This is a genomic window from Methylobacterium sp. CCH7-A2, from assembly GCF_001557075.1.
GTDB classification, from domain to species: Bacteria; Pseudomonadota; Alphaproteobacteria; order Rhizobiales; family Beijerinckiaceae; genus Allobosea; species Allobosea massiliensis.
This window is the reverse complement of the sequence record NZ_LSKN01000136.1, coordinates 1-109634: the sequence shown is the minus strand read 5'-3', so window position 1 is coordinate 109634 and position 109634 is coordinate 1. Positions and strand designations below refer to the sequence as shown.

The 109634-nt window shown below is 68.6% G+C and carries 112 protein-coding genes and 1 other RNA gene (1 of these 113 running past the window's edge); 55 read left to right on the top strand and 58 right to left on the bottom strand.

Annotated features, from left to right (window positions below):
* Positions 1-1662 carry the 3' portion of an ABC transporter ATP-binding protein gene (locus AX750_RS12010; RefSeq protein ID WP_245282379.1) on the top strand. It extends 126 nt beyond the left edge of the window, so the window shows 1662 of its 1788 coding nt (coding positions 127-1788); the start codon falls outside the window, past its left edge; its stop codon occupies positions 1660-1662.
* A gap of 81 nt (positions 1663-1743) precedes the next feature.
* Positions 1744-2061 (top strand): hypothetical protein, encoded by a 318-nt coding sequence (locus AX750_RS12005; protein WP_066726104.1) that lies wholly within the window; start codon positions 1744-1746, stop codon positions 2059-2061.
* Between the two features lie 110 nt (positions 2062-2171).
* On the opposite strand, the gene iolB is transcribed toward AX750_RS12005, so the two are convergent.
* The 5 genes from iolB to AX750_RS11980 all read right to left on the bottom strand — a co-directional run bounded on the left by iolB (position 2172) and on the right by AX750_RS11980 (position 9168).
* Positions 2172-2969 (bottom strand): 5-deoxy-glucuronate isomerase, encoded by a 798-nt coding sequence (iolB, locus tag AX750_RS12000; protein ID WP_067254285.1) that lies wholly within the window; start codon positions 2967-2969, stop codon positions 2172-2174.
* A gap of 199 nt (positions 2970-3168) precedes the next feature.
* On the bottom strand, positions 3169-4053 hold the full coding sequence (gene iolE / locus AX750_RS11995; RefSeq protein WP_066726110.1) for a myo-inosose-2 dehydratase: 885 nt from the start codon (positions 4051-4053) through the stop codon (positions 3169-3171).
* A gap of 150 nt (positions 4054-4203) precedes the next feature.
* A complete protein-coding gene (gene iolD, locus AX750_RS11990; RefSeq protein ID WP_066726113.1) occupies positions 4204-6051 on the bottom strand; it encodes a 3D-(3,5/4)-trihydroxycyclohexane-1,2-dione acylhydrolase (decyclizing) in 1848 nt (615 codons plus the stop codon).
* Between the two features lie 166 nt (positions 6052-6217).
* Positions 6218-8152: a 5-dehydro-2-deoxygluconokinase gene (gene iolC / locus AX750_RS11985; protein WP_066726116.1), complete on the bottom strand. Its 1935-nt coding sequence runs from the start codon at positions 8150-8152 to the stop codon at positions 6218-6220.
* A gap of 137 nt (positions 8153-8289) precedes the next feature.
* Positions 8290-9168 (bottom strand): MurR/RpiR family transcriptional regulator, encoded by an 879-nt coding sequence (locus AX750_RS11980; RefSeq protein WP_066726119.1) that lies wholly within the window; start codon positions 9166-9168, stop codon positions 8290-8292.
* A 183-nt stretch (positions 9169-9351) separates the two neighbouring features.
* On the opposite strand from AX750_RS11980, the gene AX750_RS11975 reads away from it, so the two are divergent.
* The gene (locus tag AX750_RS11975; protein ID WP_066726122.1) at positions 9352-10098 is read left to right on the top strand and encodes an aspartate/glutamate racemase family protein; all 747 of its coding nucleotides are present in this window, start codon (positions 9352-9354) and stop codon (positions 10096-10098) included.
* A gap of 248 nt (positions 10099-10346) precedes the next feature.
* Positions 10347-11042: a hypothetical protein gene (locus AX750_RS11970; RefSeq protein ID WP_066726125.1), complete on the top strand. Its 696-nt coding sequence runs from the start codon at positions 10347-10349 to the stop codon at positions 11040-11042.
* Positions 11043-11324: 282 nt separating this feature from the next.
* On the opposite strand, the gene AX750_RS11965 is transcribed toward AX750_RS11970, so the two are convergent.
* From AX750_RS11965 to AX750_RS11955, 3 genes are all read right to left on the bottom strand, one after another.
* Complete coding sequence (locus AX750_RS11965) at positions 11325-12128, bottom strand: glucose 1-dehydrogenase (RefSeq protein WP_066726128.1); 804 nt, start codon at positions 12126-12128, stop codon at positions 11325-11327.
* Positions 12129-12260: 132 nt separating this feature from the next.
* Entirely contained in the window at positions 12261-13280 is a 1020-nt protein-coding gene (locus AX750_RS11960; RefSeq protein WP_066726131.1) for a TRAP transporter substrate-binding protein, read from the bottom strand.
* Positions 13281-13324: 44 nt separating this feature from the next.
* On the bottom strand, positions 13325-15193 hold the full coding sequence (locus tag AX750_RS11955; RefSeq protein WP_066726134.1) for a TRAP transporter large permease subunit: 1869 nt from the start codon (positions 15191-15193) through the stop codon (positions 13325-13327).
* A gap of 287 nt (positions 15194-15480) precedes the next feature.
* Here AX750_RS11955 and AX750_RS11950 point away from each other — a divergent pair, with 287 nt between their 5' ends.
* The 3 genes from AX750_RS11950 (at position 15481) to AX750_RS11940 (ending at position 19008) form a co-directional block, all read left to right on the top strand.
* The gene (locus AX750_RS11950; protein ID WP_066726136.1) at positions 15481-16344 is read left to right on the top strand and encodes an IclR family transcriptional regulator; all 864 of its coding nucleotides are present in this window, start codon (positions 15481-15483) and stop codon (positions 16342-16344) included.
* Positions 16345-16522: 178 nt separating this feature from the next.
* On the top strand, positions 16523-18157 hold the full coding sequence (locus AX750_RS11945; RefSeq protein WP_156446690.1) for an acyl-CoA synthetase: 1635 nt from the start codon (positions 16523-16525) through the stop codon (positions 18155-18157).
* Positions 18154-19008, top strand: coding sequence for a DUF296 domain-containing protein (locus AX750_RS11940; protein WP_066726139.1), 855 nt, complete (start codon positions 18154-18156; stop codon positions 19006-19008). Before AX750_RS11945 ends, AX750_RS11940 begins: the two co-directional genes overlap by 4 nt.
* Positions 19009-19124: 116 nt before the next feature.
* Here the strand turns inward: AX750_RS11940 and AX750_RS11935 are convergent, their stop codons facing one another.
* Positions 19125-20768: an acyl-CoA synthetase gene (locus AX750_RS11935; RefSeq protein ID WP_066726148.1), complete on the bottom strand. Its 1644-nt coding sequence runs from the start codon at positions 20766-20768 to the stop codon at positions 19125-19127.
* 146 nt (positions 20769-20914) lie between these two features.
* On the opposite strand from AX750_RS11935, the gene AX750_RS11930 reads away from it, so the two are divergent.
* From AX750_RS11930 to AX750_RS11910, 6 genes are read left to right on the top strand one after another with little or no spacing between them, the layout of a single operon-like run.
* Positions 20915-22144: an MFS transporter gene (locus tag AX750_RS11930; RefSeq protein ID WP_156446686.1), complete on the top strand. Its 1230-nt coding sequence runs from the start codon at positions 20915-20917 to the stop codon at positions 22142-22144.
* 49 nt (positions 22145-22193) lie between these two features.
* Positions 22194-22460: a hypothetical protein gene (locus AX750_RS11925; protein WP_066726150.1), complete on the top strand. Its 267-nt coding sequence runs from the start codon at positions 22194-22196 to the stop codon at positions 22458-22460.
* A complete protein-coding gene (locus AX750_RS11920; protein ID WP_066726152.1) occupies positions 22457-22852 on the top strand; it encodes a type II toxin-antitoxin system death-on-curing family toxin in 396 nt (131 codons plus the stop codon). The genes AX750_RS11925 and AX750_RS11920 overlap by 4 nt, the downstream gene beginning before the upstream one ends.
* Positions 22853-22862: 10 nt before the next feature.
* Entirely contained in the window at positions 22863-23495 is a 633-nt protein-coding gene (locus tag AX750_RS11915; RefSeq protein ID WP_245282378.1) for a 3-keto-5-aminohexanoate cleavage protein, read from the top strand.
* Positions 23453-23743, top strand: a complete 291-nt coding sequence (locus AX750_RS26875) for a 3-keto-5-aminohexanoate cleavage protein (RefSeq protein WP_245282381.1) — start codon at positions 23453-23455, stop codon at positions 23741-23743. The genes AX750_RS11915 and AX750_RS26875 overlap by 43 nt, the downstream gene beginning before the upstream one ends.
* Positions 23744-23750: 7 nt before the next feature.
* Positions 23751-25355: an NAD(P)/FAD-dependent oxidoreductase gene (locus AX750_RS11910; protein WP_066726154.1), complete on the top strand. Its 1605-nt coding sequence runs from the start codon at positions 23751-23753 to the stop codon at positions 25353-25355.
* 154 nt (positions 25356-25509) lie between these two features.
* Here AX750_RS11910 and AX750_RS11905 read toward each other — a convergent pair whose 3' ends face one another.
* Positions 25510-25731 (bottom strand): hypothetical protein, encoded by a 222-nt coding sequence (locus tag AX750_RS11905; protein WP_068308058.1) that lies wholly within the window; start codon positions 25729-25731, stop codon positions 25510-25512.
* 129 nt (positions 25732-25860) lie between these two features.
* On the bottom strand, positions 25861-26595 hold the full coding sequence (locus AX750_RS11900; RefSeq protein WP_066726158.1) for a hypothetical protein: 735 nt from the start codon (positions 26593-26595) through the stop codon (positions 25861-25863).
* A 290-nt stretch (positions 26596-26885) separates the two neighbouring features.
* Between AX750_RS11900 and AX750_RS11895 the strand changes: the two genes are divergently transcribed.
* The 3 genes from AX750_RS11895 (at position 26886) to AX750_RS11885 (ending at position 30113) form a co-directional block, all read left to right on the top strand.
* On the top strand, positions 26886-28253 hold the full coding sequence (locus AX750_RS11895) for an AarF/UbiB family protein (protein WP_066726160.1): 1368 nt from the start codon (positions 26886-26888) through the stop codon (positions 28251-28253).
* Positions 28254-28509: 256 nt separating this feature from the next.
* A complete protein-coding gene (gene purE, locus AX750_RS11890; protein ID WP_066726162.1) occupies positions 28510-29010 on the top strand; it encodes a 5-(carboxyamino)imidazole ribonucleotide mutase in 501 nt (166 codons plus the stop codon).
* Entirely contained in the window at positions 29007-30113 is a 1107-nt protein-coding gene (locus AX750_RS11885) for a 5-(carboxyamino)imidazole ribonucleotide synthase (RefSeq protein ID WP_066726163.1), read from the top strand. Before purE ends, AX750_RS11885 begins: the two co-directional genes overlap by 4 nt.
* 4 nt (positions 30114-30117) lie before the next feature.
* Here AX750_RS11885 and AX750_RS11880 read toward each other — a convergent pair whose 3' ends face one another.
* Entirely contained in the window at positions 30118-30549 is a 432-nt protein-coding gene (locus AX750_RS11880; RefSeq protein WP_066726165.1) for a hypothetical protein, read from the bottom strand.
* 129 nt (positions 30550-30678) lie between these two features.
* Between AX750_RS11880 and rpsU the strand changes: the two genes are divergently transcribed.
* Positions 30679-30912, top strand: a complete 234-nt coding sequence (gene rpsU, locus AX750_RS11875; RefSeq protein ID WP_054140900.1) for a 30S ribosomal protein S21 — start codon at positions 30679-30681, stop codon at positions 30910-30912.
* Between the two features lie 231 nt (positions 30913-31143).
* On the top strand, positions 31144-31992 hold the full coding sequence (locus AX750_RS11870; RefSeq protein WP_245282377.1) for a tetratricopeptide repeat protein: 849 nt from the start codon (positions 31144-31146) through the stop codon (positions 31990-31992).
* Here AX750_RS11870 and AX750_RS11865 read toward each other — a convergent pair whose 3' ends face one another.
* The 7 genes from AX750_RS11865 to AX750_RS11835 form a co-directional block, all read right to left on the bottom strand.
* A complete protein-coding gene (locus tag AX750_RS11865; RefSeq protein WP_066726169.1) occupies positions 31993-32838 on the bottom strand; it encodes an alpha/beta fold hydrolase in 846 nt (281 codons plus the stop codon).
* A 41-nt stretch (positions 32839-32879) separates the two neighbouring features.
* Complete coding sequence (locus AX750_RS11860) at positions 32880-33359, bottom strand: GNAT family N-acetyltransferase (RefSeq protein WP_066726172.1); 480 nt, start codon at positions 33357-33359, stop codon at positions 32880-32882.
* Positions 33360-33431: 72 nt separating this feature from the next.
* Positions 33432-34838, bottom strand: coding sequence for an NAD(P)(+) transhydrogenase (Re/Si-specific) subunit beta (locus AX750_RS11855; protein ID WP_066726174.1), 1407 nt, complete (start codon positions 34836-34838; stop codon positions 33432-33434).
* A gap of 6 nt (positions 34839-34844) precedes the next feature.
* On the bottom strand, positions 34845-35282 hold the full coding sequence (locus AX750_RS11850; protein ID WP_066726176.1) for an NAD(P) transhydrogenase subunit alpha: 438 nt from the start codon (positions 35280-35282) through the stop codon (positions 34845-34847).
* Positions 35275-36471 (bottom strand): Re/Si-specific NAD(P)(+) transhydrogenase subunit alpha, encoded by a 1197-nt coding sequence (locus tag AX750_RS11845; RefSeq protein ID WP_066726178.1) that lies wholly within the window; start codon positions 36469-36471, stop codon positions 35275-35277. Before AX750_RS11845 ends, AX750_RS11850 begins: the two co-directional genes overlap by 8 nt.
* A gap of 37 nt (positions 36472-36508) precedes the next feature.
* Complete coding sequence (locus AX750_RS11840) at positions 36509-36808, bottom strand: aa3-type cytochrome c oxidase subunit IV (RefSeq protein ID WP_066726182.1); 300 nt, start codon at positions 36806-36808, stop codon at positions 36509-36511.
* A 192-nt stretch (positions 36809-37000) separates the two neighbouring features.
* Positions 37001-37219: a DUF465 domain-containing protein gene (locus tag AX750_RS11835; protein WP_066726185.1), complete on the bottom strand. Its 219-nt coding sequence runs from the start codon at positions 37217-37219 to the stop codon at positions 37001-37003.
* 232 nt (positions 37220-37451) lie between these two features.
* Between AX750_RS11835 and AX750_RS11830 the strand changes: the two genes are divergently transcribed.
* Positions 37452-37640 carry a DUF465 domain-containing protein gene (locus AX750_RS11830; protein ID WP_066726194.1) on the top strand — a complete coding sequence of 63 codons (189 nt, stop codon included), beginning with the start codon at positions 37452-37454 and terminating at the stop codon, positions 37638-37640.
* A gap of 193 nt (positions 37641-37833) precedes the next feature.
* Complete coding sequence (locus tag AX750_RS11825; RefSeq protein ID WP_082737562.1) at positions 37834-39453, top strand: glucan biosynthesis protein G; 1620 nt, start codon at positions 37834-37836, stop codon at positions 39451-39453.
* Positions 39454-39459: 6 nt separating this feature from the next.
* Here the strand turns inward: AX750_RS11825 and AX750_RS11820 are convergent, their stop codons facing one another.
* Both AX750_RS11820 and AX750_RS11815 read right to left on the bottom strand, forming a co-directional pair.
* Positions 39460-41088: an acyl-CoA synthetase gene (locus AX750_RS11820; protein WP_066726201.1), complete on the bottom strand. Its 1629-nt coding sequence runs from the start codon at positions 41086-41088 to the stop codon at positions 39460-39462.
* Between the two features lie 95 nt (positions 41089-41183).
* Positions 41184-41945: a sulfite exporter TauE/SafE family protein gene (locus AX750_RS11815; protein WP_066726203.1), complete on the bottom strand. Its 762-nt coding sequence runs from the start codon at positions 41943-41945 to the stop codon at positions 41184-41186.
* A 173-nt stretch (positions 41946-42118) separates the two neighbouring features.
* Here AX750_RS11815 and AX750_RS11810 point away from each other — a divergent pair, with 173 nt between their 5' ends.
* Complete coding sequence (locus AX750_RS11810) at positions 42119-44029, top strand: propionyl-CoA synthetase (protein ID WP_066726206.1); 1911 nt, start codon at positions 42119-42121, stop codon at positions 44027-44029.
* A 25-nt stretch (positions 44030-44054) separates the two neighbouring features.
* On the opposite strand, the gene AX750_RS11805 is transcribed toward AX750_RS11810, so the two are convergent.
* Complete coding sequence (locus AX750_RS11805) at positions 44055-44939, bottom strand: MBL fold metallo-hydrolase (RefSeq protein ID WP_066726208.1); 885 nt, start codon at positions 44937-44939, stop codon at positions 44055-44057.
* Between the two features lie 47 nt (positions 44940-44986).
* Positions 44987-45712 (bottom strand): cell cycle transcriptional regulator TrcR, encoded by a 726-nt coding sequence (locus tag AX750_RS11800; protein ID WP_066726211.1) that lies wholly within the window; start codon positions 45710-45712, stop codon positions 44987-44989.
* A gap of 249 nt (positions 45713-45961) precedes the next feature.
* Between AX750_RS11800 and AX750_RS11795 the strand changes: the two genes are divergently transcribed.
* A complete protein-coding gene (locus AX750_RS11795) occupies positions 45962-46162 on the top strand; it encodes a DUF1192 domain-containing protein (RefSeq protein WP_066726213.1) in 201 nt (66 codons plus the stop codon).
* A gap of 292 nt (positions 46163-46454) precedes the next feature.
* Positions 46455-46982, top strand: coding sequence for a DUF1465 family protein (locus tag AX750_RS11790; protein ID WP_066726215.1), 528 nt, complete (start codon positions 46455-46457; stop codon positions 46980-46982).
* A 116-nt stretch (positions 46983-47098) separates the two neighbouring features.
* Here AX750_RS11790 and rpmE read toward each other — a convergent pair whose 3' ends face one another.
* Positions 47099-47335 carry a 50S ribosomal protein L31 gene (rpmE, locus tag AX750_RS11785; protein ID WP_066726217.1) on the bottom strand — a complete coding sequence of 79 codons (237 nt, stop codon included), beginning with the start codon at positions 47333-47335 and terminating at the stop codon, positions 47099-47101.
* A gap of 199 nt (positions 47336-47534) precedes the next feature.
* On the opposite strand from rpmE, the gene AX750_RS11780 reads away from it, so the two are divergent.
* Positions 47535-49262: an ABC transporter transmembrane domain-containing protein gene (locus AX750_RS11780; protein WP_066726375.1), complete on the top strand. Its 1728-nt coding sequence runs from the start codon at positions 47535-47537 to the stop codon at positions 49260-49262.
* A 26-nt stretch (positions 49263-49288) separates the two neighbouring features.
* On the opposite strand, the gene AX750_RS11775 is transcribed toward AX750_RS11780, so the two are convergent.
* From AX750_RS11775 to AX750_RS11735, 9 genes are all read right to left on the bottom strand, one after another.
* Entirely contained in the window at positions 49289-49705 is a 417-nt protein-coding gene (locus AX750_RS11775; protein ID WP_197426727.1) for a DUF1036 domain-containing protein, read from the bottom strand.
* Between the two features lie 88 nt (positions 49706-49793).
* Positions 49794-50642 carry a DUF1989 domain-containing protein gene (locus AX750_RS11770; RefSeq protein WP_066726222.1) on the bottom strand — a complete coding sequence of 283 codons (849 nt, stop codon included), beginning with the start codon at positions 50640-50642 and terminating at the stop codon, positions 49794-49796.
* 22 nt (positions 50643-50664) lie between these two features.
* The gene (locus AX750_RS11765; protein ID WP_245282376.1) at positions 50665-50982 is read right to left on the bottom strand and encodes a c-type cytochrome; all 318 of its coding nucleotides are present in this window, start codon (positions 50980-50982) and stop codon (positions 50665-50667) included.
* A gap of 5 nt (positions 50983-50987) precedes the next feature.
* Positions 50988-52004 carry a peptidoglycan -binding protein gene (locus tag AX750_RS11760; RefSeq protein WP_066726223.1) on the bottom strand — a complete coding sequence of 339 codons (1017 nt, stop codon included), beginning with the start codon at positions 52002-52004 and terminating at the stop codon, positions 50988-50990.
* A gap of 5 nt (positions 52005-52009) precedes the next feature.
* Complete coding sequence (locus AX750_RS11755; protein ID WP_066726381.1) at positions 52010-52990, bottom strand: flagellar motor protein MotA; 981 nt, start codon at positions 52988-52990, stop codon at positions 52010-52012.
* Between the two features lie 154 nt (positions 52991-53144).
* Entirely contained in the window at positions 53145-53930 is a 786-nt protein-coding gene (locus tag AX750_RS11750; protein WP_066726225.1) for an inositol monophosphatase family protein, read from the bottom strand.
* 142 nt (positions 53931-54072) lie between these two features.
* Complete coding sequence (locus AX750_RS11745; protein ID WP_066726228.1) at positions 54073-54996, bottom strand: tetratricopeptide repeat protein; 924 nt, start codon at positions 54994-54996, stop codon at positions 54073-54075.
* The gene (locus AX750_RS11740; protein WP_082732886.1) at positions 54993-55646 is read right to left on the bottom strand and encodes a thiamine phosphate synthase; all 654 of its coding nucleotides are present in this window, start codon (positions 55644-55646) and stop codon (positions 54993-54995) included. The genes AX750_RS11745 and AX750_RS11740 overlap by 4 nt, the downstream gene beginning before the upstream one ends.
* Complete coding sequence (locus tag AX750_RS11735; RefSeq protein ID WP_066726231.1) at positions 55643-56797, bottom strand: benzoate/H(+) symporter BenE family transporter; 1155 nt, start codon at positions 56795-56797, stop codon at positions 55643-55645. The genes AX750_RS11740 and AX750_RS11735 overlap by 4 nt, the downstream gene beginning before the upstream one ends.
* 166 nt (positions 56798-56963) lie before the next feature.
* Here AX750_RS11735 and AX750_RS11730 point away from each other — a divergent pair, with 166 nt between their 5' ends.
* Positions 56964-58967, top strand: coding sequence for a PhoX family phosphatase (locus AX750_RS11730; RefSeq protein ID WP_066726234.1), 2004 nt, complete (start codon positions 56964-56966; stop codon positions 58965-58967).
* A 201-nt stretch (positions 58968-59168) separates the two neighbouring features.
* Here the strand turns inward: AX750_RS11730 and fba are convergent, their stop codons facing one another.
* From fba to tkt, 5 genes are all read right to left on the bottom strand, one after another.
* Positions 59169-60245 (bottom strand): class II fructose-bisphosphate aldolase, encoded by a 1077-nt coding sequence (gene fba / locus AX750_RS11725; RefSeq protein WP_066726237.1) that lies wholly within the window; start codon positions 60243-60245, stop codon positions 59169-59171.
* 531 nt (positions 60246-60776) lie between these two features.
* The gene (locus AX750_RS11720) at positions 60777-61970 is read right to left on the bottom strand and encodes a phosphoglycerate kinase (RefSeq protein WP_066726240.1); all 1194 of its coding nucleotides are present in this window, start codon (positions 61968-61970) and stop codon (positions 60777-60779) included.
* The gene (locus AX750_RS11715) at positions 61967-62428 is read right to left on the bottom strand and encodes a hypothetical protein (protein ID WP_156446687.1); all 462 of its coding nucleotides are present in this window, start codon (positions 62426-62428) and stop codon (positions 61967-61969) included. Before AX750_RS11715 ends, AX750_RS11720 begins: the two co-directional genes overlap by 4 nt.
* A gap of 71 nt (positions 62429-62499) precedes the next feature.
* On the bottom strand, positions 62500-63510 hold the full coding sequence (gap, locus tag AX750_RS11710; protein WP_066726246.1) for a type I glyceraldehyde-3-phosphate dehydrogenase: 1011 nt from the start codon (positions 63508-63510) through the stop codon (positions 62500-62502).
* A gap of 181 nt (positions 63511-63691) precedes the next feature.
* Positions 63692-65689: a transketolase gene (gene tkt, locus AX750_RS11705; RefSeq protein ID WP_066726251.1), complete on the bottom strand. Its 1998-nt coding sequence runs from the start codon at positions 65687-65689 to the stop codon at positions 63692-63694.
* 334 nt (positions 65690-66023) lie between these two features.
* Between tkt and AX750_RS27150 the strand changes: the two genes are divergently transcribed.
* The 5 genes from AX750_RS27150 to AX750_RS11680 all read left to right on the top strand — a co-directional run bounded on the left by AX750_RS27150 (position 66024) and on the right by AX750_RS11680 (position 68732).
* Positions 66024-66407, top strand: coding sequence for a DUF4164 domain-containing protein (locus AX750_RS27150; protein WP_348626276.1), 384 nt, complete (start codon positions 66024-66026; stop codon positions 66405-66407).
* 12 nt (positions 66408-66419) lie between these two features.
* Positions 66420-66788: a cell division protein ZapA gene (locus AX750_RS11695; protein ID WP_066726253.1), complete on the top strand. Its 369-nt coding sequence runs from the start codon at positions 66420-66422 to the stop codon at positions 66786-66788.
* A gap of 80 nt (positions 66789-66868) precedes the next feature.
* Positions 66869-67026, top strand: a non-coding RNA gene (gene ssrS / locus AX750_RS11690) — 6S RNA.
* Between the two features lie 7 nt (positions 67027-67033).
* Complete coding sequence (locus tag AX750_RS11685) at positions 67034-67618, top strand: 5-formyltetrahydrofolate cyclo-ligase (RefSeq protein WP_066726254.1); 585 nt, start codon at positions 67034-67036, stop codon at positions 67616-67618.
* Positions 67619-67907: 289 nt separating this feature from the next.
* Positions 67908-68732: a TIGR00282 family metallophosphoesterase gene (locus AX750_RS11680; protein ID WP_066726255.1), complete on the top strand. Its 825-nt coding sequence runs from the start codon at positions 67908-67910 to the stop codon at positions 68730-68732.
* 19 nt (positions 68733-68751) lie between these two features.
* Here AX750_RS11680 and AX750_RS11675 read toward each other — a convergent pair whose 3' ends face one another.
* The gene (locus tag AX750_RS11675; RefSeq protein WP_066726256.1) at positions 68752-70113 is read right to left on the bottom strand and encodes a globin-coupled sensor protein; all 1362 of its coding nucleotides are present in this window, start codon (positions 70111-70113) and stop codon (positions 68752-68754) included.
* Positions 70114-70362: 249 nt separating this feature from the next.
* Here AX750_RS11675 and AX750_RS11670 point away from each other — a divergent pair, with 249 nt between their 5' ends.
* On the top strand, positions 70363-71106 hold the full coding sequence (locus tag AX750_RS11670) for a YebC/PmpR family DNA-binding transcriptional regulator (RefSeq protein ID WP_066726257.1): 744 nt from the start codon (positions 70363-70365) through the stop codon (positions 71104-71106).
* A gap of 151 nt (positions 71107-71257) precedes the next feature.
* On the opposite strand, the gene AX750_RS11665 is transcribed toward AX750_RS11670, so the two are convergent.
* Positions 71258-72037, bottom strand: a complete 780-nt coding sequence (locus AX750_RS11665) for a sulfite exporter TauE/SafE family protein (RefSeq protein WP_066726258.1) — start codon at positions 72035-72037, stop codon at positions 71258-71260.
* A 188-nt stretch (positions 72038-72225) separates the two neighbouring features.
* Between AX750_RS11665 and ruvC the strand changes: the two genes are divergently transcribed.
* The 6 genes from ruvC to AX750_RS11635 are packed head-to-tail and all read left to right on the top strand — an operon-like array spanning position 72226 to position 75575.
* Positions 72226-72738: a crossover junction endodeoxyribonuclease RuvC gene (ruvC, locus tag AX750_RS11660; RefSeq protein WP_066726259.1), complete on the top strand. Its 513-nt coding sequence runs from the start codon at positions 72226-72228 to the stop codon at positions 72736-72738.
* Between the two features lie 6 nt (positions 72739-72744).
* Entirely contained in the window at positions 72745-73362 is a 618-nt protein-coding gene (ruvA, locus tag AX750_RS11655; protein WP_066726260.1) for a Holliday junction branch migration protein RuvA, read from the top strand.
* Positions 73359-74405 (top strand): Holliday junction branch migration DNA helicase RuvB, encoded by a 1047-nt coding sequence (gene ruvB / locus AX750_RS11650; protein WP_066726261.1) that lies wholly within the window; start codon positions 73359-73361, stop codon positions 74403-74405. Before ruvA ends, ruvB begins: the two co-directional genes overlap by 4 nt.
* A 51-nt stretch (positions 74406-74456) precedes the next feature.
* Positions 74457-74723, top strand: coding sequence for a hypothetical protein (locus AX750_RS11645; protein WP_066726264.1), 267 nt, complete (start codon positions 74457-74459; stop codon positions 74721-74723).
* Positions 74713-75009: a type II toxin-antitoxin system RelE/ParE family toxin gene (locus AX750_RS11640; RefSeq protein ID WP_066726267.1), complete on the top strand. Its 297-nt coding sequence runs from the start codon at positions 74713-74715 to the stop codon at positions 75007-75009. The genes AX750_RS11645 and AX750_RS11640 overlap by 11 nt, the downstream gene beginning before the upstream one ends.
* A gap of 5 nt (positions 75010-75014) precedes the next feature.
* Positions 75015-75575, top strand: coding sequence for a DUF3828 domain-containing protein (locus AX750_RS11635; RefSeq protein WP_082732888.1), 561 nt, complete (start codon positions 75015-75017; stop codon positions 75573-75575).
* Positions 75576-75610: 35 nt separating this feature from the next.
* Here AX750_RS11635 and AX750_RS11630 read toward each other — a convergent pair whose 3' ends face one another.
* Positions 75611-76117, bottom strand: a complete 507-nt coding sequence (locus AX750_RS11630) for a hypothetical protein (protein WP_066726273.1) — start codon at positions 76115-76117, stop codon at positions 75611-75613.
* 151 nt (positions 76118-76268) lie between these two features.
* Between AX750_RS11630 and ybgC the strand changes: the two genes are divergently transcribed.
* The 4 genes from ybgC (at position 76269) to AX750_RS11610 (ending at position 78190) form a co-directional block, all read left to right on the top strand.
* Positions 76269-76673, top strand: coding sequence for a tol-pal system-associated acyl-CoA thioesterase (gene ybgC / locus AX750_RS11625; protein WP_066726276.1), 405 nt, complete (start codon positions 76269-76271; stop codon positions 76671-76673).
* Positions 76674-76716: 43 nt separating this feature from the next.
* Positions 76717-77373, top strand: a complete 657-nt coding sequence (locus AX750_RS11620) for a TetR/AcrR family transcriptional regulator (RefSeq protein ID WP_066726279.1) — start codon at positions 76717-76719, stop codon at positions 77371-77373.
* Positions 77370-77612 (top strand): hypothetical protein, encoded by a 243-nt coding sequence (locus tag AX750_RS11615; protein ID WP_066726281.1) that lies wholly within the window; start codon positions 77370-77372, stop codon positions 77610-77612. Before AX750_RS11620 ends, AX750_RS11615 begins: the two co-directional genes overlap by 4 nt.
* Positions 77613-77749: 137 nt before the next feature.
* Entirely contained in the window at positions 77750-78190 is a 441-nt protein-coding gene (locus AX750_RS11610; protein WP_066726283.1) for a DUF2852 domain-containing protein, read from the top strand.
* A 99-nt stretch (positions 78191-78289) separates the two neighbouring features.
* Here the strand turns inward: AX750_RS11610 and AX750_RS11605 are convergent, their stop codons facing one another.
* Together AX750_RS11605 and AX750_RS11600 are read right to left on the bottom strand one after the other, a co-directional pair.
* Positions 78290-78997, bottom strand: a complete 708-nt coding sequence (locus tag AX750_RS11605) for a class I SAM-dependent methyltransferase (RefSeq protein WP_066726286.1) — start codon at positions 78995-78997, stop codon at positions 78290-78292.
* Positions 78994-79446 (bottom strand): Rrf2 family transcriptional regulator, encoded by a 453-nt coding sequence (locus AX750_RS11600; RefSeq protein ID WP_066726289.1) that lies wholly within the window; start codon positions 79444-79446, stop codon positions 78994-78996. The genes AX750_RS11605 and AX750_RS11600 overlap by 4 nt, the downstream gene beginning before the upstream one ends.
* 324 nt (positions 79447-79770) lie before the next feature.
* Here AX750_RS11600 and tolQ point away from each other — a divergent pair, with 324 nt between their 5' ends.
* The 4 genes from tolQ to tolB are packed head-to-tail and all read left to right on the top strand — an operon-like array spanning position 79771 to position 83511.
* On the top strand, positions 79771-80481 hold the full coding sequence (gene tolQ / locus AX750_RS11595) for a protein TolQ (protein WP_066726292.1): 711 nt from the start codon (positions 79771-79773) through the stop codon (positions 80479-80481).
* Between the two features lie 12 nt (positions 80482-80493).
* Positions 80494-80943: a biopolymer transporter ExbD gene (locus tag AX750_RS11590; protein WP_066726295.1), complete on the top strand. Its 450-nt coding sequence runs from the start codon at positions 80494-80496 to the stop codon at positions 80941-80943.
* 28 nt (positions 80944-80971) lie between these two features.
* Positions 80972-82168, top strand: coding sequence for a cell envelope integrity protein TolA (gene tolA / locus AX750_RS11585; RefSeq protein WP_066726298.1), 1197 nt, complete (start codon positions 80972-80974; stop codon positions 82166-82168).
* A gap of 56 nt (positions 82169-82224) precedes the next feature.
* The gene (gene tolB / locus AX750_RS11580; protein WP_245282380.1) at positions 82225-83511 is read left to right on the top strand and encodes a Tol-Pal system beta propeller repeat protein TolB; all 1287 of its coding nucleotides are present in this window, start codon (positions 82225-82227) and stop codon (positions 83509-83511) included.
* Positions 83512-83524: 13 nt separating this feature from the next.
* On the opposite strand, the gene AX750_RS11575 is transcribed toward tolB, so the two are convergent.
* Positions 83525-83932, bottom strand: coding sequence for a rhodanese-like domain-containing protein (locus AX750_RS11575; RefSeq protein WP_066726301.1), 408 nt, complete (start codon positions 83930-83932; stop codon positions 83525-83527).
* Between the two features lie 84 nt (positions 83933-84016).
* Here AX750_RS11575 and ftrA point away from each other — a divergent pair, with 84 nt between their 5' ends.
* The 5 genes from ftrA (at position 84017) to ftsH (ending at position 89882) form a co-directional block, all read left to right on the top strand.
* Entirely contained in the window at positions 84017-85072 is a 1056-nt protein-coding gene (gene ftrA / locus AX750_RS11570) for a transcriptional regulator FtrA (protein ID WP_156446688.1), read from the top strand.
* Between the two features lie 147 nt (positions 85073-85219).
* Positions 85220-85729 carry a peptidoglycan-associated lipoprotein Pal gene (gene pal / locus AX750_RS11565; RefSeq protein ID WP_066726304.1) on the top strand — a complete coding sequence of 170 codons (510 nt, stop codon included), beginning with the start codon at positions 85220-85222 and terminating at the stop codon, positions 85727-85729.
* Between the two features lie 131 nt (positions 85730-85860).
* Positions 85861-86793: a tol-pal system protein YbgF gene (gene ybgF / locus AX750_RS11560; RefSeq protein WP_082737614.1), complete on the top strand. Its 933-nt coding sequence runs from the start codon at positions 85861-85863 to the stop codon at positions 86791-86793.
* The gene (gene tilS, locus AX750_RS11555; RefSeq protein WP_066726307.1) at positions 86790-87845 is read left to right on the top strand and encodes a tRNA lysidine(34) synthetase TilS; all 1056 of its coding nucleotides are present in this window, start codon (positions 86790-86792) and stop codon (positions 87843-87845) included. The genes ybgF and tilS overlap by 4 nt, the downstream gene beginning before the upstream one ends.
* Before the next feature lie 111 nt (positions 87846-87956).
* Positions 87957-89882, top strand: coding sequence for an ATP-dependent zinc metalloprotease FtsH (gene ftsH / locus AX750_RS11550; RefSeq protein ID WP_066726390.1), 1926 nt, complete (start codon positions 87957-87959; stop codon positions 89880-89882).
* Between the two features lie 86 nt (positions 89883-89968).
* Here ftsH and AX750_RS11545 read toward each other — a convergent pair whose 3' ends face one another.
* Positions 89969-91642 carry a formate--tetrahydrofolate ligase gene (locus AX750_RS11545; protein ID WP_066726310.1) on the bottom strand — a complete coding sequence of 558 codons (1674 nt, stop codon included), beginning with the start codon at positions 91640-91642 and terminating at the stop codon, positions 89969-89971.
* Positions 91643-91902: 260 nt separating this feature from the next.
* Between AX750_RS11545 and AX750_RS11540 the strand changes: the two genes are divergently transcribed.
* Positions 91903-93414: a PAS domain-containing sensor histidine kinase gene (locus AX750_RS11540; RefSeq protein WP_066726313.1), complete on the top strand. Its 1512-nt coding sequence runs from the start codon at positions 91903-91905 to the stop codon at positions 93412-93414.
* Positions 93415-93435: 21 nt separating this feature from the next.
* On the opposite strand, the gene AX750_RS11535 is transcribed toward AX750_RS11540, so the two are convergent.
* Both AX750_RS11535 and AX750_RS11530 read right to left on the bottom strand, forming a co-directional pair.
* On the bottom strand, positions 93436-94119 hold the full coding sequence (locus AX750_RS11535) for a glutathione S-transferase N-terminal domain-containing protein (protein ID WP_066726316.1): 684 nt from the start codon (positions 94117-94119) through the stop codon (positions 93436-93438).
* Positions 94120-94154: 35 nt separating this feature from the next.
* Entirely contained in the window at positions 94155-94892 is a 738-nt protein-coding gene (locus AX750_RS11530) for a haloacid dehalogenase type II (protein ID WP_066726319.1), read from the bottom strand.
* 103 nt (positions 94893-94995) lie between these two features.
* On the opposite strand from AX750_RS11530, the gene gpmI reads away from it, so the two are divergent.
* Positions 94996-96522, top strand: a complete 1527-nt coding sequence (gene gpmI / locus AX750_RS11525; RefSeq protein WP_066726322.1) for a 2,3-bisphosphoglycerate-independent phosphoglycerate mutase — start codon at positions 94996-94998, stop codon at positions 96520-96522.
* Between the two features lie 77 nt (positions 96523-96599).
* Here gpmI and AX750_RS11520 read toward each other — a convergent pair whose 3' ends face one another.
* The 3 genes from AX750_RS11520 to AX750_RS11510 form a co-directional block, all read right to left on the bottom strand.
* Positions 96600-97499 carry an outer membrane beta-barrel protein gene (locus AX750_RS11520; RefSeq protein WP_066726325.1) on the bottom strand — a complete coding sequence of 300 codons (900 nt, stop codon included), beginning with the start codon at positions 97497-97499 and terminating at the stop codon, positions 96600-96602.
* Between the two features lie 309 nt (positions 97500-97808).
* Positions 97809-99152 carry a phosphoglucosamine mutase gene (gene glmM, locus AX750_RS11515; RefSeq protein ID WP_066726328.1) on the bottom strand — a complete coding sequence of 448 codons (1344 nt, stop codon included), beginning with the start codon at positions 99150-99152 and terminating at the stop codon, positions 97809-97811.
* A 239-nt stretch (positions 99153-99391) separates the two neighbouring features.
* Complete coding sequence (locus AX750_RS11510; protein ID WP_066726331.1) at positions 99392-100429, bottom strand: L-idonate 5-dehydrogenase; 1038 nt, start codon at positions 100427-100429, stop codon at positions 99392-99394.
* 147 nt (positions 100430-100576) lie between these two features.
* Here AX750_RS11510 and AX750_RS11505 point away from each other — a divergent pair, with 147 nt between their 5' ends.
* On the top strand, positions 100577-101344 hold the full coding sequence (locus tag AX750_RS11505; RefSeq protein ID WP_156446689.1) for an SDR family oxidoreductase: 768 nt from the start codon (positions 100577-100579) through the stop codon (positions 101342-101344).
* A gap of 12 nt (positions 101345-101356) precedes the next feature.
* Here AX750_RS11505 and AX750_RS11500 read toward each other — a convergent pair whose 3' ends face one another.
* The 8 genes from AX750_RS11500 to AX750_RS11465 form a co-directional block, all read right to left on the bottom strand.
* Positions 101357-101773 (bottom strand): low affinity iron permease family protein, encoded by a 417-nt coding sequence (locus AX750_RS11500; RefSeq protein WP_066726335.1) that lies wholly within the window; start codon positions 101771-101773, stop codon positions 101357-101359.
* A gap of 35 nt (positions 101774-101808) precedes the next feature.
* Entirely contained in the window at positions 101809-103098 is a 1290-nt protein-coding gene (locus tag AX750_RS11495; protein ID WP_066726338.1) for a DUF6596 domain-containing protein, read from the bottom strand.
* Positions 103098-103466 (bottom strand): YciI family protein, encoded by a 369-nt coding sequence (locus AX750_RS11490; RefSeq protein WP_066726341.1) that lies wholly within the window; start codon positions 103464-103466, stop codon positions 103098-103100. Before AX750_RS11490 ends, AX750_RS11495 begins: the two co-directional genes overlap by 1 nt.
* Before the next feature lie 113 nt (positions 103467-103579).
* The gene (gene fghA, locus AX750_RS11485; protein WP_066726344.1) at positions 103580-104419 is read right to left on the bottom strand and encodes an S-formylglutathione hydrolase; all 840 of its coding nucleotides are present in this window, start codon (positions 104417-104419) and stop codon (positions 103580-103582) included.
* Between the two features lie 197 nt (positions 104420-104616).
* Entirely contained in the window at positions 104617-105729 is a 1113-nt protein-coding gene (locus AX750_RS11480; RefSeq protein ID WP_066726346.1) for an S-(hydroxymethyl)glutathione dehydrogenase/class III alcohol dehydrogenase, read from the bottom strand.
* 28 nt (positions 105730-105757) lie between these two features.
* A complete protein-coding gene (locus tag AX750_RS11475; RefSeq protein WP_066726348.1) occupies positions 105758-106057 on the bottom strand; it encodes a metal-sensing transcriptional repressor in 300 nt (99 codons plus the stop codon).
* Positions 106058-106222: 165 nt separating this feature from the next.
* On the bottom strand, positions 106223-107128 hold the full coding sequence (locus tag AX750_RS11470) for a hypothetical protein (RefSeq protein ID WP_066726350.1): 906 nt from the start codon (positions 107126-107128) through the stop codon (positions 106223-106225).
* Positions 107129-107302: 174 nt separating this feature from the next.
* Positions 107303-107899, bottom strand: coding sequence for an NUDIX domain-containing protein (locus tag AX750_RS11465; RefSeq protein WP_066726352.1), 597 nt, complete (start codon positions 107897-107899; stop codon positions 107303-107305).
* Between the two features lie 113 nt (positions 107900-108012).
* Here AX750_RS11465 and AX750_RS11460 point away from each other — a divergent pair, with 113 nt between their 5' ends.
* Positions 108013-108852 carry a zinc ribbon domain-containing protein gene (locus AX750_RS11460; RefSeq protein WP_066726355.1) on the top strand — a complete coding sequence of 280 codons (840 nt, stop codon included), beginning with the start codon at positions 108013-108015 and terminating at the stop codon, positions 108850-108852.
* A 5-nt stretch (positions 108853-108857) separates the two neighbouring features.
* The gene (locus tag AX750_RS11455; protein ID WP_066726358.1) at positions 108858-109337 is read left to right on the top strand and encodes a hypothetical protein; all 480 of its coding nucleotides are present in this window, start codon (positions 108858-108860) and stop codon (positions 109335-109337) included.
* Positions 109338-109634: the final 297 nt, after the last annotated feature.

Sequence of the window (109634 nt, the reverse complement as noted above, 5' to 3'; positions counted from 1 at the left end):
ACGCTGGGCGTCGTCGGCGAGAGCGGCTCAGGTAAGTCGGTGACGGCCTTTGCGGTGACGCGGCTGCTCGATGCGTCGGGCCGGGTCAGCCAGGGCCGCATCCGCTTCGCCGGCGAGGACATCACCACGGCGTCGTCGAAGCAGCTGCGCCGCCTGCATGGCGCGGCGATCTCGATGATCTTCCAGAATCCGCGCGGCGCGCTGAACCCGATCCGCACGGTCGGCCAGCAGATCGCCGACGCGATCATGGCCCATGAGCCGATCTCGGCGGGCGAGGGCCGGGCGCGGGCGCTCGAGCTGCTCAAGGCGGTGCTGATCCGCGAGCCCGAGAAGCGGCTCGACGCCTATCCGCACGAGCTCTCGGGCGGCATGTGCCAGCGCGTCATGATCGCCATGGCGATCGCCTGCGCACCCAAGCTCCTGATCGCCGACGAGCCGACGACGGGGCTCGACGTCACCACGCAGAAGACGGTGATGGACCTGCTGTCGCAGATCACCGCCGAGCGCGGCATGGCGATGATCCTGATCACGCACGACCTCGGACTGGCCTCGCGCTATTGCCAGCGCGTCTGCGTGATGGAGCAGGGCAAGGTCGTCGAGGAGGCACAGCCGCTGTCCCTGTTCAGCGCGCCGCAGCACCCCTACACCAAGCGCCTGGTCGCAGCCTCCCCGACAGCGACCTCGACGATCGCCGATCTGGCGCCGGAGGCCTTGGCGCCGTCTGCCGTCGCCCACAGCCCTCATCCTGAGGAGGCCGCGCCAGCGGCCATCTCGAAGGATGGTTCAGTGGTCTCGGAGCCTCCTGGAGCATCCTTCGAGACGAAGCCTGCGGCTTCTCCTCAGGATGAGGGCTCAAGAAAGGCCAAGCCCGCGCCGGGCACGCCGCTGCTGCTCGAAGTCCAGAACCTGGTGAAGCGCTATGACCGCGGCGTGGTCGCGGTGAACGACGTCTCCTTCGCGATCCGGGCCGGCGAGAGCCTCGGCCTCGTCGGCGAATCCGGCTCGGGCAAGAGCACGATCTCGCGGCTGGTCTGCCGGCTGATCGACGCCAGCGAGGGCGAGATCCTGTTTGACGGCCAGGCGATCGGCACTCAAGCCGCGCGCGACTTCCACCGCTCGCCGCTGCGCAAGGACATCCAGATCGTTTTCCAGGACCCGACCGACAGCCTCAACCCGCGCTTCAACGCCTTCGACTGCATCGCCCATCCGCTGCGGCGGCTTCTGAACATGAAGGACGGGGCGGCGCTCACTGCCCGCGTCAGCGAATGCGCGGAGCGCGCCGGGCTGCCGAGCAGTCTGCTGGAGCGCTTCCCGCACCAGCTCTCGGGCGGGCAGAAGGCGCGCGTCGGCATCGCGCGCGCCATCGCTTGCCGGCCGCGACTCCTGATCCTCGATGAGCCGACGGCGGCGCTCGACGTCTCGGTTCAGGCGGTGATCCTGCAATTGCTCGACCGGCTGCGGCGCGAGGACGATCTGGCGCTGCTCTTCGTCAGCCACGACCTCAACGTCGTGCGGATGATGTGCGAGCGCACCGTGGTGATGCAGAACGGGCGGATCGTCGAGCAGGGAGAGAGCCTCTCGCTCTTCGCCGCGCCGCAGACGGACTATGCGCGCACGCTGCTCGACGCCGTGCTGCATCTCGGCGGGCCGACTGCTCGTTAGCCAGCCGATCGCGCCTTGAATTTGCGGCAAAGCGGCGGATCATGGCGGACGATGTTTCGCCACCGCCCGAGGACAGCCTTCATGCCCCGTCTCCCGCTGCTGCCGGCCCTCGTGCTGCCCGTCCTGCTCGGCGCCTGCGCGATCCCGACCTCGCGGTCGAACATCGTCGTGCTGACGGACAACAAGGCGGTGGTGGAATCCTGCACCAGCCTCGGTGAGATCGACGGCGCCTCCGAGCTGCATTCCGTCCTGATCCTCGACAAGGCGCGGGACGCTGCGATCTCGCGGCTGAAGATCCGGGCGGCCGATCTCGGCGGCACCCATGTCCTGACCAGCGTCGCCGACATCAAGTGGAAGGGGCCGTCGACGACCGGGACGGTTTATAAGTGCGGGGGGTGAGGGGGGGCGCGTCGTCATGGTCGGGCTTGACCCGACCATCTCCGGCTCGAGCATTCTCGTCCTGAGGTTCTCGGGGCAAGCCCGAGAACGACGCCAGGACATCGGCCGCCTCACAGCTTCGTCAGCCACTCATGCTCGGCGGCGTTGTGGAACTTCCAGGTCCGCTTCGGGCCGGCCATGACATTGAGATAATAGAGATCGTAGCCATGGCAGGTGGCGCAGGGGTGGTAGCCCTTCGGCACCAGCACGACGTCGCCATCCTCGATCGCCATGGCCTCGTCGAGGCTGCGGTCGTCGGTGTAGACACGCTGGAAGCCGAAGCCCTGCGGCGGGTTCAGCCGGTGGTAATAGGTCTCCTCGAGATGGGACTCGCGCGGCAGGTCGTCCTGGTCGTGCTTGTGCGGCGGATAGCTCGAGGTGTTACCGGCCGGCGTGATCACCTCGACGACGAGGAGCGAATCCGCCGGCTCGTTCTCGGGTAGGATGTTGGTGACGTGGCGGGTGTTGCTGCCCTTGCCGCGGATCTCCTGGCCGAGATCGTCGGGCGCGATCACCCGCACCGGCAGGCCGCCCTTCAAGCCGGGCGCGGTGCAGACCGCGAGTTCCAGATCGGTGGTCGCCGTCACCGACCAGTCCGACCCTTGCGGGACATAGAGCGACCAGGGCTTGCCCTCGAAGGGGCTCATGCGCTGGCCGAGGGTGCCGAGAGCCTGTCCGCCGGCCGCGACCTCGCCCTTGCCCGTGACGAAGACGAGGCAGGCCTCGCGATCGCCCGTCGCCGCCGACACGCTCTCGCCGGCCTTGAGCCGGTGCAGCTCGAAGCCGACATAGGTCCAGCCGGCGCTGTCAGGCGTGACGCGGGTCACGAGCCCGTGGCGGCCGGTGGGGCGGATCTTGAGGTGGGACATGGGGTGCGTCCTTGAGGTCTAAGGTACTGGCTGGCGAACCGCGCCGTCATTCCGGGGCTTCGCGTCAGCGAAGAGCCCGGAACCCATAACCGCTGTCGATGCCGGACAGGGTGGCGGCGTTCCGGACTGTTCGTCGACACCTGCGGTTATGGGTTCCGGGCTCGCCCTGCGGGCGCCCCGGAATGACGGGGGAGGTTGATCAGCCCAGCCCCGCTTCCTTGACGAAGCGGCTGAGATTGGCGTGGCCGAGCTTCGCATAGGTTGCGGGCTCTGCCTTCTTCGGGTCCTGCTCGGCCTCGACGACGATCCAGCCGGAATAGCCCTGCAGCTCCTTGAGCACGCGGACATAGTCGATCAGCCCGTCGCCCGGCACGGTGTAGACACCGGCCAGCACCGATTGCAGGAAGGACCAGTCCTCCCTGTTGGACTGCCACATCACGGCCTCGCGGATGTCCTTGCAGTGGACATGGTGGATGCGCGCTTTCCAGTGCCTTGCGATGCGGGCGGGATCGCCGCCGCCCCAGGTGGCGTGGCCGGTGTCGAGCAGGAGCCCGACGGCGTCGCCGGTGACGGCCATGAAGCGGTCGATCTCGGATTCGGTCTGCACCACCGTGCCCAGATGGTGGTGATAGACGAGCTGAAGGCCGTATTCGGCTTTCAGGCCCTGGGCGAAGTTTGTGAAGCGCGCGCCGAATGGCGCCCAGTCGTTCTTCGCCAGCACCGGGCGGGCCGAGAGCGGCCTGGCCATGTCGGAGTGGATGGCGTTCGAGGTCTCGGCCGCGATCAGAACGGTGCAGCCCATGTCGCGCAGCAGGGTGGCGTGAGCCTTCACGGCCTCCATCTCGGCGGCGACGTCGCGGATCAAAAGCTCGGTCGAGTACCAGCCCGAGACGAGTGCGTGGCCATGGGCGTCGAGGATCGGCTTCAGCGCGGCGGCGGTGCGCGGGAACTTGTTGCCGAGCTCCATGCCGGTGAAGCCGGCCGTGCGGGCCTCGCTCAGGCAGGTCTCGAGCGGAATGTCGCCGCCGATCTCCAGCATGTCGTCATTCGACCAGCCGATGGGGTTTGCGCCGATGCGGATCATGTGTGGGGTCTTTCTTCCATTCGCTGATCGTCTTCGCCCGTCATCCTGGGCTTCGCGCAGCGAAGACCGGGATCCATCAGAGGGCGCTGTGGCCTATGATGGATCCCGGTCGACCTGCGGTCGCCCAGGATGACGGCGACGTTGTACCGATTACACACCGATCGTCTGCCGCTTGCGGCGCTCGTCATAGCTCGCCCGTGCGGCGCGGACTTCGGCGCGTTCGCTGACCTCCGGCACCGCGACATCCCACCAGGCGCCGCCCGCGCCGGTCGAGACCAGCGGGTCGGTGTCGATGACGACGACCGTGGTGCGGGTGTTTATCTTCGCCCGGGCCAGAGCAACTTCCAGTTCGGCGATCGAGGCGGCCTTCACGGCGATCGCGCCGAGGCTGGCGGCGTGCTGGACGAAGTCGATCTCGGGCAGGGTCTCGTGGCGGGCGTCCTTCAGCAGGTTGTTGAAGGAGGCGCTGCCGGTCGCGTTCTGGAGGCGGTTGATGCAGCCGAAGCCGCGATTGTCGAGCAGCACGATGGTGAGCCTGAGGCCGAGCATCACCGAGGTCGCGATCTCGGAGTTCATCATCAGATAGGAGCCGTCGCCGACCATGACGACGACCTCCTTGTCGGGCCGCGCCATCTTGGCGCCGAGCCCGCCGGCGATCTCGTAGCCCATGCAGGAGAACCCGTATTCGGCGTGGTAGGAGCCGGGCGAGCCCGCCTGCCAGAGCTTGTGCAATTCGCCGGGCAGGCCGCCGGCCGCATGCAGCAGGATGACCTCCGCGCCGAGGCTGCGCTGGACGGCGCCGATGACCTGAGCGTCCGAGGGCAGCGCGGCGTTGGTCGCGGCGGTGACCGCCGCGGCCTCCTTCCGCCACGCGGCCTTGCCGGCCTTGGCGTCGGCGGTCCAGCTCGCGGGTGCCTGCCAGCCAGCGAGGGCGTCGCGCAGTTCGGCGAGGCCCTCGCGGGCGTCCGCCACCAGCGGCAGGGCGCGGTGCTTGCCGGCGTCGAAGGCCTGAACGTTGAGGCCGATCACGCTCTTGCCGGCGGCGAAGAGCGCCCAGGAGCCGGTGGTGAAATCCTGCAGGCGCGTGCCCACCGCAAGGATCAGATCCGCCTCCGCCGCGAGGCGGTTGGCGGCGCCCGTGCCGGTGACGCCGACGGCGGCCATGTTCAGCGGCGCCTCATCGGGCAGGGCCGACTTGCCCCCTTGCGTCTCGCAGACGGGGATGCCGGTCTGCGTCGCAAAGCGGGCGAGTTCGTCGCTGGCGCCGGAATAGAGCACGCCGCCGCCGGCCACGATCAGCGGCTTCTGCGCGGCCTTCAGCGCGGTGGCCGCCGCCGCGAGTTCGGCCCGGTCGGGCCGCGGGCGGCGCGGCGTCCAGAGGCGCTCCTCGAAGAAGCTCTCGGGATAGTCATAGGCTTCCGCCTGCACGTCCTGGCAGAGCGCGAGCGTGACGGGTCCGCATTCGGCCGGATCGGTCAGCACCTGCATGGCGCGATGGAGCGCCGGGATGATCTGCTCGGGCCGGGTGATGCGGTCGAAATAGCGCGAGACCGGCTTGAAGCAATCATTGGCGGAGACGGTGCCGTCGCTGAAATGCTCGACCTGCTGGAGCACGGGGTCGGGAATGCGGTTGGCGAAAACGTCACCGGGCAGCAGAAGCACCGGCAGGCGGTTGACATGGGCGAGCGCCGCTGCGGTAACGAGATTGGTCGCGCCGGGGCCGATCGAGGTCGTCGCGGCCATGAAGCGGCGGCGCATGTTCGCCTTGGCATAGGCGATGGCCGCATGGGCCATGGCCTGCTCGTTATGGGCGCGGAAGGTCGGCAGGCGCTCGCGCTCCTGCCAGAGCGCCTCGCCGAGGCCCGCGACATTGCCATGGCCGAAGATCGCCCAGACGCCACCGAAGATGGGCAGGCGCTGCCCGTCGATCTCGGTCATCTGGCGGCTCAGATAGCGCGTCAGCGCCTGGGCCATGGTGAGGCGGATGGTGGCGGTCATGTCGGGATTCGACTCTCTGTACGATAACCGGCTGTCATCCCGGGCGAGCGGGGCGAGACCCGGGATCCATTCCGGAGCCTAACCCGCAAAGGCTCCGGAATAGGTCCCGGATCTCCGCTGCGCTCCGTCCGGGATGACCCGCGCGGGTGGAATGTCGGCATGGAGCCTACGCCGCCTTGCGGTCGCGGGTGGCGATCCAGAGCTCGGTCAGCGCGCCGAAGCGGCGGGCCATGTCGGCGATGGCGGTCTCGTCGTCCATGCGGCCGGCGAGCCAGGCTTCGGCTGCGGCCATGAAGATGGTGCGGCCGACGGCGAAGCCCTTGACGATGGGGGTGGCGGCGGTGGCGGCGAAGCCCGCCTCCAGCTCCTCGGCGGGGGCGTCGAGCCCGAGCAGCAGCACGCCGCGGCACCAGGGGTCGTTGCGGGCGATGGTCTGCTCGATCGCGGCCCAGGCGGCGGGCGAGGCCTGCGGCTCGAGCTTCCACCAGTCCGGCTTGATGCCGAGGTCGTAAAGCTCCTGCATAGCGCGGGCGATGGTGTCGGGGCCGAGCGGGCCGTGCTTGCCGGCGATGATCTCGACCAGCAATTCGCGGCCGACCTTGCGCGCCGCATCGAAGAGCGTGCGCAGCTTCTCCTGCTGGGCCTGCTTGAGCGCGGGCTCGTCGTCGGGATGGTAGAAGCAGAGCGCCTTGATGCAGTGATCGACCGGCCATTCCGGCAGAGCCGAGCCGATGTCCTGGCTGCCCTCGAAGCGCAGCGGCCGCGAGCCCGGCAGCTCGACCGGGCGGCCGAGCCAGGAGAAGGGGTGGCGGGCGAATTCGAACATCGCCTCGCGGCCATGCTTCTCGTCGAGCAGCATGCCGTAGCCCGGCCGGCCGGCCGCGACGCGGGCGGCCGCCTTGACGGCGAGCACCTTGAAGTCGCGGATGCGGGCGGGGTCGGCCCCGAGCTTCTGCGCGACCTCCTCGAGCTGGGCACGGTGGTCGCAGGCGAGCGCCATCAGCGAGGGGATGTCGCGGCGGCGCGTGGTCGCCCAGTGGATGTGGTTGATCGCCTCGTCCTTGCGGAGCGCGCGATGCGGGCTGCCGTTCCTGAGGAAATACTGCAGCTCCGCGAAGGTCGGGCTTTCGGGCGAGCAGAGCAGGCGCGAGACGGCGAAGGCACCGCAGGCATTGGCCCAGGTCGCCGCCGTCTGCAGGCTCTCGCCGCCGAGCCAGCCGCGCAGGAAGCCGGACATGAAGGCGTCGCCCGCGCCGAGCACATTGTAGACTTCGATCGGGAAGCCCTTGCCGACGATGCCGTCCTCGAGATCGTCGGAGATCGCGCCCTCATAGACGATGCAGCCCATCGGGCCGCGCTTGAGCACGATGGTGGCGGGGGTGAGCGCGCGGATCGTCTTGAGCGCCGGCAGCAACTCGCTCTCGCCCGAGGCGATCAGCACCTCTTCTTCCGTGCCGACGACGAGGTCGCAGCCGGGCAGGACGCTCTTCATCCGCTCCGAGACGGCGGCCGAGGCGATGTAGCGGTTGTCGCCGGCGGCATGGCCGGCGAGCCCCCAGAGATTGGGGCGGTAGTCGATGTCGAGGACGACCTTGCCGCCCTGCGCCCGCATCAGCCGCATCGCCTTGCGCTGGGCGGCCTCGGTGTTGGGCTTCGCGAAATGGGTGCCGGTGACGACGACGGCGCGGGCCGTGGCGAGGAAGGCCGCGTCGACGTCCGCTTCCTCCAGCGCCATGTCGGCGCAGTTCTCGCGGTAGAACAGCAGCGGGAAGGACTTGTCGCTCTCGACCGAGAGGATGGCGAGCGCGGTCAGCCGCGTCGGGTCGGTCTTCAGCCCGCCGAGATCGACGCCCTCGCGCGCGAGCTGCTCGCGCAGGAAGCGGCCGAACTGCTCGTCGCCGACGCGGGTCAGCAGGGCCGAGCGCAGGCCGAGCCGCGCGGTACCGATGGCGATGTTGGCCGGGCAACCGCCGACCGATTTGGCGAAGCTGCCGACATCCTCGAGCCGCGAGCCGATCTGCTGGCCGTAGAGATCGACCGATGCGCGCCCGATGGTGATGACGTCGAGCGACGGCGCGGGTCCGCCCTGCGATGCCGCCATGTCGTTCTCCCGGCTCTTCCTGCCCCTGGTCCCGGCTGCGCTGCGCGCTCCGGCGATCCGTCGCTTACGAAATAACAGTTCTACTTTCCAGTCAATTCGGAACGGACGTTCCCGATTGGGAGAAGGGGTCGAGGGCGTCAGGAAGAATTGCGCGCGCGGCCGCGCGGCTTGCCGGGCTTGCGGTCCCGGCGGGCGTCGCCGATGCCGACGGCGAGCGCCATCGACAGCGCCATGGTGGCCGAGAGCGTGCGGAAGCCGCCGAAATCAGCCTCCGCCACCTCGAACCAGAGCGTGGCGAACTGGACCAGCGGCGAGAAGGCGCTGTCGGTGATGGCGACGACCGGCACGCCGCGCTCCGAGAGCTGGCGGGCCTCGTTGATCGTCTCGGCCGCATAGGGCGAGAAGCTGACGGCGAGCGCGACGTCGCGCGGCGTCGCGAAGGAGAGAATCTCGGGACTCAGGCCGGCGGCCGATTCGACGAGCTGGTTGCGCACGCCGAGCTTGCCCAGCGCATAGGCCATGTAGCTCGCGACCGGATAGGAGCGCCGCCGCGCTATTATATAGACCGTTTCCGCCCCGGCCAGGGCCGCGATGGCGCGGTCGAGCTGCGCCTCGTCGAGCGAGCGGGCCATCAGGTCGAGCGAGGTACCGGATGCGGTCAGGAAGCCTTCGAGGATGCGGTGATTGGCGCCGTTGCCGCCGACATCGGCGCGCAGCGCGTTGAGCCGCTCCTCATAGCTCGAATTGCGCTCGCGCAGCCGTTCGCGGAAGACGCTCTGCAGGCTGGTGAAGCCATCGAAGCCGAGATGCTGGGCGAAGCGCACCAGCGTCGAGGGCTGGACGCCCGCGGCGTCGGCGATGCTGGCCGCCGTGCCGAAGGCGATCTCGTCGGGGTTGTCGAGCGCATAGGCGGCGACCTGGGCAATGCGCTTGGGCAGCGACTGGCGGCGGGCGAGGATCAGCGATCTCAGGCCGTCGAAATCGCGAGGGGCCGAAAGGGCCGTCTCGTCCGTCATGCCATCTCTCTCCCGGCCGCGCGCGGCTTCGCCACCCCTTACTGGCAGCGCGCGCGGAATGGATCAAGTGTTCCAGCGATGGAACGCGCCGCGCCGTGCTCGCCGTCCCCGCTGGATCGCCGGCCCGCGCCATGGCACGCAGCCTGCAGGCGCCGCGCGCCCACGCCAAGAGAGCGAGACGCAATGAAGATCCTGCTGCTGAACCCCAACACCAGCGAAAGCCTGACGACCCGGCTGCTCGATGCGGCGGTACAGGTCGTCGGGCCGGAGACGCAGATCGTGCCCGCCACGGCCCCGCGCGGCGTTCCTTACATCTCGACGCGGGCGGAGGCGCAGATCGGCGGCGCGATCGCGCTGGAGATGCTGGCGGAGCGGGCGGGCAGCTATGACGCGGCGGTGATCGCGGCCTTCGGCGATCCCGGCCTGTTCGCAGCGCGCGAATTGTTCGAGGTGCCGGTGGTCGGCATGGCGGAGGCGGCGATGCTGACGGCCTGCATGCTCGGCCGACGCTTTGCCATCGTCACCTTCGCGAGCGCGCTTGGGCCCTGGTACCAGGAATGCGTCGAGATGCACGGCATGGCCGATCGCTGCGCCGGGATCCGCATGCTCGACGGCGCCTTCCGGTCGATCTCGGATGTGCAGGAGGAGAAGGAGGAGCTGCTGGTCGCGCTCGCCAATGACGCGGTCGCGAGCACGCAGGCCGATGTGGTGATCCTGGCCGGGGCGCCGCTGGCGGGGCTGGCGGCGAAGGTTCGCGAGCGCATTCCCGTGCCGGTGATCGACCAGGTTCAGGCGGCGGTGCGGCAGGCGCAAACGCTGGCGCTGCTGCGCCCGCTCAAGGCGCGCACGGGCAGCTTCGCGCGCCCTGCGGGCAAGGAGAGCGTCGGGCTGGCGGGACCGCTGGCGGACTGGATCGCAAGGCGGGGGTGAGGACTCTGTTAGCCGTGAACGCGTAAAACGGACGGGAACGCCCAATCATCGGGGCTCGATCCATCATGCGAATGGATTTAGCCCCCAGTTGGAGGTTTCCATCGATGCCGGCACGAATGAAGAAGCCGCACGGTTCGGTGGCGCAATGAAGAGGACGAGGCCGGCTTCGGAAGGAATGGTGTTGGTCGGGATGGCGTTGCCTCGCAGGGGTGTCTCCCCGTCTTCCGGATGCCGGTGAGCGGTTCGCCATGCTGAAGCGCGTCGCCATGATCGTTGCGGCCCCGCTGCTGATCCTGATTGGCCTCAAGGCTTGCTGGTCCATCGCCTTCCCGACAAACAGCTTCCGCTACAAGTTGACGGTTGAGGTCAACACTCCTGATGGCGTGAAGTCCGGCTTCAGCGTGGTCGAGGTGTTCGAGACGAAGCAGCCCCGAGGCTTCTCGGGCGGCATGCGCATCGTCGGCGAGGCCGTGACCGTCGATCTGGGTGCGCGAGGACCGATTTTTGTGCTGTTGAAGAACGGCTCGCGCGAGGAAGGCTTCAACTCCGAACCGGGCTCGATCGTCTACTCGGCCTTTCCGAGGGATAGCCGGCCAGGGCATAGGGGCGGTGAGGCCCTGCCCGAGAACCTGAAACGCTATCGTGACGAGCATCTGGTGGCGCCCCTTCGGCCCGAACAAATGCCGTTGATGGTCCGTTTCCTCGATCCGCGTGATCCAAAGACGGTTTCACGTGTCGATCCAACCAATATCGCAGCGAGCTTCGGCCCCGGTTATGGTTTCAAGAGCGCAACACTGGAGACAACGCGTGATCCTGTGACCGTCGGTGTCCAGAGATATTTGCCGTCATTTGGCCCGGAAACCGGCTTTGGCGAATGGATTAGCAAAATTCCGTCTTGGGATTTTCGATCTATAACGTTGTCCGAATTCAAGAGAGGCGCGTGATCGGCGCGGCTGTGCCGTTGACGGCGCAGGGCGGGCTTTGAGCGGCCGGCGGGCAAGGAGAGCGTCGGTCTGGCGGGGCCGCTGGCGGAGTGGATCGCGCGGCGTGGGTGACCGTCGCAACTTGCAGCCAGAACCACCCCCGTCATCCTGGACAAGCCGCGCTGCGGCGCAGGCCGGGATCCATCATCGGGCTCCGCGGCGCCCGATGATGGATCCCGGTCGGCCTTTGGCCGCCCAGGATGACGGCGCGTTTCAGAGCATGATCGGAATGACGGCAGACCTCTACCCCACCCCGCTCGCGCCGCAGGTCTGGCCGCCGTCGACCGGCAGGCAGACGCCCGTGATGAACTTCGCCTCGTCGGAGGCGAGGAAGACGGCGGCGTTGGCGATGTCCCAGGCGGTGCCCATCTTGCCCATCGGCACGAGCGCGTCGCGGGCGGCGACCATCTCCTCGACGGAGGGGTACTGCGCCGAGATCTGCTTGTAGATCATCGGCGTGTCGATCAGCCCGGGCATGATGCAGTTCGCCCGGATGCCTTGCCTTGCGTATTGCATGGCGAGCGCCACCGTCGCCTGGTTCACGGCGGCCTTGGTCGCGTAATAGGCGAAATAGGGATAGCCGACCCAGCGGATCGCCGCGATCGAGGAGATGTTGACGATCGCGCCGCCGCCGCCTGCCAGCATATGCGGGATCACGGCCTTGGAGCAGCGGTAGACCGGGCCGAGATTGAGGTCGATCGCGGCCTGGAACTGCTCCTCCGACAGTTCGACCGGCCCGCCCATATGGGTGACGCCGACATTGTTGTGGAGGATGTTGATGCGGCCGAAGCGAGTCATCGTCGCCGCCACGGCCGAGTCGATTGAGGCCTGGCGGGTCACGTCGGCGGCGAGCGCGATGGCGACACCGCCCTCGCCATTGATGATCGCCGCGGTCTCCTCGGCCGCCGCCTGGCTGATGTCGATACAGGCGACGCGCGCGCCCTCGCGGGCGAAGGCGACGGCCGCCGCCTTGCCATTGCCCCAGCCCTCGCCGGAGGAGCCGGCGCCGAAGACGACGGCGATCTTGCCCTTAAGGCGGTCGGCCATGGTGGACGCTCTTCGATCGGTTGCAGAAACGGGCCGTCATTGCGAGGAGGCGCAGCCGACGAAGCAATCCAGAGCGGCAGAGCGCTTCAGTCTGGATTGCTTCGCTGCGCTCGCAATGACTGCTGAGCAGCCTCAGCTCAGCGAGCCGCCGACGGCCTTCTCGAGGATGCCCCAGGCCTCGTCGCCGTACTTCTTCTTCCACTCGGCGTAGAAGCCGGCCTTGCGCAGGGCGTCGCGGAAGGCCTCCGCCTTGGTCTCGTTGAAGACCATGCCCTTGGACGTCAGGTCGTCGCGCAGGCCGGCGTTGAGCTTGGCGACGTCGGCTCGCTCCAGCTCGGCGGCGGCGTTGAGGTTCTTGGCGACGATGGCGCGCAGATCCTCCGGCAGACGCTCCCAGGCGCGGCGGTTGCCGAGGAACCAGAAGCCGTCCCACATATGGTTGGTGACGGAGAGATATTTCTGCACCTCGAAGAGCTTGGCTGTCGAGATGATCGCGAGCGGGTTCTCCTGCGCATCGACGATCTTGGTCTGCAGCGCGGTGTAGACCTCGGCGAAGTTGATGCTCGCCGGGGCCGACTGGAAGGCGGTAAACATCGAGGTCCAGAGCGGCGAGACCGGCACGCGGATCTTCAGGCCCTTGAGATCGTCGGGGGTGTTGATCGGGCCCTTGGACGAGGTGATCTGGCGGAAGCCGTTGTCCCAGATCTTGTCCATGACGACGAGGTTGGCCTTCTGGATCTGGCCGCGGACATAGGCGCCGAGCTCGCCGTCCATCGCCTTCCAGACGGCGTCGTAGTTCGGGAAGGCGAAGCCGATGCCCGAGACCGAGGCGTTGGGCACGAGCGTCGAGAGGATCAGCGGCGACAGCGTGAAGAACTCGACGCCGCCCGAGCGGACCTGGCTCAGCATGTCGGTGTCGGAGCCGAGCTGGTTGTTCGGGAAGATCTGGATGACGACCCGACCATTGGTCTCGGCCTTGATCTTCTCCACCGCCTCGTTGGCACGCTGGTTCATCGGATGCGTCAGCGGCAGGTTGTTGGCGTATTTGTAGGTGAACTCGGCGCTCTGGGCCGAGGCACGGCCGATCGAGAAGGTGCCGATGGCGGAGGCTGCGGCGGTGCCCTGCAGCAGGGTGCGGCGTGAGATGGTCATGGTCGTTTCTCCCAGTGGTTTGTTATGGGGTGTTCGGGTCGGCGTCACAGCACCCAGGTCGAGAGGCCGGGCACGACGGCGATGACGACGAGGCCGATGAGCAGGGCGATGAGATAGGGCCAGATCGCGCCCATCGCCTCGTCGGGCGAGACGTTGCCGATCTTGCAGGCGATGTAGAAGCCGATGCCGATCGGCGGGGTCATCAGGCCGATGTTCATCGCCGTGACCACCACCATCGAGTAGTGCACGTCGTTGATGCCGAGGTTCTTGGCGATCGGGAACATCAGCGGCGCCATCAGCACGATGGCCGGCAGGCCCTCGAGCACGCAGCCCAGCACCATGAAGACGACGATGGTGACGGCCATGAAGGTCAGCCAGCCGCCGGGCAGCCCGGTCATGAAGGCGGCGAGGTCGCGGGCGAAACCTGTCTGCGTCAGGGCCCAGGCCATGGCGAGCGCCGTGCCGAGGATCATCAGGATCGCGCCGGACAGGGCCGCGGTCTCGACCAGCATCGCATAGAGCTTGCGCCCGCTGATGCCGCCATAGAGCACCATGCCGATGATCAGCGCGTAGAGCACTGCGATGGTGGAGACCTCGGTCGCGGTGGCGACGCCGCCGCCGACCGCGGCGCGGATGATGAAGGGCAGCACCAGGGCCGGCCCCGCGACCAGCGCCGTCTTGCCGATGACGCCGAAGGAGAGCCGGCGCACGCCCGCCATGTCCTCGTGCCGCGCCTTCCAGCGGGCGAGAACGGCGAGCGCCAGCAGCAGCACCATGGCGATGGCGAAGCCGGCGTTGAACAGCCCGGCGATCGAGACTCCGGCGACGGAGCCGAGCACGATCAGCACGATCGAGGGCGGCACCGTGTCGGCCATCGCCGCGCCGGTGGACAAAAGCGCGATCAGCTCCTTGGGCTGGTAGCCGCGCCGCTTCATCTCCGGGAAGAGGGCGGGCGCCACGGTCGCCATGTCCGAGACCTTGGAGCCGGAAATGCCCGAGACCAGGAAGAGCGAGCCGAGCAGCACATAGGACATGCCGGCGCGGATATGGCCGAGCATCGACGCCAGGAAATCGACGATCGCCTTGCCCATGCCGGTGGCGTCGAGGATGCAGCCGAGCAGCACGAAGATCGGCACCGAGAGCAGGATGATGCTCGACATGCCCTCGTCCATGCGGCCGACCATCACCAGCATCGGCACATTGGTCGAGAAGACGAGGAAGCAGAGCGTGCCCATGCCGAAGCAGAAGGCGATCGGCACGCCGGCCGCGAGGCAGAGCGCCACGATGATGACGAGGAAGATCAGGATGTTGCCGTAACCCAGCCCCTTGAAGGTCGGCGTCAGCCACCAGAAGGCGAGGCCGAGGGCGAGGATCAGCGCCGCCGCCAGGGCGAGGTCGCGCAGCGTCGAGCTGCGCCAGGCGTGGCGCAGCGCCAGCAGCGCCATCAGCACGATGCCGGTCGCGAGCGCCGAGACGCGCCAGCTGTTGGGGATGTTGAGCGCGGCCGAGGTGACGAAGCTCTCCTCGATCGCATAGTCGATCGCCGGGTAGATCATCGCCAGCAGGAAGGCGGCGACGACGAGCAGCGCGAAGCTGTTGGCGAAGCCGCGCAGGCGCTCCGGCATCATGCCGACGAACAGTGTCAGCCGCAGATGCTCGTTGCGGTCGATCGCGATGGCGGAGCCGAGCATGGCGAGCCAGAGGAAGGAGATCGAGGCGACTTCGTCGATCCAGATCACCGGCAGAGAGAAGACGTAGCGCGAGGTCACGCCCAGCAGCAGCACGCCGATGATCAGCGCGACGAGCGCGGCCGCAATCGCCTCGACCGGGCGCATGAAGGGCGAGCCCGGGCGGACGTCCTCGAGCTCGGCGATGGTTTCGGGCAGGGCGATCCTGTCGGCGACGTCGACCATGGCGGCGCTCAGCCTTCGCGGCGTGCGGCGCGGCGGTGCAGCGCTGCGCAAACGAGGCGGCTGCCCGCGATGAGGGGCTCTATCGGCATGTCGTCGTCCTCCCGGTCGCATCGCGCTCGTTTTGGCTTGTCGGGCAGCCGGCGGTGCGGTCCACATCGTGATCGGGATCACCATGGAACGGCGCGGAGATTACACGACAACCCTCGCATTGCAATCCGCAAAAGCCCGATCTAGGCTCACGGGATAAGAATAAGGTCCATATGGTGGACCCTTAGCGAGGACGCTTCGTGGGAGCTAGCGAGGAGGCGCGGTCCGGCCTATCCGGTTCGCAGAGCGTTGACCGCGCCCTGCAACTGCTCGCGCTCGTCGGCCGCGAGCCGGCGGGCGGGCTTCCGCTGGCCGACATCGTCGCCGGCAGCGGCCTCAACAAGCCGACGGCGCGGCGGCTGCTGCTGGCGCTGATGCGGGCGGGGCTGATCGAGCAGGAGCCGCAGACGCGGCATTACTGCCTTGGCGAGGAAGCCTTCGTGCTCGGCGTGCTGGCGGCCCGCCGGCATGGTCTGCTCGAACTCGCGATGGAGAGCCTGCGCCGCCTCGCGGCCGTCTCCATGGATACGAGCTTCCTGTCGGTCCGGCGCGACAATTACTGCGTCTGCCTGCATCGCGAGGAGGGCACCTATCCGGTGCGGACCCATGCGCTGCAGACCGGCGACCAGCACCCGCTCGGCGTCGGGGCCGGCTCGCTCGCGCTGCTCGCCGTGATGCCGGACGACGATGTGGACCGCATCATGGCCGCCAATGCGCCCGTCCTGACGACGCGCTATCCCGGCTTCGCGCCGGAGGTCATCCGCGCCGATCTGGCGGCTGCGCGGCAGCGCGGCTTCGCCCTCAACCCCGGACGGCTGGTCGCCAGCTCCTGGGGGATCGGCATGGCCTTCCGCTATCCGGACGGGCGCGTCGCCGGCGCGCTCAGCCTCGCCGCCATCGACAGCCGCATGGGGCCGGAGCGGCAGCAGGAGCTGGCCGCCCATCTGCGCGCCGAGGCCGCCGCGATGGAGCGGCGGCTTTCGGAGATGTTCGGGCCGGGTCGCACGGTTGCCGGCCGCGGCGGGCGGCCCGTCGCGGCGGCAGTCGAGGCGAGGCGGGTGTGATGGTCGCGGACCTTTTCGTGTTGCCCGACAGACCGTCGTGGCTCGGGTCATCCCGGACAAGCCGCGTCAGCGGCGCCGATCCGGGATCCATGCCTGAACCGTTCCGGAATGGGTCCCGGGTCTTCGCTTCGCTGCGCCCGGGACGACCGCGCCCTACCGCCCTGGAGAGATCAACATGATGCAACAGCAAGCCATGGCCCCCGTAGGCGGCGTCGTGCCGATGACGCGACGGGTGATGAATCTCGGCCATATTGTCGCGCAGAACGGGCGGCGCCTGGCGGCCCACCCCGCCTTCGTCTGGGGTGAGCTGACGCTGAGCTGGGCCGATCTCGATGCGCAGGTCTCGGCGCTGGCGGCGGGCCTGCGGGCGCGCGGCATCGGCAAGGGCGACCGCATCCTGGTGCATTCCAAGAACTGCGACGCGATGTTCGTGTCGATGTTCGCGACCTTCCGGATCGGCGCGGTCTGGGTGCCGACCAATTTCCGGCTGCTGCCGGACGAGGTCGCCTATCTCTCGACCTCCTCGGGCGCGAAGGCCTTTCTCTGCCATGGCGACTTTCCCGACCATGCGGCGGCGGTCGCGAAGGCCGCGCCGGCACCGGATTTCACCTGGCGGATCGGGGCAGGCGCCTTCGGCGAGGACGAGGTCGGCGCCGTTATCGCCCGTCACAAAGGCGAGCGCGTCGCGGATGTCGCCGTCGAGCATGACGATCCCTGCTGGTTCTTCTTCACCTCGGGCACGACCGGGCGCTCCAAGGCCGCGGTGCTGACCCATGGCCAGATGGGCTTCGTCATCACCAACCATCTCTGCGACCTCGTGCCCGGCACGACGGAAGCCGATTGCTCGCTGGTGGTGGCGCCGCTCTCGCATGGCGCCGGCGTTCATCAGCTGATGCTGGCTTCGCGCGGGGCGGCCTCGATCCTGCTGCCGACCGAGCGCTTCGACATCGACGAGGCCTGGCGGCTGATCGCGCGCCACCGCGTCACCAGCCTGTTCACCGTGCCGACGATCCTGAAGATGCTGGTCGAGCATCCGGCGGTCGAGCAGCACGACCATTCGAGCCTGCGCTATGTCATCTATGCGGGCGCGCCGATGTATCGCGAGGACCAGAAGCGTGCGCTTGCCACGCTGGGCTCCGTGCTCGTGCAGTATTTCGGGCTGGGCGAGGTCACCGGCAACATCACCGTGCTGCCGCCCTCGCTGCATGTCGCCGAGGACGGGCCGCAGGCACGAGTCGGCAGCTGCGGCTATGCCCGTACCGCGATGCAGGTCCAGATCCAGGACGAGGCCGGCGAGGAGGTCGCGTCCGGCGTCCAGGGCGAGATCTGCGTGATCGGCCCGGCGGTCTTCGCCGGCTATTACGACAACCCGGAAGCCAATGCGAAGTCGTTCCGGAACGGCTGGTTCCGCACCGGCGATCTCGGCCACATGGACGAGGAGGGCTTCGTCTACATCACCGGCCGCGCCTCGGACATGTACATCTCCGGCGGCTCGAACATCTATCCGCGCGAGATCGAGGAGAAGATCCTGACCCATCCCGCCATCGCGGAGGTCGCGGTGCTTGGCGTCCCCGATCCGGTCTGGGGAGAGATCGGGGTCGCCGTCTGCGTCTGTCGCGGCGGGGCCCGCGCCGACGAGGCGGAGATCGCCGGTTTCCTCGCCGAGAAGATCGCCCGCTACAAGATGCCCAAGCGCTTCTTCTTCTGGGAGGCGCTGCCGAAATCGGGATACGGCAAGGTGCCCAAGCGCCTCGTGCGCGACGAGTTGGAAGCGCGCGGGCAGCTGGACTGGCTGAGGGGGCAGGGCTCGTGAGGCGCATCCAGCAGCCCGGGCCGGAGACGCCCGGCCGCATCCAATGGGCGGAGTGCCACGGCCTGCGCTTCCCGCTGACGCTGCAACCCGGCCTGACGCTGCTCGAGGCCGTCCGGCGCGGTTTCGCCGCCGCCGGCTTCGTCAGCGGGACGGTGAAGCTCGACGGGCTTTCGCTCTCGCCCTTCGCCTATGTGATGCCGGCGCTGTCGCAGACGCCGGAGCATGCGGCCTTCTACAGCGGCACATTCAGGCCTGTGGGCGTCGCCCGCATCGAGGTGGGCGCGATGACCTTCGGCCTGCGCGACGGCGCGCCTTTCTTCCATGCCCATGCGCTCTGGGTCGAGGGCGACGGGCGGCGCAGCGGCGGCCATATCCTGCCCGACGAGACGATGGTGGCGGAGGAGATCACGCTTTCGGCGGTGGGGCTCGACGGCGCCGCCTTCCTCGGCGAGGTCGATCCGGAAACGAACTTCAAGCTGTTCGGGCCGCGGCCGGCGGGGCCGCTCGGCGCCACGCGCGAGGGCCGCTTTTTCGCGCTGCGCGTCAAGCCGAACATCGATTTTTGCGGGGCGCTGGAGGGGTTCTGCGCCGAGCGCGGCATCGGGCGGGCGACCATCCATGGCGGCGTCGGCTCGACCATCGGCGCGCGTTTTGAGGGTGGCGGTCTCGTCGAGAACTTCGCCACCGAGGTCGCGATCACGGGTGGGCTGATTGTGGATGACGGCGGCGGGCCGGAGGCGCAGATCGACGTCGCGCTGGTCGACTACACCGGGGCCATGGCGGCGGGACGCTACCGGCGCGGCGACAACCCGGTGCTGATGACCTTCGAGCTGGTGCTGGAGGTGGAGTAGAGCGCGCGCCGGGCGCACGTCATTCTCGGGCGGAGCAAAGCGCAGACCCGAGAATCTCAGGACGGTAGGCCTCCTCCGGCCAGAGATGCTCGGGTCAAGCCCGAGCATGACGCCTTTCAGCCCGCTTGCCCCTGTTGCATCCGCGCCATCTCCCTGTCCCGCAGATCCTTGCGCCGGATCTTGCCGGTCGCGGTCATCGGCAGCTCCGTCACGAACTCGACATGACGGGGGTACTGGTAGGCGGCGAGCCGGTTGCGCACGAAAGCCTGGATCTCGGCGGCCAGCGCCTCGGATGGCGCGATGCCGGGCCGCGGCAGCACGAAGGCCTTCACGGCTTCGGTGCGGATCGGGTCCGGCACGCCGACGACCGCGACCATCAGCACGGCCTCGTGGCGCATGATGCAATCCTCGATGTCGCCCGGCCCGATCCGGTAGGAGCCCGAGGAGATGATGTCGTCGTCGCGGCCCTGGAACCAGAGATAGCCCTCCTCGTCGCAATGGCCGGTGTCGCCGGTGAGGAGCCAGTCGCCGGCGAATTTCGCCGCCGTTTCCTCGGGCTGGCGCCAGTAGCCCAGCATCATGACGGGATCGGGCCGCGCCACCGCGATCAGGCCCGGCGTGGCCGCGGGCAGGGGCTCGCCCTCGGACGAGACCACCGCGACGCGGTGGCCCGGCACGGCGCGGCCCATCGAGCCGGGGCGGATCGGGAAGAGATCGGCATTGTTGGCGACGAGCAGATTGGCTTCCGTCTGGCCGTAGAACTCGTTGACCGCGAAGCCGAAGGTCTCAGCGCTCCAGTCCAGCATGTCGGCGCCGAGCGTCTCGCCGCCGCTGCCGATCGAGCGCATCGCGTAGCCGAAGCGGCGGGGCTCGCGGACCTGGCGCATCAGCTTGAGCGCCGTCGGCGGCAGGAAGGCGTTGCGGACCCTGTGCCGCGCCATCAGCTCGAAGGCGGCCTCGGGATCGAATTTGCGGGCGCGCGAGGCCAGGACCGGCACGCCGAAATAGAGGCTCGGCAGCAGCACGTCGAGCAAACCGCCGATCCAGGCCCAATCGGCCGGAGTCCAGAACAGGTCGCCGGCCTGCGGGAAGAAGGCCTGCGGCATCTGCACGCCCGGCAGATGGCCGAGCAGGACGCGATGGGCATGGAGCGCGCCCTTCGGCTTTCCCGTGGTGCCGGAGGTGTAGATGATGACGGCGGGATCGTCGGCGCTTGTGTCGACCGGCGTGAAGGCGTCGGAGGCCTTCGCCATCTCGCTCGCGAGGTCGAGCGTGCCGCCGGGGCCGGGACCGTCGGCCAGGATGATCAGCCGCAGATCCGGCAGGGCGTGGCGGATCGCCTCGATCTTCGGCAGGTTTTCGGCATCCGTGATCAGCGCCGCTGCCCCGCTGTGCTGCAGCCGGTGTTCCAGCGCCTCGGGCCCGAACTGGATGAAGAGCGGCAGCGCGATGGCGCCCAACTTGTAGACCGCGAGATGGGCCATGGCGGTTTCCGGACGCTGCGGCAGCAGGATGCCGACACGCTCGCCCGCCGCGACGCCGTGCCCGCGTAGCAGATTGGCGATGCGGTTGGAGGCGCGCCTGAGGTCGTCGAAGGAGAGCGTGACGAGCCCCGCCGCCCCGTCCTCATAGAGCAGCGCCGGCTTAACTGTCCCGTCGGCATGGCGGTCGCAGCACGCGACGCCGATGTTGAACCGTTCGGGGATGGCCCAGCGGAACCGCTCGAGGGTTTCGCCATAGGTCGCGTGGCGCTGGAGCATCGGCCTCACCTGCTGTGTCCTGGAGCGGGATTTGGCGTGCCCCGCGCAGCGCTGGCAAGGCCCAGTCATGCAGGTTTGTCGGGCGGAACAAAGCCGGGGTGGGTGACGTTCCGTCGCCGGCCATCGGGCCGCCGGAGATGTGAGCCTTGTCGCTGACTGCCCTGAATGCCCTCAATTTCTTCATGGCCGATGTCCGCGACGGCCTCGGTCCCTTCCTCGGGGTCTATCTCCAGGAGAAGGGCTGGGGGCCGCAGGATATCGGCCTGGTGATGACGGTGGGCGGGCTCGCCGGCATGGCGGCGACGATACCGCTGGGGGCGCTGGTCGACCATACGCGCTTCAAGCGGGCGGTGATGATCGTCGCCTCGCTCGCGATCATCGCGGCGACGCTGACGATGCTCTACGTGCCGAGCCTCAAGGTCACCATCGGCGCGCAGATCGTCCAGGGCGTGGCCGGGGCAGTGATCGCGCCGGCGATCGCCGCGATCACGCTCGGCCTCGTGCGCCAGGCGGGCTTCGCGCGGCAGCTCGGCCGCAACGAGGCTTTCAACCATGGCGGCAACATGTTCGCCGCGCTGGCGGGCGGCGCGCTCGGCTATGTCTTCGGGCTCCAGGCGGTGTTCTGGTTCATGACGGCGATGGCGGTCGGTGCCATCGCGGCGGCGCTGATGATCCCGGCCGAGGCGATCGACCACGACGCGGCCCGCGGCTGCGAGACCGGCGATGTCGAGGCGCGCGAGGGCTCGGGCTGGCGCATGCTGCTGACTTCGGCGCCCCTCGGCATCCTGGCGCTGGTCATGATGCTGTTCCATCTCGGCAATGGCGCGATGCTGCCGCTGCTCGGCCAGTCCATGGTCGCGAGCGGGCAGGGCGACCCCAGCACCGCGACGGCCCTGACCGTCGTGGTGGCGCAGCTCACCATGATCCCGATGGCGCTGTTGGGGGCGAAGCTGGCGCAGAGCCGCGGCTATGGCTTCGTCATCGTGCTCGCCCTGCTGGCGCTGCCCCTGCGCGGGCTGATCGCGGCCTCGATCCCCGGCTTCTGGGTGCTGGTGCCCGTGCAGATCCTCGACGGTGTCGGGGCCGGGTTGCTCGGCGTCGCGCTGCCGGGCCTCGTCGCCCGCATCCTGCGCGGCACGGGACATTTCAATGTCGGGCTCGGCGCCGTGATGACGGTGCAGGGCATCGGCGCCTCGCTGAGCCCGACGCTGGGCGGCTGGGTGGCTCAGTCCTTCGGCTACGGCCCGGCCTTCCTGGCGCTGGGTGGCATCGCGGCGGTGGCGCTGGCGGTCTGGCTGGTCGCGACGATGGTGTTCGACGGGACGTGGGCGGGGCGAGCCCAACCGGGGGATTCGATCGCTGCAGCCAGCGGCTGACAGACGGGCTCCGGAGTGTTATACGGGATGTATAACGGGAGCTGAGCCTATGAACGAGACTGTGGCGCTGCGGGGCGGTGAGTCTGTTGCTGACGTCGTCCAGCTTCGGAAAATCGGAAACTCGGTCGGCATCATCCTGACCAAGGACATTCTGGCGCGCTTCCGCCTGGCGGAGGGGGACCGCTTCACGGTGGTCCAGCAGCCGGGCGGCGAAGTGAAGCTCGTTCCCTATGACGATGTCCATGCCCGGGGCATGGAGATCGCGCGACGCTCCTTCAAGAAATACGCCGCCACCTATCGCGAACTCGCCAAATGAGCGAGCCGATCTGGGTGAGTGTCGAGCTGGCGAGCGACATTCACGCGGAACAGCTCGCGCTCTTCGGTGGACCCGCCGGCTTGCGGGACCGGGCGTTGCTCGAATCGGCTCTGGCACGCGCACCGAACAAGCATGCCTATGGCGAAAGCGACATTGCTGCCCTGGCCGCGGCCTATGCTTTCGGGGTGGCGCGCAACCATCCCTTCGTCGACGGGAACAAGCGCGCGGCGTTCGGCTGCATGATCGTGTTCCTCGGCCTCAATGGTATCGATTTCGATGTCGATCCCGCTATGGCCGCCGCCGCGATCCTTGCGCTGGCCGCCGGCGAGGTCGAGGAGGACGGGCTGACGCGCTGGATTCGCGACAACTGGCCGAAGGATGCGCCGGCATAAGGACACCCCGATGACCACACCCATCTGGATCGAGGCCGCGATCAACGGGCCCTGGGGCGTCGCGCGCCAGCCGGGCATTCCGATCGCCATTCCCGACATCGTCGCGGACGGGATCGCGGCGGTGGAGGCCGGCGCGGCGATCGTGCATCTGCATGTCTACGACCTCGAAACCGGGCGCCAGCGTGACGACTGGGAGCTCTATGCCCAGGCGATCGAGGGCATCCGCGCGAAGGTCGACGCCATCGTCTATCCCACCATCCCCATCGTCGGCTCGGGCTATGCGGGGGACATCATCGGGTCCGGCCGCTACACGCATCTGGAGGAACTGGCCAGGCGCGGACTGGTCGAATGGGGCGTGCTCGACCCCGGCTCCTGCAACTGGACGACGTTCGACGGAATCCCGGAAGGCGAGGCCGGCTTCATCTACCAGAACCCCGGCGAGCATATCCGCGAGGGAATGGCGGTGGCGCAGGCGCACGGGATCCATCCGAGCTATGCGATCTACGAGCCCGGCTTCACCCGGCTGGGCGCGGCGCTGGCCAAGGCCTATCCGGGCATGCCGACGCCGATCTACCGGCTGATGTTCTCGGACGCCTTCGCCTGGGGCTTCCGCCGCGCGACTGGGCGCTCGACGCGCATCTGAAGCTGCTGGCGGAGGATGCGCCCGAGGCGCCGGTGATGATCGCGGGGCTGGGCGTGGACCTGACCGGGCTGATCCCGGCCGCGGTCGCGCGCGGCGTGCATGTGCGCGCCGGGCTGGAGGATGCGCCCTTCGGCTGCGGGCGGAGCAATGCCGATCTGGTGGCGGAGACGGTGCGGCTCGTCGAGGCCGCCGGCGGGCGCCCGGCCAGCGTCGCCGAGGTGAGGGCCCGGCTGAAGGCCGTGGGCTGAGCCCGCCATGGCGACGACGAGCTGCGATGTCGTGATCCTCGGCGCGGGCCATAACGGGCTCGTCTGCGCGCACCGGCTCGCCCAGGCGGGGCTGTCGGTCACGGTTCTGGAGCGGCGCGGCGTCGTCGGCGGCGCGGCGGTGACCGAGACGTTTCATCCCGGTTTCCGCAACTCGACCGCGAGCTACACGGTCAGCCTGCTGCGGCCCGAGATCATCGCCGCGATGGAGCTTCAGCGCCACGGCCTGCGGATCGTCGAGCGGCGGATGGCGAATTTCCTGCCGCTGCCGGATGGGCGCCATCTCGCGGCCGGCCCAGGCCGGACGGCGGCCTCCGTCGCCGCCTTCTCGGAGCGCGATGCGCAGCGCCTGCCGGCCTATGAGGCGCGGCTGGAGACGGTCGCCGCGGTGCTGCGCGATCTCGTTCTGCAGGCGCCGCCCAATCTCGGCGATGGCGGCTGGCTGGCTGCGCTGCCGGATCTGATCGATGCCGGCCGGGTGGCGCGGCGGCTGTCGCGGCTCGATCTCACCGCCAAGCGCGACGTGATGGACCTCTTCACCAAATCGGCCGGGGACTGGCTCGACGGCTGGTTCGAGAGCGAGCCGATCAAGGCGCTGCTCGGCTTCGACTCGGTCGTCGGCAACTATGCCAGCCCCTACACGCCGGGCTCGGCCTATGTGCTGCTGCACCATGTCTTCGGCGAGGTGAACGGCCACAAGGGCGCCTGGGGCCACGCCATCGGCGGCATGGGCGCGATCACGCAGGCGATGGCGAAGGCCTGCGCCGAAGCCGGCGTCGCGATCCGGCTCGACAGCCCCGTTGCTGAAGTGCTGAGCGAGAAGGGCCGGGCGGTCGGCGCGGTGACGGCGGAAGGCGATGTGGTGCGGGCGCGCGCCGTCGTCTCGAACCTGCATCCGCGGCTGCTCTTCGCCAAGGTCGATCCCGCGATCGTGCCTGCGGATTTCACCGAGCGGATGACGCGCTATGCCTCGGGCTCCGGCACCTTCCGAATGAATGTCGCGCTGTCGGCGCTGCCGCGCTTCACCAGCCTTCCCGAACCCGGCGACCATCACACCGCCGGCATCATCATCGCGCCGAGCCTGGCCTATATGGACCGCGCCCATGCGCAGGCGCGTCTCTCAGGCTGGTCGCAGGAGCCGATCGTCGAGATGCTGATCCCGTCCACGCTCGACGACACGCTCGCCCCGCCGGGCGGCCATGTCGCGAGCCTGTTCTGCCAGCATGTCGCGCCGGTGCTGCCCGAGGGGCTCGACTGGGAGTCCTGCCGCGACAGGGTCGCCGATCTGATGATCGAGACCGTCGACCGTTATGCGCCGGGCTTCAAGGCCTCGGTGGTCGGGCGGCTGGCGCTCTCCCCCGCCGATCTGGAGGCGCGTTTCGGGCTGGTCGGGGGCGACATCTTCCATGGCCGGCTGACGCTCGACCAGCTCTTCTCGGCCCGCCCCGTGCTCGGCCATGCCGATTACCGCATGCCGGTGCCGGGGCTCTATCTCTGCGGCTCGGGCGCCCATCCCGGCGGCGGCGTCACCGGCGCGCCGGGGTTTAATGCGGCGGCGGCGGTGCTGGCGGACCGGCGGCGGAGGCGGTTCTGAGGGTCGATTTGGGGCGGTGGATGGGCGGGGGCAAGCGTGGTGATGGCCGTTGTGGATCAGGAGCCGACGTTGGGCCCCACCACCTGTAGATCAGCCGGGCGAAACGAACCGGGGCCGGTGTTTCTGAAGCGACCCCGGTTCTTAGCTGCCTAGATTAGGTCTGGGACTTCGATGTGAGCGCGCTAGGGCGCACCGAGACATTGAGTGCCTCGATTTTGGGATTATCCGCAATCAGCTGCACTAAGCGTTCGGCGAGCGCCTCGCTGTTGTGCTTGAGGACATAGCGATGCACGGCGATCGTCACTGTGCCCGTAGCATCATCCCTGCCAGTAATCTCAAAGCCTTCCAGATCGTCCGTGCCGGTCTCGTCGGTCATCATGGTCTCCATCTATGCGGGCTTGAACAGTCAGTACTTTAATTGGGCCGGAATCTTTGGATATTTCTGAAGCGGCGGGAGCGCGGGACTCTGGTCACCCGCTCCGCAGGGACTGCTTGTTGGCTGCGGCTACATCATGAGGGTCGGCGGAGGCGGATTGTTCGGTTCTCGACTTGCTTTGCAAATTGCTTGCCTCAAACGCTCAATTGGAAACCAGTCATCAATCTGGTCCGGATCTGTCAGAGGCAGGCGATGGGCGATGCCCGGCATCATAGCTCGGGCTTGGCGAATGGTTGGGAGCATCCTCACGCTATGGACGAACCCGCACTTTTCGATGTCCAACGCGGCCTGTAGGAGTTCCGGGTCGGCAACCGTCATGTAACGACCCGTAAAGCTGGCTGAGAGATCGCTGAGAGAGTTTGCCTGCCCCGCGAAATACAACTCCCAAGTCGTTGGAGGGGCTGTCTTAGACGGGGCGGAAAGCTCGATCATCGTTAAGGCATGCAGCGCCTCCGGAGACAGCAATCGAGTCGACTCGGGCAGCTGCGCGGTTACCTGCAGAGGGTATCGTATGATGTGGCAGGCTCGATGGAAAAGCACCAAAGCTTCTCGGAGAGCCAAGGCTCTCCCCATTTTCTTCGCGCGGCGGTCGGGCGCCGTAACCAGTCGCTCAATGAACAGCACCGTAACGGCAATCCCGCACGCATCAGTGAAGAAGTTTGCGAATATTGCCTCGTTTAGGCCCAGCTTGCGCCGGAGGCGGTACAATCCGAACATTGCAAGCGCCAACGCTACGGCTACCAAGCCTGCCCGATGCTCCTCGAACAATTCAACGGCGCCTCGTCTAAGTTTCTTGAAGTCCATGCCTCAGCCCCCCGTGGTCGTTGCCCAGAGGGAAACGATATGAGTTCTTGGATCAAGGTTTAGGTGCCTACTTGCTCATCGCCAAAGGCACCTGACCCTGCAACCCACGCACGTGGCGAAGGCTGACGGAGCATGTCAGCTATGGAGCGGAAACAACCACTTCTGAATGCCTGCGCCGGGCCACCGCCCCCCTCCACCCTCTCGCCCCGCGAGACCACCCGCCGCATTGGTGCTGGGCCTGCGCCACCCTACATGTGAAGGGCCGACACTCGCCGAGAGCGCCCCGCCCCATGTCCGACCGCGACTCCGAAGCCAACCGCTTTTCTGCCCGAGCCGCGCGCTATGCGCGTGTCGGGGCCAATGTCGGCGGGGTGGCGGCGCGGATTGCGGGCGCCCGGCTGTTCGGGATGGAGGGGCGCAATGCGTCCAATGCCGAGGCGCTGGCCAAGGCGCTGGGCGGGCTGAAGGGCCCGATCATGAAGGTGGCGCAGCTCGTCGCCACCATCCCCGATGTGGTGCCGCCGGAATATGCCGCCGAGCTGCAGAAGCTGCAGTCGCAGGCGCCGCCGATGGGCGCGGCCTTTGTCAAGCGCCGGATGATGGCGGAGCTGGGCGCCACCTGGCGCGAGCGCTTCGGCTCCTTCGATCTGCAGCCGGCCGCGGCGGCTTCGCTCGGGCAGGTGCATCGGGCCACGACGCTGGAGGGTGTCGCGCTCGCCTGCAAGCTGCAATATCCGGACATGGAATCGGCCGTCGAGGCCGACATCGCGCAGCTCGACATTCTGTTCGCGCTGCACCGGCGCATGGACCCGGTGATCGACACCAGCGAGATCGCCAAGGAGATCGGTGCGCGCGTCCGCGAGGAGCTCGACTACCAGCGCGAGGCCAAGCACATCGCGCTTTATCGCGAGGTGCTGGCGCAGACGCCGGAGATCCGCGTGCCGGCGCTGGAGAGCTCGCTCTCGACCAAGCGGCTTTTGACCATGCACTGGCTCGAGGGTGACGGTATCCTGACCCACAAGCAGGACGAGCAGCAGGCGCGCGACCGGATCTCGACCGCGATGTTCAAGGCCTGGTGGCGGCCCTTCAGCCATCACGGCATCATCCACGGCGACCCGCATCTCGGCAATTACACCGTCTTCTCGGAGGACGGCGCGGCGCAGGGCATCAACCTCCTCGATTATGGCTGCATCCGCATCTTCCCGCCGTCCTTCGTGGGCGGCGTCGTCGATCTCTATCGCGGCCTGCTGGAGGGCGACGAGGCCCGCGTCGTCCATGCCTATGAGGTCTGGGGCTTCAAGGGGCTGACGAAGGAGCTGGTCGACACGCTCAACATCTGGGCGCGCTTCATCTACGGGCCGCTGCTGGAGGACCGCACGCGCCGCATCGCCGAGGATGTCAGCCCGGCGGAGTATGGGCGCCGCCAGGCCTTCGAGGTGCATCAGGCGCTGAAGAAGCGCGGGCCGGTGACGGTGCCGCGCGAATTCGTCTTTATGGACCGCGCCGCGATCGGGCTCGGTGGCGTCTTCCTGCATCTCGATGCGGAATTGAACTTCCACCGGCTGTTCGAGGCGGAGATCGAGGGTTTCAAGATCGAGACGGTCGCGGCCGACCAGGCCTCAGCGCTGGCGCGGGCGGGGCTGGTGGCGATGGTTTAGGCCTCGGCCTATCGCGAGGAAACACAGCGTCATCCTGGACAAGCGGCGCAGCCGCGCAGGCCGGGATCCATCATAAGGCACCGTCGATGCCCTATGATGGATCCCGGGACGACCTGCGGTCGCCCCAGGATGACGGCGCGTTTTGGCAAATGCTGGCAATTGAGGCGCGGCGCCCCGATTCGGCGCTTGCTTGTGCGGCGTTGGGCGGTCTAGATCGCGCGCTTCCCGTCCAGCGTTTCCGGAAGCGCTTCCCGCCATGGCCACCACCTCCGCGCCCGTCGCCATCATCATGGGCAGCCAGTCCGACTGGGCGACCATGCGCCATGCCGCCGAGACGCTGGATGCGCTCGGCATCGCCCATGACGACCGCATCGTCTCCGCCCATCGCACGCCGCAGCGCATGGTCGAATTCGCGACCGGCGCCAAGGCCGAAGGTTTCAAGGTGGTGATCGCGGGCGCCGGCGGCGCGGCGCATCTGCCCGGCATGACGGCGTCGCTGACGCCGCTGCCGGTCTTCGGCGTTCCCGTCGAATCCAAGGCGCTGTCGGGACAGGATTCGCTGCTCTCGATCATGCAGATGCCGGCCGGCATCCCCGTCGGCACGCTCGCCATCGGCCGGGCCGGCGCGGTCAATGCGGCGCTGCTGGCGGCGGCCGTGCTGGCGCTGTCGGACGAGGCGCTGGCGGAGCGGCTCGACGCCTATCGCGCCCGCCAGAGCGCGGCAATCGCGGAACGCCCCGTGAAGGACGAGGCGTGAGCGCGCCGGTGGTCGAGGGTCAGCCGCTGGCGCCCGGCGCCGTGCTCGGCATCATCGGCGGCGGCCAGCTCGCCCGGATGATCGCGCTCGCCGCGGCCGATCTCGGCATCGCCAGCCATATCTTCGCGCCCGAGCCGGAGAACCCGGCCTTCGACGTGGCGGCGGCGAAGACGGTGGCGCCTTACGAGGACGAGGCGGCGCTGGCGCGCTTCGCCGAGGCCGTCGACGTCGTGACCTATGAATTCGAGAATGTGCCGGCGGCGACGGCGGCCTTCCTCGCGGCCCGCAAGCCGCTGCATCCGGGCGCCCATGCGCTGGCGGTGACGCAGGACCGGCTCAGCGAGAAGCGCTTCGTCTCCGAGCAGGGGCTGACGGTGGCGCCCTTCCGCGCGGTGGATTCGCTGGCCGATCTCGAGGCCGCGGTCGCGGCGCTGGGGCGGCCTTGCGTGCTGAAGACGCGCCGCTTCGGCTATGACGGCAAGGGCCAGGTCAAGATCCTGCCCGGGACCGATCTCGCGGAAGCCTATCAGGCGATCGGCCGGGCGCCCGCCGTGCTGGAGGGCTTCGTCAGCTTCGCCCGCGAGGTTTCGGTCGTCGCGGCGCGCGGGGCGGATGGCAGCTTCGCCGCCTTCGATCTCTGCGAGAACGAGCATCGCGACCACATCCTCGCCTTCACGCGCATCCCGGCGCAGGTGACCGCGGCCACGGAGGCCAGCGCCATCGAGGCGGCGCGGCGGATCGGGGCGGCGCAGGGCTATGTCGGCGTCTTCGCGGTCGAGATGTTCATCGTCGGCGAGGGGGCAAGCGAGAGCGTCGTCGTCAACGAGATCGCGCCGCGGGTGCACAACTCCGGCCACTGGACCAGCGAGGGCGCCCAGACCTCGCAGTTCCACCAGCATGTGCGGGCGGTCTGCGGCTTCCCGTTGGGTTCGGCCGCCCGTCGCGGCCGGGTCGAGATGGAGAACCTGATCGGCGACGCGGCGCTGCGCTGGCGCGAGCTCCTGGCCGAGCCGGGCGCGCATCTGCATCTCTACGGCAAGCGCGAGGCCAGGGCCGGCCGCAAGATGGGCCATGTCACGCGGGTCTGGCCCGAGCAGGGCTGACGGCTCAGAGGACCCGCTGCAGCCGCTCGCCGCGGGCGAGCCAGAAGGCCTTGAGCGGGGCCGGGACGATGCCGAAGCTGCGATAGAGGAACAGGGCGAAGGCGCCGGGCTCGGCGCCGCCGCTTTCCCGATAAGGTGCCATCAGTCTCTCCAGCACAACCTTGCGATGGCGCTGGCGCGCGGCCGGCCGCAGGGCCGAGGGCGGCGTCTGCATGATCAGCTGGATCAGCCGGTCGAGGATGGCGTCGTCGGTGGTGCCGGAGAGGCGGGCGAGCTCGGCTTCCAGCACTGCCTGCTTGGCCTCGGCGAAGGTCGCGCCCTTGGCATAGGCCTGTTCGACCCGCGCCCAGGCGGGAATCGCGAGGTCGTTGGCGAGGATCATGATGCGCCGTTCGACCTCGGAGTCGGAGGGCGGTTCGAAAGCGGCGTTCTGCATCGATTTTCCCGGTTTCGCGGCGTGGACAGCCGCAGGCTTTTCTGTTATCCGCACGAACCTTCGAAGGGTCTGCCTCGCCGATCCTCCGTCCACCCTTATTAGACCAACCCGCTAAAGACGGACACTCACGTGCAGGTTCTCGTTCGCGACAACAACGTCGACCAGGCTCTCCGCGCTCTCAAGAAGAAGCTGCAGCGCGAAGGCGTCTTCCGCGAGATGAAGCTTCGCGGCCATTACGAGAAGCCCTCCGAGAAGAAGGCCCGCGAAAAGGCCGAGGCCGTCCGTCGCGCCCGCAAGCTGCAGCGCAAGAAGCTGCAGCGCGAAGGCCTGCTGCCGGCGCCGGTGAAGCCGAAGCGCCCCTGATCCTGTCAGGGCTGCGGCGTTTCGCCCTCCCTCGATGATCCGATATCGCCCCGACCGCGCCTGGAGTCTCCTCCGGGCGCTGTTGCTTTTCCGGCGGCGTTAACCAAGTCTTGGCACTGGCGGGCGTTCTGGTGAGCGGGGCGCTGTCGGTTGGGGGAGCGCGATGAAGCGGTGCCGGCCCGAGGGGTGGCACGGCAGACGAGCAACGGAACCGGACCGATGAGGCAGAGCATGATGCGTGGCGGAAACTGGCTGGCGGCTGCGGGCCTGGCCCTGGCGCTGGCGGGCTGCGACACCGTTTCGACCATGACGGCCCAGCCGATCGCGGAACTCGACACCGCCTCGGCGGCCGAGGCGAGCGTCAACATCGGCTCGCTGACCGAGGTCATCAACCGCAACCCCAACGATCCCGGCGCCTACAACACGCGCGGCGCCGCCTATGCCCGCGTCGGCCGCTTCTCGGACGCCATCGCCGATTTCACCAAGGCGGTCCAGCTCGACCCCAACCTCGCTTCGGCCTACACGAATCGCGGCCTGGCGCTGCGCCAGAGCGGCCGCAACGACGCGGCGCTGGCCGATTTCAACAAGGCGACCAGCGTCGCGCCGAACTACGCGCCCGCCTTCATCGCGCGGGCCAATCTGCTGCGCGCCCAGGGCAACAGCCAGCAGGCGCTGGCTGATCTCAACGTCGCGATCCGGCTGAACCCGGAATCGGCGGAAGCCTTCCATGCGCGCGGGCTGGTCTACCAGCGGGAAGGCCAGCACCAATATGCGATCTCCGATTTCGATTCGGTGATCGACCGCAATCCCTACAACGCGCCGCCCTATATCGCCCGCGGCCAGAGCCTCAACGCCATCGGCAAATACGATTCGGCGCTGGAGGATTTCACCGCTGCGCTGAACGTCGACAACCGCAGCGCCGACGCCTGGGCCGGTCGCGGCTTCGCGCAGGAGAAGCTCGGCCAGCGCTCGGAAGCCTCGCAGAGCTATCAGCGCGCGCTCGGGCTGGACGGCAACAATGCGGCCGCGCGCGCCGGGCAGGGCCGTCTGGGTGGCGGCGGCGGGCTCTTCCGCAGCTGATCACTCGACGGTGCGGCTCTCCGCCGCTTGGACCGATCCCCGCGTCGCCTCCGCAACGAACCGCCGGATCTCTGGCAGCGAGCCATGGGCCGGAAGATCCTCGTGTCCACCCTTCGGGAAGCGCAGGAACCGCTTGGGGGCGTTGGCGAGGCCGAACAGCGCCTCGCCCTGGGCGAAGGGGATCACCCGGTCCCGCTCGCCATGCAGCACCAGCAGCGGCGCCCTGACGCGCTCGATCACCGCATCCGAGCGGAAGCTGTCGAGCATCAGCCAGGCGACCGGCACGTAAGGGTAGATGCCCTGCGCCACCGCGACGGTGGAGAGATAGGGCGCCTCCAGCACGACGGCTGCCAGCGGCGCCTCTGCGGCGAGTTTCAGCACGACGCCCGTTCCCAGCGATTCGCCATAGCCGACGAGCTGAGCCGCGCCGAAGCGTTCGACGGCGGCGCCATAGGCGGCGCGGGCGTCGAGATGCAGCCCGGCTTCGCTGGGCCGGCCGGTCGAGCCGCCATAGCCGCGATAACTGACGGCGAGCAGCCCGGTGCCGTCCTCGGTCAGGGCGCGGAAGCGCGCAACGCGGCCGGGGCTGCCGAGATGGCCGGCATTGCCGTGAAAATAAAGGATGACCGGCTTGCCGGACCGCGGAGGGACCGTCCAGGCGACAAGGCGCTCGCCATCGGCCGCGGTCAGGGTCAGCTCTTCGGCAGCCGGCAGTCCGGCGGCGGCGAGGTCGGCGCGGGCGGGATTGCGCGGAAAGACCAGCTCACGCTGCCGCACGAAGAGCAGTCCGAGGACAGCGAGGTAAGCGGCGAGGGCGATGCCGAGCAGGCGGGTGAGGATCATCATCGCAATGCTTCTCCCCCAGCAAGGTGGCGAACGCGCGACGCTCAGTCGAGCCGCTTCAGCATCTCGTAGGACACGGCCTCGAAACCGGCCAAGCGATAGGCGCGCAGCGCCGGTTCGTTGCCGGTCAGCGCGCCGAGCAGCAGCGCCCGGCAGCCACGCTCGCGGGCGAAGCGCTCGGCCTGCGCCAGCAGCATCTGGCCGATACCGGTGCCGCGCTCCCGCTCCGCGACCACGATGTTCTCGATCAGGACATGGTCACGCAGCTCGGCATGGACATAAGGCCCCGTGCGGCCGAGCCGCAGGGCGAGATAGCCGAGGCAGGCGCCGTCCCGCTCGGCGACGAACTGGGCGCCGCCCTGCGACCTCGTCTGCGCGCTGTCCGCCTCCAGCAGCGCCAGGGCCGTCTCACGGCCGCGGGCGCGGGTGCTGCTGAGATCGGCCTCCCAGGCGGCGAGCTGCACGAGCAGGCCTGTCACGGCCTCGCGGTCGGCCTCGCGCATCGGGCGGATGGTGACGCTCACGGTGTGGCGGACTCCCAACGAAAAAGACCGGCGCGAGGCCGGTCTTTCGCAGCGGTCAGGGGCGAGGGCGCGTCAATGCGCCATCGCCTTGACGATATCGTCGGTGACCTTCTTGGCGTCGCCGAAGAGCATCATCGTGTTGGGGCGGAAGAACAGCTCGTTCTCGACGCCGGCATAGCCGGCGGCCATGCCGCGCTTGATGAAGAGAACGGTCTTGGCCTTCTCGACGTCCAGGATCGGCATGCCGAAGATCGGCGAGGTGCGGTCGGTCTTGGCGGCCGGGTTGGTGACGTCGTTGGCGCCGATGACGAAGGCGACGTCGGCCTGGCCAAATTCCGAGTTGATGTCCTCGAGCTCGAAGACCTCGTCATAGGGCACGTTGGCCTCGGCCAGCAGCACGTTCATATGGCCGGGCATGCGCCCCGCGACCGGGTGGATGGCGTACTTCACCTCGACGCCTTCCTTCTTCAGCAGGTCGGCCATCTCGCGCAGCGTGTGCTGGGCCTGGGCCACCGCCATGCCGTAGCCCGGTACGATGATGACCTTGCCGGCGTTCTTCATGATGTAGGCGGCATCGTCGGCCGAGCCCTGCTTGACCGGCCGGGCCTCCACGGCGCCACCGGCGCCGGCCGCGGCATCGTCGCCGCCGAAGCCGCCGAGGATGACCGAGAGGAAGCTCCGGTTCATCGCCTTGCACATGATGTAGGACAGGATCGCACCCGAGGAGCCGACCAGCGCGCCGGTGATGATCAGCGCCATATTGCCGAGCGTGAAGCCGATGCCCGCGGCCGCCCAGCCCGAATAGGAGTTGAGCATCGAGACGACGACGGGCATGTCGGCGCCGCCGATCGGGATGATCAGCAGCACGCCGAGCGCAAACGAGACCAGCACGATCAGCCAGAAGACGACATGGCTCTCGGTCTTCAGGAAGATCAGCAGCAGCACGAGCAGCGCGACGCCGAGGCCGATATTGATGCCGTGGCGCTGCGGCAGCATGATCGGCTTGCCGCTCATGCGCCCGTCGAGCTTGAGGAAGGCGATGATCGAGCCGGTGAAGGTGATCGCGCCGATGGCGACGCCGAGGCCCATTTCGAACAGGCTGGCGCCGCTGATCGCGCCGACTCGGCCGATGCCGAAGGCACTCGGCGCATAGAGCGCCGCCGCCGCCACCAGCACCGCGGCGAGGCCGACGAGCGAGTGGAAGAAGGCGACGAGCTGCGGCATCTGCGTCATCTGCACGCGCTTCGCCATGAAGGCGCCGATGCCGCCGCCGATGGCGATCCCGGCCACGACCAGCAGCCAGCCCGAGAAGCCGGCCGGCGGGAAGAAAATGACCGTGGTCGCGATGGCGATGCCCATGCCGACCATGCCGTACAGGTTGCCCTGGCGCGAGGTCGTCGGATGGGAGAGGCCCCTCAAGGCCATGATGAAGAGGACGCCGGCGACGACGTAGAGAAGGGCGGAGAGATTGGCGGCCATCGGCGCTCAGCCCTTCTTCTTGTACATGGACAGCATCCGCTCGGTGACGAGGAAGCCGCCGAAGATGTTGACCGCCGCGAGGACGAGCGCGAGGAAGCCGAAGATCTTGGCCCAGACCGGGCCGTCGCCCAACGCGGGCGCCGCCTCGACGCCGACCGCGAGCAGGGCGCCGACGACGATGACCGAGGAGATCGCGTTGGTGACCGACATCAGCGGGGTGTGCAGCGCCGGCGTCACCGACCAGACGACATAGTAGCCGACGAAGACGGCGAGCACGAAGATCGCGAGGCGGAACACTGTCGGGTCGACGAAGCCGCCGGTCGCGGCGCTGGCGCCGGCGGCGAGGCTGTCGGCGTGCTGGGCGGCGAGATCGGCGGCCTGACGCGCCGCGGCCGCGACGGAGCGGGCCTGCTCGAGCGCCTGTTCGGAAGTCGGATTAGCCATTGGTGACGCTCCCCTCGACGGCCGGTGCGGGCTCTGGTTCTGGCTTGGGCGCGGGCTTGGCCGCGAAATTCGGATGGATGACGGCGCCGTCGCGGGTCAGGGCGGTGGCCCTGACCAACTCGTCGTCCCAGTTCACCGCGACCTTCTTCTCGGACTTGTCGATCAGCGTCTCGACGAAGGCGAGCAGGTTCTTGGCGTAGAGCTGCGAGGCGGTGGCCGCGAGGCGGCCGGGCACGTTGAGGTGGCCGACGATGCGCACGCCGTTCGGCGTCACCACGACCTCGCCGGGCTTGGCGAGTTCGCAGTTGCCGCCGCGCTCGACCGCGAGATCGACGATGACGGAGCCGGCCTTCATGCTCTCGACCATGGCGGCCGTGATCAGCTTCGGCGCCGGGCGGCCCGGGATCAGCGCGGTGGTGATGACGATGTCCTGCTTGGCGATGTGGCTCGCCGTCAGCTCGGCCTGCTTGGCCTGATACTCCTTGGACATTTCCTTGGCGTAGCCGCCCGCCGTCTGCGCCTGCTTGAACTCCTCGTCCTCGACGGCGAGGAACTTGGCGCCGAGCGATTCGACCTGCTCCTTGGTGGCGGGACGCACGTCGGTGGCGGTGACGATGGCGCCGAGGCGGCGCGCGGTCGCGATCGCCTGCAGGCCGGCGACGCCGACGCCCATGATGAAGATGCGCGCGGCGGGCACCGTGCCTGCCGCCGTCATCATCATCGGCAGGGCGCGGCCATATTCGGCGGCGCCGTCGATGACGGCGCGGTAGCCCGCGAGGTTGGCCTGGGACGAGAGCACGTCCATCACCTGCGCGCGGGTGATGCGCGGCATGAACTCCATGGCGAAGGCCGAGACCTTGGCCTTGGCGAGCGCGGCGAGCGCCGCCTCGTTGCCATAGGGGTCCATGGTGGCGATGACGAGCGCGCCGGCCGGCAGGCTCTTGATCTCGCTCTCGGCAGGGCGGCGCACCTTCAGCACGATGGCGGCGCCAGCGAGCGCGGCGGCGGCGTCGGCCGCGATGGTCGCGCCTGCGGCCTCGTAATCCGCGTCCGAGATTCCGGAGGCGAGGCCGGCGCCGCTCTGCACGGCGATCTCGGCTCCCAGGCTCTTGAACTTGCGGACGGTCTCCGGCGTCACGGCGACGCGGGTCTCGGCCCCTTGCGTTTCGGCAGGCACGGCGATGCGCATGGCGGCGGAACCTCTCGGCGCGGGTGGTCGGGCGGGATCAGTGCGGGGCGGAGACGAGCAGCAGCGCCAGCAGCATCAGCACCAGCGGTACCGCCGGGGCGCGCCAGCCGATGGACTTCGAGGCGATGCCGATGCCGGTGGCGACGAGGGTCAGCAGCGTGCCGATGATGGCGATGCCCCAGGCGTGCTTGGTGCCGCCGACCGCGAGAGCCGCGACAATGGCGAGGCAGGCGGCCGTGCCGACTTCGGAGAAGTGGATGAAGCCCTGATAGGTCCGCTCGTGCTCGCGGTAGTCCATCTGCGGAATGTCGGAGGCGGAGTGTCCGTGATCGGCCATGGTCTGATCCTGAGAAAAAGCTCGTCTCATGCCGTGTAGCGCACCTGCGGGAGGTCGGCAACGGAGCGCCGTGGCCAGCCTTCCGCAAGGGCGGCGAACGCCGTCGGCGGAACGCCTCTAATGCGGCTCATGAGCCATGTAAATCGATTTAATTACAAAAAATTCACCTGTCCCCGCGGGAAGCGCGGTCCTTCAGGCGATGATGTCCGGCGTCAGCGCATCCTCGATCTGCGAGATCCGGTCCTTGAGGTAGAGCTTGCGCTTCTTCAGCCGCTGGACCTGGACCTGGTTGATGGCGCCGACGCGCTCCAGCGCGTCGATAGCGCTGTCGAGGTCGCGATGTTCCTCGCGCAGCCGCGCCAGTTCCGTGGTGAAGGCCTCGATCTCGTCAGTGCTGAGCTCGAATCCCATGGAGTGCCGCCGTCCCATCATCGCCGCGATTGGCGGCGACTATGGTCAGACGCCGGGCGCCCCGCAAGAGCGGGGATGAGCGGCCTAGCCGGAGCCGATGGCATTCATGCCGTTACGTCAATCTTCTGGTGACGATCACAGAATGTCATGCGGTCCCGCGCGAAACCGCCGCAGACGTGAAGCCGGCTCTATGTCACACTGATCCCGTCAACCGCTCATCAGGAGGATCCAGATGTCGCTGCAGACCCATCTCGTCGAACTCGAACGCAAGCATCGTCAGCTCGAGGAAGCCATCGCCAAGGCCGTGGCCCGTCCCTCCTCCGACGATCTGACCGTGGTCGAGCTGAAGCGAAAGAAGCTGCTGCTGAAGGAGGAGATCGAGCGGGTGCGGCAGACCATGCCGGACCGAACGCTCCATTGAGCGCCGGCCCTCCGGGCCGAAGTTGCGTCGCGTGTGTTCGGCCGGCCCCGCAAGGGGCCGGTTTTTTGTTGCCGGTCGGCGGATCGGAACTTCCGGCACCCGTTCCTGTTGGGGCTGCACCACCAGCAGGACGGACAGTATGATGCGGCTTGACCCCCATGGACGCGCCCATGCGTGCGAAGATGCGGCTCTCATGGGGAGCGGTCGGCCCTCGCGGCGGTCTTTGCTGGGGCTGCTGGCCTCCGCCAGCGCCTTCGTCGCGCTGCCGGCGGGCGCTCAGGCGCCGGCGCCGGGGCCGCAGAAGAGCTTCGGCTATGACGACGTGGTGGCGCGGGCGCGCCAGCTGGGCGAGCGGCCCTTCGACGCGGACGCGGCGACGATCCCCGCCGAACTCGCGCGGCTGACCTATGACAGCTATCGGGAGATCCGTTTCCGTCGCGACAAGGCTTTCTGGCGCGATGGCGGCTCGGATTTCCGGCTGTTGCCTTTCCATCTCGGCTTCCTGCACGACAAGCCAGTGCAGCTCCACATCATCAGCCATGGCGCGGCGATGCCGATCCCCTTCATCACCTCGCTGTTCGAATACGGCAAGGTGCCCGTGCCGAAGGGGCTTTCGCCCTCGCTCGGCTTCGCGGGCTTCGCGGTCACGACGAATCTCAACGATCCGCGGGTGCAGGACGAGGTCATCTCCTTCCTCGGCGCCAGCTATTTCCGGCTGATCGGGCGCGGCCACCATTACGGGCTCTCGGCGCGCTCGCTGGCGATCGACATCGGCGGCGCCCAGCCGGAGGAGTTTCCCTTCATGCGGGCGCTGTGGCTGGAGGAGCCCTCGCGCGATTCGACGGCGCTCACGATCTACGCGCTGCTCGATTCGCCCTCGGTGGCAGGCGCCTATCGCTATGTCGTCCGGCCCGGCGCGACGACGCATGTCGACGTCACAGCGACGATCTTTCCGCGCAAGGCGATCGAGCGCATCGGCATCGCGCCGCTGACCTCGATGTTCCAGGCCGGCGAGGGCGATCTCGCCCAGCGCAGCGATTTCCGCCCCGAAATCCACGATTCGGACGGGCTGATGATGCAGGCCGGCAGCGGCGAGTGGATCTGGCGGCCGCTGCGCAATCCGAAGGCTCTGCGCATCTCGAGCTTCGCAGGCACCAATCCCAAGGGCTTCGGCCTGATGCAGCGCGACCGCGATTTCGGGAACTATCAGGATCTCGAGGCGCATTACCATGCCCGGCCGGGTTACTGGGTCGAGCCACAGGGCGAGTGGGGCGAGGGGCGTGTCGAGCTGATCGAGATCCCGACCGACAATGAGGCCTTCGACAACATCGGTGCCTGCTGGACGCCGAACACGCCGTTGCCGACCGGCGAGCCCTCCGAGTTCCGCTATCGCATCACCGCCCTGTCGACGACGGACGAACTGCACCCTTACGCACAGACGCGACACAGCTTCGCGGGCTCGGATGTCGAGGACGGGCATGTCGCCGGCCAGGGCACCAAGCGCTTCATCGTCGACTTCGCCGGGGGCGATCTCGGCTATTATCTCGCCGACCCGGACCGTGTCGAACTCGAGGCCTCGGTGACGGCGGGCTCGATCGGCACGCGTATCCTGCAGCCCAATCCGGCGGCCGGTGGCTTCCGCTGCATTATCGACGCCAGCCTCCCGGACGGGCAGACGGCGGATCTGCGGCTCTTTCTGAAAGCCCGTGGGCGGACCCTGTCTGAAACCTGGATCAGCACATGGACGGCGCCGGCTCCCCCGCCGGCCGCGACACCGCCTGCGGCCGCCGCGCCCTCTCCGGCCAAGGAGTGACGGCGGTCACAAGGCCTTGGCCATCTCGCGCAGCCTGAACTTCTGGATCTTGCCGGTCGAGGTCTTGGGGACCTCGGTGAAGATCACGGTCTTCGGGCATTTGAAGGCGGCGAGGTGCTGGCGGCACCAGGCGACGATCTCGGCCTCGGTGGCTGTCTTTCCAGGCTTCAGCTCGACGAAGGCGCAGGGCGTCTCGCCCCATTTCTCGTCCGGCCGCGCGACGACGGCGGCGGCCTGGATCGCCGGGTGCTTGTAGAGCGCGTCCTCGACCTCGATCGAGGAGATGTTCTCGCCGCCGGAGATGATGATGTCCTTGGAGCGGTCCTTCAGCTGGATGTAGCCGTCGGGGTAGCGCACGCCGAGATCGCCGGTATGGAACCAGCCGCCGGCGAAGGCGGCCTGCGTCGATTTCGCGTTCTTGAGGTAGCCCTTCATCACGACATTGCCGCGCATCATGACCTCGCCCAGCGTGGCGCCGTCGCGCGGGACGGGCTGCATCGTCTCGGGATCGAGCACGTCGAGCCCTTCCAGCGCCGGATAACGCACGCCCTGGCGCGCCTTCAGCACGGCCTGCTCGGGAGCGGGCAGGGCGTCCCAGTCACGGTTCCAGTCGTTGACCACGGCGGGGCCGTAGCACTCGGTGAGCCCGTAGAGATGCGTCACCTCGAAGCCGGCCTGCTTCATGCCGGCGAGCACGGCCTCCGGCGGCGGGGCGGCGGCGGTGAAGAAGGACACCGTCTGGGGAAAATCGCGGCGCTCCTCGGCGGGCGCGTTGAGCAGGGCCGACATCACGATCGGCGCGCCGCAGAGATGCGTCACGCCATGGTCGGCGAGCGCGTCATACATCGCCTTCGCGCGCACCTGTCGCAGGCAGACATGGGTGCCGGCGACGAGCGAGATCGACCAGGGGAAGCACCAGCCGTTGCAGTGGAACATCGGCAGCGTCCAGAGATAGACCGGATGCCGGCCCATCTGCCCGGTGAGGATGTTCGAGGTCGCCAGCAGATTGGCGCCGCGGTGGTGATAGACCACGCCCTTGGGATCACCGGTGGTGCCGGAGGTGTAGTTCAGCGCGATCGCATCCCACTCGTCAGTGGGCATGACCCAGGCGTAATCGGGATCGCCGGCGGCGACGAACTCTTCATATTCGAGGCTACCGAGCCGCTCGCCGGGCCCGTCATAGACGGGGTCGTCATAGTCGATGACGAGGGGCTTCGCCTTGCACAGCGCCAGCGCCTCCTTGATCGTCTTCGAGAACTCCCGGTCGGTGATCAGGACCTTGGCCTCGCCATGGTCGAGCGAAAACGCGATGATCGCCGCGTCGAGGCGGGTATTGAGCGTGTTGAGCACGGCGCCGCACATCGGCACGCCGTAATGGCATTCGAGCATGGCCGGGGTGTTGGGCAGCATGGCGGCGACGGTGTCGTTCTTGCCGATGCCGTGGCGGGCGAGCGCCGAGGCGAGGCGGCGCGCGCGGGCGTAGAAGTCAGCATAGCTGCGGCGCATGGGGCCGTGAATGATCGCGATATGGTCCGGATAAACGCTCGCGGCACGCTCGAGGAAGGGCAGCGGCGAGAGCGGCTGGTGGTTGGCCGGGTTGCGGTCGAGATCGGTGTCGTAGGCGGATGTCGTCATGCGGTGTCCCCTCCCGGTCGGCTTAGCCTCTGCGGGCCTTCACCGTAATCCATCCCTTTGTCCGATAGGGCGCAAGGGGGCAGGGGCATCTCGCGTCAGAGCCAGTGCAGACCCTTCAGCCCGTCATAGGTCAGCTTCAGCCCGACCAGCAGGAGCAGGCCGTAGATGATCCGGTAGAAGCGCTTCACCGGGACCTTCCGGACCAGCCAGACGCCGGCAACCGTCGAGACGATGGCGACCGGCAGCAGCGCCAGCGAGGCGGTGAGGTTGGCGGTCGTGAACTGGCCGAGCGCGATATAGGGGAAGACCTTGATGATGTTGATCAGCGCGAAGAAGATCGCACCCGTCCCGACGAAGACGGCCGGCGGCAGCCGCAGCGGCATGGTGTAGATCTGGTAGGGCGGCCCGCCGGCATGGGCGATCATGCTGGTAAACCCTGAGAGCGCGCCCCAGAACGTGCCCTGCGGGTAGTTCGACCGTGCCGGCGGCAGTTCCGTCTTGCCACCGGAGACGAGGTTGCGCAGCGCGAAGACGACCGAGATCAGGCCGATCGCCAGGACCACGGCGCCGTCGGCGACGCGCGCCGCCAGCAGATAGCCCGCGAAGATGCCGAGTGCGGCGCCTGGCAGCAGCGTCGCCAGCGTGCGCCGGTCGAAATCGCGGCGGTAGGACCAGACAGTCACGACATCCTGCGACATCAGCACCGGCAGCATGATCGCGGCCGCCGTCACCGGCGAGACGACCTGCGCCATCAGCGGCAGCGAGAGCAGGCCGAGCCCCGAGAAACCACCCTTGGAAAGCCCCATGAGAATGACCGCCGGCACCATGGCGGCGAAGAAGGCAGGGTCGAGCAGCATCGCGTGGGAGGTCCGAAAGGCTAAGGGCGGCCGTTGCGCCAGATCAACCGTGGCATCTCCCGCGCCGCGTTAGAAGATCAAGGGCGCGGGGGCGCCATGTGCGAAAGTCGCTCTCGACGCCGGGCCATGCCTCTGGAAAGGGATGGCGAGAAAAAGAACGAGGGGAGGGTGCCATGACGGAGACGGGCCGCTATGGCGAGATCTATCGGCGCTGGCAGGCCGATCCGGAGGGGTTCTGGGCGGAGGCAGCCCTGGCGATCGACTGGATCTCGCCGCCGCAGCGCATCTTCGACGCTTCGCAGGGCGCCTATGGGCGCTGGTTCCCGGACGCGACCTGCAACACCTGCTTCAACGCGCTCGACCGGCATGTGCGCGACGGGCGCGGCGAGCAGCCGGCGCTGATCCATGACAGCCCGGTCACGGGCACCAAGGCGGTCTTCAGCTATGCGCAGATGCTCGACGAGGTCGGGGCGCTCGCGGCCGTGCTGCAGGATCTCGGCGTCGGCAAGGGCGATCGCGTCGTCCTCTACATGCCGATGGTGCCGGAAGCGGCCTTCGCCATGCTGGCCTGCGCCCGTATCGGCGCGGTGCATTCGGTCGTCTTCGGCGGCTTCGCGGCGAAGGAGCTGGCGACACGCATCGAGGATGCCAAGCCGCGCGTGATCCTGGCCGCGACCTGCGGCATCGAGCCCAGCCGCGTGGTCGAATACAAGCCGCTGCTCGACCAGGCGATCGACCTGTCCGCGCACAAGCCGCAGACCTGCCTGATCCTGCAGCGGCCGCAGGCCGAGGCCTCGATGCATGCGACCCGCGACAAGAACTGGCGCATGCTGGTCGCGGCCGCCAAGGCGCAGGGGCGACGGGCGGAGTGCGTCCCCGTCGCGGCGACCGACCCGCTGTACATCCTCTACACCTCGGGCACGACGGGAAAGCCCAAGGGTGTGGTGCGCGACAATGGCGGCCACATGGTCGCGCTGAAATGGACCATGGACAATCTCTACGGCGTGAAGCCGGGCGAGGTGATGATCACGGCGTCGGATGTCGGCTGGGTCGTCGGTCACAGCTACATCGTCTATGCACCACTGATCCAGGGCGCGACCTCGGTGCTCTACGAGGGCAAGCCGGTGGGCACGCCCGATGCCGGTGCCTTCTGGCGGCTGATCGCCGAGCACAAGGCGGTCGTGCTGTTCACGGCGCCCACCGCCTTCCGCGCCATCCGCAAGGAGGATCCGGAGGCCAGGCTGCTGCCGGCCTATGATCTCTCGCATTTCCGGGCGCTGTTCCTGGCCGGCGAGCGGGCCGATCCCGACACGCTGGTCTGGGCGCAGGATATCCTGAAGGTGCCGGTGATCGACCATTGGTGGCAGACCGAGACCGGCTCGCCGATCGTCGGCAACCCGATCGGCCTTGAATTGCTCACGGTCAAGCCGGGCTCGCCGACGGTGCCGATGCCGGGCTACGACGTGCAATGCGTCGACGAGGGCGGGCGGCCGGTGCCTCCCGGCACGATGGGCGCGATCGTCATCAAGCTGCCGCTGCCGCCCTGCGCCCTGCCGACCCTGTGGCAGGCCGACGAGCGCTTCGTCGAATCCTATCTCGCGGCCTTCCCGGGCTACTACAACACCTCGGATGCCGGCTTCATCGATGCCGACGGCTATGTCTTCATCATGGGGCGCACCGACGACATCATCAACGTCGCCGGCCACCGCCTCTCGACGGGCGGCATGGAGGAGGTGCTGGCCTCGCATCCGGCGGTGGCGGAATGCGCCGTCGTCGGCATCCGCGACGCGCTCAAGGGCGAGCAGCCCTGCGGCTTCGTCGTGCTCAAATCCGGCATCACCCAGAGCCCGGATGCCGTCGAGCGCGAGCTGGTGGCGCTGGTGCGCGAGAAGATCGGCCCCGTCGCCGCCTTCCGGCTGGCGCTGACGGTTGGGCGGCTGCCGAAGACGCGCTCCGGCAAGATCCTGCGCGCGACGATGAAGAAGATCGCCGATGGCGAGGACTACGCCATGCCGGCGACGATCGAGGACCCGGCGGTGCTGGACGAGATCGGGCTGGCGCTGAAGGCGAAGGGGCTGGGATAGGGCGCGCCCTGCGCGGATCGTCGGGCTAGAGGCCGATGGTCGCGCCGTTCCATCGCAGCAGGCGCTTTGGCCATTCCAGCCGCATCAGATCCTCGCCGATGATCAGCGGACCGGCATAGCCGCTCGCGCGAATCTCTTCAGCGACCAGCGCCGTATCGGCTGCGGGCGGCACGATATGCGTGATCGCCAGGGCTTTCGCCCCGCTCCGGCGTGCCAGATCGCCGACCACCTGCGGCGTCATGTGGTAGCTCTTCACGGCTGCGACGGTGGCGGCCGTGCGGACGCCGGCGACGACCGGCATCTGGCTCTCGACATAGACTTCGCTGACGAGCAGATCGCAGTGCTCGGCGGCCTGCTCGAGCGTCGGCGTGAGGCGGGTGTCGCCGGAGAATACGATCCGGCTCGTGCCGTCGCTCAGCGTCAGCCCGAAGGCCGGTTCGACCGGCTTGTGGTCGACCAGGAAGGCCGTCACGGAGAGGCCCTGGAGGCCGGCGACCGGCCCCTCCTGCAACTCTTCGAACACGATATCGAGGCCGCTGGCATCGGGGCGCTGCTCGAAGGCGATGCGCAGGTGACGCTCGCGCGCGAAGGCCTCGTACTGATCCCGCAGATTGGCCAGCGCAGGGGCCGGCGCCAGCACCCGCCAGGGGCGGTTGCGGCCCTGATGCCAGGAGGAGATGACGAGCTGATAGAAGTCGACCAGATGGTCGGAATGCTCGTGTGTGACGATCAGCAGATCGATGTCGGCGCCGCGATGTCCGCTCGCAACCAGCCGCTGGCTGACACCCGAGCCGCAATCGATCAGCAGCTTGCAGCCGCCGGCCTCGACGAGATGAGAGGGACCGGCGCGCCGCAGGCTGACAGGCGGCGCGCCGGTTCCGAGAAAGGTGAAGGCTAGTCCGGCACTCATGCCGGCAAGGTGTCAGGGCGAGCCGCCATCGGCAAGCCGCCGCCGCCTCAGGCCTCGTCGTCCTCGTCGACCGGACGCTTCATCTGCTTGAGCTTGGCGAACACGGAATCGACGTCGATCGCCGCCTCTTCCTCGCGCTTGGGCTTGCCCATGTCGGCGAAGGTTTGGCTCAGCGGCGTGGGCTCCGGCGCCGTGGTCTCCTCGGCCGGCAGCAGCGTCGAGCCGATCTCGGCGACCATGGCCGGGCGGTCCTTGGCGGCGCGGCCGACCTCGAAGTCGAGGTCGATCTGCGAGCACAGGCCGAGGCTGACCGGGTCGATCGGCGAGAGCGTCTGGGCGTTCCAGTGGGTGCGGTCGCGGATCTGCGCGATCGTCGACTTGGTCGTGCCGATCAGGCGGATGATCTGCGCGTCCTTGAGCTCGGGATGGTTGCGCAGGAGCCAGAGGATGGCGTTGGGCCGGTCCTGGCGCTTCGAGACGGGGGTGTAGCGCGGGCCTTTGGTCTTCTTCATCTCGGGCACCTTCACCTTGCGCTCGGCGAGCTTGAGGTGGTGGGCCGGGTTCTTGCTGGCGCGCTCGAGTTCCTCGCGGGTGAGCTGGCCCGAGGTGATCGGGTCGAGCCCCTTGATGCCGGCCGCGACCTCGCCATCGGCGATGCCGCGCACCTCGAGTGGGTGAAGTTTGCAGAACTCGGCGATCTGCTCGAAGGTCAGGGACGTGTTCTCGACCAGCCAGACCGCGGTGGCTTTCGGCATCAGCGGAGGTAACGACACGGGGCTGTCTCCTGGAATCTCGGAATCCGGCGCGGGGCCGGGTCAACGTCGCGGGCAATAGCTCTCGGGCGCCGACCGGCCTCCTCGGCCGGCCATCCAAATCATCGACGATGAACAGGATGGCCGGCTTATAGACTCAGCCCGCCCGCCTGTCCAAGAAAAAGCGGTGCGGCGCAGGGTGTTTCCGGCCGGTGGCGCCGGGCCGGGCAGAGCGGTAACCTCGGCGCAAACGAGCCGAAGGAGCCGCCGATGTCGCTGTTTTCCGATGATGACCGCCCCAAGCCCAAGCCCGTCCATGAGATCGGGCAGGATCTGTCGATGCTGTCGCTGGCGGAGATCGACCTGCGCGTGGCGGCACTGAAGGCCGAGATCGAGCGGCTGACCGAGGCGCGGGCGAAGAAGGACGCCTCGCGCAGCGCGGCCGATGCTTTTTTTCGGAAACCCGGCTGAAAAAGCGGCTGATGGCGTCCGCGTTAAGGGGCTCTTAACGATTCCAAAGTATGAATCGGATCATCCAGTTTGTCTGGATGCGAGTGGCTCCTGCCCGCTCTGTTTGACGCCTCCCTGTTGACCTTCGAGCCGCCTTCGGGCGGCTCTTTTTTTATGGTCTGTACCCGCGTTAAGGTTAACCAGACGTTACCGACGCGGCGCCCGCCCATCGGCGCTATCCTTGCGACATCGACGGCATGAGCCGTGACGCGTGCCAAGCGGACACGGCGTTGTGCCGATGGGAGACAAGGCCATGAACGACCTGCTGATCCGCGAGACCACCAGCGACGACGGCGCGATCTCCTTCGCGCGCGGCTTCGTGAAGTCCGATGCCTTCATGGCGCTGTTCCGCGAGGGCATGGGCCTGGTCGAGCAGACCGCGGCCTATCTCGACGGCGAGGGCCGGACCGCTTCGGCCGCGCTGCCGCGCGAGGTCGCGCTCGGCTATGCGACGGAGAGCATGCGCCTGACGACGCGGCTGATGCAGATCGCCTCCTGGCTGCTGGTGCAGCGGGCCGTCGCCGAGGGCGAGATGACGGCCGAGCAGGCGCGCGCCGAAAACGCCAAGGTCCGCATCCCCGAGACCGGCGTGTCCGGGACGGCGGCCGAGCTGGAGCGCCTGCCGCAGGGGCTTCAGGACCTGATCGCCCATTCCTTCCGGCTGCAGGCCCGCATCCGCCATCTCGAGGGCCAGATGAACGCCCCGGCTCCGGCCGAGAAGGCCAACCCCGTCCAGGACCAGCTCGCCAGCCTGCAGGCCCGCCTCGGCCTCGCACTCTGACGATTCCGCACGCGGCCGATCGCCGCGCCCGGCACCCGCCCAAACGAAACGGCCCGGTCGAAAGACCGGGCCGTTCTTGATTCAAATCAGCGCAGGCGGGCGAACCCGCCGGCAGATCACTTCTTGCCGAGGGAGCCGATCGCGGCGAAACGCGAGTTGAAGCGCGAGACGCGGCCGCCACGGTCGAGCATCTGCTGCGAACCGCCGGTCCAGGCCGGATGCGTCGTCGGGTCGATGTCGAGGTTCAGCGTGTCGCCCTCCTTGCCGAGCGTCGAACGCGTGAAGTATTCCGTGCCATTGGTCATGACGACCTTGATGGTGTGGTAGTCGGGGTGGATGCCGGTCTTGGCCATGGCTAAATCCTCAAACGTCGAGAACGGGCGTGGTCGACAAGCAGGCAAGCCTGCCCGGCCCGTCGAAAAATTCGTATGAGCCTGTCGTGAAGTCGCGTGCACATATCTCAGCCGGGCCGACAGCGCAAGCAGAACAGGACGAAGACGCGTGCCCGCAGCCGAAAAAGACGATACCAAAGCACGGCCGGATTTCCGTTCCCTGGCGTCCTTCTGGCCCTATGCCCTGAGATATCGCGGGCGCATCGCGCTCGCCCTGCTGGCGCTCGTCATCGCCTCGGCGGCGACGCTGGCGCTGCCGGTCGCGGTGCGGCGGGTGATCGATGTCGGCTTCTCCGGCGGCGAGCAGCAACTCGCCAACAGCTATTTCGTGCTGCTCATCGGCGTGGTCGCGGTGCTGGCGCTGGCGAGTTCGGCGCGCTTCTACCTCGTGATGACGGTGGGCGAGCGCATCGTCGCCGATCTGCGGGCCGACGTCTTCGCGCATCTGACGCGGCTCGAGCCCGCCTTCTTCGATTCCAGCCGGGCGGGCGACCTCGTCTCGCGGCTCACCGCCGACACGACGCAGATCAAGTCGACCTTCGGCTCGACGGCCTCGATTGCGCTGCGCAACGCGATCATGACCATCGGCGCGCTCTCGCTGATGATCGCGACCAGCCCGCAGCTCTCGGCCATCGTCATCGGCGCGATCCCGCTGATCGTGCTGCCGCTGGTGTTCTCCGGGCGCTCGGTGCGCCGGCGCGCCCGGGCGGCGCAGGACCGGCTCGCCGACGCCTCCGCCTTCGCCTCGGAGGCGGTCGGTGCGATCCGCACCATGCAGTCCTTCGGCGCGGCGCGGCAGACCGCAGCGCGCTTCGGCCAGGCTTCGGACGAGGCCTATGCCGCCTCGCGTGCCGCCACCGCCTCGCGCGCGTTGCTCTCGGGCGTCGCGATCTTCCTGGTCAGCGCCAGCGTCGTCTGGGTGCTCTGGACGGGGGCGACGGAGGTCTTTGAGGGGCGCATGACCGGCGGGCGGCTGTCGCAGTTCCTGCTCTATGCCGTGCTGGCGGCGAGCTCGCTCGGCCAGCTCTCGGAAGTCTATGGCGATGTGTCCGCCGCGGCCGGCGCGGCCGGGCGGCTCGGCGAGATCCTCGCCCTGAAGCCGGCCATCGCGGCGCCGCCGAACCCGGCACCGATGCCGCAGCCGGCGCGTGGCGAACTCGCTTTCGAGGGCGTCTCCTTCAGCTATCCCGGCCGCAGCGTCGAGGCGCTGTCGGATCTCACCTTCTCGGTGCGGGCGGGCGAGCGCGTCGCGCTGGTCGGCCCCTCTGGCGCCGGCAAGAGCACGGTGCTGCAGCTGGCGCTGCGGTTCTACGATCCGAGCGCGGGGCGCGTCCTCGTCGACGGCATGGCCGGGCCGCAGGTCGACCCGGAAGCCTGGCGGCAGCGCTTTGCGCTGGTGCCGCAGGAGCCGACCGTCTTCGGCGTCTCGGTGCGCGACAACATCGCCTATGGGCGCCCCGAGGCGACGCAGGCCGAGATCGAGGACGCCGCCCGGCTGGCGGCGGCGGACGGTTTCATCCGCGATCTGCCGCAGGGCTACGACACCATCGTCGGCGAACGCGGCGTGACACTGTCGGGCGGCCAGCGCCAGCGTCTCGCGATCGCGCGCGCGGTGCTGAAGGACGCGCCGATCCTGCTGCTGGACGAGGCAACGAGCGCGCTCGATTCCGAGAGCGAGCGGGCGGTTCAGGATGCGCTCGACCGGCTGATGCGCGGGCGTACCACGCTCGTCGTCGCGCACCGCCTCGCCACCATCCTCTCCGCCGACCGCATCCTGGTGATGGAGGACGGCCGCGTCGTCGAGGAGGGCACCCATGTCGAGCTGAAGGCCCGCGGCGGGCTCTATGCGCGGCTGGCCTCGCTGCAATTCGGGCTGGAAGCGGCCTGAGCGCCGGACCCGGCGGCCGCCTCAGTTCACGAGGTCAGGTTGATCGTGTACTTGCCGGGGTTGGGCACGGTGCCCTTGAAGCCGACGCTGCGCTCCCCGGCCGGGCAGGTGCCGCCGACGATCTCGCGCGTGATCGCGCGGGAAGGGACGCAGAAGGTCTTGTCGACGCCCGACTGGCCCGGCCAGTGATAGGTCCGGCCCTCCTTCTCGGCATAGTAGTAAAACAGCGCCGTGTTCAGCCGGGCGACGCTCTTGCAGCTTCCGGCGGGAATCGTCTGCCAGGCCGTCAGCGTCCACTTTTTCGTCGTCTGGGGGACATTGGCCAGAGCCGTGAAGATCTTCGAGCCGGTCTTGTTGCAGAAGACGATCTCGGTCTGCTGCTGTTGGGCGGCGACCGGCGTGCCGATCATCGCCATGGCGGCAACCGCCGCCAATCCTGCCATTCTCATCTCGCCCCCCAGCGGAACCATCGCGTCACCTGATCTGACTGCCGCAAGGGCAGCCTTGTCAACTCGCGCCGCGGTGGTCGCGTCAAAGGCCATGCGTGCGCGGATAGGCGCTCGCGGGCGGGGAGGCCCAGCCGGCGAGCAGTTCGGGCTCCGTGCGGTAGATCTCGACCCTGAGGGGATAGCAGGCGGCGGCGTCGCTCGAATGGGTCGCGCTGCAATCGCCGCCCGGGCAGGCTGAGAGCGCGCCGAGCAGGTCGATCTCCGCGAAGAACTCGATGTAGTCGCCCGGCCGCACCGGGCTCGCCTTCATGAAGTATTGATGCGTGCCGCGGGTGAAGCCGGTGCACATGAAGACGTTGAGCACGTCGTGGACATGCCGCTCGGCCTCCGTCACGGGCAGGCCCTTGGCCTTCGCCAGCGCGCGCGTCAGGTTGGAATGGCAGCACTGGTGATAGTCGCCGCCCGAGAGGAGGCGGTTGGTGTAGGGGTCGCAGCGCGTCCCGATCACGTCATGCACGGCCCCGCCATCGGCGTCGATCCCGTACCAGGCGAGGGTGTCGTGGGTGATCGTCGCGAGCGGCCGCAGGGCCGGCAGGCTGCTCCAGAGCCGGTCGCCGGTCGAGACATGGGTGGCATGAAGCTGGCGGGTCTTGCCGCTGAAGAACCGCTCGGAGAGGTCGTGCGCGTTCCAGAGGTTGAGATCGCCGACCTGAGGTCCGTCGACGCCGACGATGCGGAAGAACTGGCCGGCCTGCACGCGGAAGGCCTCGGCGTCGCGGGGTGCGACCACGACCTCCTCGATCTTCGTGAGATCCTGTCGGGCGCGGCCGAGCATCGCCATGTCGGGCTTCGGCAGGCTCTCGACAGGGTAGCAGATGGTCAGCGGTCGGGAGCGGCGGGCGGCGGCGTCGGCAGGCTCGGCGGGCAGCATGGCGGGCTCCGGTCGGCGGTGGTCAGCGGGGCGGCAGCGCGGCGTAATAGGCGGCGAGCGCCGCGATCTCCTGACCGCTCATATGGCGGGCCATGTAGCGCATCTCCTTGTGGGTGCGCTTGCCGCTCCGGAACGCCATCATCTGATTGAAGAGATAGCGCTCGTTCTGGCCGGCGAGATGCGGCACCTCGGTGTCGCGGGCGATGCCGTCGAGCCCATGGCAGGCGGCGCATTCCTCGATCACCGAGCCGCGCGGTTCGGCGAGGGCCGCGCCGGCGGCTGCGACCGTGGCCGCGAGCACGATGGCGGCCCCCCAGGCCAGTGCCCGATCCTGCCTCACGCGTCTCACCGCTCGGTGATCTTGAACTCGATGCGGCGGTTGCGCCGCCAGGCATCGTCGGTGTTGGCGACGTCGAGCGGCTGGAACTCGCCGAAGCCGGTGGCGGCGATGCGGTCGGCCGGGATGCCCTTCGTCACGAGATATTCAACGACCGCGATGGCGCGGGCCGCCGAGAGGTGCCAGTTCGAGGGGAATTGCGGCGAGCGGATCGGCCGGTTGTCGGTGTGGCCGTCGACACGCAGGATCCAGGGCAGGTCGGGCGGCATCTCGCGGCCGAGATCGGCGATGATGGCGCCGAGCTTGTCGAGCTCGCCACGCCCCTCCGGCTTCAGCACGGCCTGGCCGGCATCGAAGAAGACCTCGGACTGGAAGACGAAGCGGTCGCCGACGACGCGGATGTCGGGCCGCGTGCCGAGCACCTGGCGCAGGCGGCCGAAGAAGTCCGAGCGGTACCGCGCCAGCTCCTGGACGCGCTGGGCCAGCGCCACGTTGAGCCGCGAGCCGAGCTCGGCGATGCGGGCCTGCGCTTCCTTGTCCTTGGCCTCGGAGGCGCTGAGCGCCTCCTCCAGCGCCGCGAGCTGGCGGCGCATGGCGAGGATCTGCTGGTTGACGAGATCGACGGTGGCCTGGGCGCGGGCCGAGAGCTGCTTTTCGGCTTCGAGCGCCTTTTGCGCCTCGCCGAGCTGGGCGGCCTGGTTGCCGGGCTGGGCGGCCAGCAGATCCTGGATACGGCCGCGCTCGGCCTGCTCGCGCGTCAGCGAGGATTGCAGGAGCTGCAGGTTCTCCTGGGCCTGGCGGTTCGAGGAGCGCTCGAGGGCGAGCAGGTCGGTCAGCTCCGAGATCTGCCGGTTCAGCCGCTCCAGCGCCGTGTCCTTGCCGGTCAGCTCCTGCGACAGGAAGAACTGCCCGAGCACGAAGACGGAGAGCAGGAAGACGATGCCGATCAGCATCGTCGAGAGTGCGTCGACGAAGCCCGGCCAGAAATTGACCTCGTCGCGGCGGTGGGAGCGGGAGAGGGCCATCGCCGTCAGGGCTCCATCACATTGTCGGCGGTGAGGCGCTCGAGCAGGCGCTTCATGTCCTTCTCGCGGGCCGCCTGCGCTTCCACCCAGTCACGGATGAGCTGCTGCTCGGAGCGCATGTGCTGGACGAGGCCCTGGATGCCCTCGGCGAGGCTGGCGAGCGCCTGGGTCGCGGCGCGGTTGTTGGCGCCGCTCTCGGCCATGGCGGCGCCGAGCCGGTCCAGCCTGTCGGCCAGCGGGTCGCCCGTCAGCGAGCGCAGACCCGGCGCAGCGCCCGCGGCCGCCGTGCGCGTGCCGAGCCAGCTTTCCATCTCGTTACGGAAGCGGCGCTGGGCCTGCGCGACCTGCAATTCGAGGAAGCCGAGGATCAGCGAGCCGGCGATGCCGAAGAGCGAGGAGGAGAAGGACAGGCCCATGCCGGCGAGGGGCGCGGCGAGGCCGGCCTTGAGTTCGTCGAACAGCACGCCGGCTTCCGCGCCGGTGCGCAGGCTCTTGATGACGTTGCCGACGGAGGAGACCGTGTCGAGCAGGCCCCAGAAGGTGCCGAGCAGGCCGAGGAAGACGAGCAGGCCTGCCAGATAGCGCAGCACCTCGCGGCCATCGTCGAGCCGCACCGCGATCGATTCGAGCACGGTCGCCGCCTGGGCGGGGGCGAGGCTGCGGGCCTCGAGCGCCGGCAGCACCGGGCCGAGCGGCGCGATGACCTCGCCGCGGCGGATCTCCGCGGCGGCGGGAGCCGCGGCGAGGCGGGTGGCGGCGCGCGCCTCGGCATGGAGGCGCCAGAGTTCGCGGAGCGCGATCAGGACGCCGACGAGGAGCGAGCCGAGGATCAGGCCGTTCAGGCCCGGATTGGTCATGAAGGCGGTGATCAGGCCGCCCTGGAGGATGAAGCCGAGGAAGCCGATCAGCGCGAGGAAGACGAGGGCGCGGACGACATAGCGCAGCGGGCGCGAGAACCGCGTCTCCTCCCGCGGGGGCGCGGCCATGTCGCGTTCGGCCGCCAGATCCTCAGTCGCCATGCTTAATCATCCGTTCGCCATCGTCACGGGGGGACTGTCGCTTCCCGTGCCGCGATGATCAAGCGCGAAAGATCAAGGGGATATGACCAAAGCCGCGGCTGTGGCCGCGAGGTTGCGCGGCTCAGACCGTCTTGAGCGCGGCGCGCAGGGCCTGCTCGCCGATCTCGTTGCCGCAGATGATGTCGCGGGCCATGGTCGGCTGCTTGCCGTCGAGCGTGCCGAAGGTGCCGCCCGCCTCGCGGATCATCACGGCCCCGGCCGCGAAGTCCCAGGTGTTGAGCTCGCGCTCCCAATAGGCGTCGAAGCGGCCGGCGGCGACATAGGCGATGTCGAGGGCGGCGCAGCCCATCCGGCGGACATTGGAGAAGCGGGTCATCACCGCGCCGAGTTCGCGCAGGAAGAGCGGATGGCCGCCCTTGCCGATATGCGGAACGCCCATGCCGACGAGCATCTCGCTCGGCTCGCGACGGCCCGAGACGCGCATGCGCCGGTTGTTGACATAGGCGCCCTTGCCCTTCTCGGCGATGAAGAGCTCGTCCTTGGCGGCGTCGTAGATCACGCCGGCGACGAACTGGTTGTCGCGCTCCAGCGCCACCGAGATGTTCCAGTGCGGCACGCCGCGCAGGAAGTTATGGGTGCCGTCGAGCGGGTCGATGTGCCAGCGATTGCTCTCGTCCGTCCCCTGGACGACGCCGCTCTCCTCCATGACGAAGCCATAGCCGGGCCGGGCCTTCTCGAGCGAGGCGCGCAGGATCTCCTCGGCCTTGTGGTCGGCCTTGGAGACGAAGTCGCCCGGACCCTTGGCGAGGACCTGCAGGTTCTCGACCTCGCCGAAGTCGCGCTTCAGCGAACGCGACGCCTTCATCACGGCGTCGGTCATCACGGTCATCAGGGGAGAGCGGATCATCGGTAACCTCGTTCGCGCCGTTCGGCGCAGCAGTGGGACCCCGGCTTGACAGGATCCGGTTCAGACAGCGGGCCCGGCTTCGGGGCGCGTCGGGCGCTCGCGGCAGGGCTTCGGGAAACTCGCCCGGTCCCTTGCTCGCCCGTTACGGCGCCGTCAAGGCCGCGCCCTCGATCCGGCTGGCGGCGAGGCGGGCGGCGCGGGCCTGCTGTTCCGGGTTCAGCCGGTCGAAGAGCTGCTCCAGGGCCGGGTCGTCCAGCCCCTTCGCGCGTGCTGCGAGGTGCCAGGCGGCCGCCTCGATCGAGTCGGGGGGAATGCCGCGTCCGCTCTGGTAGAGCCGCGCGATGCGGTTCTGCGCGATCGGATTGCCCTTGCCCGCCGCCCTCAGAAAGAGTTGCGCCGCCGCGGCCTCGTCGGAGGCGACGCCGGTGCCGTTGAACAGCATGATGGCATATTCGATCTCGGCCGGGAGATGACCGGCGTTGGCGGCCTGTGCCATCCAGCGGGCCGCCTGCTCGTCGCTTTTCGGCATGCCGCGGCCCTGCCGCGCCAGCGTCGCCAGCGCATGGAGCGCGTCGGGGATGCCGCCTCTCGCGGCGATCTCGAGGCTGCGGATGGCCTCGGCCTCATCGGTCGGCTGGCCTGTCGCCAGCAAAGCGAGGGCGAGGTTGTAGTTGGCGGCGGGGTGGCCCGCCGCGGCGGCACGTTTCAGCAGCGCGCCGGCCCGGGCGGGATCGCGCCGGCCACTCGCGTCATCGAGCAGGGCGATGGCGAGCGCGTAGACGGCGTTGACGTCCCCGCGCTCGGCGGCGCGCTCATACCATTCGGAGGCGACCTTCTGGTCCGGTCGCACGCCCAGGCCCTGGCGGTAGATCTCGCCGACCAGCGTCATCGCCGCGGCGTCCTTGCTGTCCACCTCGATGCGCTTGAGCGCCTCGGAGAGCGCGCGCCGGTAGTGGCCGGTCTGATAGGCGCCATAGGCGAGGTCACGCTCGGCCGCGGCGGCCGGCGATGCGAAGGAGAGGCCGGCCAGCCACAGCCCGGCGAGGGCCCGGCGCAGGCCTGTCATCGCGCCGCCTTCCGCGCGGCGCAGGCGGCGATGGCCGCATTCGCCTCGGCGACGAGGGCCCGCAGGTCGCGGCCCTCCTCGAAGGCCCATGCGCCGAGCGCGACGAATTCGGCGCCGGTCTCGGCAAGGGCTGCGACGGAGTCCGGATCGGGCGCATAGGCGACGCAGGGCGTCTCGAAGATCTCGGCCCACCAGCCGGCGCGCTCGATCACGGCCGGCAGTGGCGGCATGGAGCCGTCCGGGCGCGGCTCGCCGAACATGACGTAGTCGACGCCGGCCTCGCCGACATCCATGGCGTCGTGGCGGGCGCGCAGCCCGCCGGCGCCGATGATGCGCTCGCCCTTGAGGCTCGAGCGCGCCTCGGCGATCGCCTCGGGCCCACCGGCGAGATGGACGCCGTCGGCGCCGCCCCTCGTCGCGACGAGCGCGGAATCGGCGACGACGAGCGCGACATTGGCGCCCTGGACCGGGCCGGCGAGGCGCTTGACGCGCTCGATCCGGCTGCGCTCGTCGCCGGGGGCGAGTTGCAGCAGCACCGCGGCGAGATCGCCGCCGGCCTGGGCCTGCATCAGGCGGAAGGCCATCGCCTCGGCATCCGCCACGGGCGGGGTGACGAGCATCAGGCGGGTGGGGGGAGAGGTCGTGGTCATGATCTTGCGCGCAAACGGCCCGCGATGGCGTCCAATGTCAAGACTCCGAGGCCGGCAACGAGGCTCCAGAAGGCCGAGCCGACGCCGAACAGCGTCAGGCTCGAGGCCGCCACCGCGAAGGCGATGATGGCGGCGAAGCGATGCGCGTCCGAGGCGGTGGCCTGGGTGAGGGCGCCCGTCAGCGAGCCGACGAGGCCGAGGCCGGCGACCGCCACGATCAGCGCCTTGGGCATGGCGAGGATGAGGGCGAGCAGCAGCCCGGCCGTCGCGGCGATGGCGAGCCAGAGCAGGCCGTAGAGGATGCCCGCCTTCCAGCGCTGCGTCGGATCGGGATGGGTGTCGGGGCCGGTGCAGATCGAGGCGCTGATCGCGGCCATGTTGACCATATGCGCGCCGAAGGGCGCGGTGAGGAAGGAGGTGAGGCCGGTGACGAAAAGGCAGGCCGGCACGGGGGGCTGGTAGCCGGCGGCGCGCAGCACGGCGAAGCCGGGCAGGTTCTGCGCCGCCATGGTGACGAGATAGAGCGGGATGCCGATGCCGAGCATGGCGGCGGTATCGAAGCGCGGTGTGACGAATTCGAGGCCGGTGAGGGCGAGCCTGCCGGTGGGCCAGGCGGCGAGCCCCGTGGCGAAGCTGACCGCGATGCCGACGCCGAGCGCGGCGATGACGCACAGGAAGGGATTGACCAGCCGCGCCAGCAGGAAGACCGCCAGCAGCGGCAGGACGAGGCCGGGCGAGACCCGCGCCTCGTCGAAGACCGCCACGACGAAGCGGAAGATCACGCCGGCCAGCATGGCGGCGGCGATCGGCATCGGGATCTTCTCGATCAGCGCGCCGAGCGGGCGGAAGGCGGCGGTCAGCATCATCAGCGCCGCGGCGAGCAGGAAGGCGCCGATGGCGGCTGCCATGTCGAGCCCGCTGCTGGCCGCGATGAGGGCGGCGCCCGGCGTCGACCAGGCGCAGATGATCGGCAGGCGGTGGCGCCAGGAGAGCCAGAGGCTCGCCGCTCCCTTGGCCAGGGCCAGGCCCGCAATCCAGGAGACGGTCTGCGCCGGCGTCGCGCCGAGCGCCTGCGCCGCCGCCAGCACGACGGCGACCGAGGCGGCGAAGCCGACAAAGACGGCGACGAGGGCTGAGAACAGGAGGGACATGCGGGTTCTGCGGCGGCGGGGGCTCCTTGAACCAGAATATGCGGTGCGCCGGAAGGGCCGGCCGCGCAGGGCCGCCCGACGCCGTCGTCACCGCAGCGTCACCCTCGCCGGATAGGCCTCGATCTGTTCCAATGCCAATCTGCGCATGTCACCGGGATCAGGACCCATGAGCCAGGACAGCCCCTACGAATCGACCTTCGGCGCCAGCCTTCTGGAGCATGAAGACGCCGCGCCGCAGAATCCGACCGACAACGCCACGATGGGCGAGTTGATCTCCCAGCGCTTCTCGCGCCGCGGCCTGCTGAAGGGCGCGCTCGCCGTCTCGGCGATCTCGGCGACCGTCGGCACGCTGGCGCTGGAGACGGCCGAGCGGGCGCAGGCGCAGGCTGCGAAATCCGCCTTCGCCTTCAAGGAGGTCGAGGCCGGCGTCGATGCCGATCATCACGTCGCCGAGGGCTATGACGCGCAGGTCCTGCTGCGCTGGGGCGACCCGATCACCCCCGGAGCCCCCCCCTTCGACCCGGCGAAGCAGACGCCGGAGGCTCAGGCCCAGCAATTTGGCTACAACAACGACTTCGTCGGCTATCTGCCGATGCCCGGCGCGGCGGACCCGTCCGCCCATGGCGTGCTCTTCGTCAATCACGAATACACCAACCCGCATCTGATGTTCCCGGGCGTGGTCGAGATGAAGGACGGCAAGCCGGTCCTCAAGAACGCGACGCCCGAGCGCTTCAAGATCGAGGCGATGGCGCATGGCGCGACCGTCGCGGAAATCCGCCGCACCGACGGCAAATGGGCGCTGGTGAAGGATTCCAAGTACAACCGCCGCATCACGGTCGCCACCGAGATGCAGCTCTCGGGCCCCGTCGCGGGAACCGACCGCGTCAGGACCGGGGCCGATGCCAGCGGCCGCAAGGTGCTGGGCACGCTCAACAACTGCTCGGGCGCGATGACGCCGTGGGGCACCTTCGTGTCGGGCGAGGAGAACTTCCACGGCTATTTCTCCGGCAAGCTGCCGGAGGGCCATCGCGAAGAGGCGAACTACAAGCGCCTTGCCATCCCGTCCTCGCCCTATGCCTGGGGCCGGTTCGAGGAGCGCTTCGACCTGGCGAAGGAGCCCAACGAGGCCAACCGCTTCGGCTGGGTGATCGAGGTCGATCCGTTCGATCCGACCTCCGTGCCGAAGAAGCGCTCGGCGCTCGGCCGCTTCAAGCATGAAGGCGCCGACATGATCGTGGCGAAGGACGGCCGCGTCGTGGCCTATCTCGGCGACGACGAGCGCTTCGACTATGTCTACAAATTCGTCACGGCGGGCCGCTTTGACGCCAATAACCGCGCGGCCAATCTGGACCTGCTCGATACCGGCACGCTCCATGTCGCGAAGTTCGCGGCGGACGGCACGGTGGAATGGCTGCCGCTGGTCTTCGGGCAGGGCCCGCTGACGGCGGCCAACGGCTTCCAGAGCCAGGCCGATGTGCTGATCGAGACCCGCCGCGCCGGCGACCTGCTCGGCGCCACCAAGATGGATCGGCCCGAGGACATCACACCCAATCCGGTGACCGGCAAGGTCTATGTGATGCTGACCAACAATTCGAGCCGCAAGGACGAGCAGGTCGATGCGGCCAATCCGCGGGCGAAGAACGCCTTCGGCCACATCATCGAGATCATCGAGGAGGGCGGCGACCACACCGCCACGAAGGGGCGCTGGGAGATCCTGCTGAAATGCGGCGATCCTTCGGTCGCGGCGGTCGGGGCGACCTTCTCGACCGACACGACCAAGAGCGGCTGGTTCGGCATGCCCGACAATGCGGTGGTGGACTCGGCCGGGCGGCTCTGGGTCGCGACCGACGGCAACGGTCCCGATGTAACCGGACGCACCGACGGGCTCTGGGCGGTCGACACGGAGGGCGGCGCGCGCCGGACCTCGAAGCTGTTCTACCGCGTGCCGCATGGCGCCGAACTCTGCGGCCCCTGCTTCACGCCGGACGACACTACGGCCTTCGTGGCCGTGCAGCACCCCGGGGACGACGGCCCGGACTGGCCCGCCTTCGGCCGCCGCTCCTATTACGAGGATCTCTCGACCCGTTGGCCGGACTTCAAGCCGGACATGCCGGTGCGGCCCTCGGTGGTGGCGATCACCAAGAAGGGCGGCGGCAAGATCGGCGTTTGATCGCAAGCGTCATGGTCGGGCTTGAGCCGACCATGCCTTCACACAGAAACGCCCGGCAAATTGCCGGGCGTTTTTGTAGGGGCGTTTTCGCGGGAGCGCCTGGACCGTCATCACGAGGAGCGTCAGCGACTAAGCAATCCGAGGGATGCGCGCCGGTCTGGATCGCTTCGCTGCGCTCGCAATGACGGCTGTGGCTTGGCCTCAGCCCGCCTTGCCGAAGGTCGGGTCGAGCTCGCCCTTGGCGTAGCGCTTGGCCATCTCGGCGGTGGTGAGCACGCGCTTGATCTTGCTGGCCTGGCCGGCGGTGTTGAACTCCTGCAGGCGCTGCTTGCAGAGCTTCGTCATCGCCTCCATGGCGGGCTTCAGATATTTGCGCGGGTCGAACTCGCCGGGATGCTCGGAGAGGATCTTCCGGATCTGGCCGGTCATCGCCATGCGGTTGTCGGTGTCGATGTTGATCTTGCGGACGCCGTGCTTGATGCCGCGCTGGATCTCCTCGACCGGCACACCCCAGGTCTGGGGCATCTTGCCGCCATACTGGTTGATGATGTCCTGGAGGTCCTGCGGCACAGAGGAGGAGCCGTGCATGACGAGGTGCATGCTCGGCAGCTTCTTGTGGATCTCCTCGATGACATGCATCGCCAGGATCGCGCCATCGGGCTTGCGGGTGAATTTGTAGGCGCCATGCGAGGTGCCCATGGCGATGGCGAGCGCATCGACCTTGGTCTCGGCGACGAATTTCACCGCCTCGTCCGGATTGGTCAGGAGCTGGTCGTGGGAGAGCTTGCCCTCGAAGCCGTGGCCGTCCTCCTTCTCGCCCTCGCCGGATTCCAGCGAGCCGAGCACGCCGAGCTCGCCCTCGACGGAGATGCCGCCGAGATGGGCCATCTCCGTCACGGTGCGGGTCACGCCGACATTGTAGTCCCAGTCGCCCGGAGTCTTGCCGTCGGCCTTGAGCGAGCCGTCCATCATCACCGAGGTGAAGCCGGCCTGGATCGCGGTCATGCAGGTCGCCGGCTCGTTGCCGTGGTCGAGATGCACGCAGACGGGGATGTGCGGGTAGATCTCGGTGACCGCATCCATCATGTGCTTGAGCATGATGTCGTTGGCGTAAGAGCGCGCGCCGCGCGAGGCCTGGATGATGACCGGGGCGTCGGTGGCGTCCGCGGCCGCCATGATCGCCAGCGCCTGCTCCATGTTGTTGATGTTGAAGGCGGGCACGCCGTAGTCGTTCTCGGCGGCATGGTCGAGCAGTTGGCGAAGCGTGATACGGGCCACGTTGGCACTCCCCTTGAGGCATGGATAGGGGAGGATGTAGTGCGCCGCTTGCCGGATGGCAAAGCCAAAGCGGCGATCGGAGGCCGGATTCAGCGTCCGCGGGCTAGCACCTTAGGCTCAGTCCCGCCGCTTGCGCAGCCATGCGGAGAAGCGATCGTCCAGCCGGAGCATCCGATCAATCTCGGCCTCCATCGCGGTTAGTTCTGCTCTGCGTTCCCGCAACGACAGCGACCAAGCTTGCCTTCGCAACAAGGTCCGCGCTCTCGCCTCGTCCGGCGAGCCAGTGACTGCACGCGAACGCGCCCTTCGCCTGATTGAGGCGACCTCCGTCCGGATCGCGCTTCTCAGGCGGTCTTCGCCGATTTCATTCGCGTCGCCCATGGACAGAGCGTAGCACCGGCCCCATTGGCCGCAAGCCGGTTTCCTAAGGGACCGTGCCGAGGCACGCGAAGTTCAGCGCCAACTGGAGCATCCTTCGAGACGCGCTCCTGCGGAGCGCTCCTCAGGATGAGGGCTGAGGAGATGGCTTTCTCAGCCCTTCCGCAGCGCTTCCACCCCTGGCAGCGGCTTGCCTTCCATCCATTCCAGGAAGGCACCGCCGGCGGTGGAGACATAGGTCAGGTCGTCGGCCACGCCGGCATGGTTCATGGCGGAGACGGTGTCGCCGCCGCCGGCGACCGCGACGAGCTGGCCGGCCTTGACGCGCGCGGCGGCCGCCTTCGCGACGGTGACGGTCGCCGTGTCGAAGGGCGGCAGCTCGAAGGCGCCGAACGGTCCGTTCCAGACGAGCGTCTTCACCGTGTCGAGCTTCAGCACGACCTCGGCGACGCTCATCGGGCCGGCGTCGAGGATCATCTCCTCGGCCGCGACCTCGCCGATCTTCACGACGCGATGGCCGGGATTGGCCTTGAACTCGCGCGCGACCAGCGCATCGACCGGCAGCAGGATCTCGCAGCCGGCGGCTTTCGCCTTGTCCTCGATCTCGCGGGCGGTGGCGACGAGGTCATGCTCGCAGAGCGACTTGCCGACATCGATGCCGCGCGCGGCGAGGAAGGTGTTGGCCATGCCGCCGCCGATGGCGAGGACATCGACCTTCTTCACGAGATTGCCGAGCAGGTCGAGTTTGGTCGAGACCTTGGCCCCGCCGACGATCGCCATGACCGGGCGGGCGGGGTTGTCGAGGCCGGCGGAGAGCGCCTCCAGCTCGGCCTGCATGGTGCGGCCGGCATAGGCCGGCAGGACATGGGCGAGGCCTTCGGTCGAAGCGTGGGCACGGTGCGCGGCCGAGAAGGCATCGTTGACATAGAGATCGCCGTTGGCGGCGAGTGCCCTGACGAAATCGGGGTCGTTCTTTTCGTCGCCGGCGTGGAAGCGGGTGTTCTCCAGCAGCAGCACATCGCCGTTCTTCGCGGCCGCGAGAGCCTTGGCGACGTCGTCGCCGATGCAGTCCTGCACGAAGGTTACGGGCTGGCCGAGCGCATGGGCCAGGGCGGGCACGACCTGCTTCAGGCTGTTCTTGGCGTCGGGGCCCTTGGGGCGGCCGAAATGGGCGAGCAGCACGACCTTGGCGCCCTTAGCGGCGATCTCGCGGATGGTCGGCAGGATGCGGTCGATGCGGGTGGTGTCGGTGACCTTGCCGTCCTCCATCGGGACGTTGAGATCGACGCGGACGAGGGCGCGTCTGCCGGCGAGATCGGCGTCGTCGAGGGTCTTGAAGGCGGTCATCGAACGAGCAGGCTCCCGAACAGGCCAGGCACGCCGAAGCGCAGCACCAGAACGGTCAGCGCCACCGTCAGCAGGGCGGTGACGATCGCGGTGGTGAAGAGCGTGCCGGCGCGCGGCGTGGCGTCGATGCGCGAGCGCAGGGCGGCTATCTCGCCGCGGATGGCGGCGAAGTCCATCGTGCCGGCGGCGGCATCGACCTTGTGGGCGCTGCGCTCGAGCGAGGCCTCGGCGCGGGTCAGCACGGCCTCGTAGCGGGCGAACTTCTCCTCGATGCGCGCGGCCTTCTCCTCGATGCGGGAGAGCTGGTCGAGCTGGCGCGGTTCTGTGACGGGAGCGGCGTCGCCGGCCGTCATGGAGGAACCGATGTTCACGGGCGCGCCATAGCTCGGGGCGGGCGTGACGGTCGTCGGCATCGCGGTGTCGGCGGGCGAGGCGACGGTCGGCTCGATCTTGGCCATGGTCGTTCCGTTCGTTTCGAGAAGGAAGCGGGGCCGCATCGTTTCCGCGCGGCCCCGTCGGTCATGTCACGTCAGAGGAGCTTGCCCATGGCGACGGCGGTGTCGCTCATGCGGTTCGAGAAGCCCCACTCGTTGTCGTACCAGGACAGCACGCGCACGAACTTGTCGTCCATGACCTTGGTCTGGTCGAGGGCGAAGGTCGATGAGTGCGGGTCGTGGTTGAAGTCGATCGAGACGTTCGGCTGGTCTGTCACGCCGAGGATGCCCTTGAGCGGGCCGCGGCGGCTCGCCTTGAGGATGGCCTCGTTGATCTTCTCGACGGTGGTCTTGCGCTTGGAGATGAACTTGAAGTCGACGACCGAGACGTTGGGCGTCGGCACGCGGATCGAGGTGCCGTCGAGACGGCCCTTGAGCTCGGGAATGACGAGGCCGATTGCCTTGGCGGCGCCGGTCGAGGTCGGGATCATCGACATGGCGGCGGCGCGGCCGCGGTAGAGATCCTTGTGCATGGTGTCCAGCGTCGGCTGGTCGCCGGTATAGGCATGGATCGTGGTCATGAAGCCCTTGTCGATGCCGACTGTGTCCTGCAGCACGCGCACGACCGGCGCGAGGCAGTTGGTCGTGCAGGAGGCGTTCGAGACGACGAGATGCTCGGCCGACAGCGCCGTGTGATTGACGCCGTAGACCACCGTCAGATCGGCGCCGTCGCAGGGGGCCGAGACGAGGACGCGCTTGGCGCCGGCGGCGAGATGGGCCGCGGCCTTCTCCTTGGTGGTGAAGATGCCGGTGCATTCCAGCGCGATGTCGACGCCCAGCGCCTTGTGCGGCAGCTCCTTGGGATCGCGCACGGCGGTGACCTTGATCGGGCCGCGGCCGACATCGATCGTGTCGCCGGAGACGATCACCTGGCCGGGGAAGCGGCCATGGACGCTGTCGAAGCGGAAGAGATGGGCGTTGGTCTCGACGGGGCCGAGGTCGTTGATCGCGACGACCTCGATGTCCTTGCGCTTCGACTCGATGATCGCGCGCAGGACGTTGCGCCCGATGCGGCCGAAGCCGTTGATCGCCACCTTGATCGTCATCTCAAACCTCTCATTCGCCGAACCAAGGCGCTGGCGCGCCATTCACGCGGGCAATTCGGCCAAAGCGTGGCCGAACGCAAGTGAAAAACCGTGATGACGGCGCGCGCGGACAGTGATGCGATCGCGCGACAGCGGGCCGCGCCCTGCCTGTGTGCCCCGGCACGCCCGCTGCGACGATGCCTCAGCCGTTGTGGCGCTTCATCGCCGCCTCGGCGACCGCCTCCGGCGTGATGCCGAAATGCTTGTAGACCTCCTTGTAGGGCCCGCTGGCGCCGAAGGAGGACATGCCGACGAAGGTGCCGTCATGGCCGATGACGGCATCCCAGCCGAAGCGGACGCCGGCTTCGACGGCGATCTTGATCGGGGCGGAGCCGATGATCGCGGCCTGGGTGGCCTCGTCCTGCGCCAGCAGCAGCTCGAGCGAGGGGACCGAGACGACACGGGCGCGCACGCCCTTCTCGGCCAGGAGCTTGCGGGCCGCGACCGCGATCTCGACCTCGGAGCCCGAGGCGAAGAGCGAGACCTGCGCCTTGCCGCCTTCGGCGGCCAGCAGCTCGTAGCCGCCCTTGGCCGAGCGGTTGGTGGCGGTGGCGTCGGTGCGCAGCTGCGGCAGGTTCTGGCGGGAGAGGGCCAGAACGGTCGGGCCCTTGGTGTTCTCGAGCGCGAACTGCCAGGCTTCGGCCGTCTCGATCGTGTCGGCCGGGCGGAAGACATGCATGTTCGGCATGGCCCGCAGCGAGGCGATCTGCTCGACCGGCTGATGAGTCGGCCCGTCCTCGCCGAGGCCGATCGAGTCATGCGTCATGACGTAGACGACCGGCAGGCCCATCAGCGCGGCGAGCCGCATCGAGGGGCGGGCATAGTCGGCGAAGACCAGGAATGTGCCGCCGCCGGTGCGGAAGCCGCCATGCAGGGTGATGCCGTTCATCGCCGCGGCCATGCCGTGCTCGCGGATGCCGTAGCGGACATAGCGGCCCTTGGGCGTCCGGGGCGTGAAGTCCTCGGCCGCCTTGGTGCGGGTGTTGTTGGAGGGGGTCAGGTCGGCCGAGCCCATCACCAGCTCCGGCATGACCGGGGTGATGGCCTCGAGCGCCAGCTCCGAGGCCTTGCGGGTGGCGACCGCCTGCGGCGCGGCAATCAGCGCCTTCTTGTGGGCGAGGATCGCCTTGCCGAGCTTGGCCGGCACGCCATGGGCGAGGCGGCGCTCGAACTCGGCGCGCTTGCGCTCGGAGAGCAGGCCGAAACGGCTGCGCCAGTTGGCATGCTCGTTGGCGCCGGCCTTGCCGGCCTCGCGCCAGGCCTTCAGCACATCGGCCGCGACCTCGAAGGCGCCGCCGGTGATGCCGAGGTTCTTCTTGGCGGCCTCCAGTTCCTCGGCGCCGAGCGCCTCGCCATGCGCCTTGGACGTGCCCTGCTTCTTCGGCGCGCCGAAGCCGATGATCGTCTTGCAGGCGATCATCGTCGGCTTGCCGGACTTGCGGGCGCGCTGGATCGCGGCCTCGATGGCGTCGGGGTCATGCCCATCGACGCGCTCGGCGCGCCAGCCGCAGGCCTTGAAGCGCGCGACCTGGTCGACATTGTCGGTGATCGAGAGCGGGCCGTCGATCGAGATGCCGTTGTCGTCCCACAGCACGATCAGCTTGTTCAGCTTCTGGTGGCCGGCCAGCGCGATCGCCTCCTGGCTGATGCCCTCCATCAGGTCGCCGTCGGAGGCCAGAACATAGGTGTGGTGGTCGACGACCTTCTTGCCGAATTCGGCGGCGAGCATGCGCTCGGCCATCGCCATGCCGACGGCGGTGGCGAGACCCTGGCCGAGCGGGCCGGTGGTGGTCTCGACGCCGAGGGTCATGAAGTTCTCGGGGTGACCGGGTGTCTTCGACTCGAGCTGGCGGAACTTCTTCAGGTCGTCGAGTTCCATCCCCGGCACGCCGGTGAGATAGAGCAGGGCATAGAGCAGCATCGACCCGTGGCCGGCGGAGAGCACGAAGCGGTCGCGGTCGGGCCAGCGCGGATCGGCCGCGTCATACTTCATCACGCGCGTGAACAGCACGGTGGCGACGTCGGCGGCGCCCATCGGCAGGCCGGGATGGCCGGACTTGGCCTTCTCGACGCCGTCCATGGCGAGCCCGCGAATGGCGTTGGCGAGCTTGTCGTGCTGGGCACGGTCGATCGTGGTCATGGTGCTTCCTGGCTCCGTCTGGCGAGGGCGGGGCCATGGCCCCACCTCATGCGCGGGCGGCGGACCCGGGACGGCCCGATTTCCGACCGCGCTCCGGTCACGAATGGTGGCCCGGCTTAGGCCGCGGGCTCGGTGCGAGTCAATTCGCGAGAGGGGTTTCGCGGTCCCGGATTTTGTTGCGCTGCGACGTGGTTTCGCTGCGATGCGGCGACAACAATTGCGCCCAAGCCCTTGCGAAGGAGAGGCATCCCGCCCCGGCCGATTCACGTTTTCGTGCGAGTTGGTCTAGGGTCCGAATCGTGTGAGCCGGCTTCGATCAGAAGGGAGAGCCTCGGTGGCGAGCCTGATGGTGGACAAGGCCCTGGCGCGGCTGGACGGCGCCCTGGCACAGCTGGAGGCGGCGGCCCGCCGCCGCATCGAGGCCGAACGCGGCCGTGCCAATCTCGAAACCGAACTGGCGCTGATGCAGGACGACCGGGCGCGCCTAGCTGCTGAACTCGATGGCGCAACGGCGCGTCTCGGCGATGTCGAGACCGCGGCCGCTGATGTCGACCAGCGGCTGCAGCGCGCGATGAATGTCATCGGTGCCGTGATCGAGCGGGCCAGGGTCGATGCCGAGGCGCAGACCGACGAACCCGGCGACGACGACGAGGATGCGCAACCCGGTCCAGCCTATCGGGAGCCGGCTCCGGCCGGCGCCGGCGGCCGGGACGATTGAGCGGAGAGCGTTATGCCGCAAGTCAACGTCACCATCGCCGGCAAGGCCTACCGAATGGCCTGCGGGGACGGGGAGGAGCCTCACCTCGAGGCGCTCGCCCGGTCCCTCGACGGCAAGATCCAGGAGATGCGCCAGGCCTTCGGCGAGATCGGCGACATGCGTCTGCACGTCATGGCGGCGCTGATGGTCGCCGACGAGGCCTCGGAACTGCAGCGGCGCGTGGCGCGGCTGGAGGCGGAACTGGCCGCGCTGCAGGGCGATGCCGGTGCTGCCGACGAACGCATCGGCGAGGTCGAGGAGCGGGCGGCGGAGGCGCTCGTCGGCGCGGCCGAGCGGATCGAGGCGGTCGCGCGTAGCCTGCTGCCGAGCCCGCAAGGGTGACCGGCGCCAGCGGTGCATGGTTTCGCTGCGAACCCCGCATGGCACTGGCGCTTTGCCGGCGTCCCCCCTACATTGGCAAAGCTGGGCTGCCTGGTGCGTGCGAGAAACTGTATTCCCGGGCCCATACGACTCCCTAGGGAGCTGTCCCTGACCAGGTCCCTGGACCCGGACACACGGCGCCCACCTACTTTAGTAGGTGTCCCGGGATCGAAATCTCCACGGCCGAGGTGGCTCAGCACTCTCCCATGACCGACATGCCTTCCCCGCCCGACCCCGCTGTCCGCAAGGCGGCCCTCCGCGAGCAGGCGCTCGCCCGGCGCGATGCGCTCGAGATCGACGACCGCCTGATCTGGGACGAGGCGATCACTGAAGGCGTGCTCGCCCTGCCAGCGTTCGACGCGGCCGAAGGTCCCGTCTCGGCCTATTGGCCGATGCGATCGGAGGCCGATCCGAGGCCGGTCCTCGAGGCGCTGCATGAGCGCGGCCTGCCGCTCTGTCTGCCCGCCATCGTTGCGAAGCGGATGATCTTCCGGCGCTGGGCGCCCTATAAGCCGATCGTGCCCGGCGGCTTCGGCACGCTGGTGCCGGACCCGGCCCAGCCCGAAGTCGTCCCCGCCATCCTGATCGTGCCGCTCGCGGCCTTCGACCGGCGCGGCTACCGGATCGGCTACGGCAAGGGGCATTACGACGCCAAGCTCGCCGAAATCGGCCCTGTCACGAGCATCGGCATCGCCTATGGCGCGCAGGAGATCGACACCGTGCCGGACGAGCCGCATGACCGGCGCCTCGACTGGATCGTGACCGAGCGCGAGACGATCCGCTGCGGGTGAGCGCGTCTGGGCTCAGGTTCTGGTTCTGTCGCTTCAGCTCTTAGGCCCCGGCGATGTCATCCCGGACAAGCCGAGTACCGGCGACGATCCGGGATCCATTCCTGAGCCCATGCCGGATAGGTTCCGGAATGGGTCCCGGGTCTCCCTCCGGTCGCCCGGGACGACCCGCGCCTGTTCTAAATTTGTCGTGGGCGAGGTCAGGCACCAATCCTCGTCAGGTGCGGGCAGCGGTTGATTCCCGGCCGCTTTCGCGCCACGGAGGAGCCTCTTGCGCCTCCGGACCTGCCCCATGCGTTTTCTCTTCCTCGGTGATGTCGTCGGCCGCCCCGGGCGGGTCGCGGTGCAGGAGCGCCTGCCGCGGCTGCGTCAGCAGTGGCAGCTCGACTGCGTCGTCATCAATGGCGAGAACGCGGCCGGCGGCTTCGGCATCACCGAGGCGATCTGCGACGAATTACTGGCGGCGGGCGCCGATGCGGTGACCCTCGGCAATCACTCATGGGACCAGCGCGAGGCGCTCGTCTTCATCGAGCGGCAGGACCGGCTGGTGCGACCGGCCAATTATCCCAAGGGCACGCCCGGGCGCGGCGCGGCGGTGATCGAGGCGAGGAACGGCGCGCGTGTGCTCGTCGTCAACGTCATGGGCCGCGTCTACATGGACGCGCTGGATGACCCCTTCCAGGCGCTCGAGCGGGAGCTCTCCGCCTGCCCGCTGGGCGAGGTGGCGGATGCCGTGATCGTCGATTTCCATGCCGAGGCGACCAGCGAGAAGCAGGCGGCAGGGCACTTCCTCGACGGGCGCGCCAGTCTCGTCGTCGGCACGCACACTCATGTTCCGACCGCCGATCTGCGCATCCTGGCCTTAGGGACGGCCTATCAGTCTGACGCCGGCATGTGCGGCGACTATGATTCCGTCCTCGGCATGCAGAAGGAGGAGCCGATCCGGCGCTTCCTGCAGAAGACGCCGGGGGCCCGGCTCGAAGCCGCGACCGGAGAGGGCAGCCTGTCCGGCGTCGCCGTCGAGATCGATGACCGGACGGGCCTGGCAAAGGCCGTCTGGCCGGTCCGGTTGGGGCCGCATCTGGCGCCGGCCGCCCCGCCCTGGGACGAGGCCTGAGCGGAGCCGGACGCCGTCTTCAGGCGGCGTTGCTGCGCGCCATCAGCCCCTCGAAGGCGCTGGCCAGCGAGGCCGCTTCCCGCGAGAGCGTGGCGGCGAGGCCGAGCACCTCGCCGACGCTGCCTCCGGCCGTAGCGGCGAGCTCGCTGACGCCGCAGACGGTCTGGGCGACCTCCTGCGTGCCGACCGCCGCGAGATCGACGCTGCGGGCGATTTCCTGCGTGGCGCAGCGCTGCTGGTCGAGAGCGCTGGCGACCGTCGCGGTGGTGTCGTGCATCTGGCGGACGAAGGCGACGATGCTCTCGATCGCCTGCACCGCCTCATGGGTCGCCGCCTGCATGGCGGGCACCTGCGCGGCGATCTCGTCGGTGGCCTGGGCGGTGCGGGCCGAGAGCTGCTTCACCTCGGTGGCGACCACTGCGAAGCCGCGACCCGCTTCGCCGGCACGGGCGGCCTCGATCGTCGCGTTTAGGGCCAGCAGATTGGTCTGCGCCGCGATGGTGCGGATCATCTCGACGATCGAGCCGATGGTCTGGGCCGAGGTCGCGAGGCTCTTGACGATGACGTCCGTTTTTACGGCGGCGGCATTGGCGCTGTGGGCCATGCTGGCGGCGCGCGTCACCTCCTGGGCAACATGATCGAGCGAGACGGTGAGTTCGCTGGTGGCGCTGGCGACGCTCTGGACGTTATCGGAGGCGTCGTCCGAGGCACGGGCGGCGATCACCGCCTGTGCGCCGGTGTCCTGCACCACGGCGTTCATCGTTGCGGCCAGAGCCTCGACGCGGCTGGCACCGGAGGTTACCGCCGCGACGACCCGGCGCATGCTCGCCTGGAAGCCCTCGATCTCGGATCGCGTCTCCTCGCGCGCCTCATGCTGGAGACGGCCATAGGTTTCCAGCAGCAGCTCGAGGTCGAGCGCGGCGGCCTTGTTCAGCGCCGAGCGGGCGGCGATGCGCCGGTTGCGTTCGCGCCCCTGCCACCAGCGAAGCTTCTGCAGAGAGGCCCGGTCCAAGCCCAGCTCGATCCCGATCTGGTTGGTGACGAGCGCGTGGCCGATGGCGATGCCATGGGCCGGCACGTCATGGCGCTGCAGGGCCGAGGCGAGGCGGTGGGCGGAATCGAGGAAGGCGTCGCCGAGATCGCCCGAGGTCAGCCTGATCCAGTGGGCAAGCCTCAGCTCCCGCAGTTCGGCGATGGCGAAGGCGCGCGCGGTCTCCGGCCAGGGCGAAAACTGGGTCTGGATCTCGTCCAGCAGCGGTGGCAGGCACCGTCTGGCCTGCTCTGCATAGGGACGCAGGGCCGTCAGATCGGCTTCGCCGATCTGGAAGGCGCGAAGGCGCATCTCCTGCCCGGCGACGAGCTTGCTGTGTTGGGTGGTCATCAGTGTCCGCAGGGGGTCGGCCGGCGCTCGGCGCCGCAGTCGTCTGTGTGCCTGCAGTATGGCCGGGCTGACTTAACGTCGGGTTGCCGTGGTCGCATGAATCCGACCCTATCCCGCGTTTCGCGCAGCGGCGGCTCTCGCTTGCGTGGCGGCGAAGGCGGCGCCTATAAGGCGCGCAATGCCCGCCGGGACGCGCCAAGCCCCGCCGCGGGGCCGGAAACACCAGAAGGCAGCAGAGGTTCGGGTTCCATGGCCGGTCATTCCCAGTTCAAGAACATCATGCATCGCAAGGGCAAGCAGGATGCCGTGCGGGCCAAGCTGTTCTCGAAGCTCGGGCGCGAGATCACCGTTGCCGCCAAGATGGGCATGCCCGACCCGGCCATGAATCCTCGCCTGCGCATGGCGGTGCTCGCCGCGCGGGCCGAAAACATGCCCAAGGACAACATCCAGCGCGCCATCAACAAGGCCGCCGGTGGCGAGGGCGACAATTACGACGAGGTCCGTTACGAGGGCTACGGCCCGGGCGGAGCGGCCGTCATCGTCGAGGCGCTGACCGACAACCGCAACCGCACCGCGTCCGCCGTCCGCTCCTACTTCACCAAGGCGGGCGGGGCGCTGGGCGAAAGCAACTCGGTGTCCTTCATGTTCAACCGCGTCGGCGAGATCAGCTATCCGCCTGAGGCCGGCGACGCCGACAAGATCATGGAGGCGGCGATCGAGGCCGGCGCCGACGACGTCATCTCCGACGAGAACGGCCACACGATCCTGTGCGCCTTCGACGCGCTGAACGAGGTCTCGAAGGCGCTGGAAGCGGCGCTGGGCGCGCCGGCCTCGGCCAAGCCGGTCTGGCGGCCGACGACCACGGCCCCGCTCGACGAGGAGAAGGCCGCCTCGATGATGAAGCTGATGGAAGCGCTCGACAATGACGACGACGTCCAGAACGTCTTCGCCAATTACGAGATCTCCGACGAGGTGATGGCGAAGCTGGGCTGAGTAAGCCTGTCTCTCTCAGCCCTCATCCTGAGGAGCCGTGAAACGGCGTCTCGAAGGATGCTCCAGATGATGCCGGAGCCTCCTGGACCATCCTTCGAGACGCGCCTGCGGCGCTCCTCAGGATGAGGGCTGAGGGATAGATGCGGCGGCGCTACCGCCCCACGAATCCGTCCCACAGCGGCAGGCTGACCAGCGCGCTCAGGAAGATCACCGCATAGGCGATGCGGCGGAAGGTGGCCTCATTGGCGAGGCGGAAGCCATGGGTGCCGGCCCACATGCCGGCGCCATAGGCGGCGAAGAGCGGCAGCGCCATCAGCAGCGCCGACAGTGTCAGTATGCCCTTCCACCACAGGATGGTGCCGGAGATCAGCGTCGAGCAGCCGAAGAACGTCTGCAAATTGGCGCGGGTCTTGTGGCGGTCGTTGCGCTGGGCACCGAGCCAGAACACGGCGAGCGGCATGCCGCCGATCGAGGCCATGCCGTTGAACAGCCCCGACAGCACGCCGACCCCAAGGGAGAGCGGGATTCCCGGCCGGCCGTGATAGCGCCAGCCCGAGGCCATCAGCGCGACCGCGGCGAAGATCAGCCCGGCGAGGATCCAGCGCATCGTCTCGCGGTCGAGCCAGATCAGGAGCCAGATGCCGGCCGGCAGCGCCAGCGTCGCGGTCAGCAAGAGCGGCGCCACCTCGCGCCATTCGGCGTGCTTGGCGTTGCGCAGCGCGATCGGCAGGGCGAAGGGCGCGTCGATGCACCAGATCAACCCGAGCGCCGCGACCGGGCCGATCACCATCGAGGCCAGCGGCATGAACACCATGGCGAAGCCGAATCCGGTGAAGCCGCGCACGAGCCCGCCGAGCAGCGTCGCCAGCAGTAGGACGGCGAGCCCGCTCGGCGAGACGGCGGGAAACAGGAAGGCCAGGAGATCGGTCATGCCGTCCGAGGGGAAGCGCAGGGTTTTGCGAGGAGTGATGCCTCGCACCAACAGCCTGGCGGCGGCCGCGACAACCCCCGTCCGCGTGATACGACCGATGCACGCCGTTCATCGACGGCGGGGACGGGAAGGAATCCTTAGGGTGCCGCATGGAACAAAGCGTGTCCAAGGTTTAGGCTGCGCCCGACATGAACCCACCGATTCGCATTCTCGGCATCGATCCCGGCCTCCGGAAGACGGGCTGGGGCGTCATCGTCTCGGAGGGGAGCAAGATCGGTTTCGTCGCCTGCGGCTGTGTCGAGAGCGAGAGCGGGCTGTCGCTGGCGGAGCGGCTGCGCCAGCTCCATGACGGGCTCAGCCGCGTCGTGCGCGCCCATGCGCCGGACGAGGTCGCGGTCGAGGAGACCTTCGTCAACCGCGATCCGCAATCGGCGCTGAAGCTCGGCCAGGCGCGCGGCGTCGCGCTGGTGGTGCCGGCACTGGCGGGGCTCGATGTGGCGGAATATGCCGCCAACCTCGTCAAGAAGACGGTGGTCGGCGTCGGCCATGCCGACAAGAAACAGGTCCAGATGATGATCCGCGTGCTGCTGCCCAAGGCGGAGACCTCCTCCGCCGATGCGGCCGATGCGCTGGCGGTGGCGATCTGCCACGCCCAGCACCGCGGCATGCGCGCGCTGGTCGCGCAGATGCGGGCGGGGTGAGGGGCAATGATCGGGAAGCTCAAGGGGATCGTCGATTCCTATGGCGAGGATCATGTCATCCTCGACGTGCAGGGCGTCGGCTATGTCGTGCAGTGCTCGTCGCGGACGCTGCAGCGGCTGGCGAAGCCTGGCGAGGCGGCGGTGCTGTCGATCGAGACGCATGTGCGCGAGGATGCGATCCGGCTCTACGGCTTCCTCTCCGACAATGAGCGGGACTGGTTCCGGCTGATGCAGATGGTGCAGGGCGTCGGCGCCAAGGTCGCGCTGGCCATCCTCTCGACCTTCGAGCCCGGCGCGCTCGCGACCGCGATCGCCACAGGCGACAAGGCGGCGGTGGCGCGCGCGCCCGGCGTCGGCCCGAAGCTGGCGCAGCGCCTCTGCGCCGAACTGAAGGACAAGGCGCCGGCCTTCGGCCATGTCGATCCGGGCGTCGCGCAGCTCGCCGGCGCGCTCCAGGACAAAAAACTGCCGCAGCCGGTGGCGGACGCCGTCTCGGCGCTCGCCAATCTCGGCTATCCGCAGGCGCAGGCCGTGGCCGCTGTGGCGGCGGCCGCGCGTGAGGCCGGCGAGGGGGCAGGGACGGCGCAGCTGATCAAACTCGGCCTGCGGGAGCTGGCGAAGTGAGCGATCCCAAACGCCCCGGCCTGCTCTCCGCCGAGAAGCGCGACGACGACGCCGAGTCCTCGCTGCGGCCGCTGTCGCTGTCGGATTTCACCGGACAGGCGGCGGCGCGGGCCAATCTCCAGGTCTTCATCGAGGCGGCCAAGAGCCGCGGCGATGCGCTCGACCATGTGCTGTTCGTCGGCCCGCCCGGGCTCGGCAAGACGACGCTGGCGCAGATCGTGGCGCGGGAGCTCGGCGTCAATTTCCGCTCGACCTCGGGGCCGGTCATCGCCAAGGCCGGCGATCTCGCGGCGCAGCTGACCAATCTCGAAGAGCGCGACGTGCTCTTCATCGACGAGATCCACCGGCTCAATCCGGCGGTGGAGGAAATCCTCTATCCGGCGATGGAGGACTACCAGCTCGACCTGATCATCGGCGAGGGGCCGGCCGCGCGCTCGGTCAAGATCGACCTGCCCAAGTTCACGCTGGTCGGCGCCACCACCCGCGCCGGGCTGCTGACGACGCCGCTGCGCGACCGTTTCGGCATTCCGATCCGTTTGCAGTTCTACACGGTCGAGGAACTGCAGGGCATCGTCGCGCGCGGGGCCCGCGTGCTCGGCGTGCCGATGTCGGATGACGGCGCCAACGAGATCGCCCGGCGCTCGCGCGGCACGCCGCGCATCGCCGGCCGCTTGCTGCGGCGGGTGCGGGACTTTGCCATCGTCGACGGCGACGCCATCGTGACGCGCAAGGTCGCGGACAAGGCGCTGAAGCTGCTCGATGTCGACGCCATCGGCCTCGACCAGATGGACCGGCGTTATCTCACCACGGTGGCGATCAATTTTGGCGGCGGGCCGGTTGGGATCGAGACCATCGCCGCCTCGCTCTCGGAGCCGCGCGACGCGATCGAGGAAATCATCGAGCCCTTCCTTCTCCAGCAGGGCTTCATCCAGCGCACGCCGCGCGGCCGCATCCTGACGCCGCACGCCTTCCGGCATCTCGGCCTGCCCGAGCCGACGCGGGAGGGGGCGCAGTTCGGGCTGTTCGGCGACGAGGAGGCGTGAGTTGGCGGATCGCCGCCACGGCCTTATCTTCGCAGGCAGGAGGGCCCGGCGATGGCAGTGAAGCTTCCCCCTGATATCGCGGAGCTGGTAACCGCCCGGGTCGAGAGTGGCGACTTCGCCAGCCCCGAGGAGGTGCTGCGAGCGGCAATGGCGCCCTGGATTGCGCGCGAGCAAGCGCGTGCTGCCACCCTCGACGAACTGCGCGCCAAGATCGCCGAAGGGGATTCGGACCCGACGGATGTGACGCCGGACGAGATTCGGGACCATCTCGACCGCGTCGCCGCATCCCTGCAGAGACAAGGCCCGAATGCCGCTTGATCTGGTCTATTCGGGACGGGCACGGTCCGATCTCGAGGCCATTCTTCGCTATATTGCCCGGGACAATCTGCCAGCGGCGCGCCGATGGGTGGCCGCGATCGAGCGCCAATGCCTGCAATTGCGCTCCTTTCCCGAGATGGGTGTCGAGCGGGCCGACCTTTCGGCCGGACTGCGCATTCTGCCCTACCGGCGGGCCGTGATTGCGTACCGCGTCCTTGGGAGCCGCGTCAGGATCGTCAGGGTGCTGTATGGCGGGCAGGACTATGCCGCGCTGATGGAGAGCTGAACGACATGAACCTCACGAGACGGTCTGTGCCGCCGTTCCTGGCCGCGACGGCCGGGCTGATCATCGCGGCGACGCTCTCAGGCGGTGCCCTTGCCGCCCCCGCCGGTCCCGAGACGCCGGTGCGCGAAGCCTATGCCATCACCACCCGCCAGCTCGCCGGCTCCGGTGGCAAGCCCGTCGCGGCGCCCTGGCAGAAGCCGCATCGCGACCGGCTGATGAGCCGCGAACTCGCCGCCCTGTTCGCGCGCGACGAGCTCTATCAGGAGGAAGCCGGCGAGATGGGCCATCTCGGGGCCGACCCCTTCCTCAGCGGGCAGGACGGCGAGATCAAGAATCTGAAGGTCAGCGTCACCGTGCCCCCCGCCGGGGGAAAGGCGCAGGTCACGGCCTCCTTCCGCAGCTTCAAGCAGCCAGTCAGCGTGCGCTTCCGCATGGTGGAGGAGGGCGGCGCCTGGAAGATCGACGACATCGTCAACCGGGTCGAAGGGCAGGACTATGCGGTGCGCGATCTGCTGTCGCAGCCCTATGAGTGCGGCTCCTTCATGAAGAAGCCCTGTAAGCGGTAGAGCTCACAGGGCTCCGGGTATCGAGCGTCGCGAGCTCAGCGCGCGAATTTGGACCGCTGCATGGCCGAGCGCTGGCCGGCATGGTCGAGCGCGCCTGACGGTGCCGCTCTGGGGTTAACGATCGGCTTCATGCCATCGTCGCCGGTATGGCTGAGGGGCCGCTGCAGCGCCTCTTGGCGCATCTTCATCGCCATGGCTTTGCGGGCCAGCGAGCGCTGACTCGGCTGGCGCAGCTTCTCGGCCCGGCGGGTCTGTTCGGCGCCGACGCGCTTGAGCGCGACTGTCAAAGCATCAGCCTTGGCTTTGGTGCCGACGTTTCCGCCAGAGGCGACGGTCGCTTTCGGATCCGATTTACCGCGCATCTCGCGCCGCTGCTGACGCGCGATGCCACGGGCCCGGTCACGCCGCTCGCGGAGGTTCTTCGCGAGATCGACCAGCTCTCCATCCGGCACCGTCGCGATGATGCGGCTGCGCGTGCGGGCGACGAGGTCCCATTCCCCTTTGTCGAGAACGCGTTCGAGCTGTTTGGTCGAGAGCGACATGCGGGCTGTCCTTTTCTTCTGGTTGCATCGCACTTGAGCAACCCTCGATCGAACAAGGCTGTTCCGTGGCGCGACGGTTTGTCCGCCGGGGCTATGCCGGCCGCGCCGTCCCCGCTAATCCTCCCGGTCCCGCAATCGGCCGCAGAACGCCATGACCGCCTCCCACAGCCTCTCCGTCCGCGTCTATTACGAGGACACGGATTTCTCCGGCGTCGTCTACCACGCCTCCTATCTGCGCTTCATGGAGCGCGGGCGCACCGAGCTGATCCGGTCCCTCGGGGTCGAGCAGCGGGAACTCTTCGACGGCGAGACGGCGCTGGGTTTCGCGGTGCGCCGCATGACGATCGATTTCCTGCGCCCGGCCGTGATGGACGATCTGCTGACGGTCGAGACGGTGTCGGTCGCGGCACGGGGCGCGACGATGGATGTCGAACAGCGCGTGCTGCGCGGGGAGGAAGTGCTCGTCACGGCCCAGGTCAAGGTCGCCTGCGTCGGCGGAGGCCGGGCGCGGCGCATTCCCGACGGCCTGCGCCGGCGCCTGGGGATCGCGGATTGAGGGCTGATCGACGCGCCCGCCGCGCCATGTTAGCGCTCGTCACATGAGCTGGAAACGCGACAAGCCCGAGGCGCCGCCGCGCGGCTACCATCACGGCAATCTCAAGGAAGAGCTGGTGCGCGCCGCGCTGGGCCTGATCCGCGAGAAGGGGGCCAACGGCTTTACCTTCGCGGAAGCAGCCCGCCTCGCCGGCGTGAGCCCGGCCGCGCCCTACCGGCATTTCCGCGACCGCGACGAGCTTCTGGCGGATGTCGCGACGCGCGGCTTCGTCCTGTTCGAGGCGGCGCTGGCGCGGGCCTGGGACCAGGGCCGGCCCGATCCGCAGGCCGCCTTTCATCGGCTGGGGCTGGCCTATCTCGCCTTCGCCCATGACGAGCCGGCCTATTATGCGGTGATGTTCGAGGCGGGCGTGCCTCTCGATGCCAGCCCCGAGCTGCGCGCGGCGGCCGACCGCGCCTTCCAGGGGCTGCGCGCGGCCTCGGAGGCTCTGATCGCGCTGCTGCCCGCCGGCAACCGCCCGCCGGCCCTGATGATGGCGCTGCATGTCTGGTCGATGTCGCATGGCGTCGCCGCGCTGTTCGGCCGGGCCGATGGCGGGCGCCGCCCGCTGCCGATGTCGGCGGCCGAGCTGCTGGAGGCCGGCATGCTGATCTATCTGCAGGGGCTGGGGATCAATTCCGACAAAGATCCGAAGCCATGACTGAAGTCACGGATTCCCAGATCGACGAAGCGATTCTCTCCGAGCTCGGGCCGCGCTCACTTAAAACCGCCCGGATTGTCGTTAGGGTCGGTGAGCTGTTTAACGAAGCGGATCAGGCCTTTCTCGACAGGGTCGAGGCGCGTATCGGTGTGTTGATCGAAGCAGGGCGAGTGCGCTTATTTGGTCGTCTGGCAGATTGGCGCTGTAGCGAACTTGCCTTGATGCCGCCCGACGCGTGATTGCCCATCGTGCGCCGCTCCCATCGAAGCGCTTTTGATTGTCCAGCCCTCTGAATGCTCAATCTTGACAAGCGGACCGCCGTCCCCCATTTATGTAAATGTGATTTACATTCACGCTTTGTCAGGGTGAGGGACCAATGCCGATCGTCGAGAAGCTCGATGAATATGGGAAGGGAGCCTGGATCGCCTTCGCGGTTCTCGGCTTCGTCGTGTTCTGGCCTCTGGGTCTGGCGACCCTGGCCTTTCTGTTCTGGAGTGGACGCATGGGTTGCGGAATGAGCGGTGCCGACCGCTACGAACACAGGATGAACCGTCTGCAGAGCAAGATGGAGCGCCTGAAGGAACGCATGGGCGGCCGCCACGGCGGCTTCGGTGGCGGCTGGGGCGGCGGGCCGTCCAGCGGCAACCGCGCCTTCGACGAGTACCGCGCCGAGACCCTGCGCCGCCTCGAGGAGGAGCAGAAGGAGTTCCAGGATTTTCTGGGCCGGCTGCGCATGGCCCGCGACAAGGCCGAGTTCGACCAGTTCATGGCCGCCCGTCGCGGCGAGAACCCCGAGCCGCAGGCCAGCGCCGGCTGACGCTCCCCACCGACGTCACGCATCGAAGCGCCCGTCCCGGGACAAAGGGGCGGGCGTTATTGCGCATGCGGAAGCGCGCGCTCCCTTTCTCAGCGTCCGTCAGGCGCGGGCGACCCAACCGCGCCAGGTGAAGGCGGCGTAGAACATCGCAATGTCGGAAAACCCTGCATCGCGAAGAATGTGTTCGTCCTCGACCGGGTCGAGGAGGTTCAAATGCGCATCAACCGCAGCGCGCGCCGAGGCCGCCTGGGCGGGATCGGCGCCCGCTGTGACCGCATAGGCGGCGTACCGCGACAGCCATCTCGGTCGTGACGCCGGCTCCTGCGGGAAGCTGCTATGGGCGGCGACGAATGGCGCACCGGGCTTGAGCCTGGCGTGGATGGCTCGCGTCGTGCGCAGGCGCTCGGCCGCATCGAGGAAATGCAGGGTCAGCAGGCAGGTGGCCGCATCGAAGGGCCCGGCCGGCGCATCGTCGATATAGCCATGCACCAGTTCGATGCGCGGCATCAGCGGCCCGAGCGTCTTGCCGGCCAAGTCGAGCATGGGCTGGGACGGATCGACGCCGACGAAGCTCCAATCGGGCTGTGCCCGTGCCAGCGAACCGAGCTCGAGCCCGCCGCCCGCGCCCAGCACCAGCACGCGTGCCGAGGCGGGTGCGTTCTCGGCAAGCAGGACGGCCGTCATGCGGTGCAGCGCCTCGAGGCCGGGAACGAAACGCGGCGGGCCTTCGGCGTAGTGGGCGATGGCTTCCGGATCTTTGAAGCTGTCGGTGGCGTTGCGGATAGGCTGGATGCATGCGTTCGTCATGGGCAGGAACCTTCGGGGTGTGCGCGAAGCGCAAGACGCGCACGGAAATCGGCGTGCAGCGTTGCGAGCGTGATGGTGCCGAGACGCGCGAGCAGCATGGCCTCGGCCTCGCGGAAACTGTCCGCAAGCGCCGCGTTGACCGCCTGTTCGACGAGGCAGGAGGGCGCTTCGGTTCGGTGACCGATCGCGAGCAGCTCGCGTTCGCCGAGCGCTTCATGAATGTCGCGCAGCGTGATGTCGGCGAGGTCGCAGGCCAGAGCCCAGCCGCCGCCATGGCCCTTCCCCGAGCGGACATAGCCGCGCTGGCGCAAGCCGGCCATGATCCGCCGGATGACGACCGGGTTGGTCTGCATGATGCGGGCGAGGTTTTCGGACGTGACGGGCTCGTCGCGCCCCGCCATATGCAGCAGGACGTGGAGAAGGCCCGACAGGCGGCTGTCTCTTTTCATGTAACTTTGGTAATTACATGATGCGGAGAAGGCAAGGCTCTCCGATGAAACGCGGGGGAGATCGCTGCATCCTTGCTCATCGAAACCCGGTCCAGCGCCGGCGTATACCCGGCATTAACCTTGCTGGAGGCTTAACTCCATCGCGAGCATGCGTTTCGCAGGAAACCCCCTTTGCGCCCATCTTTCGCCGGATTCGAAGGCGATTGAAGGCCACGGCATTTCCCCGGATCGCGGATCGGGCGGCGTCGCGGGGTCACCCACGGCGCGTGTGGCGGGGCGTTGGCTGGGCGACCGGTCCGAGCCGCCTGGCAGAAGGATAACAGGATGAACCCCGCCGACGTCGCGCAGGCCGCGCCGCAGATCGACATGTCGTTCTGGTCCCTGTTCTGGCACGCCCATATTGTCGTGAAGCTGGTGATGCTCGGGCTGATCGGCGCCTCGGTCTGGTGCTGGTCGATCATCATCGACAAGACGCTGCTTTACCGCCGCACGAGGCGCGACATGGATGCCTTCGAGGAGGTGTTCTGGTCCGGCCGCTCGCTCGAGGAACTCTATCGCGAGCTGGCCGCCCGGCCGGCCACCGACATGGCCGCCGTCTTCGTCGCGGCCATGCGCGAATGGAAGCGGTCTTTCGAGAATGGCGGGCGCTCCGTCGCCAGCCTGTCGCAGCGCATCGACAAGGTGCTCGACGTGACCATCCAGCGCGAGACCGAGCGGTTGGAATCGAAGCTGCTCGTGCTCTCGACCATCGCCTCGGCCGCGCCCTTCATCGGCCTGTTCGGCACGGTCTGGGGCATCATGCATTCCTTCACCGCCATCGCGGTCTCCAAGAACTCCTCGCTCGCCGTCGTGGCGCCCGGCATCGCCGAGGCGCTGTTCGCGACCGCGATCGGCCTCTTCGCCGCGATTCCGGCGCTGATGGCCTACAACAAGCTGCAGGCCGAGGTCGCCAAGGCCTCGGGCCGTCTGGAAGCCTTCGCCGACGAGTTCTCCGCGATCCTGTCGCGGCAGATCGACGAGCGGCTGGCGGCATGAGGGGCTGACACCATGGGCATGTCCGCAGCATCCGGCGCGAAGTCGGGCGGCCGCCGCGGCCGCCGCGGGCGCAGGCACGCCGCCATCGCCGAGATCAACATGACGCCGTTCATCGACGTCATGCTGGTGCTCCTGATCATCTTCATGGTCGCGGCGCCGCTGATCGCGACGGGCGTTCCGCTCGACCTGCCGCAGACCGGCGCCAAGCCGATCAATGTCGACCAGAAGCCGATCACCATCGCCATCGACGGCAAGGGCCAGATCTTCCTGCAGGACCAGCCGACGCTGGAGCCGGATCTGGTGACCAAGCTGCAGGGGCTGGCGAAGCAAGGCTTCGACGAGCGCATCTATGTGCGGGGCGACCGCATGGTCGATTACGGCCGGGTCGCCTCGGTAATGTCGACGATCACGTCGGCGGGCTTCAAGCGGGTCGCGCTCGTCACCGAGCCGGCCGCGCGCTGAGCGGGATGAAAGCGGAGAACACGACGCGGTGAAGCTCTCCTCCGAACCGGGCATGGTGGTGTCGGCGCTCGGCCACGCGACGTTTCTCGTCGCGGGGCTGCTGGCGTTCTCCGCCCCTGCGCCGTTGCCGGACAATGAGGAGGCGATCGCCGTCGAGATGGTCGATGCGAGTGCGCTCAACCAGGTGACGCGCGGCGAGCGCAAGGCCGAGAAGGTGCAGGAGCAGCCGCTCCAGCGCGCCGAGCGCAAGCAGGAGATCGTCGAGCGCAAGGAGGAGGGCGAGGCCAAGCAGGATGCGCCCGCCCCGCCGAGCCGCCCGGCCGAACTCAAGACCGCGGAGGACAATGCCGCTGCACCGCTGCCGCCCTCGCGGGCCGCCAATCTGCCCAAGCCCGAGGTGAAGCCTCCGGAGCCGGTCAAGCAGCCGACGCAAAAGAGCGGGCCGAGCGCCGCCGAGATCGCGGAGCAGAAGCGCGAGGAACTGGCCAAGCTCGCCGAAGAGGCCGAGCTCGCCAGCAAGGCGAAGCAGGCCGAGGAGGCCGCGAGGGCCGCCGCGAAGGCGAAGGCTGAAGCCGAGGCGAATGCCCGTGCAGAAGCTGCGGCCAAAGCGAAAGCCGAAGCGCTGGCCAAGGCCGAAGCCGAAAAGGCCGCCAAGGAGAAGGCGGAGGCCGCTGCCAAGGCGAAAGCCGAGGCCGAAGCGAAGGCCAAGATCGCAGCCGCCGCGAAGGCCAAGCAGGAGGCCGAAGCCAAGGCCAAGCGCGAGATGGAGATCGCCAAGAACTTCAATCCGAGCGACATCTCCAAGCTGCTCCAGTCGAAGGAGCAGGCCCAGTCGACCGGCTCGGCCGCGCCGCAGGTCAACCGCACGGCGTCGCTCGGCACCGAACGGGGCTCCTCGCAGAAGCTCAGCCCTTCGCTGCGCGGCCAGCTCATCGGCATCATCCAGGACCAGCTGATGAAGTGCTGGAACGTGCCGATCGCGCTCGCCAATGCGCGTGGCGCCGTTGTGCCGCAGGTGCGGATGAAGCTCGCCGCGGACGGCTCGCTGCTTGCGCCGCCGGGCGTGGTGAATTCCTCCTCCGACCCCCTCTTCGCGGTCTCAGCCAGTTCGGCCCTGACCGCCACCCGCCGCTGCGCGCCGTTGCGCATTCCGGCTCAATTCGCCGCCTATTACGACGACTGGCGCGACGTCATCGTCAATTTCGACGCAAGGGACGTGCTGTGACCCTGATCGACCGCAATCCTCTTCCGCTGCTGCCGGCTGCGCCCTCGCGCCGCAGGCTGCTCGCGCTCGCCGGCGCCTCGCTGCTCGTGCCGGCCGCGGCGCGTGCCGAACTCGTCATCGACCTCCGCGGCGGCACCTTCCAGCCGCTGCCGATCGCCATCGCCGATTTCGGCGGCGAGGGCGGGGTGCTGGTCTCGGGCGTGATCGGCAACAATCTCAGGCGCTGCGGCTATTTCGCGCCGATCGACAAGGCGCGCCATCCCGACAAGAACCCGCCCTTCGACGCCGTGCCGGACTTCAATTCCTGGAAGGCGGCGGGCGTGCAGGCGCTGGTGACGGGGCGCGTCTCGCGCGACGGCTCCGGCCGGATCAAGGCCGAGTTCCGGCTCTGGGACGTGACGACCGGCACGCAGACCGACGGCCAGCAGTATTTCACCGACCCGAACAACGCCCGGCGCGTCGGCCATATCATTTCCGACGCGATCTACACCAAGATCACCGGCGTCGGCGGCTTCTTCGACACCCGCGTCGTCTTCGTCGACGAATCCGGCCCGAAGGAGAACCGCCGGAAGCGGCTGGCCATCATGGATCAGGACGGGGCGAATGTCCGCTACCTGACCGACGGCTCGATCTCCGTGGTGACGCCGCGCTATTCGCCCGTGTCGCAGGAGGTGACCTACATGTCGCAGCGGCTCGGCGAGCAGCCGCGCGTGCATGTGCTCAACATCGAGACCGGGCAGCGCCAGATCGTCGGGAATTTCCCGGACATGACCTCGAGCCCGCGTTTCGCCCCGAACGGGGCGCGCATCGCGCTCAGTCTGCAGCAGGGCGGCAACGCCAATCTCTATGCCATCGACATCGGCTCGCGCACGACGATGCGGCTGACCTCGACCGGGGCGATCGACACTTCGCCCTCCTATTCGCCCGACGGCACGCAGATCGTCTTCGAGAGCGACCGCGGCGGCTCTCAACAGCTCTATCTCATGGGGGCCGGGGGCGGGGAGGGCAAACGCCTCTCCTTCGGCCAGGGCTCCTACTCGCAGCCGAGCTGGTCGCCGCGCGGCGACCTGATCGCCTTCACCAAGCGCGGCGGTGGCGGCTTCGCCATCGGCGTGATGCGCCCGGACGGCTCGGGCGAGCGGCTGCTGACCGAGGGCTTCCACAACGAGGCGCCGAACTGGGCGCCCAACGGCCAGTACATCATGTTCTTCCGCGATCCCGGCGGCCAGTCCGGCGGCAAGCTCTACATGGTGGACATCACCGGCCGCGTCGAAGTGCCGGTGCCGACGCCCGCCTTCGCCTCCGACCCGACCTGGTCGCCGCTGCTCACGGCGGCGCGCTGAGGCGCGGCGGGTTTCAGCCCGCCGCCTCGCCCCCGACGAGGGTGAAGCCCTCGTCGATCCAGCCCGTGACGCCGCCGGCCATGATCTTCACGGGCCGGCCCAGTTCTGCGAGGCGCAGGGCGGCCTTGGCCGCACCGTTGCAATGCGGGCCGGCGCAATAGGTCACGAAGAGCGTGTCCTGCGGCCAGTCTTCCAGCTTCGAGCGCACGATCTTGCCCACCGGCAGGTTGATCGCCCCGTCGACATGGCCGCGGGCGAAAAGCGCCGGGCTGCGGACGTCCAGCAGCACGAAGTCCGGCTGCTTCGACAGGGCGTCGTGAACATCCCAGCAATCGGTCTCGAAGGTGAACTCGGCGGCGAAATGCGCGCGGGCGAGATCGCTCGGCGCGGCGGGGACGGCGGTGACGGTGGTGGTGGTCATGTGGTGGGCTCCTGGTGACCCGCTCATCTCGCAAACCGGCACGCCCTCTTGCAATTGGCGCAAATGACAGAGTACGGGCAGATCATGCCAAACACGACCGGTCCCCTCGTCGTCGCGCTGCTCTATGACGGACTCTGCACCTTCGAGTTCGGCATCGTGGCCGAGATCTTCGGTCTGTCGCGCCCGGAGATGGGCGAGGGCTGGTACCGCTTCGCCAACTGCGCGGTCGAGGACGGGCCGTTGCGGGCGCATGGCGGCTTCCTGCTGACGCCGCAGCACGGCCCGGAGCTGATCGGCGAGGCCGATCTCATCGTCGTGCCGGGATGGAAGGGGGCCGACCATCCGGTTCCCGAGGCACTCTGCGAGCGCCTGCGCAGGGCTCACGAGCGCGGTGCGCGGCTCGTCTCGATCTGCTCGGGCGCTTTCGTGCTGGCGGCGACGGGCCTGCTCGACGGCGGTGTGGCGACGACGCATTGGCGTTATGCCGAGGCGCTGCGCGCGCGCCATCCGACCATAGCGATCGACGATGCCTCGCTCTACCGGGCACAGGGACGGATCTTCACCTCGGCGGGCAGCGCCGCCGGCATCGACCTGCTGATCGAGATCGTGCGGCAGGATTTCGGGGCCGAGGCGGCCAACTCCGTCGCGCGGCGCCTGGTGATGCCGGCCCATCGCACCGGCGGCCAGGCGCAGTTCCTGGAGCGGCCGGTGGCCCGCCACCGCCATGCCGAGATCGCGCCGCTGCTCGACAGGATCCGGGCGAAGCTGGATGCGCCCTGGAGCACGGCCGAGATGGCGGCGTCGTGCCGGATGAGCCTGCGGACCTTTCTGAGGCGGTTCCAGGACGCCACCGGCTCGTCGCCGGGCGACTGGCTGATCGGCGAACGGGTGGAAGAGGCGAAGCGTCTGCTGCTGGATGGCAAGCTCGGCGCCCAGGAGATCGCATTGGCGGTCGGGATGGGCACGCCGGACACGCTGCGCCATCATTTCCGCAGGAGGGTCGGCATCAGCCCGCTGGAGTACCGGGCGCGCTTCGTCTCGGGGGCGCAGGAGCGCGTGGCGACCGCAGCGCAGATGCTCGGGACTGTGCCTCCGATGCCACAACCGAGCCGCGAATCCCCGATCGCAGGGATTGATTAACCATATGCCGCAATGCCGCCACTTCGCCTTGATCTGGCAAGGTCTCGTTTAGGTTGACGCTTCATTGATGCCTGCAAGTGCATCTCATCCCTTGTCCGTCGTCGTCGAGACACGCGCCTCGCCAAGTTCGAACGCCCGGAGTTCATCATGCTCGCCACCCTCTTTGCCGGCGGCCGCGCCGTCCGTTTCGCCGCCGCCATCGCCGCCTCGCTCGCGCTCGGCGCCTGCGCCAACAATCAGAACGCCGACGGCAGCGGCTTCGGCGCCGGCGGCGCCGCGACCCCGGGCAGCGCCCAGGATTTCGTCGTCAATGTCGGCGACCGCGTCTTCTTCGAGACCGACTCCACCGACCTGACGCCGACGGCCGTCGCCACGCTCGACAAGCAGTCGGCCTGGCTGCAGCGCTATCCGCGCTACACCTTCGTGGTCGAGGGCCATGCCGACGAGCGCGGCACCCGCGAATACAACTTCTCGCTCTCTGCGCGCCGCGCCCAGACCGTGCGCGACTACCTCGCCTCGCGCGGCATCCAGGGCAACCGCATGCGCATCGTCAGCTACGGCAAGGAGCGTCCGGTCGCGGTCTGCAACGACATCTCCTGCTGGTCGCAGAACCGTCGCTCGGTCACGGTTCTGGACGGCGCCGGCGGCGGCGTCTGACCCCCGGTTGCTATCCGTCGTCTTCGGGGCCGGCACCTTCCTTTTCGGAACGGTGTCGGCCCTTTCATATTTTGGCCGTGGTCGCAGCGTGTTATAGCGACGCATCCCCACTCCAACCCGGTTCCCGACGCATGCTGCGAATCCATGCTCCCGCCTGGAAGATCCGCTCCGGCCTGGCCGCCCTGGCCATGGGTACGGCGATCTCCTGCCTGAGCCTGCCCGCCTCGGCGCAGGACGCCGCCGATCTCGTCGTGCGCACCTCGCGGATGGAGAACCAGATCCGCCAGCTCTCCGGCCAGATCGAGCAGCTTCAGTTCGAGAACCGCCGCCTCAGCGAGCAGCTGCGCAAGTTCCAGGAAGATGTCGAATTCCGCCTGAACGAGCGGGGCGGCGGCCGTGCGCCGGCCGCGGCTGCGCCCGGGGGCGCGGCTCCGGCTGCCGGCGCTCAGCGCCCGCAGCGGCGCAGCGACGCCTTCGATCCGAGCACGCAGGTCGGCGCCGCCGGCGCGCCGCGCCCGCTCAATGGCGGCATCGGCGGGATCATCGAGGAAGAGTTTGCCAATGACGGCAGCGGGCAGGGCCCGCTCGACCTGCAGGGCGTCGGCCGCGGCGTGCCGGGTGGCGCGCTGCCGCAGCCGGCCCCACGCGGGGCCAGCGTGGCGGCCGCCAGCGGCCCGGCCACCGCGAAGGAAGCCTACGACGCCGCCTATGCCGCGATCCTGCGCAAGGAATACGAGCAGGCCGAGATGGGCTTCCGCCAGTTCCTGCAGAGCTTTCCGCGCGACCGCCTCGCCATCGACGCGACCTACTGGCTGGGCGAGAGCTATCTCCAGCGCAAGCGCTACCGCGAGGCGGCCGAGCAGTTCCTGAAAGTCAGCAGCGACGCCCCGCGCTCGGCCAAGGCGCCCGAGAGCCTGCTGCGCCTCGGAATCGCGCTGAACGGCCTCGGCGCGCGTGACCAGGCCTGCGCGACCTATGCCAAGGTCGGCGTCGACTATCCCAGCGCGCCCAATTCGGTGCGGCAGGGCGTGGAGCGCGAGCGCCGCCGCTCGGGCTGCGCTTGAGCGCCGTCGAGCCGCTTTCCAGCGATCATCCCCCTCTCGGGGCGCGCGAGGCGAGTGAGCTGTTCGCCGACCTCGCAGCCGAAGACCGCCTTCTCGTCGCCGTCTCCGGCGGACCGGATTCGGTTGCGCTGCTCTCCCTGCTGACCGAGTGGTCGCGCGAGCCCGGTCGTCCCGCTGTCATGGCGGCGACGGTCGACCATGGGCTGCGTGCCGCTTCGGCCGGCGAGGCCGTCGCCGTCGCCGCTCTCTGCGCCCGCCTCGGTGTTCCTCATCGCATCCTGCGCTGGGAGGGAGACAAGCCTTCCAGCCGGCTTCAGGAACGCGCCCGTGCCGCGCGCTACGCCCTGCTGGCGCAGGAGGCGGAGCGTCTCGGCGGCGCCGTGCTCGTGACCGCCCATACACTCGACGACCAGGCCGAGACGCTGCTGATGCGGATGGCGCGTGGTTCCGGCCCCTCGGGCCTCGCGGGGATGCGCCGCCGCGCGGTCTGGCACGGCACGGTTTTGGTCCGGCCTCTGCTGGGCGTGCCCAAGGCGCGTCTCGTCGCGACGGCACAGGCGCGCGGCTTGTCTTTCGTCACGGATCCGAGCAATGGCGATCCGCGGTTCGCGCGGGCGCGCTGGCGCGCCCTGGCGCCGCTGCTCGCCGGCGAGGGGCTGGATGCGGAACGCCTGTCGCTGCTGGCCGGGCGGCTGGCGCGTCTCGACGAGGCGGTCGCCGCGCGGGCGGACGCCGTTGCCGCCGCGCTGCTGTCGGCCGAGCCGGGAGCGCCGCTGCTGCGGCTGGATTTCGAGGCTCTGCGGCAGGAGCCCGAGGAGATCGTGCTGCGCGTCGTCGCCCTGGCGCTCGCGCGGCTGGATGTCGATGCGGAGGGCGCGGTCCGGCTGGAGCGGCTGGAGGCCTGCGTGGCCGCCTTGCTGCAGGCGGCACAGGCGGGCCTGCCGCTGACGCGCACGCTGGCCGGGACTGTGCTTACGCTGCGCCGGGATGGCGAGCTCGCGCTGCGGCCGGAGGGGCCTCGCCGACGTGGTATTCACCCTGCGGCAACATAGGCGAAAGGGCGCAAATGTCTTTCCCTTGGCAATGGGCCCGCCCGCACCTAGATTGACACTGCAAACTCTCGGCCTCTTCCGGTTGGTCCGGCAGGCCTGATCGGACAGATGATGAATCCGAACTTCCGAAATTTCGCCCTTTGGGTGGTGATCTTCCTGCTGGTCCTGGCGCTCGTGACGCTGTTCCAGAGTCCGAGCCAGCGCGCCAACGTCAACGAGATCCCCTACAGCCAGCTCATCAACGAGTCGGAGGCGGGGCGCATCAGCAATGTCGTCGTCGCCGGGCAGGAGATTTCCGGCACCTTCTCCGACGGGCGCAGCTTCGTGACCTACGCACCCTATGGCGATCCGGCGCTGCTGAAGACGCTGGCGCAGAAGGGCGTTCAGGTCTCGGCCCGCGCCCCCTCCGAGGGCACGCCCTGGTTCATGGCGCTGCTGGTCAATTCGCTGCCCTTCGTCATCTTCATCGGCCTGTGGATCTTCATGTCCCGCCAGATGCAGAACGGCGCCGGCCGGGCGATGGGCTTCGGCAAGTCGAAGGCCAAGCTGCTGACCGAGGCGCATGGCCGCGTCACCTTCGAGGATGTCGCGGGCATCGACGAGGCCAAGGAAGACCTGACCGAGATCGTCGAGTTCCTGCGCGACCCGCAGAAGTTCCAGCGGCTGGGCGGGCGCATCCCGCGCGGCGTGCTGCTGGTCGGCCCTCCCGGCACCGGCAAGACGCTGACGGCGCGCGCCGTCGCGGGCGAAGCCAATGTGCCCTTCTTCACGATCTCCGGCTCGGACTTCGTCGAGATGTTCGTCGGCGTCGGCGCCAGCCGCGTCCGCGACATGTTCGAGCAGGCCAAGAAGAACTCGCCCTGCATCATCTTCATCGACGAGATCGACGCCGTCGGCCGCCATCGCGGCGCCGGCCTCGGCGGCGGCAATGACGAGCGCGAGCAGACGCTGAACCAGCTCCTGGTCGAGATGGACGGCTTCGAGCCGAACGAGGGCGTCATCATCATCGCGGCCACCAACCGGCCCGACGTGCTCGACCCCGCCCTGCTGCGTCCGGGCCGCTTCGACCGCCAGATCGTGGTGCCGAACCCCGACGTCGCCGGCCGCGAGAAGATCCTGCGGGTCCATGTCCGCAAGGTCCCGATGGCGCCGGATGTCGATCTGCGCGTGCTCGCCCGCGGCACGCCCGGCTTCTCGGGCGCCGACCTGATGAACCTCGTCAACGAGGCGGCGCTGCTGGCGGCGCGGCGCGGCAAGCGCATGGTCACCCATGCCGAGTTCGAGGACGCCAAGGACAAGGTCATGATGGGCGCCGAGCGCAAATCCATGGCGATGTCCGAGGAGGAGAAGAAGCTCACCGCCTATCACGAGGCCGGCCACGCCATCGTCGGATTGTATGTCCCGGCCGGCATCCCGGTCCACAAGGCGACCATCATCCCGCGCGGTCGCGCGCTCGGCATGGTCAAGTTCCTGCCGGAAGGCGACCGCTACTCGATGAAGTTCAAGGAATTCACCTCGCAGCTCGCGGTCGCCATGGGCGGGCGCGTGGCGGAGGAGATGACCTTCGGGCGCGAGAACGTCACCTCGGGCGCCACGGGCGACATCCAGCAGGCGACCAAGATGGCCAAGGCCATGGTCACCCAGATGGGCTATTCGGACGAGCTCGGCATGGTCGCCTATGGCGACAACCAGGAAGAGGTGTTCCTGGGCATGTCGATGGGCCGCAGCCAGAACGTCTCCGAGGCGACGGCGCAGAAGATCGACGCCGAGGTCAAGCGCCTCGTCGACCAGGGCTATCAGGACGCCAAGAAGATCCTCACCGAGCATCACGAGCAGTTCGTGGCGGTCGCCGAGGCGCTGCTGGAGTTCGAAACGCTCACCGGCGAGGAAATCCGCGACCTGATCGCCGGCAAGCGCCCGACGCGCGACATCGACGATACGCCCTCGACGCCGCGTGGCTCCGCCGTGCCGAGCGCGGGCAAGGGCCGCAAGCGCGGCGAGCCCGATGCCGGGCTGGAGCCGCAGCCGCAGGTCTGAGCAGCCAACAGCAAGAGAATGAAAAGGGCGCCTCGCGGCGCCCTTTTTCGTTCTTGGATGTCGTCCCTGGCTGAGGGGGAGGGCGCTCAGAAGAGCCCTTCGATCCGCCCTTGGGCGTCGATATGGATGCGCTCGGCGGCCGGTACGCGCGGCAGGCCGGGCATCGTCATGATGTCCCCGCAGATCGCTACGACGAAGCCGGCGCCGGCCGAGAGCCGGACCTCGCGCACCGGGACGATATGCCCGGAGGGCGCGCCACGCAGCGTCGGGTCGGCCGAGAAGGAGTATTGCGTCTTGGCGACGCAGACCGGCAGATGGCCATGGCCGTCCGTCTCGAGCTCCGCGAAGCGGGCGCGCACCTTCGCATCGCCCGCGATGCCATCGGCGCCGTAAATCTCTCGCGCAACGGTCTCGAGCTTCTGCCAGAGCGGCATCTCGTCGGGGTAGAGCGGGGCGAAATCGGCCTCGCCGCTCTCGGCCAGCGCGACGACCTTGTGGGCGAGTTCCTCGGTGCCGGCGCCGCCTTCCGCCCAGTGCCGGCAGATCACCGCATCGACGCCGAGCTGCTCGCGGCAATAGCTCGCGATCAGGGCGTGTTCGGCCTCGGTGTCGCTGGTGAAATGGTTGATCGCGACGATCGGCGGCACGCCGAACTTCCGGATGTTGCCGACATGGCGAGCGAGGTTGGCGAGACCCGCCTGGAGCGCGGCGAGATCCTCGCTGCCTAGCGCCTCCTTCGCCGCGCCGCCATGCATCTTGAGGGCGCGGACGGTCGCGACGATGACGGCCGCGGCAGGCTTCAGCCCGGTCTTGCGGCATTTGATGTCGAAGAACTTCTCGGCGCCGAGATCGGCGCCGAAGCCGGCCTCCGTGACCGTGTAGTCGGCGAGCTTCAGGGCGGCGCGGGTGGCGATGGCGGAGTTGCAGCCATGGGCGATGTTGGCGAAGGGGCCGCCATGGACGAAGGCGGGCGTGCCCTCCAGCGTCTGCACGAGGTTGGGCATCAGCGCGTCCTTGAGCAGGACGCTCATCGCGCCGGTCGCCTTGAGGTCGGCGGCGGTGATCGGTCGCTTGTCGCGGGTGCGCCCCACGACGATGCGGCCGAGTCTGGCCTCGAGGTCGTCGAGATCGGTGGCGAGGCAGAAGATCGCCATGATCTCGGAGGCGACGGTGATGTCGAAACCGTCCTCGCGCGGGAAGCCGTTGCTGGCGCCGCCGAGCGAGGAGACGGTCTGGCGCAGGGCCCGGTCGTTCATGTCCATGACGCGGCGCCAGGCGATGTGGCGCGTGTCGAAGCCGAGGCCGTTGCCCCAGTAGACATGGTTGTCGATCATCGCCGCGAGCAGGTTGTGCGCGCTGGTGATGGCGTGGAAGTCGCCGGTGAAATGCAGGTTGATCTGCTCCATCGGGACGATCTGGGCATGGCCGCCGCCGGCCGCGCCGCCCTTGACGCCGAAGCAGGGACCGAGCGAGGGCTCGCGCAACGCGATCATGCAGCTCTTGCCGATACGGCTGAGCCCATCACCGAGGCCCACCGTCGTCGTCGTCTTGCCCTCGCCGGCCGGGGTTGGGTTGATGGCAGTGACGAGGATCAGCTTGCCGTCCGGCTTGCCCGCGAAGTCCGGAATGGCCTTGGTGTCGATCTTGGCGATGAATTTGCCGTGGGGCTCCAGAGCGTCGACGGGAATGCCGGCTCGCTCGGCGATGTCCGCGATTGGACGAAGCTTCGCCGCGCGTGCGATCTCGATGTCGGTCGGCATTCCCGCCCCTCTCCAGGCTCTGCGAGGCCGGTGGCTCCGGCCGGAATCGTTGCGGCGACACTGCCGCGAAACAGCCGGCTCTGCCACTGCTTTCCAGCGGGCCTGTCCACCTCCGCACTATGTCTTTTGACGCGAGCCCACAGAGCCGCGGCTGCTAGTGCTGCGAACGAACCGGCGCAGTTGCGGGGAGCCCGCGAGGCTGGCATCACTGGCACGAACCGCCAGATCAGCGGTTCATCGCTCGGTTCGGGGGACAATGGATGACGGAGCGATCCTGGCCTGTTGGCGGCGGCGAGGTCGGCGCCATGCTGCGGGGCTGGGACGGGAGCGAGACCGTGCTCGGGCTGCCGGTGGCTTGGCCGGAACGGCTGCGCTCGTCCCTGCAACTCGTGCTGGCGACGCCGACACCAATGGTGATGTTCTGGGGCGCGTCGGGCCTCCTGTTCTACAACGATGCCTATGCGGTGATCGCCGGCGCCAAGCATCCCGCCATCCTGGGGGAGGAATTGCACGAGGCCTGGCCGGAGGTCCGTTTGCTGCATGACGAGGTGATGGAGACCGTCTTCGCGAATGGTCGTCCTCTCTCCTTCCGCGACCTGTCGCTGGTGCTGCATCGCAACGGGGTTGCCGAAGACGTTTGGCTGAACGTGGATTACAGCCCGATCCTGGATGATTCCGGCGTCGCTCTCGGCGTTCTCGCCGTGGTGTTCGAGACCACCGAGCTCATTCACGCGCAGCGCGAGCGCGATGCGGCCGAGCAGGCCCTCCGGCGGCGCGAGCAGGAACTCGCGCAGGTCCAGAAGATCGGCAAGGTCGGCGGGCTCGAGGTCGATCTGCGCGACGGCTTCCGCAACACGCGTTCGCCGGAATATCTCCTGGTGCACGGGCTGCCGCCGGAGGCGGTCAACGAGACCCATGAAGACTGGGTCCGCCGCATTCATCCGCAGGAGCGGGCGATGGTCGAGAGCCATTTCCGCGAAAGCGTGGCCGGCAGCGCGACGGATTACCAGATGGAGTACCGCATCATCCGCCCGTCGGACGGGGCGGTGCGCTGGATTTCGGCGGTGGCGCAGATCGAGCGCGACGGGGAGGGGCGGCCGCTGCGGCTGATCGGCGCCCATATCGACGTGACCGAGCGCAAGGAAACCGAAGCGCAGCTGCGGCTGCTGATGCAGGAACTGGCGCACCGCGTGAAGAACACGCTGGCCATGATCCAGGCCATCGCCTCGCAGACGCTGCGCGGCGCCAGCTCGCTGGAGGCGGCCAACGAGACCTTCACGGCGCGGCTGGGGGCGCTGGCGCGCGCGCATGACCTGCTGGTCGGCGGCGTGCGGGCCCATGCCGCCATGGCCGACATCGCCGCCAGCGTCATCGGCATCCAGGGCGACCCGGCGCGGTTCCAGATCGGCGGTCCGGAGGTCGTGCTGGGGCCGCGCGCGGCGCTGGCGCTCACACTGGTCCTGCATGAGCTGGCGACCAATGCGGTCAAATACGGCTCGCTCTCGATCTCCACCGGCATCGTGACCCTGTCCTGGCGGGTCGACGAGATCGACGGCTCTTCTCAGTTCCGGCTGCGCTGGCAGGAGAGCGGCGGGCCGCCGGTGACGCCGCCGTCGCGGCGCGGCTTCGGCTCGCGCCTGATCGAGCGGACCTTCCCCTCGCCGCGCGGGCGCGCCGAAAGCGCCTATCTGCCGGGGGGGCTCGTCTTCACGCTGGACGCGCCGCTCGAGTCGCTGAAGGACGGCGATGGCGACGAGGCCGGGCGCGTCTGAGGCGCCCGGCTTCCGGCAATCTCAGGCGAGATGGGCGTTCTGCGGGAAGAGGATCCTGCGGGCCTCGTCATCGACCTCCATCTTGAAGGCGAAGGCGTCCTTCAGCGCCGTCGCGCGCTGGGCTGCCGGGCGGGCCGAGATCTCGTCGAGATGGCGCTTCACATGCGGGAACATCCCCGCCCAGTGGTCGCCGACGGCGAAGCCGAGCCGCGTCGCCCAGCCCCAGACCGACATGTCGATCAGGGTGTAGCGCTCGCCCAGCATGTAGCGGCCCTTGGAAAGTTGCGCGTCGATGATGCCCCAGTGGCGCTCCGCCTCGCGGGCGTAGCGGTTGATCGCATAGGGGATCTTCTCGGGCGCGAAGCGGCTGAAATGGACCGCCTGGCCGCAATAGGGACCGATGCCGGTGGCGACGAACATGAGCCAGGAGAGCATCTCGCCGCGGGCCTTCGGCGTGTCGTCGGGGAGGAACTGCCCCGTCTTCTCGGCGAGATAGAGCAGGATCGCGTTGCTGTCGAAGATGGTGACGTCGCCATCGGTCAGCGCAGGGGTTTTGCCGTTGGGGTTGATGGCCAGGAAATCCGGCTTGAACTGGTCGCCCTTGCGGGTATCGACCGGGACCATTTCATAGGGAAGCCCGGCTTCCTCGAGGAAGAGCGCGATCTTCGCCGGATTGGGCGAGGGGTGGTAGTAGAGCTTGATCATCTCGGTCTCCGGGCTTGGGACGGTGGCAGGAGGGTTCAGGCACGAACATGTGCCGGCAGATCGGTCAGGCGGGCGATGGTTGCGTCGGCCGTGAATCCGAGACGCTCCGGGCGCATGCGCAGCGCCTTGAACATCAGCATGGGATCGATCGTTGCGGCGGCATCGAGCTCGCTCCGCAATGCCTCGTCCGTAAGGCGGGCGATGCGCGCGACGCGGAAGCCATGCGCCTTCGCCCCGGCGATGTCGAAGCCGTTGGAGGAGACGAAGAGGATCTGCTCGCGTGCGAGGCCCAGCCTCGCCTCGACATGGGCGTAGCCGCGCGGATCGGGCTTGTAGGCGCCGATCTCGTCGACGCTGATCACCGTCTCGAGCAGCGGGGCGATGCCGGCCTGCGCCACCAGCCGCTCCAGCATCGGCGGACTGCCATTGGAGAAGATGGCGAGCCTCAGCGGCGCGAGCGCTTCCAGCGCCAGCCGCGCTTCCGGATAGAGCGACAGCGCGTCATAGGCGTCGGCGAGGCGCGCGATCTCCGCCGGCGTCGCGGGCAGGCCGAGCGTCTCCAGCGCATAGGCCAGCGAGTCCCGCGTCACCGTGCCGAAATCCGCATAGCGGCCCATCAGGCTGCGCAGCCAGGTGTATTCGAGCTGCTTCAGCCGCCAGAGCTGGGTGATCACCGTGCCGTGACCGGGGAAGGCCGCCTCGGTCGCGGCCGCGACGGACTGAACGTCGAAGAGGGTGCCATAAGCATCAAAGACGACGGCCGCGATCGCCATTCCGGATTCTCCCAACTGCCCCGGCAACCTTCTTAGCACTCGCACTGCCGCAGGGGTGCATGGTATCCGGCACAGCTCCCATCACAGATCTTCACAGGTCATCATGTCCGCCGTCCCTGCCAAGCGCCCCGTCATGCTGATGATCCTCGATGGCTGGGGCTGGCGCGAGGAGGCCGAGAACAATGCGGTGCGCCTGGCGCATACGCCGCATTTCGACAGGCTCTGGGCGGCCTCGCCCCATGCCTTCCTGAAAACCTCGGGCCTCGATGTCGGCCTGCCGCCCGGCCAGATGGGGAATTCCGAGGTCGGCCATCTCAATCTCGGCGCAGGCCGCGTCGTGATGCAGGACCTGCCGCGCATCAATCAGGCGATCGAGGACGGCTCGCTCGGGCAGGCCCTGGCGGCGAGCGGGCTCGTCGATGCGCTGAAGGCGAGCGGCGGCGCCTGCCATCTGCTCGGCCTCGTCTCGCCCGGCGGCGTGCATGCCCATCAGGATCATGCGGTAGCGCTGGCGCATCTGCTCGTCGAGCAAGACATCCCGGTCCGGATTCACATCTTCACGGACGGGCGCGATACGCCGCCGCGCTCGGCCGCCGGCTATGTCCGCGCCTTCGCCGCCGCCCTGCCGCCGCAAGCGGTGATCGCGAGCCTGACCGGCCGCTATTTTGCCATGGACCGCGACCATCGCTGGGAGCGCGTCGAGACCGCCTGGCGGGCGATGGTGCTGGGCGAGGGGCCCGAATTCGCCGACGCTGCCTCCGCGATCGAGGCCGCCTATGCGCAGGGCGTCACCGACGAGTTCATCCCGGCGAGCGTCATCGGCAGCTATGGCGGCATGGAGGATGGCGACGGGCTGCTGAGCTTCAATTTCCGCTCCGACCGGATCCGCGAAATCCTCGACGCGGTGCTGTCTGCACCGTTCGATGGCTTTTCCCGGTCGCGGCGGCCCGTGCTGGCGAAGGCGGTCAGCATGACCTCCTACAGCGCCGAGCTCGATGCCGTGATGCCAGCGCTCTTCGCGCCGCAGACGCTGGCCAACGGCCTCGGCGAGACGGTGGCGAAGGCGGGTCTCGCGCAGATCCACATGGCGGAGACGGAGAAATATCCGCACGTCACCTACTTCTTCAACGGCGGCGAGGAGACGCCCTATCCGCGCGAGGATCGTGTGATGGTGCCCTCGCCGAAGGTCGCGACTTATGATCTGCAGCCGGACATGTCGGCGCCGGAGCTGACGGAGCGCGCCGTGGAGGCGATCGCGTCGGGCCGCTACGATCTCGTCGTCCTGAACTTCGCCAATCCCGACATGGTCGGGCACACGGGCGTGCTCAGCGCCGCGATCGCGGCGGTCGAAACGGTCGATGCCGGGCTCGGGCGGATCGCGGAGGCTGTGGCACAGGCGGGCGGCGCGCTCCTCGTCACGGCCGATCACGGCAATTGCGAATTGATGGTCGATCCCGAGACCGGCGCGCCGCACACGGCCCACACCACCTTCCCGGTCCCGGTGATGGTCATCGGCAGCGAGGCGAAGGGGCTGGCGGATGGCCGCCTCGCCGACATCGCACCGACGCTGCTGGCGCTGCTTGCTGTACCGCAGCCGGCCGAGATGACCGGCACCTCGCTACTGCGCTGAGCGCGTCTTTTTCGGCCCAAAACGAAAACGGCGCGGACCGAAGTCCGCGCCGTGTCGAAAGGGTAGGGGGCTGCCCTTCAGTATTTGCGGACCGTCGGGGCCGGCGCGTAGGCGACCGGCTTCTCGACCGGACCGCAGCAGCTCGGATCGCTGAAGTTCCAGCGCATGCCGATGCGGACGTCGTGGCTGTCGATGCCCTTGAACCGCACCGAGGAGCTCGGATTGGTGAGCAGGCCCTGGGCGCCGCGCAGGCCGACCGTCGGGCCGTCGCCCATGTTCAGGTAGCGGTAGCCGATGTCGAGCTTGAGGTTCGAGGTGACGTCGTAGGAGACGCCAGCCATCAGCGCCCAGGCGAGGTTGGTCTTGCTGGCCGAGTCGCCATAGGCATAGGAGGCATTGGCGAAGGCGGCGCCGACGGCCTGGTTCACGCCGTTGTCGGCGAGGCCGCTGACGGTGTGGTTGGCCATACCGATGCCGACGCCGAGATAGGGCGTCAGGCAGTTCCAGGTGCCGAGATCGATATAGGCGTTGGCCAGCGCCACGAAGGTCGCGACATCGGCGCGGTAGACATTGGTCTGGTTGGTCGGCACGCCGAAATTGTAGCTGATCTGGTCGCGGCCGTTGAACGACCCGCCGCGATACTCGCCCGTCAGGTCGAAGCGCAGATAGCTGTTGAACTGGTAGCCGATGCCGACGCCGGCGAAGGCGGCGAAGCCGCGATCGGGCTTGACGGTAGAGAATGACGTCACGCCCGCCGTGGCGATCACCGGGGCGTTGTTCAGCTTCACGTCGAGCTCGTCATAGGACTGCGAGCCGACGCCGATGTCGCCGCGCAGATAGAAGCCGCTGCTGATCGTGCCCTTGAGACCGAGCGGCTCCGGCGGCGGCGGCGCAGGGTAGGCGAGATCGGCGGCGGTGGCGGCGGACGCCCCGAGCGCCAAGGCGCCTGCCAGCGCAATAGTTTTCAGGCTGCCCATGGCAGTGTCCCTCGCGTTTGCGCGGCACCCGTTACGCAGGCCGCGCGTGTTACCGACGAGGGAACGATGCCGCCAATTCCTTAAACGAGACTTAACCTTAGGAATTAACCTGAAAAAAGTCTGAAGCCGGCCCGAATACTTGATGGGACGTTAATGGGGTGGGGATCGGGTAGATCGTCGTCATCCTGGACGACCACAGGTCGGCCGGGATCCATCACAGGACGCGGCGCCGCCCTATGATGGATCCCGGCCTGCGCGGCTGTGCCGCTTGTCCAGGATGACGGGAGGGTTGGATCAGGCGAACTAGCGCTAAGCCGCCGCCTTGGTCACGGCCTCGACGATGTCGTCGACGGCGCGCATCACCAGATCGCGGTCGTCGCCCTCCGCCATCACGCGGATCACCGGCTCGGTGCCGGAGGGGCGGATGACAAGGCGGCCGCTTTCGCCGAGCAACTGCGTCGCCGCCTCAATGGCGCTGACGACGGGCTTTTCCTTGAGCGGCTGGCCCTGCTTGTAGCGGACGTTCTTGAGGATCTGCGGCAGCGGCTCGAAGGCGTGGCAGACCTCCGACACCGGCTTGTCCTGCCGCTTCACGGCCGCCAGCAGTTGCAGCGCCGCGACCAGCCCGTCTCCGGTCGTGCCGAAATCGGAGAGGATGATATGGCCGGACTGCTCGCCGCCGAGGTTGAAGCCCTGGCTGCGCATATGCTCGAGCACATAGCGGTCGCCCACTGCGGTACGGGCCAGGCTGAGGCCAAGGCCCGCGAGGTAGCGCTCGAGACCGAGATTGGACATGACCGTCGCAACGACGCCCGGCTGCGACAGGCGGCCATCCTCCTGCCAGGTGCGGGCGATCACGGCCATCAGCTGGTCGCCGTCGACCACCTGGCCCAGTTCGTCCACGATCAGGACGCGGTCGGCGTCGCCATCGAGCGCGATACCAATATCGGCGCGCAACTCGCGAACCTTGGCGATCAGCGCATCCGGCGCCGTCGAGCCGACATCCTTGTTGATGTTGAAGCCGTCGGGGTCGACGCCGATGGCGATGACCTCGGCGCCCAGCTCCCAGAGCGCCTCCGGCGCGACCTTGTAGCCGGCGCCATTGGCGCAATCGATGACGATGCGCATCCCTTCGAGGCTCATGTTGCGCGGCAGGGTGCGCTTGGCGAACTCGATATAGCGCGCATGGGCGCTCTCGATGCGCTTGGCGCGGCCCAGCGCCGGCGCATTTGATAGCCGCGGGGCGAGATCGGAATCGATCAGCTTGGAGATCTCGGCTTCGACCTCGTCATTGAGCTTGTAGCCGTCGGGGCCGAACAGCTTGATGCCGTTGTCCTCATAAGGGTTGTGCGAGGCGGAAATCATCACGCCGAGATCGGCGCGCATCGAGCGCGTCAGCATCGCGACCGCCGGCGTCGGCATCGGGCCGAGCAGCATCACGTCCATGCCCACCGAGGTGAAGCCCGCGACCATGGCGTATTCGATCATGTAGCCGGAGAGGCGGGTGTCCTTGCCGATCACGACGCGGTGGCGATGCGAGCCGCGCTGGAAGGCGAGGCCGGTGGCCTGGCCGACCTTGAGCGCGAGGTCCGGCGTGATCACACCGTTGGCGCGCCCCCGAATGCCGTCGGTGCCGAAATATTTGCGTGTCATGGCCTATCCGTCCAAGCGGGCCTGACGCCCGTTTCGGCTGCGTTCTATAGCGGAAATTGGTTTCCGGCTCGTCACGAATTGTGACGTTTCGCAGACGGGGGGTGGATTGGTGCGCCCGGAACCCATGAACACGGTGTGTGCCAGCCGAAGCGCGGCGGCCGGTCAACCTATCCTGCCGCACCCGTGTTCTTGGGTTCCGGGCTCATCGCTGCGCGATGCCCCGGAATGACGAAGGTCGCTCACCCGAAGGCGAGCTGGACCTTCATCGCCTTCGACTTGTCGGCGGCGAGATCGAAGGCCTCGATCGCCCGCTCGACCGGGATCGTCGCGGTGAGCAGCGGCGAGAGATCGATCGTTTTCGAGCCGATCATCGCCACCGCCCAGTCGAACTCCTCGTGGAAGCGGAAGGAGCCGCGCAGGTCGAACTCCTTGGCGACGACGACGTTCATCGGCAGGGTGAAGTTGCCGCCGACGCCGATCTGCACGATCACGCCGCCCGAACGCACCACGTCGAAGGCGCCGGTCAGCGCGTGCTGGTTGCCCGAGGCCTCGAACATGACATCGAAGGCGCCCTTTTCGGCGCCGTACTCGGCCTTCAGGCGGTCGGGCTCGGCCATGACATTGATGGCGCGGCAGGCGCCCATCTTCAGCGCCGTCGGCAGGGGCCCGTCGACCACGTCAGTCGCGACGATCTCGGCCGCGCCGGCGGCCTTGGCGGCGATGATGGTGAGGATGCCGATCGGCCCCGAGCCGGTGACGAGAACGCGCTTGCCCAGCAGCGGGCCGGCGCGCTTCACGGCATGGAGGCAGACCGCGAGCGGCTCGGCGAAGGCGGCCTCGGCCGCGCTGACATGGTCGGCGACCTTCACCGCTTGGCGTTCCTCGATCACCAGCATCTCGCGGAAGCCGCCCTGAACATGGGGGAAGCGCATGGCGCTGCCGTAGAACAGCATGTCCGTGCAGTGCTGCTGCTGGCCCATCTGGCAGTAGCGGCAATGACCGCAGGCGCGGCTGGGATTGATCGCGACGCGGTCCCCCACCTTGACGCGCGTGACCTCGGCGCCGACGCATTCGATCCGGCCTGCGATCTCATGGCCGAGGATCAGCGGCTCGCGCACGCGGATCGTGCCGAAGCCGCCATGCAGGTAGTAATGCAGGTCCGAGCCGCAGATGCCGCCGGCTTCGATCTTCACGCGGACCTGGCGCGGACCGGGTTCGCCGACCGCGACCTCGTCGATGCGGAGATCCTTTTCGGCATGGATGACGACGGCGCGCATGGCGGCTTCTCCCTGCGAGGGCGACGACGCCCGCCCTCATTCTGTGTCGGCTCGATTGTCTAATCGATTGAAAGATGCTTACCGAAAGCGGCGGCACCGGCGCAAACGCAAACTGCCGCAGATGCTTCACCCTCGCGAGGTTCCGTCATGTCTCTGTCGCTGTTCAGTCTGGAGGGCAGGATCGCCCTCGTCACCGGCTCCGGCCAGGGCATCGGGCTGGCGCTGGCGGAAGGGCTGTCGGAAGCCGGTGCGCATGTCGTGCTGAACGGCCGCGACCGCGCCAAGCTGGAGCGCGCCGCGCAGGCGATTTCGGCCGCCGGCCGGAAGGTCTCGGTCGCGCCTTTCGACGTCACCGACCAGGCGGCGGTCGAGGCCGGCGTCGCCAAGATCGAGGCCGAGATCGGGCCGATCGACATCCTGATCAACAATGCCGGCATGCAGAAGCGCGCGCCGATCACCGAATTCCCGGTCGAGGGCTGGCATGAGCTGATGAACACCAATCTTCATTCGGTGTTCTACGTCACCCAGGCGGTGACGAAGCGGATGGTCCCGCGCAAGCGCGGCAAGATCGTCAATATCGGCTCGGTGCAGAGCGAGCTGGGGCGGCCGACGATCATCCCCTATACGGCCTCGAAGGGCGCAGTGAAGATGATGACGCGCGGGCTCGCCGCCGAACTCGGCAAGCACAACATCCAGTCCAACGCCATCGGACCAGGGTACTTCGCTACGGAACTCAATGCCGCGCTCATGGCGGACGAGGCCTTCTCGGCCTGGCTGTGCAACCGCACGCCGGCCGGGCGCTGGGGCGAGACGAAGGAACTCGTCGGCGCGGCGATCTTCCTGTCGTCGGCGGCCTCCGACTACGTCAACGGCCACCTGCTGATGGTCGATGGCGGGCTGACCGCGGTGGTCTGAGCGGCGGAGGCCTCAGCCTTTTTCCTCGGCGAGCGGGCGGCCTTCGCGGGCCGCGCGCGCCCGCTTCTCGAACTCCTTGCGGATGCTCTCGATCTTCTCCTCGTCGAGCTCTTCCAGATCCATCAGCTCCTGACGCGCGCCCTCGACCTTGGCGAGCAGTTCGTCGAGCTTGATCTGCATCGCGGCCGTGTCGCGGTTCTGGCTGTTCTGGATGATGAACACCATCAGGAAGGTGATGATGGTGGTCGAGGTGTTGATCACCAGCTGCCAGGTGTCGTTGAAGCCGAAGAAGGGCCCCGACAGACCCCAGATTATGATGGCCGAGACCGCGACGGCGAAGGTCTGCGGCTTGCCGGCCCAGCGCGCGGTTGCCTGCGAGAGGCGGGTGAAGAGCGTACGGTTGGTGAGCGGATCGGAACGCGATGCCATTGCGAAGTCCCCCTGACCCCTGTGGATCGCTCGGTTCAACGTCCGGCGGGATGTGTGCGTTCCCCGCTGGTCGAGGTTCGGTCCGCTGGGCGTTGGGAGGCGCTCATCAGGAAGTCGCGTATGGCCGGATCGCTGGTGAGGCCGATGGCGCGGGCATAGGCGTCGCGGGCGGCCTCATCCTGTCCGGACCGGCGCAGCAGATGGGCCTTAAGCGCCCAGAACGGCTGGTAGGACATGACGTCGCCGGCGGGCAGCTCGGCCAGGGCCGAGAGCCCGGCTTGAGGGCCGGATGCTTCCGCCAGTGCCGCCGCCCGGCTGACCAGCACCCCGGTCGTCGGTGCGAGCCGGGCGAGCCCCTCATAGAGCCGGGCCAGGGCTGCTGCGTCGGTGTGTCCCGTCACCGCCCTTGCGGCATGGACGGACTGGATCGCCGCCTCGAGCTGGAACGGCCCCAGCGCCGCATGCCGAGCGGCCTGCGCCAGCTCGGCTTCCGCCTCCTCGATCAGCGGCGCCGACCAGCGCGCCGTGTCCTGCTCGGCGAGGGGCACGAAGGCACCGTCGGATGATCTGCGGGCCTCGCGCCTCGCCTCACCATGCAGCATCAGCGCGAGCAGGCCGCGTGCCTCGGGCTCGCCGGGCAGGAGCTGGATCACCAGCCGCGCCAGCCAGATGGCCTCTTCCGCGAGGCCGCGGCGCCGGAGATCGGCGCCGGCGATATCCTCCCAGCCGCTGCCATAGGCGGCATAGATCGCCTGCAGCACGGCATCGAGCCGCCCGGGCAGCTCGGCCCGTTCAGGAATGGCGAAGGCGATGCGGGCATCGCGGATCTTCGCCTTGGCGCGCACCAGCCGCTGCCCGAGCGCCGCTGGCGAGGTCAGGAAGGCCTGGGCGATGCGGGTGGCGTCCAGACCCAGCACGGCCTGCAGCATCAGTGGCGCGCGGGCGGCGGGATCGATCGCCGGGTGGGCGCAGACGAAGAGCAGCTTGAGCCGTTCATCGGGGAAGGCAAAGCCATCTGTGTTTGCATCCTGCTCCGCCAGCAGGGTCAAAGTCGGCTCGGCGGCGGCGCGGATGGTCTGGCGGCGCCGTCCGTCGATCAGCTGGCGACGCGCGGTCGTCAGCAGCCAGGCCTCCGGACGGGCCGGGACGCCGTCCGAGGGCCAGCGATCGAGCGCCAGCCGGAAGGCTTCCGCAAGCGCATCCTCGGCCGCTGCCAGATCGCGCCAATCGCGGGCCAGCAGCGAGAGCAGGCGGCCATAGGAGGCGCGGGCGGCGAGATCGGCCGCCCTCCGCGCCTCGTCGGCGGCGCCGGCCTCCGCTGTCATCAGGCGGAGGGCTGCGGCGGAGGCGGTAGCACCGGGCGCACCTCGGTCGAGCCATAGGACGAGGCCGGGCTGCGCGCCGCCCAGTCGAGCGCGGCGTCCAGATCGGGGACGTCAATGACGAAATAGCCGCCGAGCTGCTCCTTGGTGTCGGGATGCGGGCCGTCCTGGACCTGGCGCTGGCCGTTACGAACGCGCACCATCGTGGCGCTGTGAGGCGGTTGCAGGCCCGCGCCGCTGACCACGATCCCGGCCTGGTTGAGCGCACCGACATAGGCCATCCAGGAGGCCCAGTAGGCCGGCCCCTTGGCGGGGTCGTCGCGCAGGCCGAATTCGCTGTCCGTCTCGCGGAAGATCAACATGTACTGCATGGGGCGAACTCCTTGCCACCTGACGCCGGAGAACCATCCCCCGGCTGCCATGATGACGTCCAGCCCCGGCCGGTTTCGACAGGCGGTCGAAAAAAATCCGCCGGCGTCCGATCTCAGCCCTTCGCCAGCCGTTCGGCGTGCCAGGCGATATGCTGGGCCATGAAGGTCGAGATGAAGTTGTAGGAGTGGTCGTAGCCCTCGCGCATCTGCAGCTCGAGCGGAATACCGGCCGTGGCGCAGGCGACCTCGAGCAGCTGCGGCCGCAGGCCCTCATCGAGGAAGCCGTCGGCGGTGCCCTGATCGATCAGCAGATCCTTGACCCTGTGGCCGTCGGCGATCAGCAGCGTCGCATCATAGGCGCGCCAGCTGCGCTCGTCGGGGCCGAGATACTTCTCGAAGGCCGGGCGCGACCAGCCGGCGGTCGAGGGCTGGGCGATGGGCGCGAAGGCGGAGACAGAGGCGTAGCGATCCGGGTTCTTCAGCGCGAGCGTGATCGCGCCATGGCCGCCCATGGAATGGCCGAAGATGCCCTGGCGGGTCATATCGACCGGGAAATGCCGCGCGACCAGCTCCGGCAGCTCGTCGCGGATGTAACTCTCCATCCGGTAGTTGGTGTCGTAGGGCGCCTGCGTCGCGTCGAGATAGAAGCCGGCTCCGGAGCCGAACTGCCAGTTGCCCGGCTCGTCGGGCACATGCTCGCCGCGCGGGCTGGTATCGGGGCAGATGATGGCTATGCCGTTGGCGGCCGCCGCCGCCCGGTACTCGCCCTTGTCCATGACGTTCTGATGCGTGCAGGTCAGCCCCGAGAGATACCAGAGCAGGGGAACGGGCCCGTCCTCGATCTGCGGCGGCAGGAAGATCGCGAAGGTCATCGGGCAGGCGCAGGCCGCGCTGTCATGGCGATAGACGCGCTGCGAGCCGCCGAAGGCCTTCGAGGACGAGACGAGTTCCATGGGGTGTTCCTTATGGTTGCGCGACCTCTGTCATTCCGGGGCTTCGCGAAGCGAAGAACCCGGATCCCCTGACCGGGCGATCGCGCCCGGCTACTCTGTCAAAGGTCGCACCCAGTCGTGGGTTCCGGGTTCGGCGCTGCGCGCCGCCCCGGAATGACAGGCTGTATTGCCCTGCCGATAAGGCCGGAAAGCGGCGCTCAGTACACCACCACGCTGCGGATCGACTTGCCCTCGTGCATCAGGTCGAAGCCGTGGTTGATCTCGTCGAGCGACAGCTTGTGGGTGATCAGGTCGTCGATGTTGATCTTGCCCTCCATGTACCAGTCGACGATCTTCGGCACGTCGGTGCGCCCGCGCGCGCCGCCGAAGGCCGTGCCCTTCCAGACGCGGCCGGTGACGAGCTGGAACGGGCGCGTCGCGATCTCCTTGCCGGCTTCGGCGACGCCGATGATGATCGACTCGCCCCAGCCGCGGTGACAGCATTCCAGCGCTTGGCGCATGACGTTGACGTTGCCGGTTGCGTCGAAGGAGAAGTCGGCGCCGCCGCCGGTGAGATCGACGATCGCCTGGACGACCTTGTCGTTGCCGACCTCCTTCGGGTTGACGAAGTCGGTCATGCCGAATTTGCGCGCCATCTCCTGCTTGGCCGGGTTGATGTCGACGCCGATGATCTTGTCGGCCCCGACCATGCGGGCGCCCTGGATCACGTTGAGGCCGATGCCGCCCAGCCCGAAGACCACGACATTCGCGCCCGGCCAGACCTTGGCGGTGTAGATCACCGCGCCGATGCCGGTGGTGACGCCGCAGCCGATGTAGCAGATCTTGTCGAAGGGCGCGTCCTCGCGGACCTTGGCGAGCGCGATCTCGGGCAGGACGGTGAAGTTCGCGAAGGTCGAGCAGCCCATGTAGTGGAAGACCTCGCCGCCATCGCAGGAGAACCGGCTCGTGCCGTCGGGCATCACGCCCTGGCCCTGCGTGGCGCGGATCGAGGTGCAGAGATTGGTCCGGCGCGACAGGCAGGACTTACAGCTGCGGCATTCGGGCGTGTAGAGCGGGATGATGTGGTCGCCGGGCTTCAGCGATGTCACGCCGGCGCCGACCTCGCGGACGATGCCCGCGCCTTCATGGCCGAGGATCGCCGGAAACTTCCCTTCCGAATCCATCCCCGACAGCGTGTAGGCGTCGGTGTGGCAGATGCCGGTCGCCATGACCTCGACCAGCACCTCGCCGGCCTTGGGGCCGCCGATCTCGATGGTCTCGATGGTGAGCGGCTTGCCGGCTTCCCAGGCGACGGCGGCGCGGGTCTTCATCGGGCGGTTCCTTCCTCGGTTTTGCGGGTCATTTCAGGTAGGGGCGGATCACACGCATGATCTCGCCGATCTCGGCCGGCTCGCTCGCGGGAGCATGGTCGTGGGCGTCATGGTCGCCGCAGGCCTGGCCCGTCAGCGTCTCGCGCAGATGACTTTCCAGAACTTCGGCCATCAACCCAGTGGCGGCGCCGCGCAGGGCCGAGAGCTGCTGCAGCAGCGCGCCGCAGGGCTCGCCGCGCTCGACGGCGGCGATCAGCGCATCGGCCTGGCCGCGGATGCGTTTCAGCCGCGTCACCGCGCGCTTCTTTTCCTCGGGGGTATGCGGCATCGGCGCCCTGATACTGGGGTGGAGTATCTGCCGCCTGTTCTAGAAGGGTCGCGGGCGGGCGTCAACGCGGGCCGTGGCGCCAACACAAAAGGCGGACGCATCGCTGCGCCCGCCTTGATGGAGAGGTTTCGTGACGCGAGCGTGGCGCGCGTCGGTGGCCCGTGGTCAGAAGCTGTAGGCGGCCTTCACCTTGACGAGGTGCTGGCTGAAATTGGTCAGGTCGAGATCGCCCGGCTGGCCCTTGGCCTTGCCCGCCACCTGGATGTTGTAGGCGGCCGAGATCGCGAACTGCTTGCTCGCCTGCCAGAAGATGCCGGGGCCGGCGAAGGTGGCGTAGCCGGCCTCGTTGCCGAAGCCGAGATCGGTGTAGCGGCGCTGGTGGCGGACCTCGCCGCTGAGATAGACGCCGTCCAGCGCCTGCCAGGCGAGCGCGCCGCCGACCGTGAAGGTCGAGGAGCGGCCATAGGGGTCCGGGCCCGTCCAGGTCATGTCATGCGACAGGTTCAGCGCGGCATAGAGCTTGCCGGGAACCAGCGTCTTGTCGGCGAAGAGGCGGATGCCGGTGTTGTAGGTGGTGAAGCGGCCGGCGCCGTCGGGGTCGGTGCGGTTGACGCTGGGGTCGAGCACCACGGTGAGGCCGAGGCCATGCAGGTCGCGGCCGAGCAGGCGGTACTTCATCTCGACGCCGGCGCCGTAGCTGGTGGAGTCGGCGCTGACGCCGCCCAGGGACGCATTGGTGTAGCCGCCGAGCAGATAGGGGCCGACCTCGAGGCAGGGCAGCAGGCCGTAGGAACCCTGCAGCTGCAGGCCATGGCCATTGGACGAGCCGGTGCGCGTGCCATAGGCGCCGCCATAGGTCAGGCTGGCGCCGAAGGAGCCCTTCTCGGCGACATCGGAGCCGGTGGTGAAGCCGAAGGCGTCGGTCGGGATGCCCTCGCTTTCGGTGCAGGCCGACAACACCGGCGGCGCGACGGGAGCTCCCTTGCGCGACGGCAGGTCGGCGGCGGATGCGAACGTCGCGGAGGCCAGCAGGATCGCGACGAATGAGAGGGCGGAGGGTTGCAACGTCATGGCGCGATTCCTGTTGCAGCGGCGCGGTGATCGGCCGACGACGAGCCCTTGCGCGGCGCGTCCAATCGTGGAGGAAGATGGTTAACGCTTCGTCATCCTGTGATGACGGGCTCATGATGCGGTGCGGGAGCAGGGCGCGTCCAGACCTCCCCCCTCCTCATGATTGTTATATTGTTACATGTTGCCGTTCTGCGACAGGCCGCCGGGCGGCGTCAGGCTGCGGATCCGCGCGAGGCCGAGCGGGGCGATGTCGGCGAGTTCGGCGAGAGGCTTCCAGGCGGCGGCATGGACCTCCTCGATCTGCGCGACGAGCGGCGCCTCCGGATCGGCCAGGAAGAGATATTGCAGGTCGTGATGGATATGGGCCGGCTCGCCGCGCGCGGGCTTGCCGGGCACGTCATGGCTGTCGACGACGAAGGGGATATCGCTGCCCTTGTGCCAGGGATGCAGGCGCAGGCCCTGCACGCCGGTTTCCTCGAGCGCCTCGCGAGCGGCCGACTCGGCGAAGGTCGCGGCCTCCTCCCAATGCCCTCCCGGCTGGAGCCAGCGGCCGATCACGACATGGTCGATCAGCAGGATGCGGGCATGATCGGGCGAGAGCACATAGGCGCTGGTCGTGACATGGCCGGGAAAGGTGTCGCGCGAATCCAGCGCATGGCCCTGATCGATCTGCCAGCGCAGCAGCGAGAGATGTTCGCGCGGGCCCGCGACCTCGGCGCGATAGTGCTCGACGGCTTCGGCGAGGCGGACGGCGAAGGCGGTCTGGCTCATTGTCGGATCACCCTGTTGGTTTCGTTCGCCTTGTAGCGTTCCGCGGCGGACTTGCACGCGACTTGAAGTTGTGGCTTTGAGCCTGCGCCCGGCTCGGGCCCTGCGAGTACGCCGTGTCGAACCAGCTCGTCTGCCCCTATTGCGACGCCGAACTCAACCCCGGCGCGATCTCCTGCCGCTGCTGCGGGCGCGACCTGACGCCGGTGCTGCCGCTGCTGCGCCGGCTCGACGCCGCCGAACGCCGGATAACCGGGCTGGAGGAGGCGTGCGCCGCGCTCGAACAATCCCTCGACGAGGTCCGCCGCTCCAAGGCCGAAGCCGTGCCCGCGCCCGCCGCGCCGGGCGAGGCTGCCCCGGCGGCGACCGACGAGGTGGCGCTGGCCGATGCCGCCGATGCAGCAGCCGCCGCGCTGGCGCCGCCGCCCCGCCGCCGCCTGCTGGCGCTGCCGCTCGGCTTCCTCGTCCTGCTCGGGGCCTATGCCAGCGTCGTGTTCTGGCTCGACCTGCCGCTCTGGGTGCTGCGCACCGCCTCGATCGTCGTGCCTTTCGCCACGGGCGCCGCCTATCTCGGCGTGCGGCCGCGGCTGGGGAAGCGCGACATCGCGGTCGCGGTGAGCTTCGCGATTATTTCTGTCGCGACCATGAACGCGTGGCTCGGCTGGAGCGACAACATCCCCGTGCTGCCACAAGGAGTCGCCGCCTGGCGCGAGACCATGTTCTATGCGCTGAGCATCGGCGCCTCGTTCTTCGCCGGCATGCTGCTGCGCGTGTCCCAGGCCGCTCTCAGCGCCAAGGGGCTCGCCTCGCTGCCGGGGCTGCGCCAGGGGCTGTCGACCGTTCACGGAAAACTGCCGCTCGAAACGCTGAAGACGATCGAAACCGCCATCCTCATGGCCAGCACTGTTCTCTCCGTCGCCGCCGGCCTGATCGCCGGCCTCCTGGGATTGAAGTGACCGCGATGATCCAGCCGACCGCCTGCCGCCTTCTGCCTGCCGCCTTCCTCCTCGCCTGCGCCCTGCTGCCCGCACCGTCGCCCGCGGGGGCTGCCGAACCCGTGCAACTCATCACCCGCGAGGAGGCCGGCCCGCCGGCGCCCGATGCCGCGGGTGTGCCGACGCGCAACCTGACGCGCGGCCCCGGTGTCGACACGCAGGGCACGCATGGCAGCGGCGTCGCCGGCAAGCCGCTGCGGCTGGCGGTGAAGTTCCTGCCGAGCAATGGCGTGCCGGTCGATCCCGAGAAGGTGCAGGTGATCTACCGCCGCCAGCCGGCGCTCGACGTCACCGCCCGCGTCAAGGCCTTCATCACGCCCCAGGGCATCGAGGCGCCCGCCGTTCTGGTGCCGCCGGGCAAGCACGTCATCGAGATCCAGGCTGTCGACAAGGAAGGCCGCATCGGCCGCGCCCAGATGACGCTGACGGTGGCGCCGGCGCCGTAGGGCCGCGCGCGTCATGCTCGGGCTCGACCCGAGCATCTCGGGACGAGCGAGGCTCCTCGCCCTTATCGGCCTGAGATTCTCGGGTCTGCGCGGAGCCTGTCCTTGGGCCGGCCGAAGGCCGGACCCGAGGGCTTCGCCCGAGAATGACGGACACACCAAATCCCCGCCCGCGCTCGCACGCAGGCGTAACAAACGAGGGGCAGCGGAGCGCCGCGAGGCGCGTAGTCTGAAATCCGCATCCGTTGAGCCAGGATGCGGCGCGGGCAGATTGAGCCACTGCCCGCACGCCCCGTGGCG

Excerpts from the sequence above, each read along its gene's own strand:
- AX750_RS12005 (WP_066726104.1), top strand. The coding sequence starts at position 1,744 with ATGCCCCGTCTCCCGCTGCTGCCGGCCCTCGTGCTGCCCGTCCTGCTC.
- iolB (WP_067254285.1), bottom strand. The coding sequence starts at position 2,969 with ATGTCCCACCTCAAGATCCGCCCCACCGGCCGCCACGGGCTCGTGACC.
- iolE (WP_066726110.1), bottom strand. The coding sequence starts at position 4,053 with ATGATCCGCATCGGCGCAAACCCCATCGGCTGGTCGAATGACGACATG.
- iolD (WP_066726113.1), bottom strand. The coding sequence starts at position 6,051 with ATGACCGCCACCATCCGCCTCACCATGGCCCAGGCGCTGACGCGCTAT.
- iolC (WP_066726116.1), bottom strand. The coding sequence starts at position 8,152 with ATGGCGGCATCGCAGGGCGGACCCGCGCCGTCGCTCGACGTCATCACC.
- AX750_RS11980 (WP_066726119.1), bottom strand. The coding sequence starts at position 9,168 with ATGACGGACGAGACGGCCCTTTCGGCCCCTCGCGATTTCGACGGCCTG.
- AX750_RS11975 (WP_066726122.1), top strand. The coding sequence starts at position 9,352 with ATGAAGATCCTGCTGCTGAACCCCAACACCAGCGAAAGCCTGACGACC.
- AX750_RS11970 (WP_066726125.1), top strand. The coding sequence starts at position 10,347 with ATGCTGAAGCGCGTCGCCATGATCGTTGCGGCCCCGCTGCTGATCCTG.
- AX750_RS11965 (WP_066726128.1), bottom strand. The coding sequence starts at position 12,128 with ATGGCCGACCGCCTTAAGGGCAAGATCGCCGTCGTCTTCGGCGCCGGC.
- AX750_RS11960 (WP_066726131.1), bottom strand. The coding sequence starts at position 13,280 with ATGACCATCTCACGCCGCACCCTGCTGCAGGGCACCGCCGCAGCCTCC.
- AX750_RS11955 (WP_066726134.1), bottom strand. The coding sequence starts at position 15,193 with ATGGTCGACGTCGCCGACAGGATCGCCCTGCCCGAAACCATCGCCGAG.
- AX750_RS11945 (WP_156446690.1), top strand. The coding sequence starts at position 16,523 with ATGCAACAGCAAGCCATGGCCCCCGTAGGCGGCGTCGTGCCGATGACG.
- AX750_RS11935 (WP_066726148.1), bottom strand. The coding sequence starts at position 20,768 with ATGCTCCAGCGCCACGCGACCTATGGCGAAACCCTCGAGCGGTTCCGC.
- AX750_RS11925 (WP_066726150.1), top strand. The coding sequence starts at position 22,194 with ATGAACGAGACTGTGGCGCTGCGGGGCGGTGAGTCTGTTGCTGACGTC.
- AX750_RS11920 (WP_066726152.1), top strand. The coding sequence starts at position 22,457 with ATGAGCGAGCCGATCTGGGTGAGTGTCGAGCTGGCGAGCGACATTCAC.
- AX750_RS11915 (WP_245282378.1), top strand. The coding sequence starts at position 22,863 with ATGACCACACCCATCTGGATCGAGGCCGCGATCAACGGGCCCTGGGGC.
- AX750_RS11910 (WP_066726154.1), top strand. The coding sequence starts at position 23,751 with ATGGCGACGACGAGCTGCGATGTCGTGATCCTCGGCGCGGGCCATAAC.
- AX750_RS11905 (WP_068308058.1), bottom strand. The coding sequence starts at position 25,731 with ATGACCGACGAGACCGGCACGGACGATCTGGAAGGCTTTGAGATTACT.
- AX750_RS11900 (WP_066726158.1), bottom strand. The coding sequence starts at position 26,595 with ATGGACTTCAAGAAACTTAGACGAGGCGCCGTTGAATTGTTCGAGGAG.
- AX750_RS11895 (WP_066726160.1), top strand. The coding sequence starts at position 26,886 with ATGTCCGACCGCGACTCCGAAGCCAACCGCTTTTCTGCCCGAGCCGCG.
- purE (WP_066726162.1), top strand. The coding sequence starts at position 28,510 with ATGGCCACCACCTCCGCGCCCGTCGCCATCATCATGGGCAGCCAGTCC.
- AX750_RS11880 (WP_066726165.1), bottom strand. The coding sequence starts at position 30,549 with ATGCAGAACGCCGCTTTCGAACCGCCCTCCGACTCCGAGGTCGAACGG.
- AX750_RS11870 (WP_245282377.1), top strand. The coding sequence starts at position 31,144 with ATGATGCGTGGCGGAAACTGGCTGGCGGCTGCGGGCCTGGCCCTGGCG.
- AX750_RS11865 (WP_066726169.1), bottom strand. The coding sequence starts at position 32,838 with ATGATGATCCTCACCCGCCTGCTCGGCATCGCCCTCGCCGCTTACCTC.
- AX750_RS11855 (WP_066726174.1), bottom strand. The coding sequence starts at position 34,838 with ATGGCCGCCAATCTCTCCGCCCTTCTCTACGTCGTCGCCGGCGTCCTC.
- AX750_RS11850 (WP_066726176.1), bottom strand. The coding sequence starts at position 35,282 with ATGGCTAATCCGACTTCCGAACAGGCGCTCGAGCAGGCCCGCTCCGTC.
- AX750_RS11845 (WP_066726178.1), bottom strand. The coding sequence starts at position 36,471 with ATGCGCATCGCCGTGCCTGCCGAAACGCAAGGGGCCGAGACCCGCGTC.
- AX750_RS11840 (WP_066726182.1), bottom strand. The coding sequence starts at position 36,808 with ATGGCCGATCACGGACACTCCGCCTCCGACATTCCGCAGATGGACTAC.
- AX750_RS11835 (WP_066726185.1), bottom strand. The coding sequence starts at position 37,219 with ATGGGATTCGAGCTCAGCACTGACGAGATCGAGGCCTTCACCACGGAA.
- AX750_RS11830 (WP_066726194.1), top strand. The coding sequence starts at position 37,452 with ATGTCGCTGCAGACCCATCTCGTCGAACTCGAACGCAAGCATCGTCAG.
- AX750_RS11825 (WP_082737562.1), top strand. The coding sequence starts at position 37,834 with ATGGGGAGCGGTCGGCCCTCGCGGCGGTCTTTGCTGGGGCTGCTGGCC.
- AX750_RS11820 (WP_066726201.1), bottom strand. The coding sequence starts at position 41,088 with ATGACGACATCCGCCTACGACACCGATCTCGACCGCAACCCGGCCAAC.
- AX750_RS11815 (WP_066726203.1), bottom strand. The coding sequence starts at position 41,945 with ATGCTGCTCGACCCTGCCTTCTTCGCCGCCATGGTGCCGGCGGTCATT.
- AX750_RS11810 (WP_066726206.1), top strand. The coding sequence starts at position 42,119 with ATGACGGAGACGGGCCGCTATGGCGAGATCTATCGGCGCTGGCAGGCC.
- AX750_RS11805 (WP_066726208.1), bottom strand. The coding sequence starts at position 44,939 with ATGAGTGCCGGACTAGCCTTCACCTTTCTCGGAACCGGCGCGCCGCCT.
- AX750_RS11795 (WP_066726213.1), top strand. The coding sequence starts at position 45,962 with ATGTCGCTGTTTTCCGATGATGACCGCCCCAAGCCCAAGCCCGTCCAT.
- AX750_RS11790 (WP_066726215.1), top strand. The coding sequence starts at position 46,455 with ATGAACGACCTGCTGATCCGCGAGACCACCAGCGACGACGGCGCGATC.
- rpmE (WP_066726217.1), bottom strand. The coding sequence starts at position 47,335 with ATGGCCAAGACCGGCATCCACCCCGACTACCACACCATCAAGGTCGTC.
- AX750_RS11775 (WP_197426727.1), bottom strand. The coding sequence starts at position 49,705 with ATGGCAGGATTGGCGGCGGTTGCCGCCATGGCGATGATCGGCACGCCG.
- AX750_RS11770 (WP_066726222.1), bottom strand. The coding sequence starts at position 50,642 with ATGCTGCCCGCCGAGCCTGCCGACGCCGCCGCCCGCCGCTCCCGACCG.
- AX750_RS11760 (WP_066726223.1), bottom strand. The coding sequence starts at position 52,004 with ATGGCCCTCTCCCGCTCCCACCGCCGCGACGAGGTCAATTTCTGGCCG.
- AX750_RS11755 (WP_066726381.1), bottom strand. The coding sequence starts at position 52,990 with ATGGCCGCGCCCCCGCGGGAGGAGACGCGGTTCTCGCGCCCGCTGCGC.
- AX750_RS11750 (WP_066726225.1), bottom strand. The coding sequence starts at position 53,930 with ATGATCCGCTCTCCCCTGATGACCGTGATGACCGACGCCGTGATGAAG.
- AX750_RS11745 (WP_066726228.1), bottom strand. The coding sequence starts at position 54,996 with ATGACAGGCCTGCGCCGGGCCCTCGCCGGGCTGTGGCTGGCCGGCCTC.
- AX750_RS11740 (WP_082732886.1), bottom strand. The coding sequence starts at position 55,646 with ATGACCACGACCTCTCCCCCCACCCGCCTGATGCTCGTCACCCCGCCC.
- AX750_RS11735 (WP_066726231.1), bottom strand. The coding sequence starts at position 56,797 with ATGTCCCTCCTGTTCTCAGCCCTCGTCGCCGTCTTTGTCGGCTTCGCC.
- AX750_RS11730 (WP_066726234.1), top strand. The coding sequence starts at position 56,964 with ATGAGCCAGGACAGCCCCTACGAATCGACCTTCGGCGCCAGCCTTCTG.
- AX750_RS11720 (WP_066726240.1), bottom strand. The coding sequence starts at position 61,970 with ATGACCGCCTTCAAGACCCTCGACGACGCCGATCTCGCCGGCAGACGC.
- AX750_RS11715 (WP_156446687.1), bottom strand. The coding sequence starts at position 62,428 with ATGGCCAAGATCGAGCCGACCGTCGCCTCGCCCGCCGACACCGCGATG.
- gap (WP_066726246.1), bottom strand. The coding sequence starts at position 63,510 with ATGACGATCAAGGTGGCGATCAACGGCTTCGGCCGCATCGGGCGCAAC.
- tkt (WP_066726251.1), bottom strand. The coding sequence starts at position 65,689 with ATGACCACGATCGACCGTGCCCAGCACGACAAGCTCGCCAACGCCATT.
- AX750_RS11695 (WP_066726253.1), top strand. The coding sequence starts at position 66,420 with ATGCCGCAAGTCAACGTCACCATCGCCGGCAAGGCCTACCGAATGGCC.
- AX750_RS11685 (WP_066726254.1), top strand. The coding sequence starts at position 67,034 with ATGACCGACATGCCTTCCCCGCCCGACCCCGCTGTCCGCAAGGCGGCC.
- AX750_RS11680 (WP_066726255.1), top strand. The coding sequence starts at position 67,908 with ATGCGTTTTCTCTTCCTCGGTGATGTCGTCGGCCGCCCCGGGCGGGTC.
- AX750_RS11675 (WP_066726256.1), bottom strand. The coding sequence starts at position 70,113 with ATGACCACCCAACACAGCAAGCTCGTCGCCGGGCAGGAGATGCGCCTT.
- AX750_RS11670 (WP_066726257.1), top strand. The coding sequence starts at position 70,363 with ATGGCCGGTCATTCCCAGTTCAAGAACATCATGCATCGCAAGGGCAAG.
- AX750_RS11665 (WP_066726258.1), bottom strand. The coding sequence starts at position 72,037 with ATGACCGATCTCCTGGCCTTCCTGTTTCCCGCCGTCTCGCCGAGCGGG.
- ruvC (WP_066726259.1), top strand. The coding sequence starts at position 72,226 with ATGAACCCACCGATTCGCATTCTCGGCATCGATCCCGGCCTCCGGAAG.
- ruvA (WP_066726260.1), top strand. The coding sequence starts at position 72,745 with ATGATCGGGAAGCTCAAGGGGATCGTCGATTCCTATGGCGAGGATCAT.
- AX750_RS11645 (WP_066726264.1), top strand. The coding sequence starts at position 74,457 with ATGGCAGTGAAGCTTCCCCCTGATATCGCGGAGCTGGTAACCGCCCGG.
- AX750_RS11640 (WP_066726267.1), top strand. The coding sequence starts at position 74,713 with ATGCCGCTTGATCTGGTCTATTCGGGACGGGCACGGTCCGATCTCGAG.
- AX750_RS11635 (WP_082732888.1), top strand. The coding sequence starts at position 75,015 with ATGAACCTCACGAGACGGTCTGTGCCGCCGTTCCTGGCCGCGACGGCC.
- AX750_RS11630 (WP_066726273.1), bottom strand. The coding sequence starts at position 76,117 with ATGTCGCTCTCGACCAAACAGCTCGAACGCGTTCTCGACAAAGGGGAA.
- ybgC (WP_066726276.1), top strand. The coding sequence starts at position 76,269 with ATGACCGCCTCCCACAGCCTCTCCGTCCGCGTCTATTACGAGGACACG.
- AX750_RS11620 (WP_066726279.1), top strand. The coding sequence starts at position 76,717 with ATGAGCTGGAAACGCGACAAGCCCGAGGCGCCGCCGCGCGGCTACCAT.
- AX750_RS11615 (WP_066726281.1), top strand. The coding sequence starts at position 77,370 with ATGACTGAAGTCACGGATTCCCAGATCGACGAAGCGATTCTCTCCGAG.
- AX750_RS11610 (WP_066726283.1), top strand. The coding sequence starts at position 77,750 with ATGCCGATCGTCGAGAAGCTCGATGAATATGGGAAGGGAGCCTGGATC.
- AX750_RS11605 (WP_066726286.1), bottom strand. The coding sequence starts at position 78,997 with ATGACGAACGCATGCATCCAGCCTATCCGCAACGCCACCGACAGCTTC.
- AX750_RS11600 (WP_066726289.1), bottom strand. The coding sequence starts at position 79,446 with ATGAAAAGAGACAGCCGCCTGTCGGGCCTTCTCCACGTCCTGCTGCAT.
- tolQ (WP_066726292.1), top strand. The coding sequence starts at position 79,771 with ATGAACCCCGCCGACGTCGCGCAGGCCGCGCCGCAGATCGACATGTCG.
- AX750_RS11590 (WP_066726295.1), top strand. The coding sequence starts at position 80,494 with ATGGGCATGTCCGCAGCATCCGGCGCGAAGTCGGGCGGCCGCCGCGGC.
- AX750_RS11575 (WP_066726301.1), bottom strand. The coding sequence starts at position 83,932 with ATGACCACCACCACCGTCACCGCCGTCCCCGCCGCGCCGAGCGATCTC.
- ftrA (WP_156446688.1), top strand. The coding sequence starts at position 84,017 with ATGCCAAACACGACCGGTCCCCTCGTCGTCGCGCTGCTCTATGACGGA.
- pal (WP_066726304.1), top strand. The coding sequence starts at position 85,220 with ATGCTCGCCACCCTCTTTGCCGGCGGCCGCGCCGTCCGTTTCGCCGCC.
- ybgF (WP_082737614.1), top strand. The coding sequence starts at position 85,861 with ATGCTGCGAATCCATGCTCCCGCCTGGAAGATCCGCTCCGGCCTGGCC.
- ftsH (WP_066726390.1), top strand. The coding sequence starts at position 87,957 with ATGAATCCGAACTTCCGAAATTTCGCCCTTTGGGTGGTGATCTTCCTG.
- AX750_RS11545 (WP_066726310.1), bottom strand. The coding sequence starts at position 91,642 with ATGCCGACCGACATCGAGATCGCACGCGCGGCGAAGCTTCGTCCAATC.
- AX750_RS11540 (WP_066726313.1), top strand. The coding sequence starts at position 91,903 with ATGACGGAGCGATCCTGGCCTGTTGGCGGCGGCGAGGTCGGCGCCATG.
- AX750_RS11535 (WP_066726316.1), bottom strand. The coding sequence starts at position 94,119 with ATGATCAAGCTCTACTACCACCCCTCGCCCAATCCGGCGAAGATCGCG.
- AX750_RS11530 (WP_066726319.1), bottom strand. The coding sequence starts at position 94,892 with ATGGCGATCGCGGCCGTCGTCTTTGATGCTTATGGCACCCTCTTCGAC.
- gpmI (WP_066726322.1), top strand. The coding sequence starts at position 94,996 with ATGTCCGCCGTCCCTGCCAAGCGCCCCGTCATGCTGATGATCCTCGAT.
- AX750_RS11520 (WP_066726325.1), bottom strand. The coding sequence starts at position 97,499 with ATGGGCAGCCTGAAAACTATTGCGCTGGCAGGCGCCTTGGCGCTCGGG.
- glmM (WP_066726328.1), bottom strand. The coding sequence starts at position 99,152 with ATGACACGCAAATATTTCGGCACCGACGGCATTCGGGGGCGCGCCAAC.
- AX750_RS11510 (WP_066726331.1), bottom strand. The coding sequence starts at position 100,429 with ATGCGCGCCGTCGTCATCCATGCCGAAAAGGATCTCCGCATCGACGAG.
- AX750_RS11505 (WP_156446689.1), top strand. The coding sequence starts at position 100,577 with ATGTCTCTGTCGCTGTTCAGTCTGGAGGGCAGGATCGCCCTCGTCACC.
- AX750_RS11500 (WP_066726335.1), bottom strand. The coding sequence starts at position 101,773 with ATGGCATCGCGTTCCGATCCGCTCACCAACCGTACGCTCTTCACCCGC.
- AX750_RS11495 (WP_066726338.1), bottom strand. The coding sequence starts at position 103,098 with ATGACAGCGGAGGCCGGCGCCGCCGACGAGGCGCGGAGGGCGGCCGAT.
- AX750_RS11490 (WP_066726341.1), bottom strand. The coding sequence starts at position 103,466 with ATGCAGTACATGTTGATCTTCCGCGAGACGGACAGCGAATTCGGCCTG.
- fghA (WP_066726344.1), bottom strand. The coding sequence starts at position 104,419 with ATGGAACTCGTCTCGTCCTCGAAGGCCTTCGGCGGCTCGCAGCGCGTC.
- AX750_RS11480 (WP_066726346.1), bottom strand. The coding sequence starts at position 105,729 with ATGAAGACCCGCGCCGCCGTCGCCTGGGAAGCCGGCAAGCCGCTCACC.
- AX750_RS11475 (WP_066726348.1), bottom strand. The coding sequence starts at position 106,057 with ATGCCGCATACCCCCGAGGAAAAGAAGCGCGCGGTGACGCGGCTGAAA.
- AX750_RS11470 (WP_066726350.1), bottom strand. The coding sequence starts at position 107,128 with ATGACGTTGCAACCCTCCGCCCTCTCATTCGTCGCGATCCTGCTGGCC.
- AX750_RS11465 (WP_066726352.1), bottom strand. The coding sequence starts at position 107,899 with ATGAGCCAGACCGCCTTCGCCGTCCGCCTCGCCGAAGCCGTCGAGCAC.
- AX750_RS11455 (WP_066726358.1), top strand. The coding sequence starts at position 108,858 with ATGATCCAGCCGACCGCCTGCCGCCTTCTGCCTGCCGCCTTCCTCCTC.